The sequence below is a fragment of the Chryseobacterium sp. MP_3.2 genome, from assembly GCF_035984805.1.
Classification (GTDB): Bacteria; Bacteroidota; Bacteroidia; order Flavobacteriales; family Weeksellaceae; genus Kaistella.
On sequence record NZ_JAXCHW010000006.1, the window covers coordinates 1 to 115,343 of the forward strand.

The window sequence follows — 115,343 nt, forward strand, 5'->3', positions numbered from 1 at the left end:
ATCGAATAATCCTTTTGAGTGCGCTTTACATAACGCGTAACTTCCTGTTCTTTCATAATGATACTTTTTGTGTATCGCTATTTCAGGACTAGACAATACTTACAAATTCCCTTTCAAATTATTTTTTTGGAAGGGATTTTTTTTGGCGCAGATTTGACTTTGTCGAAAGGTATTTTAATATTTTTTTTGGCGCACATTTCCGGCTTTCACTACTCGCTTTTTTCTTTCCCTCGCCAATTCCGCCGCCAAAGAAAAAGAGCTCAAACATGCCGTTCAATCCGGGGCGCAGATTCCGCTTCAAAATTAGATTTGAGCAAAATTGAAAATTTCAGTACCTTAACGCTCGAAAAAATATAGAGGGAAAATGTCTTTTAACAAAAGTAAGTACCAATTATTTTTCTTTATATGATCAATAGGAACGGGCTTTAGCCCGTTTAAATAATTGAAAAGCAAATTGGCTTTAGCCGAAACCTCTTAATAAGCAGAATGGAAACCGATCCGAATAGGGCATCTAATATTCTACACCAATAATCAATATGTTAAATACTTTCAGTAAAAAACAAATTTATATTTTCGGAGCATTAATTCTGTTGCTCTTAAATACGCTCGCTTTCTATTCTGTAAAGCAGAGTATTGGAATCATCGAAGCACTTCAAAAAGTCCAAAATGAAGCAGCCATCCAATCATTGCAGCAGAAAAGTTTCTTTTACAATGCCTTTTCTGCGATTGTAATTACATTAGATCTCATTGCCATATTGTTTGCATTCTATCTTTTACACAAGCTTATTTTTAAAACTTTAAAAAATTTTTTATCCACTAAATAATGAAACTTAAAAATTACATCTACGGAGAATGGGTCGAAGGATCCGGAGACGGAACGCAACTCTATAATTCAGTGAACAGAGAAAAAGTGGCCCTTGTAGATACCAAAGGAATTAATTTCGAACATGCCTTAGATTTCGGTCGAACCGTGGGTTACAAAAATTTAGCTTCCATGACTTTTTACGATCGCGGCGAAATGTTGAAGAATATTGCCTTATATTTATTAGAAAGAAAGAAAAAATATTACGAAATTTCCTACAAAACCGGCGCAACTCACGCAGATTCCTGGGTCGATATCGAAGGTGGTTTCGGAACTTTTTTCACCTATTCCGGTTTGGCAAAAAGAATGTTACCAAACACGCCTTTTTGGGTAGATGGCGATACGCAGAAAATTTCCGCAAACGGAACTTTTCTCGGAACGCATATTTTAACGCCAAGTGAAGGGATTTCTGTGCAGATAAATGCGTACAATTTTCCTGTTTGGGGAATGTTAGAAAAACTCTCTACTTCGCTTTTAGCCGGAGTTCCAAGTGTGGTGAAACCTGCAACACCCACAAGTTATTTGACTCATGCCGTTTTTGAAGATATTATTGAAAGCGGAATCCTTCCGGAAGGTTCACTCCAATTGATTTGTGGAAGTGCCGGAAATATGCTGGAATTTATGAAAGATGGAGATTCTGTTCTTTTCACAGGTTCTGCTTCCACCGGAAAAAAATTAAAATCAATGCCTTCAATCGCACAAAATTCGGTGCGGTTTAATATGGAAGCGGATTCCTTAAATTGTTCCATTCTTGGATTGGATGCAAAACCTGGAACTCCAGAATTTGATCTTTTTATCAAAGAAGTTCGCAATGAAATGACCACCAAATCTGGTCAGAAATGTACTGCAATCCGAAGAATTATTGTTCCGGAGAATTTAATTGGCGATGTACAAAGTTCTTTAATAAAATCCTTAGACCAGGTAAAAATTGGAAATCCATTAAATAGAGAAACCAGAATGGGAGCTCTTGCCGGAAAAGATCAGTTCGAGGAAGTTTCTGAAAAAATTGCCTTATTAAAAACAGAAACCGAATTAATTTACGATGGAAAACAGGATTTAGTCGATGCCAATTACGAAAGCGGTTCATTTATGAGTCCAAAATTATTCTTAAATGATAAACCTTTCGAAAAAAATATTTCCCATGATGTAGAAGCTTTCGGTCCGGTTTCTACGATTATGCCTTACAAAGATGCGGAAGAAGCTGCAGCTTTGGCAAAACGCGGAAAAGGAAGTTTGGTGGGTTCCATCATTTCTCACGATGAAAAATTTGTTGCAGAAACTGCCTGGAAAATGGCAACTTCTCACGGAAGAATTTTTGTTTTAAATCGTGATAATGCGAAAGAATCTACAGGTCACGGTTCACCTTTACCAACATTAATGCACGGTGGACCCGGAAGAGCAGGAGGTGGCGAAGAAATGGGCGGATTAAATGGACTTCATTTTTTCCTACAAAAAACCGCGATTCAAGGTTCACCAGATATTTTAACGGCGATTACAAAAATTTATCAGCAAGGTGCAACTCCAAATTATTCGGAAAAACATCCTTTCAGAAAACATTTTGAAGAAGTAGAAATTGGTGATTCTCTAGAAACAGCTGGAAGAACAGTTACAGAAGCAGATATCGTCAATTTTGGAAATGTTTCCTGGGATCATTTCTATGCGCACACCGATGCAACTTCCCTAAACGGAACTATTTTCGACAAAACGGTTGCACATGGATATTTCATACTTTCCGCAGCGGCAGGATTATTTGTCTCTGGTAAAAAAGGTCCTGTTATCGCAAATTATGGACTGGAAAATGCAAATTTCTTCAAACCGGTTTATGCAGAAGATACGATTACGGTTTATTTAACGGCAAAAGAAAGAATCAACAAAGGCGTAAAAGGCAGAAATGTTCCGAGTGGCGTGGTGAAATGGTTGGTTGAAGTGGTGAATCAAAGGGAAGAAACAGTTTGTATCGCGACGATTTTAACTTTAGTGGCGAAAAAATCGCCCTTCATTAAAATTGATTACAAAGATTTTGCAAAAAAATTAACTCATTTAACGGAGAAAACTTTGCCAAAGTGGGGAAGAATGAAAGCGCAGGAAATGCTGGAACATCTGGAAGCGACCATGAAATACAGCACCGGAGAATTGGTAACCGATGAATGTAAAACGCCGCAAGAACATTTGGAATTCTATCAGGATTCGCTTTACGATTTTAGAAAAATGCCGAAAGATTATCCAGCGCCATTTTTAGAAGAGGGAAAATTGCCGGAATTGAAATATAAAAATTTAGAAGAAGCCAAAACTCACTTCATTGAATCGGTGAAAAATTATCAAATTTATTACCGGGAAAATCCAGAAGCTGAACATCTGCATTTTGTCTTCGGAACTTTAAATAAAGAAATGATGGAATTGTTTCATCAAAAACATTTGACGCATCATTTTGAACAGTTTGGTTTATTGGCGCACTGATTTAAGTAATTTCCTAGCGCACGGATTACACAGATCTGCACGGAATAATCTGTGGAAATCTGTGTAATCCGTAAGAAATATTTAAAAGTTAAGACTGAAAATGAAATATCTTATTTGATAAGGAAGTCAATTTTTGAAGTTTATAATGTGATGGGTTCAGGATTATTGGAAAGTGTTTATGAAAAAGCACTTGCAATAGAACTGGAAAATCAAGGTGTGAATGTTCAAATGCTATATCCTATTTCTGTTATCTACAAAGAGATTGAATTGGGTTTAGGATTTCGAGCAGATATTTTAGTCGAAGATAAAATTATTGTTGAGATTAAATCTGTCGTAGAGTTGTTGCCAGTTCATCATAAGCAATTACTAAATTATCTGAAATTAACAACTAGTCATTTAGGTATTCTAGTTAATTTCAATACTAATAATATAAATAGTGAAATAGTCAGAATTGTAAATGGATACTCATAATCAAATCTGTGGAAATCCGTGAAATCTGTGAGCTAACTACCGCACAGATTTCACAGATTTGCACATATAATTTTTTAAATTTATAAAAATAACAAATCAGTGAAAAAAACCATCGGCGAAAAAGTGGTAGCATTTAACAAAAAGTTACATTATTCAGGTGAACTTCCCGAAGGTTTCGATGTACTCAATCCATTCTTCGATAATCCCGAAACTTTAACAGTGATGACGGAATTTTACAAAAAATATTACAGCGATCACAATCAGAGGAAATTCATTATCGGTATTAATCCCAGTCGCCACGGAGCCGGAGTTACCGGAGTTCCATTTACGGACACAAAAAGATTGGAATCCGTTTGTGGAATTGAAATGAAATCTGCTCACACGCACGAAATTTCTTCCGTATTTTTGTACAGCGTCATTGAAGATTTTGGCGGACCAGAAGAATTTTTCAAACAATTTTACATCAATTCCCCATTTCCTTTAGCCATAGTTAAAAAAACAATTCGCGGAGGCTTAAACGCAAATTATTATGATGATAAAAAGTTATTTGAAGCCGTGAAACCCTTTATGATTCAAAGTTTGAAAGATCATATCAGTTTAGGTTTAGATACTTCGGAGGTTTTTATTTTAGGAAAAAAGAACGCCACTTTCATTGAAAAAATTAATACAGAAGAGCATTTCTTTGATAAACTGACGGTGTTGGAACATCCAAGATATATTCAGCAATACAAAAGCAAAGAGAAACAATTATACATCGATAAATATTTAATCGCCCTAAATAAAGCCTTATGAACAACGGATTCGTCAATCAAGAATTTAAAAATAATATTTCAGAAATCACTTTTGGAACACCCAAAAGCAATTCCCTTCCCGGAGAAATACTGGAAAAACTCACTCAAACAATTTTGGAGGAAGGCGCGAAAAAAGAAGTAAAAGCAATTTTATTAAAAAGCGAAGGGGAGAAATCATTTTGCGCAGGAGCAAGTTTCGATGAATTACTGGAAATTGAAGAATTGGAGAAATCCAAAATATTCTTTGGTGGTTTTGCAAAAGTTCTGAATGCGATGCGATCTTGCGGGAAAATCGTCGTGGTAAGAGTTCAGGGAAAAACCACAGGAGGTGGAGTTGGAATTGCGTGTGCCGCAGATTATTGCTTTGCCACAAAAGATTCAGCTTTGGCTTTAACTGAATTAAATTTAGGAATTGGACCTTTTGTAATCGGACCTTTCGTGGAAAGAAAAATCGGTAAATCTGCATATTCAGCGATGTCGATTGATGCAGATTTCCGCAGTGCAGAGTGGTGTGAAAGACACGACATTTATCAGTGTATTTCTTCAACTATTACCGAAATGGATGTTGAAATTCAGAAATTTTTAGAAAAATTATCCGGAAGAAGTTCCGATGCTTTGGCTTTAATAAAAAAAGTTTCTTGGGAAGGCACAGAACATTTCGAACAGTTAATGCCGGAAAGAATTTTGATGAGCGCGAGTTTAATATTAGAAGATTCTGCGAAAGAAAATATTGGAAAAATTAAGGAAAGACTTCGAGCAAAATAATCGATGAAAACGAATTCTACTAAAACAGTTCTCATTCTCGGCGCTAACTCTGATGTGGCAAAACAATGTATTTTGCAATATTTGGATAAGGGTTTTTCGATCATCGCTTCTTCCAGAAACCTTGATTCTTTGCAGAATTTCGTTAAAGAAAATAAGATTGATGCTTCGAAAATTACTTTGAAATATTTTGATGCAGCCGATTTTTCGTCGCATCAAAAATTTTATGATGAACTTCCTACAAAACCAAATATTGTTGTTTACGCCGCTGGATTTTTAGTTGAAAATCAAAAAGCATTTCAAGATTTCACAAGTGCTAAACAAATGATGGAAGTCAATTATGTGGGTGCGGTTTCTATTTTGAACATTATTGCGATGGATGAATCCAATAAGAATTTAGAAAGAATTATCGGACTTTCGTCACTTTCCGGAGTTCGAGGCAGGAAAAGTAATTTCATTTACGGGAGTACGAAATCTGCTTTCACGCAATATCTAGCCGGACTTCGACAGGAATTAGATTCAAGAAATATTATCGTTAATGTTTTGGTAAGTGGTTACATTAATACCAAAATTAATACAGGTTTGGAACTGAACAAAAATCTTTTAATGGAACCAGATTATGTCGCAAAATTTATTGTGAATGCGGGCAATTCTTTCTCGATCGTCCCCAATTTCAAATGGAAGATCATCTATTATATTTTGAAAATTTTACCGGAAAGTTTAGTCTCAAAATTACCCTAAAAAAAGCGGAATAAATTAATCTTCCGCTTCTGATTTTAAAATCCTTTTCGACCTCAATTTTTCAAGAATCTAGTTTTTTAATGTAATGGTGTTGCTTTCTTATCCCTAAAATTGATTTATATTTTTTTCTTGCCATTTATAAAAAGCTACAGCGATGTGGATTTCAAAGTAAGAAAACTCTTCTCCCAATTCCTCTTTTATCGCTTTTAATGACTGAATCGTTTGAGTTTTTGCAATAGAAATGATAGGATCTATTTTTTTGATATCCATTAATTCGCTTGCCTTAATTGTTCCCACTTCTACGAAATTGGCTAAATGATTTTGAATGGTGTTTAAAGACAAATTCCTGATTTTTGCGATCTCTTCTACGCTGTTGCCCGCTTTGTATAGTTGGAAAGTTATCGTGTAAGTTCCGGCTTCGCTTTTATTTGTTTGTTTCGGCGCACGGTATTTTTTTGGTGCTTTTTCCGCTATTTTACTGGTCAAATGATGATTTTTGCAATAATCTACGATCATTTTTAAAAATAGTTCTCCATATTTTTCTATTTTAAAAGCTCCAAAACCACTGATCTGTTCGAGTTCTTCTTTTGAATCGGGAAGATAAGTGGCCAATTCCAACAAGGTAGCATCAGAAAAAATAACATAAGGCGGCACATTTTCTTGCTCGGCTAGTTCTCTTCTCAAAATTCTTAAATCATCAAATAATTCGAGATTTGTTTCTACATTATCAGTAGGATCAAATGTTTCAATTTCGTTTACAGTAACAGCTTTCGACAGTGTTTTTACTTTTCGTAGATTTACTTTTTTATCTCTAAATAATATTTCTTTGCTGTTTTCGGTTAGCTTTAAAACAGAAAATTCTTCGTTCGATTCCCGCAGAAAATCATTGCTGATTAATTGCTTGATTAAATTATGCCAATAGCTTTTATCACCATTATTGCCTATTCCATAAGTGGGTAAATTTCTCATGTACTCGGTGATTTTCACGCCTTTTGAACCGCGAAGAAAATCGATGATCAAATTTTTTCCATACCGTTCTTTTAATCTGAAGATGGCGCTTAATAATTTTTGCGCATCCATTGTAGCATCCCAATTTTCCAAATCACTGAGGCAATAATCGCAAGAATTACAATTTCCATCGTGCGATTCGCCAAAATATTCCATCAGATATTGTCGTCTGCATTTTTGCATCTCGGCAAAGTCACTCATTTGTTGCAATTTTCTCAGCATCAATGAAGATTGTTCTTCATTTCCTTCGATCATCGCAAATTTTTTCAGCTTCATCAGATCGGCATTGGAATAAAATAAAATGGCTTCACTCGGCAATCCATCTCTTCCGGCTCTTCCTGTTTCCTGGTAATAACTTTCTATATTTTTTGGCAGATCTGCGTGCATTACAAATCGTACATTACTTTTGTCGATTCCCATTCCAAAGGCAATTGTAGCGACCATTACCCGTGTTTTGTCTTTGATGAAATCTTCCTGAACTTTCGCTCTTTCTACGGAGGAAATTCCTGCATGATAAAATGCAGCATTTACGCCATTTACTTTCAAATTATTTGCCATATCTTCCGTTCCTTTTCGGGATAAACAGTAGATAATTCCTGAATCATTTGGATGCTCATTGAGGTATTGAAGGATATGACTTGAAACAGATTGCTTCGGCTGCACAAAATATTTAATATTGGGTCTGTCAAAAGAAGAAATTAAAACGATCGGCTCTTGAAGATTCAATTGTTTGATGATATCTTGCCTCGTTATTTCATCGGCACTTGCAGTCAGTGCAATAATTGGAATTTGTGGAAATCGTTCTTTCAATCCGTTTAGAAATAAATAATCTGGACGAAAATCATGTCCCCAATGGGAAACACAATGCGCTTCATCAACTGCGAACAATGAAATATTGAGGCCTTCGAGTAACTTTAAAAATGAACCATTGTCTGCACTCAATTTTTCGGGCGCAACGTATAAAAGTTTTAGTTTGCCTTCTTTTAATTGATTTAAAGTGTCATTTTGCTCAAAAATATTCATGGAAGAATTAACGTAAGCGGCGGAAATTCCATTTACGCGCAAAGCATCAACTTGATCTTTCATCAACGCGATCAAGGGCGAAATTATGATTGCAGTTCCTTCCAAAACCAAAGCTGGAACTTGGTAGCACAAAGATTTTCCGCCTCCAGTGGGCATTAAAACAAAAGTATCTTTTTTTGCAATTACATTTTCAACTGCATTTGCTTGGTTGAGTCTGAAACTATCATAACCAAAATACTGCTGCAAAATGGCTTCCGGAGATTTCATAAAATTCAAAATTTGTGTAATCGTAAAAATATTAAATTTTTGTTGGTTTTGCGAGTAATTTTAGAGGCATAAAAAAACCTCATTATTTTAAAAAATGATGAGGTTATTTATCAGTGTTTCAAACTTTTCGGTAAATAAATAGGTGTAAAAAGTTTATGCCTTCAAATTCATTTTGGGAGCAAACTTTTTAGGAGCAAAATATTTACACCATTCCTATTATTAAAAATTTAAGACACTCCCAAAACGACGGAAGCATCTATTTTTAATTTTTTGCTGATTTCTCGCGCTAATTTTAAGGTTGGTTCAGATTTTCCGCTAATAAATTCGCTCATTCTTGAAGGACTTATACCAAGAATTTTTGATAATTTCAATTGAGAAATTCCCATTTCGTACATTCTTAATTTGATGACTTCTTGTAAATTTGGTAATTCTAGGGGGAAATTTTTACCTTCATAATCTGCCACTAAATCTGAAAGAAAATCTAATTCTATAAAATTTTTATCCTCGGTAGATGTTTCATTTCCTACTACTTTCAAGAGTTCTTCTATCCTTTCGCAAGTCACATTATATTGTATTTCTGTCATTTTCTAAATATTTGAAGCATTAATTTTATCATAATCTTTGTGTGAGCCAATAAATCTGATATATACTTTTTGCGAAGCGAAAATAATGATGCAAACTAATCTGTAATTATTGCCACGAATATTAAAAACAAATCGATTGTTCCCTACATAATCTACCGAGTTAAAAGTATCTTTCACCTCAGAAATATTCTTCCACGTACTGTTTTGAGTTTTATAATACCAATCCTTCAAAGCAACATCCGCATCGTGATATTTTTTTGCAAATTCTTTAATTCTCAAAAATGTTACTATTCTCATAACTATTTACAAATATAATTGAAAATTCCGTATTACAAAATATAATTCTTTAATCCGAAATAATTAGTGCCGGAAATAGCAAAAATAAATTTGATTTTTCGTTTATCATTTTAAATTCAATTTCAATTCCAATTCCGCCAATTGCTCCTCTGCAATTTTAGAAGGCGCATCGATCATCACATCTCGTCCGGAATTATTTTTCGGGAATGCAATATAATCCCGAATCACTTCATTGCCATCTAAAATTGCAACTAATCGGTCAAAACCTAAAGCCAAACCTGCATGAGGCGGAGCGCCATATTGAAAAGCATTCATCAGAAATCCGAATTGTGCTTCTGCATCTTCCTGCGTAAATCCTAATAAATTGAACATTTTTGCCTGTAGATCTTTATTAAAAATCCGTACAGAACCACCGCCAATTTCATTTCCGTTGAGGATTAAATCATAAGCGTTTGCTCTGGCTTTTCCTGGATCGGTTTCTAATAAATGAACATCTTCCGGTTTTGGCGAAGTAAATGGATGATGCATTGCGTGAAAGCGATTTGTTTCTTCATCCCATTCTAACAAAGGGAAATCAATCACCCAAAGTGGGGCGAATTCTTTTGGATTTCTTAACCCTAATCTGTTCCCCAATTCCATTCTCAAGGCGGAAAGTTGGGTTCTTACTTTATTTTCGTTTCCAGACATTAGGAAAATTAAATCTCCTGCTTTTGCGCCGAATTTTTCTGTAATTTTCTTTAAATCGTCTTCGTTGTAAAATTTATTTACTGAAGAAGTGACGATTCCGTCATTCTGGAATTTAATCCAGATCATTCCATTTGCGCCTATTTGAGGGCGTTTTACCCAATCGATCAATTCATCGATTTGTTTTCTGGTGTAATCTGCACAACCTTCTACATTAATTCCGACCACCAATTCTGCCTCGTCAAATATTTTGAAATCTTTTCCTTTTACCAATTCATTTACTTCCACGAATTCCATTGCGAACCTGATGTCGGGCTTATCATTTCCGTATTTTTTCATGGCTGCATCGAAAGTCATTCTGGGAAATTTTCCGAATTCTTTTCCGGCGATATCTTTTAGTAAAGTCGCCGTCATTCCTTCGAAGATTTCTAAAACATCTTCCTGTTCTACGAAAGCCATTTCGCAATCGATCTGCGTAAATTCCGGTTGTCGGTCAGCTCTTAGATCTTCATCTCGGAAACATTTTACGATCTGGAAATAGCGATCCATTCCGCCGATCATCAATAATTGTTTGAAAGTTTGTGGTGATTGTGGCAAAGCATAAAACTGTCCCGGATTCATGCGACTTGGAACTACGAAATCTCTTGCTCCTTCTGGAGTGGATTTAATGAGAACGGGAGTTTCTACTTCGATAAAATCTTTGTCGGATAAATAATTACGGACTTTCTGCGCCATTTTGTGACGGAAAATTAATTTATCTTTTACGGGATTTCTTCGGATATCTAAATATCGGTATTTCATGCGAAGTTCTTCGCCGCCATCAGTTTGATCTTCGATGGTGAAAGGTGGAACTTCTGATTCATTTAAAATTATCAATTTCTCAACCAGGATTTCAATTTCCCCAGTTGGAATTTTTGGGTTTTTGCTTACTCTTTCGATAACTTTTCCTTCAATTTGAATGACGAATTCCCGTCCGAGTTGGTGCGCGTTTTCTAATAATTCCGCAGAAGAACGGTCTGCATCGAATACCAACTGCGTAATTCCATATCGATCCCGAAGATCAATCCACATCATAAAACCTTTGTCCCGAATGGTTTGAACCCAACCGGAAAGGGTTACGTTTTGATCAAGATTTTGGATATTTAATTCCCCGTTGGTGTGCGTACGAAACATAGTTTTAAGATATTTGATGTTGGACTTTAGATATTAGATTTGGTCTAAAATTTCAGGTGCAAAGATAAGTTTTTTGAGTGATTTGATGGAAGTTGCGGCTACTCATTTGTCTGAGTTTTTTTTATTTTACTTAAAGCTTAATCTTAAAAATTTATGATTATTTAAGAAGTAGATGATTATTAATTATATAACTTTGAAGTAATCAACCTCAAAAAAATTAATAATTATGGGAAAAGGAGATCAAAAATCCAGAAAAGGAAAAATCACAGCCGGAAGTTATGGTAAGAAAAGGCCAAGAAAGGCGAAATCTGTAGAAAATATTCCAGTAAAAGTTCTCGATGAGAATAATAAAAAAGCATCGAAAGAAAAGGTGAGAGAAGAGGTAGGGTTCCCTACTGAAAAATCTGAAAATGCGGAAGGAGCAAAAAAACCTAAAGCTGCAGCGAAACCAAAAGCGGATAAAGTTGAAAAGTCAACTGAAGAAAAAGACGCAAAACAGAAAGCAGCAAAAGACAAAAAAACCGAAGAATAATCTTCGGTTTTTTTTTTGAAGTGAAGCAATTCTTCACCTTTAAAATAATTTACAAGGTATTATCTTCCGCCGCCTAAAATGCTGCCTAGAAGTCCACCTAACCCTCCTTGAGATTGTTTTTGCTGACCTCCGCCGCCTAAAACGCTTCCCAAGATATCATTTAATGGATTTCCAGATGATTGTCCTTGAGAACCGCTACCTAAAACACTGCCTAAAATATCATTCAAAGGATTTGAAGGTTCTGCCTGTGCTTGTGATTGCGCACCGCCCAAAATTCCGCCCAACAAATCTCCCAATCCACCACCCGTATTGACGCCGCTGGATTGTTTTTGTTTTCCTATATATCCCATAATAATTGGAGCAAGCATCCCTAAAATTGGGCCTATTTTATCCATAGAAATTCCCGTATTCTGAGACAAGCGATTTTCAACATTTGCTTTTTCCCCGCCGAAAACATGATCCAAGATAGAATCACCTTCTTGTTGGCGAGAAGCAATCTGCGAGGGATCGTCCAAGATGCTTCCATCATGATCTTTATTCAGTGCGTTATTTAGTGATTCTGCTTCTTGCTCATTCTCTTTCGATTTATTTCTAAGATGAGAGATTACCAACGGTGCCGCTACAGCCAACAAAGCAATAACTTGATTTTTGCTTATTCCAAATTTACTTTCGGCTTCGGATGCTACCTGATTTCCTGCATTTCCTGTGATTAGATCAATTAAACTCATAGTGTTTTATTTTAAGATTAGTGTATATTTAAATAGAACTTCTTAGCAATTACTAGTCCAAAAAAGGGAAGGAAATTCAGCTGTTTTCTGCTAGTTTTTAAAAATAGGAACATTAGAACAAGCTTCGCCAAACATCAATGATTTTACTATGGGTTTTAATTGTTCAACCAATTCAATATAAGCATTTTCTGGAATAGACTGATCGCTGCAGCCCTTTACCAAAACGCGCTGATTGATTAAATCTGTAAAATCATAGGTCTGTATTGCTTGATGCATTAATAAAACTTCTAAATCTTCTCTATTACCAAAAACTATTTTCTTTGCCTTTTCCGTCAGTTTTGCAGTGATTAAGAAATAAGCCCAAAGCGGAACTATTGCATCAGCAGAATTGTAGATGTAAAGAAATGCATCTTTGTAGTCTTCTGAATTCAGGAGAGTGATTTTCTCTCGAAAATCTTTTTCTTTCAATATTAAACCTTGAAATAAAAAATCTTTCAAATCAATGCCTATTCTTGTTCCTTTTGGTACGAGTTGACTTAAATCAAAATTTACCAAACCACTTGCTGCGATCTTGTTTTTGATTTCAAATTCTTCTTGCATTTTTTGGTCTTTTATTATTTATATTTGAACACAAATTTAAGGTATTTAATTGGGATTTCTTTTTGATTTCCCTGCCCTCAATTTCTATTAATCTACTAATTTTTGCCTTTTGAAATACTACATCATCGCAGGAGAAGCTTCCGGAGATTTGCATGCTTCCAACTTAATGAAATCGATAATAGGAAAAGATTCCGAAGCAGATTTTCGTTTTTGGGGTGGAGATTTGATGACTAATGTTGCAGGGTTTGGGCCCGTGAAGCACTACAAAAATTTGGCTTTTATGGGTTTTTTAGAAGTTGCTAAAAATTTAAGAACTATTCTGAAAAATATTAAATTTTGCAAAGAAGACTTGAAGAACAATCTGCCCGACGTTTTGATTTTAGTAGATTATCCTGGTTTTAATTTAAGAATCGCAGAGTTTGCGAAAAGTTTAGGAATAAAGGTCGTCTATTATATTTCACCACAATTGTGGGCCTGGAAAGAAGGTCGTGTCGAAAAAATTAAAAAGTTCGTCGATGAAATGTTGGTGATTCTTCCTTTTGAAAAAGAATTTTATAAGAAGCATCACGTTGAAGCACATTTTGTGGGTCATCCTTTATTAGATGCGATTTCTGATTTGCCGGAAATCAATATTGATCAATTTAAAGCAGACCACAATTTAAACGATAAACAAATCATTACGCTTCTGCCTGGATCTCGTGAACAAGAAGTTACGAAAATGCTGGAATTAATGCTTTCCGTTCGTCCCTTTTTTAGCGATTTTCAGTTTGTTATTGCCGGAGCGCCAAGTTTGCCGAAAGAATTTTATCAAAAGTACGTTGATGAAAATGTGCATTTCGTTTCCAATAAAACCTACGACTTATTACGATGTTCCAAAGCTGCTTTGGTGACTTCGGGAACCGCAACATTAGAAACCGCTTTGCTCAATATTCCAGAAGTGGTGTGTTACAAAAGCAGTACTATTTCTTATGAAATCGGAAAGCGTGTGGTGAAAAACATCAAATATATCTCCTTAGTGAACTTAATTATGGATGAAGAAATAGTGACGGAATTAATCCAAAAGGATTTGACGACCATTAATTTAGTTCAAGAGTTACAAGCCATCATCGACCGAAATGCCCGCACGAAAATGCTAACAAGTTTCGCGCGACTGCGCGAGAAACTAGGAGGAAAGGGTGCAAGTGATGCTGCTGCAGAAATTATTGTGAATGGGTGATTAAACGGAGCGCATTTCAGAAAGCTGTTGTAATTTTATTCCATAATCAGAATGATGTACAAGCAGCCTTTGTCAATTCTCTGCGTTTGTTTTATTCTGGGTATTTTTTTTCAGGATTTTTTTTCTTTGAAGTTGAATGCCATCTATTTCCTACTTGGAATTTCATTTTCAACGCTGATTATTTTCTTCGTTAAAATTTTCTTTATTTACCGTCTTCGTTTTATTTCGCTTTTTCTATTTTTCTTTTTCCTCGGCATATATGGTCATTTTTTAAATACGCAAAAGCCAGATTTACCAACCCTTCATTATAAAGAAAATTTGGTTTTTAAAATCACGAAAAAACTTAATTCAAACGAAAAAAACCGTCGCTATGAAATAGTCGCTTGGAAAGACAATAAATATTTTCTCGCTGTTTTATCCGTTCCAAAAACACATCAAAATTTCGATTTTAAAAATTACTATCAATCAGAAATTTACCTCCAAAAAATTGAAAATCCTTACAGTGATTTTCAATTTGACTATGCAAAATATTTGGCTCGGAAACATATTTATTATCAAGGTTACTTAGGCGATTCTTATTCCGCTGGAGCAAGAAAGTCAAGTGATTTTTCTGAAAAAATCATGCAAAAGCGTTTAGAAACTTTGGTCAAAATTGACAATACTCATTTAAGTAAAAGGACGCGAGAATTGATGAAAGGAATTATCCTTGCAGACCGTACTGAAATGGATAAAGAGACCGTTCAAGATTTTAGCAGATCGGGTTTGGTGCATATTTTAGCGATATCTGGTTCTCACATGGCAATTATTTTCTGGCTCATTCTCCTGGTTTTGAATCCCTTATTTCCACCAAAATTTCGATTTTACAAGATCATTATTTCTCTCATCCTCATTTGGATGTTCGCAATTTTTATTGATTATGGTAATTCGGTGGTTCGAAGTTGTATGATGATTTCGGCTTACTACATTTTCATTTTATTGCAAAGGAAACCGGATTTGGTCCACGCCATGGGAATTGCGGCTTTCACTATATTAATATTAAATACTAATCAGCTTTTTGATGTGGGTTTTCAATTGAGTTTTTTAGCCGTTTTGGGTATTTTTTGGTTTAATCAACCCGTTTTAAAATATTTGCCTTCACCGAAAAATAATTTCCAGAATTTCATGGTCAATATTGTTTCCATCAGCATTTCGGCGCAGCTTGCAACTTTGCCTTTAGTTGTTTATTATTTTCATCAATACTCGTTTATCTCCATCATTGCCAATTTGGTTATTATTCCATTTTCAGAAATTTTAATTATCTTTTCATTATTGATGGCGGTTTTAATTTCATTTTCGGTGGAGTTTATATTTTTGAATGGCATTTATGAATTTTTCGTGACTTCAATACTTGAGATGATTCACGTTTTTGCAGAAGTAGATTTTGCATTTTTCGATAAAATTCCTATGACTTTACTTGAAGTGATAGTCGCATTTATTCTCATTTTTTATCTCCATTTTGCAATCCTGAAGTTCAATACAAAGAATTCTCTGCGGGTTCTCTATTTTATTTTACTTTTTGTGTCCGTTCGCTTGGTTTTAAACTACAAAGCCAAACAAATCGATGAGGTTTTAGTTCATCAATACTTTGACTATCCGGTAATTTCTGTTAAAAAAGGAAATCATATTAAGTTTGTCATCAGCGAGAATTTGCCTTTGGAAAAAATTGAGAAATATATCATTGACCCTTATTTGACCTCGCGACGCACCAAAGAATATGAATTGACCTTGGTTCCGAAAGAGATTGAGAAGATTAAGATTCGAGGAAATGATTATTTTCTAAAATAGCATTTCTACATAATGGTGTGTTTCACTAATAATCTTTTAAAAGCTGCTTTATAATTTGAGCAGTTTCCCGTAAATTATAAATGTGTTATTTAGAAAGATTACAAACTGAAAGATTGTGACTTTTCTCATTTCCATATACCTTAACATTTATTTAACTTTGTGAAAATTCAAATTTAAACATTCATTATGGCAAGTTTAACCAGTTCTTCGATCGGTAGAAAATATGCTATGGCACTTTCAGCGCTGTTTTTGCTGTCTTTTTTGGTGCTGCATTTAGTTGTAAATCTCCTTTCGCTATTTGGTCCAGAGGTTTATAATAACGCTTCCAATTTTATGGGATACAATCCTTTAGTCCAATTTGTTATGCAGCCTATTTTGGTTGCAGGCGTTATTTTTCACTTTGTGATGGGATTTGTTTTAGAAATTAGAAACAGAAACGCAAGACCGATTAAATACGGTATGAATAACGGCGCTGCCAATTCAACTTGGATGTCTCGTAATATGATTATTTCCGGATTAGTGATTTTAGCGTTTTTGGGACTTCACATGTATGATTTTTGGTATCATGAAATTAGCTACAAATATGTAGAAGGATTACCTGTGGAGCAAGAAAGATTTTATACAGACCTTCATAATAAGTTTGCTAATCCAATTAGAGTGGGGATTTATATTATTTCCTTTATTCTTTTAGGTTTACACTTGGCGCATGGATTTCAATCTTCTTTCCAATCTATTGGAGCGCGTCACCCAAAATATACGCCTGCTTTAAAAGCTTTTGGAACTTGGTTTTCCATAATTATTCCTGTAGGTTTTATCATCATTGCACTTTTTCATTTCTTAACTCAATAAATTTTAAGTTTTAAATTCTTGTAAAATTTAAAAGGATAAGTTCTCACGCATCTTGACAATCGCCAACCTCGTGAAGAAATCTAAAATAAAAAATTTCTAAAAATGAGCAAATTAGATTCTAAAAATCCATCCGGTCCTTTGGCCGATAAATGGACAAATCATAAAAATCATATGAACCTTGTGGCGCCAAACAACCGCGATAAGATTGATATTATTGTTGTGGGTACAGGTTTAGCCGGTGGTTCTGCTGCTGCAACTTTGGCGGAGCAAGGATATAATGTGAAGGCATTTTGCTTCCAAGATTCACCCCGAAGAGCGCACTCAATCGCTGCACAAGGTGGAATTAATGCAGCGAAAAATTATCAAGGTGATGGTGATTCTACGTACCGTTTATTTTATGATACCATTAAAGGAGGAGATTATCGATCCAGAGAAGCAAATGTTTACAGACTTGCAGAAGTGTCTACAAATATTATTGACCAATGCGTTTCGCAAGGTGTTCCTTTTGGAAGGGAATACGGCGGACAATTAGATAACAGATCTTTTGGTGGAGTTCAGGTGAAAAGAACTTTTTATGCAAAAGGTCAAACGGGGCAGCAACTTTTATTAGGAGCCTATTCTTCTTTAAGCCGTCAAATTGGTAAAGGAAGAGTTCAAATGTTCAACCGTCATGAGATGCTGGATCTAGTAATCGTAGACGGAAAAGCCAGAGGAATTATCGCAAGAAATTTAGTGACTGGTGAGTTAGAAAGACATTCTGCACATGCGGTTGTTATTGCGTCTGGTGGATACGGAAATGTTTATTTTCTTTCAACGAATGCAATGGGATCTAATGTTTCAGCAGCTTGGAAAATTCATAAAAGAGGAGCGTATTTTGCAAATCCTTGTTTTGTGCAGATTCACCCAACTTGTATTCCGGTACATGGAACGCAGCAGTCTAAATTAACTTTGATGTCAGAATCCTTAAGAAATTCTGGTAGAATTTGGGTTCCAAAAAATTTAGAAGATGCAGTTGCGGTAAGAGAAGGGAGATTGAAACCTGAAACTATTCCACAAGAAAACCGTGATTATTATTTAGAAAGAAGATATCCAGCTTTCGGTAATTTAGTTCCACGTGATGTTGCTTCTAGAGCAGCAAAAGAAAGATGTGATGAAGGTTTCGGAATTGAAAATAATGATACTAAGGAAGGTGTTTTCTTAGATTTCTCTACAGAAATTATCAAAAAAGGAAAAGAAGCCGCGATAGAAAAAAACATTCACAATCCTACAGATCAGCAAATTTATGATCTTGGGAAAGCGTGGATCGAAGAAAAGTATGGGAATCTTTTCGTGATGTATGAAAAAATTACAGGCGAAAATCCTTACGTAACTCCAATGAAGATTTATCCAGCAGTTCACTATACCATGGGTGGCGTTTGGGTTGATTATAATTTACAGTCTACAATCCCTGGTTGTTTCGTTATCGGTGAAGCTAATTTCTCTGATCATGGCGCCAATAGATTAGGAGCTTCTGCTTTAATGCAAGGTTTGGCAGATGGTTATTTTGTTTTACCATATACCATTGCAGATTATCTTTCTGCGGATATTAGCACAGGAAGAATTCCAACTGATACCGCCGATTTTGATGCTGCCGAAATGAGTATTCAAGAAAAAGTGGATTTCTTTATCAATAATAAAGGAACGCACTCAGTAGATTATTTCCATAAGCAATTAGGAAACATTATGTGGAATAAAGTGGGCATGGGAAGAACGCCAGAAGGATTAGCAGAAGCAGTTGAAGAAATCGAAGCGGTTAAAAAAGATTTTTGGCAGAATGTAAAAGTAACTGGAGAAGCCAATGAACTGAATCCAGAATTGGATAAAGCATTTAGAGTTGCAGATTTTATAGAATTAGGTCAGTTAATGGCAATGGACGCTTTAAATAGAGAAGAATCTTGTGGAGGACATTTCCGTTGGGATCACGCAACTCCTGAGGGCGAAGCGGAAAGAGATGATGAAAATTACAAATTTGTTTCGGCTTGGGAATACCAGGGAATGGATATTAAACAAGAAGTGCTTCATAAAGAAGACTTGGTCTATGAGAACATTGAAGTTAAAACAAGAAGTTACAAATAATCTCCAATAAAAGTATATAAGAAATGAGTACAAGTAAAGGTTTAAACCTGACTCTAAAAATTTGGAGACAGAAAAATAATAAAACGAAAGGCCAGTTCGAAACGCACAAACTTTCGAATGTATCTACCGCTTCCTCTTTTTTGGAAATGCTGGATATGCTCAATGAAAATTTAATCAACAATAACCAAGAACCTTTCGCTTTCGATCATGATTGTAGAGAAGGGATTTGCGGAATGTGTTCTCTTTATATTAATGGTCGGCCACATGGTCCGGATACGGGAATTACGACTTGTCAATTGCACATGAGAATGTTCAAAGACGGAGAAACCATTTTAATTGAACCTTGGAGAAGCGTAGCTTTTCCAGTGATTAAAGATTTGGTGGTAGATAGAAGTTCTTTTGACCGTGTAATGGCTGCAGGTGGATTTATCTCTGTAAATACTTCGGGCAATACATTAGATGCCAACGCAATCTTGGTTCCGAAAGAAGATGCTGACAAAGCAATGGATGCAGCAGCTTGTATCGGTTGTGGAGCTTGTGTTGCCACTTGCAAAAATGGTTCTGCCATGTTATTTGTGGGTGCCAAAGTTTCTCAGTACGCCTTACTTCCGCAAGGTAGAGTAGAAGCAAAAAGAAGAGTGCTCAATATGGTGAAAGCGATGGATGAAGAAGGTTTTGGTAACTGTTCCAATACGGGCGCTTGTGAAGTAGAATGTCCTAAAGGAATTTCTTTAGAAGTAATTGCAAGAATGAATAGAGAATATTTCGTGGCAGATATTGACAGAGGTTAAAGCTTCAGTCTAAAATAAACGAGTCGCCATTTCTTTGAGAAGGCGATTTTTTTTGATCAAAATTATTGGTATTTACAGAACGTACTGTTTTTGATGTTAAAATATTGATAAAATGATTTAAACTGCTTGAAATTCTAATAAATCGTCTATTTTTGCAAAAATTTAAATACAAAATGAGCAAATATCTTTTAATGCTGTTAGTTGCCTTCGCAACAATGTCTTGTTCCAAAAAAGTAGATGTAACTGGTAATTTTGCCGGTGGATCACCTTTAGAAAGAGTAGAATTAATAGAAGCTTCTGGTATCGCCACATTGCCTCTTGTCAATATGGGAGTAGACAGTAAAGGAACTTTTTCTGGAAGTTTTGAGGCTCCGAAAAACGGAATGTACATTATGGCTTATGCCGGAAAAACAGCAATGGTTTACTTGAAACAAGGTCAAGAATTAAACATTTCTGGACAGGCTGCAAATTTCCCTGCTCAATTTACCGTTACAGGTGATGCTAAAAATAACCATGACTTTTTGACGGAAATTCAGAAATTTATTCAAACCTATGCTGCTAAAATTAATGTAGGAGAATTGGTTTCTAAAAAAGAAGATCAATTTTTAAAAGATGTGAAGAAAATCAAATTAGACATTGAAAAAAATATCGATGATTCTGGTAAAAAAACATCTGCGGATAAAGAAGTAATAGAGTTTAAAAAAGATGAATTGAATGCAAGTTTATTGGGATTATTAAACCAATATGAAATTGCACATCCACAAGCAACACAAAATCTTGCGTACAAACCTTCAGAAGCTTTTAAGAATTTAGAAAAGGAATGGAGTGAAAACAGTGAGCGAATGATTAAAAATCATCCTATATACAGAACGTACCTATTAGGAAAATACAATACAGAATTTCAGGCTTTTAAAACAAAAAATGATAAAACTGGAACTGGACTATATTCGGATTTATATGCGCAATTTTTGGACACCAAAAAAGATATGCCGCAAATCACGAAAGATTATTTGTTGGCTTTCATCTTAGCAAGTGGAGATATTTCTCCAGAAACCACGCCAGAAAATATGGCGAAAATTGATAAAATCATCGAAGAGAAAATTAAAGATTCTCAAATTAAAGAAGATCTAAAACGAATATCTTTTGTAATCGCAGGACCAAAAATCGGTGAAACTATTTCTTCAGCCCAACTTCTAAAACAAGATGGCAACAATTTTAAACTTTCAGATGCTACTTCTAAACCAACTTTACTTATGTTTTACGCCTCTTGGAATCCTTATATTTCCGAGAGAACTGTTCCTGTTTTGAAAGAGGTGGTGAACTTTTACAAATCGAAAGTTGATTTCGCTTTTGTAAATGTAGACGATACCAAAGATCAATTTATGAAAACCAGCGCCGCAATGATGAAAGGAATTCCTGGAACAAATCTTTATGCAGAAAATGGATTAAATTCTCAGCTCGCGAAAGATTTAGGAATCTATGGGTTTAAACTTCCTTCTTTTGTTTTAATTGATAAAGATGGAAAAGTGGCCAGCAAAGTTTTCTACGAGTTAGGAGATGAGCAAATGGTTACTGCTTTAGATAAAATATCTGGACTGAAAGCTCCAATGGTAGAGCCGCAAGTTCAATTGCAAAATGATTTGTTAGCACCACAGACTCAAATGCCACAACCGGCCCCTACAAAATAGGATTTTAAAATATTAATACATTCCTGATAGATATTTTCTGTCAGGAATTTTTTTTTAGATTTGAAAAATAATATTTTTTATGAAACACCCGCTTCTCATTGCAGAAAAGCTGCTTTATTTTCTGGCAGTATTTGGCGCACTGTTTACTGTTTTTAGTGTGACGGTAGATTTTTCCAGTTTAGGTTTCCCCAGATCTTCAGATAAAATCATCATTTATGTCGGTTTGCTCTGCAGTTTTGTGACTGCCTTAATTTTGATTGCAGACGTTTTTAAAAACAATATTGACTCTAAATACAAATGGACTCTAGGTTTCCTGGTTTTTGGCGGAATTTTAGGATTATTTTATCTAAGATTCAGAGATCAGTATAAAAGTAAATAATCATTTTAATGTGCTTTTATTTGATGATGTGAAAGATTTATATATCGACCATTAATTTAGATAGTGGTTAAGAAGTGATTTATCACTTCTTTTTTGTTTTAAAACCTTATTTTTGCCCTCAATAAAGTTGAACATGAGAAACAGAGCTAAAAAAATAATTTTAGAAAACATTACTTTAACTGCTGCGGGTGCAAAAGGTGTTGCAGTAGGAAGAACGCCAGAAGGTAAAACCGTTTTGGTTTCTGGAGCTGTTCCAGGTGATGTGGTAAATGCACGCGTAAAGAAATCCAAATCCAATTATTTCGAAGCTTCTGTGGAAGAATTTGTGCAGAAATCCCCCTTTCGTGTAGAACCAAAATGTGTTCACTTCGGAGTTTGTGGCGGGTGTAAATGGCAGAATTTAGCCTATGAAAAGCAGTTAGACTTTAAACAGGACGAAGTTTTTAACCACATGAAAAGAATCGGTGGTTTAGAGGATTTCGAAACTTTACCAATTTTAGGGAGTACAGATCCTTACTTTTATCGAAATAAAATGGAATTTTCCTTTTCTAATTCCCGTTGGCTTACCCAATATGAAATTAGTTCCGAAGAAAATTATGGGAATAGAGATGCACTTGGATTTCATATTCCAGGTCAGTGGAGCAAAATTTTGGACTTGCAGGAATGTTGGCTCCAAGAGGAACCTTCTAATTCCATTCGATTAGCGGTAAGAGATTACGCCATTAATAATGGTTTAGAATTTTTTGATGTAAGAGCGCAAAAAGGATTTTTGCGGACTTTAATGCTCCGTCAGAATTCTAAGGGAGAATGGATGGTATTATTTCAGCTTTTCCGAAAAGAAAAAGAAAGTCAGGAAAAACTTTTCGATTTCTTGTTAGAAAAATTCCCGCAAATAAAAACGCTTTTGTATTGCATCAATTCTAAGCAAAACGATTCACTCTATGATCAGGATATTCAAAATTATTTTGGCGAAGGATTTATCATGGAAGAAATGGATGGCTTAATTTTTAAAATTGGTCCCAAATCTTTTTTCCAAACCAATTACAAGCAAGCCTTGGAGTTGTATAGAAAAACTTTGGAATTTGCAGACTTGCAAGGTCATGAAATTGTTTATGATTTATATACTGGTACAGGAACAATTGCACAATATGTTGCCCGGAAAGCCAAACAGGTTATTGGCATAGAATCCGTACCAGAAGCCATAGAAGCTGCGAAAGAGCATGCTAAATTAAATGGTTTAGACAATTGTACTTTTTATTGTGGTGATATGAAGACGGTCTTTAATGATGAGTTTTTAGAAGCCCACCCTAAAGCCGATGTTTTAATTACAGATCCACCAAGAGATGGAATGCATCAAAAAGTGGTAGAACAAATTTTAAAGCTGGCGCCAGAGAAAATTGTATATGTGAGTTGTAACTCTGCAACGCAGGCAAGAGATTTAGCGCTGATGAAAGACCATTATAAATTAGTAAAAATTTTACCTGTAGATATGTTTCCGCAAACGCATCATGTTGAAAACATTGCCCTTTTAATTAGAATTTAATACCTTATTTTTGGTGCTTCTAAGTTTACAGATATCCAGTTTATTTATGAAATTGATTCCCGTATTTTTATTTTCATTTTTTACGCTCACCCTAATTTCTTGTGGGAGTGATGATGACATCTGTTTAAGTGGTGAAGCTACGCCGCGCATGAAACTGAAATTTAAAACGAAGAGTACGGGCAAAATGAAAACTTTGGATACGCTTTTTGTCAATGTAGATTACGGAAATGGTCAAGTCCCTGTAATTGCTCAAACTCGAGTGGATTCAGTCCTGATTCCATTGCGAGTGGATGAGAATAATTTTACTAAAATTTATGTTGGAACAAGCAGAATCGGGAGTCCATCGGAAATAAGCGTTAATTATTCAACAAAATCTCAGTATGTTTCTCCCGCCTGTGGCATTAAAAAAGTTTATGAAAACGTGACTTCAATTTTAGAAGTTCCAAATCCAGTTTTAGATCTAGAACAGAATCAAACCCAAATTACAGATGAAGCCAAGACTCATTTTTTCCTTCTTTTTTAGTTGTGTTTTTCTGTTATCATACGGCCAAAAACCCAAAGATTCAGTAAATACAAAATGGAAATATACCCCCAATTTTATGGTAGGTTTGGATGTTTTAAATGCTGCAACTGCGGCTTTCTCTGACCGAAAATTATTTCAAGGCTTTGTCTCCTCTCAGATTAATGAAAATATTCATGCGGTAGCCGAAGGTGGTTTTGAGAAAAATATCTACCAGAAAAATGGTTATGATGCTACTGCCAATGGACCTTTCCTAAAATTAGGCGCCTTTTATATGTTGGCCAATGATAAAGAGAATCCTTTCAACGGATTTTTTGCAGGTGGAAAAATCGCTGGATCTTATTATTCACAAAAATATTTTGCAGTTCCCGTTCGAGGGTTTAGTGATAGTGAAGCATCTGTGGCATTTCCCTCTTCCTCCCAAAGTTCCTATTGGATTGAAGCGATGATTGGCGGTAGGGTTCAACTTTTTGAAAGTCCTTTTTATATTGAAGTGAATATGCAACCGAAGTATTTGGCTTTTTCTACAACACAAGAAGATTTAGAGCCGATGATTGTTCCGGGCTTTGGGAAAAGTTCTGCCAAATTTAATATGGGATTTTCTTGGAATGTAGCTTATCGTTTCTAACTTTTTTTACCTCGGCAAATCCATAAACAAGCATAGTTAGATTTGCCGAAAAGTTCTTAAAGGCAACCAATGCTCTGCATAATTGCGTATAATTTTCTTAAATTTTGCGAAATATATAATAATGTATTAATCTTATTATTAAATTCTTCCTCTAAATAGCAAAAATTTACATAATTTATTTTGTGGAGACGTTCAAAAAATCTATTTTTGAGCATCCTATAATATATTATTTTATGAAAAAAATCTTTACTTCCTTACTTTGTGGAATTATGAGTACGGCTGCATTTGCACAATGGAGTCCTACCTCAATGCAGGGTGAGCAAATTAAACCGACATCTAATGTCACGAGTTATTATTCCCTTGATCTTAGTGCATTAAGATCTACGCTTTCCAAAGCGATGGAAACAGGCAAAAATGCTATTCCTGTAGAAATTAAGTTGCCAACAATGGATGGTAAAATGCAAAGATTTGCAGTGTATAGTTCACCAGTTGTCGTAAAATCACTTGCAGATAAATATCAATTGGGTTCTTACGTAGGTGTTGGTTTGGATGATCCTACCGCTTATGTTAGATTTAGTGTCGCGCCAAATGATTTTCAGTCAATGATGATTCGTAACGGTGTTTATGAGTTTATTGAGCCGCAGAATACAAACAGATCAGTTTATGGAGTTCATCCCAAAACAAATAAAACAGAAGCGGATAAAGCTTTTGTTTGCGCGACTAGCGAAGCGCCTTTGAGCAAAAAGCAAATAGACCAGATGTACATGTCTGGTAAATCTTTTGCCAATAATCCTACAGATTTTAGCAGAGCATCTGATAGAAAATTCAGAACAATGCGTTTAGCAATGTCTGTAAATGGAGAGTACACTCAATACTTTGGAGGAGTTACTCAAGCTTTAGTAGCTATTAATGCAACAATAACACGTTGTAATGGAGTTTTTGAAAAAGATTTTGGTTTAAAATTAATTCTTCAAGATTTTCCTCAGTTAATTTATACTGATCCTGCAACAGATCCTTACTCTGCATCTTTGGCAGCTTGGAATGTGGAACTTCAAAATACTTTAACAACTGTTATCGGTAGTGCTGCTTATGATATCGGACATATGTTCGGAGCTTCAGGTGGTGGTGGAAACGCGGGTTGTATAGGTTGTGTTTGCGTAGATCCTTCTGGTCCAGGCGTTAAAGCTAAAGGTTCAGGTATTACCTCTCCATCTAATGGAGTTCCGATGGGAGATACTTTTGATATCGATTATGTAGCGCACGAAATTGGTCACCAATTAGGTGGTAACCATACGTTCTCTCATTCTTTGGAAGGAAGTGGTCAAAACGTAGAGCCTGGTTCGGGATCTACTATTATGGGTTATGCAGGAATCACTGGTGCAACTGATGTTCAGCCGAACTCAGATGCCTATTTTCATATCAATTCAATTATTCAAGTTCAAAATAATTTAATTGCTAAAACTTGTGATATAGAAGTTGCAACCATTAATAATACTCCTGTTATTGCAGCGTTACCAGATGTAACCATTCCTAAATCAACTGCTTTTGTATTAACTGCACAAGCAACAGATGCTGAAGGAGATCCATTAACGTACACGTGGGAACAAGTTGATGCAGCAACTACTACAACAAATATTACATCTTTGGGAACTGCAACAAATGGTCCTACTTTTAGATCATTTACGCCTACGCCAAATCCTACACGATATTTCCCGAAATTATCTACTGTTTTGGCAGGTAATCTGAAAAATAATGCAGATTGGGAAGCGGTGTCTACTGTAGCTAGAGTTACCAACTTTAGAGTAACTGTAAGAGACAACAATGCAGATGTAACCCAGCAACAAACGCAGAATGCTTTACAAAAAGTAACCGTGAGTGCTAATGGGCCTTTTAAAATTACATCTACTAAAGTATTTAATAATGCCGCTGGACCATTAACTTGGGATGTTGTAGGAACAAACGCAGCTCCTTTCAATGTTGCGAATGTAAAGATTGATTATACTGTAAATAATGGTGTAAACTGGGTTGTTTTAGCAGCTTCTACTCCAAATGATGGATCAGAAGATTTCAGCTTTGCATCATTTGCAACCAATACCGCACTAAAAATAAGAATTTCTGCAATTGGCAACGTGTTTTACACCATCGCACCAGTTACAGTTTCTGCAATCGTGCTTTGTGACGGAACTGCTCCTGCTGGTTTAGCAGTATCTGGAATTACAACTTCTGGCGCTAACGTAAATTGGGATCCAATTGCAAGTGCAACTTATATCGTACGATATAAGAAAACGGCAGATGCAACTTGGACTACAGTTCCAGTAGCAGTTAATTCTTATACCATTGCCGGATTATTAGAAGCTACAGCATATGATGTACAAGTTGCTTCGGTTTGTAGTGGCACTACAGGTGCATTCTCTTCAACTGTTAGCTTTACCACATTAGCATTCGCTTATTGTACTTTAACTTCTACCAATTCTAATGATGAGTATATCTCTAATGTTACAATCTCGGCAGAAGGTGCATTAGGAGTAAACAGCACGTCTGGTCCTTCTAATTATACGAACTATGCAGCTGATCCTACAAGATTGGTGAGATTAGCAAAAGGAACTAATAGCAATACTATTTCTGTTACCAAAGCTTGGCAGGGGACTAAATATAATGAAGCTGTTACTGTTTGGATTGATTTTGACAGAAGTGGAACTTATGAGGCAGGTGAGCAGATTATTTCTACCGTACCAAGCCAAGTTACACCAGTGACGGAAGTATTCTCTGTTCCAGCAAATGCATACAGCGGAAGTCAAACAGTTGGAATGAGAGTAGCATTAAGATTTAACTTAAACCAAAGTAACCCATGCGGTACTTTTACCTACGGCGAAGTGGAAGATTATGCTGTAATGATTTCTCCAACTCTTGGGGTAGGTGATTCGGCAATTGCACAAGCGGTACAGGTTTATCCAAACCCTGCTATTGATTTATTAAACATTACCAAAGTTTCTGACAAAGCAACTTACACCATTGTAAACATGGCTGGCCAGGTTGTTTCTAAAGGGAAAGTAATCAGCAATAAAGTGCAGGTTTCTCAACTTGTAAAAGGTGTTTATGTAATCTCTATTGATAATGGAGGTGAAGTAAGCCAAGTGAAGTTTATTAAAAAATAATTTTTTAAATTACTATAGAATCCCCGGAATTTTTTCTGGGGATTTTTTTTGTGATTTAATTCCATATTTTTAACATTTAGCAGTTAATGTTTAACCTAACTTTAACCGTGTAGCACAGAATAGATAGTATAAATTTTTAAAATTTCAATTATTTTTGCCCTCTATATGAAGAAACTTTTTTTGATCCTCACTTTGTTTGCAATCAGCTTCAGTCAGGCTCAATTTTTCACCGGTGAAATTATCATCAGAGACAACTCTATCTATTATTTAAATCAGATTTATGTAACCAACATCACCGCACAAAAAACAGTTTACACAGATTACTACGGCAAATTTAAAGTTCCGGCAAAGGAAGGAGACATTATCCGTTTTACATCTATTATCACAGATCGTCAAGATGTAAAAGTGACCACAGAGAACCTTCAGAATGCTATAAATTTTGTTGAACTGAAGATTGCTTACTATGATATTCAAGAAGTGGTAATCAGCAGGTTTAAACCAACCGGCAATTTACGCAAGGATGTAAGTTCATTAAAAACGGGTGAAAAAATGTTAGCAGTGCAGAAAATGATTGGGCTGCCCACTCCAAAAGGGGATGGAACACCACCACAACTTCCTATTGCAGGATTTTCTGGCGGCGGACTTACCTTTAGTCTCGATTCTATTTATGACCTGATGTCTGGTGAAAAGAAAAAGAAAGAGCGTGCAGAACAGTATGAAAAAATGAATTATACCGTTACCGGAATCAAAAATTATTTTGGAGTACCATATTTTACGAATTTAAAAATCCCTGAAAACTATATTGAGAATTTTCTGCAATTTGTCTACACATCAGAGAATTTATACCCTTATATTCAAGCCAATAATTACGAAGCTACTTCTGTTTTTATAGACAAATACTTGCCAATTTATCAGCGACGATTAAGAAATTCTAATTTAATGAACGTTAATTAATCACAGTATCGATTTTGATAAATCGTATTTATCGGAAATTAATTCTAGTTCTTTATCATTTTATAGTATTTTTATCGTTCTACAATTTTAGTATTCATCTGTAAATGCTCCATTCTTTGAAAAACATTTTCTTCTTCTTATTTACACTCCTGTTTGTTTCTGTTTCTGCGCAGAAAAAGAGTAAAGATTATTCGAAAATCCTGCACAGTACAAGCATCTATGAAATTGATGCTTATTTGAAAGATGCCCATCCAGATGACCCCAAAAGAAGCGTACTAAAACCTCGATTAGTGAAGATGCTGAAAGAATACATTAAAAATGCGCATCCTGCTGATCAGCGAGTAAAAGATTTTCAAGAAAAAATAGCGCTGCTGCGCAGAAAACCTTCCAGTAAAATAAGTTTCGATGAGATGAATGAAATCATCCGCCAAAAACAAATTGCAAAATTCAGGGAAATTTTAGACAAAAAATTAGGAAGCAATACCACTTATGTGACAACCGTTTACGGAACTCCCGCCAATGTAGAACCTGGAACTCCCGCTTCTGGAATGTCTGCAGAGGAAGAAAAAGAATTTCAAATGATGATGTCCGTTTCTCCAATTGAACATAAAAACAATACGGTAAAAATTCTAAATTCTCTTTTTGATAGTGATCCAAACAGTAAGGAAAGTATCATCATGATAGAAAATAAGTCGGATTGCAATATGATCATGAGAATTGAAGGGGTAGGCAATATCAGATATAGATTGGCAATTCCTGCTCATCAAGACAATACAATTGTAGTGACAAAAGGAGATTATTTATTTACCAGTTTTGTGTGTGGAGCACAATATGCCTCGCAAAAAACTGTGCAAAAAGCAATTATGGTTTCTCTTGGTGATGCACCTCCACAATAGACCTTATTAAAAATATTTGCTTATATAATTTTATCTATTTTTGTGCGTTTTTTAAATTGAACAATGGGTAAAAATAAAATGGCAAGATTTGCCGAAAATAAAATTCTTCCAAACGTTTTTCAACCAACCAGAGCAGAAGCGCTAGAAGGTTTTAATATGAAAGGGAAGTGGAGAAGTGAAGTTTTTAAGAATGACAATCCGATAGTTTTGGAATTAGGGTGCGGAAAAGGTGAATATTCCGTGGGTCTAGCCAAAGCGTTCCCAAATAAAAATTTTATTGGAATCGATATTAAAGGTGCCAGATTTTGGTTTGGAGCTAAAGAATCTATTGAGAAAAATCTTATGAACGTCGCTTTTTTGCGAACACAGATCGAATTGGTTGATCAGTTTTTCGAGGCCGATGAGGTTGATGAAATTTGGATTACTTTCCCAGATCCGCAGATAAAGTACAGACGTACGAAGCATAGAATGACACATCCAGAATTTTTGGAGCGGTACAAGAAGATCTTAAAGAAAGATGGGATCATGCATTTGAAAACCGATTCTGAGTTTCTTCATGGCTATACTTTGGGTCTTTTGCAAGGTCAAGGACATGAAATTATGTTCGCAAACCATGATATTTATGGTGCACCTGAATTTGACCCAGAAACACCCTTATTGCGTGAAATTAAAACCTATTACGAAGGTTTGTTTGAGTCCAAAGGAAAGACAATTACCTATATTAAATTCCGTTTAAAGTAAATGGTGAGAGACATTCTTTAATTGTTTGAAAATAGGCACAAAAAAAAGGTTCAGAAAACATTCTGAACCTTTTTTATATTGAGATAAAATCTTATTCTGCTGCAGTTGCAGGAGCTTCAGAATCGAAATCTGCATCAGCATCAGCTGAAACTTTTTCTCCTTCTTCTTTAGATTTTTCTTTTTCTGCTTTTCTTTGAGACAATCCGTCTTTGATAGAAGCTGAAACAATGCTCAACAACATATCGATAGATTTAGATGCATCATCATTTCCAGGAATCACATATTCTACTTTTCTTGGATCAGAATTCGTATCTACGATTGCAAAAATTGGAATTCCCAATTTCTTAGCCTCAGTAACTGCGATGTGTTCTTTCATAATATCAACAACAAATAGTGCTGATGGTAAACGAACCATGTCAGAAATTGAACCTAAATTTTTCTCCAGGTTTGCTCTTTGACGATCAACCTGTAGTCTTTCTTTTTTAGATAAAGTTTCGAAAGTTCCGTCTTTCTTCATTTTATCAATGTGGTTCATTTTCTTAACCGCTTTACGGATGGTAACAAAGTTTGTTAACATTCCTCCAGGCCATCTTTCAGTAATATAAGGCATATTAAGTTCAGCTGCATATTTTGCTACAACTTCTTTCGCTTGCTTTTTAGTTGCTACGAAAAGAACTTTTTTACCTGCAGAAGTGATTTTTTCTAAAGCTGTACAAGCTTCGTCTAATTTCACTGCTGTTTTATGTAAGTCTACGATGTGAATACCGTTTTTCTCCATAAAAATGTATGGAGCCATATTTGGATTCCACTTTCTGGTCATGTGACCAAAGTGTACTCCTGCCTCTAAAAGGTCTTTAACATTTGCTTTTGCCATGTCTCTTTTTTGTTTTTAGTTTACATTCCGCTTTTGTGCAATCAACAATTTCTTTAGATGGGAGAAATGTTTGGGTGCTAAACTAACGGGGCATTTTGTTGTTAGATAATTGAACCAAGAGCCGAGAACCAAAAATAGAAAACTGTAAAAAGTCTTGCATCTGGTGTCTGAAATCTTGAATCTTTTGAATTAACGTTTTGAGAATTGGAATTTCTTTCTCGCTTTTTTCTGACCTGGTTTTTTTCTTTCTACCATTCTAGCGTCTCTCGTAAGCAATCCGTGTGGCTTCAAAAGCAAACGGTTTTCTTCATTGATTTCGCACATGGCTCTAGAAATACCTAGTCGGATCGCTTCAGCCTGACCTGTAATACCACCACCGAAAACATTCACTGTTACATCATACTGACCTACAGTTTCTGTTAATAAAAATGGTTGGTTTACTTTGTAAACTAAAACATCTGTTCCGAAATATTCTTTAGAATCTTTCTTGTTTATAGTGACAACACCAGAACCGGGTCTCACATAAACTCTTGCAACTGAAGTTTTTCTTCTTCCGATTTTATGAACTATCGACATATTAATTATTTGAATTCGTTAATATTAATTTCCTTTGGCTGCTGAGCTTCATGTTTGTGCTCCGTTCCTTCATATAAATAAAGGTTCGTGAACAGTTGAGATCCTAATTTGTTTTTTGGAAGCATTCCTTTTACAGATTTTTCCAAAACTTTTAAAGAATCTTTCTTTTGAAGTTCGAGCGCAGTCATTGACTTTTGACCTCCTGGATAACCAGTATGCCAAATGTAGGTTTTGTCGGCCCATTTGTTTCCAGAAAGAGTAATCTTTCCTGCATTCAAAACGATTACATTGTCTCCGCAGTCTGCGTGAGGTGTAAAATTCGTTTTGTGCTTACCTCTCAAAATCTTTGCAACCTTAGAAGCTAGTCGTCCTAATGGTTGTCCCTCCGCGTCTACCACAACCCATTCTTTATTTGCAGTAGCTTTATTAGCCGAGACGGTTTTGTAACTTAATGTATTCACACTTTTTTCGTTTACGATTAAACATAATTTTCCCCAATAAGGGTGTGCAAAGGTATGTATTATTTTTCTATCTGGAAACTGTATTGCAATATTCTTCAATATGTTTTTTAGTACGCAAACATGGAAAGGGAAGAATGTAAGCTGAGAAGCTAAAGATTGGTAATATTCCTGCTGAATTTAAGCCTCGATCGTTCTTGCAAATTTACAGGATTTGAGCGAAAGTTTTAACCTTCAGAAGATTTAAATATTTTATTCATCTTTAAAGTAGTCATTTAAATAAATTAAATTTCACCAAAATTCGCTCATTACAATTTCTAAAAATAGTATACTTCTCCTTTTTATTATACTCACACTATTTTCTTGTAGAAATAATGAACTAATCCCGACAAAAGCAGAAGAACTTGAAACTCCCATTGATCTTGTGCAGCAACCGTACGGAACACCTTATTATTTATCAGCATCTTAAAAATATATTTTTGATCCCGAAGCTGTTCCAGAAATCAATCTGGAAATATCAAAAGAGGAATGGAATAAAATTTTAAACGACTACAATCAAAATCCGCAAAATGAAGAATACGTTGTAGGAAATTTAGCTTTTAAGAAGAATCGTTCTGCGGAGAGTTTAGACAGTATGGGGTGAGATTGCGTGAAAATACAAGCAGAAGGAGACCTGAAGGGAATCTAGGTGAATTACACAATACCCGCAAACCCTGATTGGAAACATGCAAGCTTTACCGTGAATTTTAAAAAATATAGAAAGTTGCAGTTTTTCCATCAGTCAGAAAAATTAATTTTGAAGTGGTTTAAGGACGATGCAAATTACGTTCGAGAAGTTTGTTCCTATGATTTATTTGAAAGATTCGGAGTTTGGACCGCACCGCAATCCAGTTATTGTAAGCTAACTATTAAAGTGACAGGTGACGCGAAGGCAGGATATTTTGGTGTTTATCAAATGATTGAGCCTGTAGATGAAACGTATTTAGCGAACAGAAGCACTTTATTTAATAATAATTCTGGTAATTTATGGAAAGCCAATTACGGTGCTGATCTTAAAAATACGTCTACTGCACCAGATCTCATGGGGATGGAAAATATTACATTAACCTCTAATTATACCCCAGCTTATGATTATAAGGGAAAAAGTGCTAAGCTGGAAACTGCCAAATCTCAACTGGCTAATTTTATGACCAATGTCAATTCAAAATATGGAAAAAACCTTCAATCTTATCTTTCCGGGAAAATGGATGTGAGTCTCTTTCTAAAAACGTATGCGGTGAACGTTATTCTCGGAATGTGGGATGATTACTGGAGCAACAATAACAACTTCTACTTTTATTTTGGCACAGATGAGAAATTTTACTTTATTCCTTATGATTATGACAACAAGTTTGGAACGTCATTTTTGATGACAGACTCCGGCAGCCAAAACCCTTTAGAGTGGGGCAAGAATTCTGAAAACCCTTTAGTTGCAAAAGTTTTAAGCATTCTGGAATTTAAAATGAAATACATTCAGTACTAAAATGATCTCCTCGATAAAAAGTATGATTTATTCTATAATGCTTACAGCCAACAACGAATCTTAAGGTGGCAAAGCAAAATTTCTAATTCTATTTCCAATGATGCGGGGGAAGATAGGTCAATCAGTGATCGTTCCGCAAGTTGGGGAAACCAGTCGCGATACAGACTTTTGAGCAATGATCAGAATAATTACTTCACAGTAAAAGCTGCTTCTATCCCCAAAAATTAAAATTCTAAGATCTTAAGGATTTCGAGGCGCGGAAACTTGCAATTAAATAATACGCTACAAAGATTATTGAAAATTTAATCACCGCCGGAACTGCTTTTTCCAAATCGAATAGAAGGATTCCAAGAACAATTAAAAGTCCCATTCCCAAAAAGGAGATTCCTAATTTTTGCGGCAAGGTAAATTTGGTATCATCTAAGTAATGAGCCATTGCCCATGCTGCTCCGAAAGCAAATCCATAATACAAATCCAATTCCCAACCTTGGGTGCCAAGAAGAAAATAGTTCAATAAAAAACTGATTAGAGTTCCTAAAACAAGATAAAGGAGTGCTTTTTTCATGTGATAATTTTGGCAAAAATATTGAAATTTTACGAATGTATTTACTCAGCTCAGCTTTCCGACAAATAGTAATTTGGATTGTATACTTCAAATAACTTTCAATCAAGTGCTTAGCGCAAAATTAAAAACTTTATATAATTCATTATATTTGAAGTCAATCGAAATTAAAATATGGAAAACCAAAAATATACCCCAAAAAATAAAGTGAGAGTCGTAACAGCCGCTTCTTTATTTGATGGACACGACGCTGCAATTAATATTATGAGAAGAATGATTCAGGCAACTGGTGCCGAAGTTATTCATCTCGGTCACGATAAATCGGCAGAAGAAGTGGTGGATTGCGCTATTCAGGAAGATGCAAATGCAATTGCCTTGACCTCTTATCAAGGTGGTCACAATGAATATTTTAAATACATTTATGATCTTTTGCGACAAAAAGGTGCGCCTCAAATCAAGATTTTTGGCGGCGGTGGTGGCGTAATTCTCCCCGAAGAAATCAAGGAATTAATGGAGTACGGAATTGATCGAATATATTCTCCAGATGATGGCCGTGAAATGGGATTACAAGGAATGATCAATGATTTGGTTCAAAAATCTGATTTCGCCACGGGTGAAAAAATCGAGATTCGTGATTTAGATAAAATAAAATTTGAAGATTCAAAATCCATCGCAGAAGTAATTTCCGCCGTAGAAAATTTCTCCGATGAAAAACCTGACTTGGTAAAAGCCATTGCCGAAAAAGCAAAAGATTCTAAAATACCCATCATTGGAATTACGGGAACAGGTGGAGCAGGAAAATCCTCTTTAACAGACGAATTGGTTCGTCGTTTTTTACGTTCAAATCCAGATCAAAAGATTGCGATTGTTTCCATAGATCCTTCCAAAAAGAAAACGGGTGGAGCTTTGTTAGGAGACAGAATTAGAATGAATTCCATTAATGATCCGCGTGTTTACATGCGTTCCATGGCGACTCGGGAAAATAATGTTTCTGTTTCTCCTTATATTCATTCTGCTTTAAATATTTTAAAATTAGCAAAACCTGATGTCATCATTTTGGAAACTTCCGGAATTGGACAATCGGGTTCCGAAATTACCGATATCGCTGATGTTTCTATGTATGTAATGACGCCAGAATACGGAGCTTCTACGCAATTGGAGAAAATTGACATGCTGGATTATGCGGATTTAGTAGTTTTGAATAAATCTGATAAACGCGGCGCTTTAGATGCACTTCAAGCTGTTCGGAAAACATATCAGAGAAATCATACTGCATTTGATAAAACGTTGGAAGAAATGCCTGTTTTTTCTACAAAAGCGAGTCAGTTTAATGACTACGGAACAACAGAATTATACAATGCTTTAATTAATAAAGTCAATGAAACTTTAGAAAAAGATCAAGGAGAAACTGCTCCCAAATTTAAAGAATTCGTAGAGCAAAATGTATCAGATGACATCACCGTTATTCCTCCAAAACGCGTACGTTATCTTTCAGAAATTGTAGAAAGTAACCATGCTTACGATAAAGAAGTTGAAAATCAAGCATTGATTGCAAAGAGAATGTATCTTTTGGAAGGTGCCAAAGTTCTCATCACCGATGATCAACATACAACCGATAAATTGGAGAAAGTTTTCCTTAAAACGAAAAAAGAACTTTCTGAAGAAAATATCGCTTTCTTAAAAGGCTGGAAACATTTTAAAGAAGAAATGTCGCAAGACGCTTATTCTTATTTTGTTCGTGGAAAAGAAATTAAAGTCGAAACCAAATATGAATCTTTATCCCATTTAAAAATCCCAAAATTATCTTTACCGAAGTTTCAGGATTGGGGAGACTTATTGCGTTGGAAAGGTCAAGAAAATGTTCCCGGACAATTTCCTTACACTGCAGGATTATTTCCTTTTAAAAGAACCGGTGAAGATCCAACCCGTATGTTTGCGGGAGAAGGCGGACCGGAAAGAACAAACCGTAGATTCCATTATGTGTCCGCAGATATGGATGCGAAACGTTTGTCAACCGCTTTTGACTCTGTAACTTTATACGGACAAGATCCCGCTTTACCACCAGATATTTACGGTAAAATTGGAAATGCCGGAGTTTCTATCGCCACTTTAGATGATGCTAAAAAATTGTATTCTGGTTTCGATTTGGTGAATGCCATGACATCGGTTTCTATGACGATTAATGGTCCAGCGCCAATGTTGCTTGCATTTTTTATGAATGCAGCCATCGATCAGAATGTCGAAAAATATTTGTCCGAAAATAATTTGTGGGAAGCAGTTGAGGCAAAATTAAAAGCTAAGTTCGACGACCAAGGTTTGAAAAGACCAAGCTACGAAGGTGAACTTCCAAAAGGAAACAACGGTTTAGGTTTGAAATTATTAGGAATTACGGGTGACGAAGTCATTGATCCAGAAATTTATAATAAAATTAAAGCGGATACGATCGCAAATGTTCGTGGAACGGTTCAGGCAGATATTTTAAAAGAAGATCAAGCGCAAAATACCTGTATTTTTTCTACAGAATTTGCCTTGAGATTAATGGGCGATGTTCAACAATATTTCATCGATGAAAAAGTGAGAAATTTTTATTCGGTTTCAATTTCCGGTTATCACATTGCTGAAGCCGGTGCAAATCCAATTTCGCAGTTGGCTTTTACTTTGGCAAATGGGTTCACTTATGTGGAATATTATTTGAGCCGCGGAATGAATATCAATGATTTCGCTCCGAATTTATCTTTCTTCTTCTCCAACGGATTGGATCCAGAATATGCCGTAATTGGTAGAGTTGCACGAAGAATCTGGGCAAAAGCCATGAAGCTGAAATATCATGCAAATGAAAGATCTCAAATGTTGAAATACCATATTCAAACTTCTGGACGATCTTTGCATGCACAGGAAATTGACTTTAATGATATCCGAACCACTTTGCAAGCTTTGTATGCAATTTACGATAACTGTAACTCTTTGCATACCAATGCGTATGACGAAGCAATCACGACTCCGACTGAAGATTCAGTGAGAAGAGCAATGGCAATTCAGCTCATTATTAATAAAGAATTAGGATTAGCGAAAAACGAAAATCCGCTTCAAGGTTCCTTTATTATTGAAGAATTAACGGATTTAGTAGAAGAAGCGGTTTATACCGAATTCGACAGAATTACAGAACGAGGTGGCGTTCTTGGTGCCATGGAAACCATGTATCAACGTTCAAAAATTCAGGAGGAAAGTATGCATTATGAAATGCTGAAACACACGGGAGAATTCCCAATCATCGGAGTGAATACCTTCTTAGGAAAAGATGGTTCACCAACGGTTCGTCCGGGTGAAGTTATTCGCTCCACGGAAGAAGAAAAGCAAGTACAAATTCAGAATTTAGAAAACTTCCAGAAATCACATGCGGATAAAAGTGAAAAAATCTTAAATAATTTACAAATTTCTGCCATCAATCAAGAAAATCTATTTGAAAAAATGATGGAAGCGGTAAAATACTGTTCACTCGGGCAAATCACTAATGCTTTGTTTGAAGTAGGAGGAATGTATAGACGGAATATGTAAATTTTTATCAGTACTCAAATTATAATTAGCCGTGTCAATGTTGTAAAACTTGATACCGGTTTTTTGTACTTGCTGGAAATTGTTAATGTTCGTTAAATCAAGTAATGACAACCATTTTCTCAAAATCATTTTTTACCTTTATTTTCTAATCTCTTAATTATATAGAAAGTTATGGAAAATACTCAATGTACCTGCAGCTGCGAAGGCTGTAAAACAGGTGAATGTAAAAACTGTACTTGTACCAATTGCACTTGTAAGGGTTGCTCGTGTGGTAAGTAAATCTTAAGATAAATAATTGATCAATCAGAAAAGCCATCAAGCTTCCAAAGGCTTGATGGCTTTTTAATTAAAGTGAATAATCTCTAAATATAAAAAGTACACACCATGAATGTTACCTTAGCACAAGCTGAACAATTAATTTCAGCAGCACAAGAAAAAGCAAAATCAATTGATTGCAAAATGAATATCGCCGTAGTTGATGGTGGTGCCAATTTAGTCGCCTTCGCAAGAATGGATGGCGCATGGTTGGGTTCTTTGGATATTTCCATTAAAAAAGCGAAAACCGCCAGATTTTTTGACATGAATACGGGGGAAATAGGTAAATTATCGCAACCGGGCGAATCTCTGTACAACATCGAACATTCTAATGGAGGATTAATCACTTTTCCCGGTGGAATTCCTTTGAAAAATTCGGAGGGAGAAGTTATCGGTGCAATCGGAGTAAGCGGAAGTTCCGTAGAAAATGATCACGCAGTAGCAGAAGCTGGAGCCGGAGCACTTTAATATTTTTTGCAGCAGGATAGAAATACCTCTCAAGTTTTGAGAGGTATTTTTTTAAATTCTAATTTTTCATTCTTTATATTTGAAAAACACAAAATTTCTATGAATTTTAACTCAATCTTATTTCTCTTCGTCATACTCTTCTCAACTTCCTGCAAATCTGAAAAAGAAAAAATTGCGCAAGAAATTACCTCTCGGGAAGAAATTATTGATAGCACGATTCAGAATTTCAAAAAGCAATTATTAAAACCGCAGATTGATTCCGTTTTTTCAAAATATGATTTTAATGGTTCGGTCGCGGTTATTGAAGGAGATCATATTTTATACCGGAAAGATCAAGGATTTGAAAATTTCAAAACGGAAACACCTCTAGACAGCAGTTCAGTTTTTGCAATTGCCTCAATTAGTAAACAATTTACAGCGGTTTTAATTTTACTTCAAGAAGAAGCTGGGAAGCTTTCAACTGAAGATTCTGTCGCTAAATTTCTACCGGAATTTAGAACGAAAGTCCTTGAAAATATTAAAATTAAAGAATTGCTCAACCATACTTCGGGAATCAGTGATTTTGGGAATGGTCTGCTATCAAAACCTGGCGAAGATTTTCACTATTCGAATAAAGGATTTAGATTGTTGGGAGAAATTATAGATAAAGTTTCAGGCAAATCTTTTGATGAAAATGCGAAAGAACTTTTCTTAAAAGTTGGAATGAAAAATTCTGCAACAGCAAATCTGTTTCAAAACAATCATCTTTCAGGGGCATATACAGGAAATGCAAAGAATTCTCAAGCAGTAGGTAATATGCCTAAAAGACTTGCTAACAGTGAAATTTCTGTACCCGCGGGCGGAATTTTATCCACCGTTTCAGATTTACATCTCTGGAATAAAAGTTTATATGGCGGATTAATTTTAAAACCGCAATCCTTAGAGAAATTATTAGCGAAATCTTCCGATAGAAAACATCCCGTCTTTGGGAAAATGGGTTACGGTTTTGGAATCATGATGAGTAAAAACGCACCTCTTTCTTATTTCCATTCGGGTTATGTGAAGGGAGCGCCTTCTTTATTAGTGTTTTATCCTGAGTCTAAAACTTCCCTGATTATTTTATCCAATATTGCAGAAGAGTCAAGAGGAAAAAATGCCATTTTTAATCCTCACAAAGATATTAAGCAAGCAATGGATGTGATTGAAAAAGCAGTGATTGGGTTAAAAAAATAAGGGGTGAAAATTAATTTCACCACCCTTAATTTTAAATGCTTCTGAAAAAAAAAGGAATTAGACCGTTAACGTTTTTCTTAGTTCATCAAGAAATCCTGTAAATCGTTCTGGAGTTTTTCTATTTTCAAAACCAGGGATTAACGCATGTTCTTTGGTGAGTTGTTCTGTGGTTTTTCCTTCTTTAATCGCTTTCAATACAAATTCATTTGATGCCGCTAAAAAATTAGCCATTTCATTAAGATTGGATTTATTACCGGTAACAAATTCTGGTTTATCCGCATGACCGAAAATAAATAGGGTGTCAAAACCATCTTTCGTTTCGAAAACGCCGACGGTTCCACCTCTGTTGTTAAATTTATTTACATTTCCCCGAACTTTTAAAAGTGTTCCGGCAGAAACCAGTAAGGGCTCAAAAGTTACACGGTCAACTTGTACCGTTGCGCAACTGAGAAAGGCGGGTGCTAAAGCCAACCCTAAGCCTGCGGTAAAAGTGGTGGCAAGAAATTGATTACGATCCTTAACAGTTTTGTTTTTTTAAGGTCTTATTTCAAAATGATTAAGGTGCAATCATTAAAGATAGAAGATCCGATCCATTTCTGAACCGGATTTTTCATCTTTTCGTAATTCTTTTATTTTTTATCGAAATCTCCTGCGTAAACAGATGTTAAACGGTCTAAGGTGATGTATTTTTTTAAAGCAGCATTAACCTCTTCTAATTTCAATCCTGCAATTTTTGAGTTTAAGACATCATACTCTTCTAAAGGAAGGCCATACTGAAGTTTTTTGTTGACTAGATTAATTAAAGTGTCATCCATTCCAAGCATTGTTTTTTGCAAATTGCTGTAACTTTTTTTATTATCTGCTAGTTCTGTAGCGGTAAATCCTTCTTTTAATGCTTTCGAAATTTCTTCTTTTACTGCGCTTTCTACGGCGTTTCTTTTAGTTGGGTTCAGTAGGGCGTAGAAACCCCAACTTGCTGCATCATTAGAAACAGGCACTCTCATAAAAGATCCAGCGCCATAACTAATTCCTTCTTTTTCTCTTAATCTCATTGGAATTCTGGCTGCTAAAAACCCACCGCTTCCTAAAATTTCATTAGCCAAAAGTAATGCGCCATAATCAGAACTTTTTTGATCCATGCGGAAAGTTTCCATTCCGAAAGCCATCGCGTTTTCCTTATCCGGCGTCAAGAAATGTTTATCTAGTTTTTTAGTTTCAAAAAAGGTAGGTTTGATCTCCGTGTATTTTGATTTCGCATTCCATTTCCCAAAAGTGCTTTCCATTGCAGAGACTGCAGTTTTTGGCTCAATATTTCCCAGCACGGTTCCAAATCCTGTACTGGCACCTAATATAGATTGGTAGAAATTTAAGATCTGGTCGCGTGTAACTTTTTTAGTGTTGTCTATTTGTTCCTGCAAAGACCCCGTATAGAAAACACTTTCTTTCGGATATGGATAAACAATTCTTTGCAATTCATTTTGTGCTATCGCCTGCGGATCTTTCAATTGACTTTCTAAATAGGTGTAATAATTAGCAATTGCGTTAGTAATTTCATTTTGAGGGAATACAGAATTTGAGAGCATATCTTTTAAAATATCCATCACTTCCGAATAATTTTTACTGTAAGTTTCCACAGATATTGTCAAACTTTGTCCAGTCATAGAAGTTTTGATAGATGATTTTAATTGGTCTAAACGATCTTGGATTTGCTCTTTGGATTTTGATTTAGTTCCTGCATTCAACAAATCTGCGGTTAAAAGCGCTACTTCATTTTTGCCTGCCAAATCTTTTTCATTCCCCAGCAGAAATTTGAACGTGGCCAAAACTTTATCACCTTTTACCTCTTTGTTGATCAATCCGTATTTCATTCCGTTAGAGAGTGTACCTTCCGTAAGATTTTTTTTGAGATTTGCAATGCTTGCCTCGAAGGGTGCTGCTTCTTTTTCCAGTGTTTTGCCTTTGTAATTTGCCGTCAGTGTTGCAATTTGGGTGGGAGAAAATTCTGTAGGTTTCACGCGAATTTCATTGGAAGTGGGCACAAATACTCCAACCGTTCGATTGTTGCTTTTAAAATATTTATCAGCTACTCTTTTAATATCTGCCAACTTCAGGTTTTCTACATGATCTCGGTAGAGAAAAGCAAGTTTGTAATTTCCACTTCCGACGATTTCTGTCAAGGCGATGGCGTAATCAACGGTGTTATTTTTAATGTCGGAAATTTGTTTGAGTAATCTCGATTTTGCACGGCCTAAATCTGCCTCTGTATAATTGTTGGTGGCCACTTTATCTAATTCTGCTTTCACCAATTTTTCCGTAAGGAATACGTTTTTCTCTTTCGAAAGATCAAAGTTGAAATACATTACGCCAGGATCTCTGGTTTCGGGAGAATACGCCCATAGGCTTGAAACTATCTGGGTTTCCACCAAACTTTTGTAGAGATAACCAGAAGGATTTCCAGTTAAAATTTCATTGAGTGCAGCTAAAGCAGCAAAATCTTGATCTGCGTAAGCGGCGGTATGATAAGCGGCGGCGATAATTTTGCTTTCGCCTGCTCTATTCAGAATTACGGTTTTTTCTCCATCTTGGGATGGTTCCACGGTATAAGTCGATCCTAATTCTCGGGTAGGTTTAGGGATGATGGAGAAATTTTCTGCGATGTATTTTAAAGCATTATCCTCCTCAAATTTACCTGCAATAATCAACGTTGCATTATCGGGTTGATAATATTTTTCATAGAATTTTCTTAACGTTGGTGCTTTTACGCGTTCTATATCTTCTCTACTTCCAATGGTTGAATTTCCATAATTATGCCATAGGTACGAGGTAGAAATAACCTTATCCATTAAAACACGACTTGGATTATTCTCTCCGATTTCGAATTCATTTCTTACCACAGAAAATTCTTTTTCTAAATCACTTTGCAAAATAGTGGCGTTAATCATTCGGTCAGCCTCCATGTTAATGGCCCACTTCAGATTTTCATCGCTAGAGGGAAAAATTTCGTAGTAATTGGTTCTGTCGTAATAGGTTGTTCCATTTGCAGCGCCGCCTTTGTCAGTAAGCTGCTTTTTAATGTCGCCCAAATTTTTGGTGCTTTTAAAAAGCATGTGTTCTAATAAATGCGCCATGCCTTTTTCTCCATATCCTTCATCTTTTGATCCTACATGGTACACAATATTCACAACCATATTGCTTTGTGAAGCATCTGGTATGAGCAGGATTTTCATACCGTTGTTTAAGGAATATTCTTTAATTCCTTCAATATTTCCCAAAAATTTCGGTGTCTCCGATTTTTGTGCTAGAGCCACAGAACTGATAAACATCATCAATAAGAGCGGTAAGCTGATAATTAATTTTTTCATTGGTTTGTTTTTTAATAAAAGTAAATCTACAAAGTTCTAAAGGCTAAATGCTTATCTTCATTTAAATTATTTATAAAATTCTGAACGAAAGGGTGATTTTAACTTTATCATTTATTTTCTTTAGCGATATGCACCGAAAAAAAATCCGATGTAAAACACACCGGATTCTTTTTAGTGATCGATCTTCATTTATTCTTTAATTATTTTTTGAGTGAGGATTAAAGATTTATTTTCATAAACTTTGATAATATAGGTTTGAGGCAGGAGTGATTCCATCTTTACGGAAATTTCGTTGGCAGAAATAATTTCTACACGTGGCGATTTTAAATTTCTACCTGCCGCGTCATAAATTTCTACGGAAATATCTTTCAAGTTTCTACTTTCATCTTTAATGTATAATTGAGATTTTACAGGGTTTGGATAAACGATAAAATTTCTCTCTGAACCACTAACATCTATTGTAGATAGCGTTTTATGGACGGTCCAAGAAATGGTTCCTACATGGATTGAGGAGTGATTGTCTACCTTTAACAAGCTATTTTGATCTACTACTGAAAACAAAACGGTATTTGTACCAAGACTGAAATTGGCAGGATTAAGAGTAGCCGTGTCAGAGGTTTCTGCCAAAGTAGTTCCATTAAGAGTCCAGGTGTTGAGTAAAGTATTGGGAATTGGCAAAATTTCATTGACCTTAAAAGTAAGGGAACCAGATAGATTAATTGCTGCAGTATTAGTTGGGGTAAAAGAATCAATTGGATTTTGAAAAGTGTGAACACGTTCTATTAATTGCTGTGTACAAACGGAACAAAACTCTCGGTTCAGGTAGCGCATTTCGCAATTTTGATGAGGTCTAAACCAAGTGGGACTTTCCTCATAGGGGAAAATACCCACGTTATTAATTCCAATCCAGTTTCTCCACTTATTGGTCGCAGTATTTCCATTTTTAGTTTTGTTCGCAGCTTCACCACTACCAGAAAACCAATATTCATCTGCCATCTTGCCGAAGGAATGTCCCAATTCATGCACTATAATTTCATTGGCCTGCACGTTTTTGGAAAGAAAGGCATAAGTGCCTCCACAGCCGCCATATTCTGTGGAATTTCCCAAAATAAAAGCGACATCAAAATCCGGTACATTACTCGCCAAAACGCTGGTCACTGCGTTTGTACTATTAGAATATAAACATCTATGCGTGCCGCCCACATCAAAGGATGAACCCAAAAAATTATTCGGATTTGTGACAGGAATTACGGGTTCTGTAACATCAGTTGCAGTTCCTGGATGTTTTACCCCTGATTCCAGAGAAACCACTTTTATCGCGTACACATTAAAATAATTTCTATACTGCGAGAAAGGGGCTTTGTTAAAAATGTAATTCACCAAACTCGTCGCATTTGTGACAAAATCAGATTGCTGTGTCGCCGTAAATCCATCTCCTAAAACCACCATATTAATCCGCTTATCATTTGGGCCGTTTTGGATTAAAGGTATTGTTTCAAAGGTCTGAGATAAGCACCATTGACTCATCAAGAGAAAAAGTAGAATTTTTTTCATGTTATTATAGTTTTAGAGTAATTAGTTTTATTTTGGAGTTATCTGTTATTTTCTGGACAGTTACGGCAGCAACTTCCCCTTTTTGATTAAAACGTACGCTGAATTCTGCTTTGTTGAAGGTCATTTTGGTTTTAGAAAGTCCCTCTTCTGCATATACTTCCATCAAGGGGTTTAAAGGATCTTCTATAATGCGTTCTTCTAAAACTTCACCGTTTATACCAAGCATTGAGATTAATAAATTGCCAGCAACATTCGGTTTGTTATTAATGGCACCGCCTTTCATGATGCCTTGTGTAGTTTTAGTACCGGTATGCAACACTTTTTCTTCACCAGAAGTTAATTTTTCAATTTGAAAAAAGAGGAAAACTATGCTATTCTTAGTAGTCGCGATAGTAGGAGAAGACGTGGAATTGCTAGAAGAAACATCTTGTGTTTCACAGGAACTAAGGAAAAATGAAAAATAAATTAAAACGGTGTAAATGAATGATCTATACATAACAGTTTTATTTCCTATCAAAATTAATATAAAAAAGTTTATTGCGGCAGATTATCTTTTATTATTAAAGTAATCGGTTTATTTTTGTAGCGTGCAAAAAGAAAAAATAATATTGGGAATTGATCCAGGAACTGCCATTATGGGTTTCGGAATTATTTCTGTGAAGGAAAGTAAAATGGAACTCGTTTCCATGCATGAACTCATTCTAAAAAAATATCCCAATCACGAAACCAAATTAAAATATATTTTTGAAAGAACTTTATCGCTAATCGATGAATATCATCCGGATGAGGTCGCGCTAGAAGCACCTTTTTTTGGAAAAAACGTGCAGTCTATGTTGAAGTTGGGTCGTGCGCAAGGAGTGGCCATGGCTGCTTCATTGTACAGAGATATTCCCATTACCGAATATTCCCCGAAGAAAATAAAAATGGCCATCACCGGAAACGGAAATGCAAGCAAAGAACAGGTTGCCGGAATGTTGAAAAATCTTTTGAATCTGAAAGAATTTCCCACGAAATACCTCGATGCTTCCGATGGTTTAGCCGTTGCGGTTTGTCACCATTTTAACTCAGGAAATCTGGTTTCTGATAAAAATTATTCTGGATGGGATAGTTTTTTGAAACAAAATCCGGATCGGTTGAAATAAGGTAAGTTTTTCATTTTCAAATATTTAAATTGTAAAACTATTTTACAATAATTCTACAAGGATTTTACTTGGCTAAACCTAATACCATTTGTAACATTGTTGCGTTTTAAAAGACCTATTATTTGAATTTAATGCATAAATAAATGGAAAATCAAAAACTAAATCCAGTCCGTCTGAACCGTCATTCCATGAACTGGTTTCAGCAGTTTCTCATGATTTGTTCCGGCGGAAATATCCATATTTTGCGTAAAACTCCGAGCGAATGGAATAAATTTGCAGGCATTGGCGGAATCGTTTTATTTACAGCAATTTTCGCGACTCTTTCTGCGGGTTACGCGATGTTTACAGTCTTTGATGATCTTTATATTTCCGTTGGTTTTGCTATTCTGTGGGGTTTAATGATCTTTAATCTGGATCGGTACATCGTTTCTTCTATTAAGAAAACCGGAACGTGGTGGAATCAAATTTTAATGGCGGTTCCGAGATTAATTTTAGCCGCGTTTTTAGGTGTTATTATTTCGAAACCTTTAGAGTTAAAAATATTTGAAAAAGAGGTGAACAAGCAATTGAATACGATTATACAGAGAAATAAAACCCAGCTTCAAGCCGAAATGAACGGCAGAATTTTGCAGCAATCCGGACCATTTGATACGGAGAAAAAACTCATCCAGACCAAAGTTGCCGATTATCAAAAATCTTATGATTCCGCAGCAGTTGAGTTGGAAAAAGAAATTTTAGGCAAACAAAGTGGCTTAACGAGTGGAAAAGTAGGATACGGAACGAACGCGAAACGAAAAGCAGAACTGAAAGAACAGCGTCGCCAAGATTTAGAAAATTATCAAAAACAAATTGGTCCACGACTGCAATACCTGGATAAAGAAGTTTCTAAAGTCTACACCAACATTGAAAAGGAAAGAGAAAAAACGGAAACTTTTGAAGATAAATTTAATGGATTTGCCGCAAGACTTCAAGCCTTGGATGAACTCGGAAAAAACACCGCCATCATTGGTTTAGCTGCTAGTTTTATCATGGGGCTTTTCATCGCGCTGGAAATTGCACCGGTTTTGGTCAAATTGATTTCTGGAGTTGGTCCTTACGATTACCTTTTAGAAAAAACAGAGAACGACTATAAATTGTATGCAAAGGAAAAAATCGAAAAAGGAAATGCTTTGACCAATCACAGAATTGAAGATTTTAAAGATAATCTGAAAAAATAATCCAGAAATATTTCACAAAAAAAATACCCGCAAAATTTCTTAAGCGGTTATTTCAACTGATTTTGCGTTATTTTAATTCAGTTCATTCACCGTTTTCGCCACGGCTCCGGAATTTACGGTACCTTCTGCCTGATTCACCATTTCACCTTTTTTATTAAAAACGGTTATAATGTTTGAATGCGAAAAAATAATAGGAGATATTTTCTTGTATTTCACGGCCAAAACATTGGCCAGTTCACGGATTGATTCTTTGTCGCTGGTCAGAAAAAGCCAGGGCTCACCTACCATCTTTCTTTCCTCTGCGTATTTTTTTAAAACGGCAGGTGTATCATTGTCCGGATCAATGGACACTAAAACCATGGTTGTTTCTTTCAATTTTTTAGGATCAATTTTCGCCGCAATTTTTTGCATATCCGCAACTAAAATTGGACAAGCTGTTTGACAACTCGTGAATATCATTACGAAGACGAGGTTTTTTCCTTTCAAATCTTTGAGTTGAAGTTCTTTTCCGTCTTGATTTTGCCATTTGGAATCCAGTAAAAAGATGGATTCTTTTGGTTCGGTATTAAGGTTGCTTTCTTCTTCGGGAGTTCCTTTGCAGGAAAAAATCAATAATCCCACAAAAAAGAGCAGCATAAAATTTTTCATTGTATTATTTTTGAAGGTCTTTCGCACATCGGAAACCGAGATTTCCTACCGTGTAATTTGCTTTTAAACTGGAGCGAAAAGCATATCGCATAAAGGAAGCGTAATTTAAAACGTCTGTCGTACTTGTAGCAGCAGAGGCGCAAAATAATCCTTTGTCATCAAATTCGGCCGTTCTGGAATCACTGGTTGTCATGATGGAATTAAAATCATCGGTCCATTCCCAAACCAGATCAAACATATTGTAAACTCCCCAATAGTTGGGTTTCGAAATTTTCACGGGATTTTTTTCCCGATCTTTTTCGTTGTAAAGATTTATCAAATGAGCAGAGTAGGTTGGTTTATTTCTGGCGTTTTGACTGGTTTCATCGGACATTGCAACATATTCCCATTCGTCAAGAGTTGGTAATCTTTTTCCGGCACTTTTTGCATAAGCTTTTGCCGCAAACCAGGAAACAAATGTTACAGCCGCTTCTGGATCTGCATCTTTTGGAAGGGTTTCGTCATTTTCCCAATCTTTTAAATAGGTTTCATCGGCGAAAACTTCTTTTACATTGCTGCGTTTCCATTTTGGATTTTTCATTACGAAATCCAGATATTCTTTATTCGTCACAGGTTTTTCATCCAAAAGGAAATCGGAAACTGGAACTGAAGTGCTGTCTTCTCCGTAAAAAGGTTGATAATCGCCACCTTTAATGGTAAGCATTTTACCATCTGGATTGATGGCAACTTCTTTTTGAAATGAAGCAGAAGAATCTTTTTTAGAATCTAATGCGATTGATTTATCGCAGGAATTCAAAAGGAAAAAGAAACCGCCAAAGATCAGAAATATTTTGAAATAGTTGGACATGGCAGTTTCTTTTTAGTGTTTATTTGGTTGAGGTTATTGTACTTTATGATAAATTTTTTCATTTTTCTCGCCCGTAACTTTCAAGGTTCCAATGGCACCTTTATTAAATGCGCGGAAGATAGAGTGGTCAACTAGAAGGTAATTTCCTGGCTCTTCCACCTTAAATTCTACCATTGCGGCACCACCTGCAGGAATCACGGTTGTCTGAATATTTTTATTGATGGTAGTTCCACCTTCTACATAAACTCTGTCGAAGATTTCGCCAATCACGTGGAAAGAAGAAACGAGGTTTGGTCCACCATTTCCTACAAACATACGAACGGTTTCGCCTACTTTTGCTTCCAATGCATCTGCTCCCATCAATTTATTTTTCTTCCCGTTAAATACTACATAAGTTGGTCTTTCATCTAATCCTTTGTCCTGGTCAAATTCCTGAAGTCCTTTTTCATCGGTTTTTCCTTTTGTGTAGAATTCTCCCTGCATGATGTAATATTCTCGATCCACTTTTGGCAGTCCACCTTCTGGTTCTACTAAAATTAAACCATACATTCCGTTTGCAATATGCAAGGGAACCGGAGCTGCAGCACAATGGTACACAAATAATCCTGGATTTAAAGCTTTAAAATTAAAGATGGCTTCTTTTCCTGGAGCTACGTTGGTTGCTTCTGCACCACCACCTGGACCATTTACGGCATGAAGGTCAATATTGTGTGGCATTACACTGTTGCTCGCATTTTTTAAGTGAAGTTCAACTTCATCCCCGACTCTTATTCTGATAAAAGTTCCGGGAACGGTGCTGTTAAAAGTCCAGAATTTATAAGTTACACCATCTGCTAATTCCCCTTCTTCTTCCGTGGCAATTAAATTAACCACTACTTTTTTAGCTGCTCTGTCTAAAATCTGAGCTGGAACCATGGGTGGATCCAGTTTGTTTTGCGTTTCAGTTTCACCGCTGACTTTGATGTCCATGTTCGCATTTTCTGTCGTGTTGCTGCTACTTTCTGTTGGATTTTGTTTGCACGCCTGTAAGGTCAAAATAGCGAGTACTAAGCTTGTGATAATTCGTTTCATTGTGAGGATAATTTAACTGTTTTTTAATAGGACAAATTTATCCGATTTATATTATATTTGAAAATTTTAAGGTATGAGTTATATCAGATGAAATTTTAAGAATTTGATTTACCCTTTGCGAAGTTTTATCTAAAGACTTTCGATCTCTATAAAAATCTATATTTAGTGATAAGCAGGCAATTATTTTAAAAAAAAAACCTAGCGGTTGGAAAGTGCAAGAATTAGGGGCTCCGAAATATATTTTTGAGAATAATATTTCGCCGCGCAAATATTTGATTTTAAGGTGTAATTTCCTTTTTTGATGACGAACTGATTTTTAGAATTTTTGGGAACGGGAAGATTGTAAATTTGGTTGGTTCTAATTTCAACCAATCTTAATATTAAATCACAACTGGAATTATTGTCGATGACAATTGCAGTACTCTTATCTTCAGTTTCAGTATCATTGAGAAGGTAGGTCACCACTTCTGCATTCACATTCAATTTGTTCACTTTATCTTTTTCCATGAGCAAATCATATTCTCGCTTTTCATTTGCAGATGAAGATGGATTTGTGCGATAAATTGGATTGTTTGATGGGATAATTTCGCACGCAGTCAATACTAAAAGAGAGAAAAGGAGGATTAAATTTTTCATAGAAGAAATCTTAAGATTTTTAAAGATAGTATTTTCAAGGCAAAAAAATACCGAAGAATTAACCTCGGCATTTGCTTTTAAATATTTTTACAAGGAATAATTGGGAGCTTCCTGCGTGATGATCACATCATGTGGATGAGATTCCTTCAAACCACTTCCGGTGATCATGACCATTTTTCCGTCTTTTTGTAAAGTGTCAATATCTTTCGTGCCGCAATATCCCATTCCTGCGCGAATTCCGCCGGTTAATTGAAATACCACTTCTTCTAATTTTCCTTTGTGTGGAACTCTGCCTTCAATTCCTTCCGGTACGAATTTTTTCGCCTCGCTTTGGAAATATCTTTCTTTTCCACCGCGTCTCATGGCTGAAAGTGAACCCATTCCTTGATACGCTTTAAATTTCCGGCCCTGGAAAATAATTTCTTCTCCCGGCGCTTCATCAGTTCCAGCCAAAAGGGAACCCAACATTACGGCACTTGCTCCAGAAGCCAAAGCTTTCACGATATCTCCAGACAATTTAATTCCACCATCCGCGATTACGGCTACATTTTTAGTTTTAGCATATTCGAAAACATTATAAATTGCGGTCAATTGTGGAACTCCAACTCCGGCTACAACTCTGGTTGTACAAATAGAACCGGGTCCAACTCCGACTTTTAAAATATTGGCGCCGGCTTCAATTAAATCTTTTGCAGCTTCTGCTGTTACGATATTTCCACCTACAATATCCAGATCAGGGAAATTTTTTCGGATTTCTGCAACTTTATCCAGAACTCCTTTTGAGTGTCCATGTGCAGAATCTACCGCAATAATATCTACGCCGGAATTTACCAAAGCAGTAACTCTTTCGATGGTATCTTCTCCAACTCCAACTCCGGCTCCAACGATCAATCGACCGTTTTTGTCTTTATTGGCATTCGGATATTCCATCTGATTATCGATGTCTTTGATGGTAATCAATCCCACTAATTTGAAATCTTTGTCAACGATGGGAAGTTTTTCTACGCGATTTTTTAAGAGAATTTCTTTGGCTTCATCCAGATTTGTGGCTTTATCGGAAGTGATGAGTTTATCTTTCGTCATCAGTTCTTCTACCTTTAAATCTAGATTTTCCTGATATTTCACATCTCGGTTGGTGATGATTCCAATTAATGTATTGGTTTCATCAACCACAGGAAGTCCGGAGATTTTAAATCTGGACATTAATTCTTTGGCTTCCCCTAAAGTATGATCTTTGGATAAAGTTACGGGATCAGAAATCATCCCATTTTCTGAGCGTTTTACGTTGTAAACTTGCGTTGCCTGTTCTTCAATCGGCATATTTTTATGAATAAAACCAATTCCACCAACTCTTGCCAAAGCAATTGCCATTTCACCTTCTGTAACCGTGTCCATTGCGGCAGAAACGATGGGAACATTAAGCGTAATTTTATCTGAAAGTCTGGATTTAAGGGAAACCTGATTCGGTAAAACTTCTGAATAAGAAGGGATGAGAAGTACGTCATCGAAAGTGATGGCAGTTTCTACGATTTTGGAGTGAATAGACATCTTTACTTTCTGCGCGAAATTAAGTTATTTTTTGCGAAAATGAAAATTTCTAAGGATTTTGTGAACTGAATTTAATATTAGATAAAATCTAAAATAGCCCTGATCGAAATGGTATCCTTTTATGGAACTTCAGTGGAATAAAAGATATAATGAAGAGCAGGTTCTTGGCTCCAAAAAAAGATAGCCACAAAAATTTGTAGCTATTTCCTATCTAATTTATTGCGAAACCAATTTCTTCACATCCTTTTTTTCCGAATAGTTAATGATCTGTGAAATATCATCTGCGGTAAATTTTCCGGAGATATCCACATAAACCAACTCTGTTCCCGATGCAATGGTAATAAGCAACTTGCGAATGTTTTCTCCGTTTTGCTTCGCCTGAAAATTAATAGTTTCCTTCTCTTTTTTCACCGTGACCCATTCTTCGTAATTATTTTTGGTCAGGTATTTTGCATAATCTGCTACCATTTCTTTATTTCCATTTTCTACGGTCATTACTTTGATATCGGATATTTTTTGGAGAAGAGAAATAAGTTGGTCACTTTCACCTTCATCCCGCAACGCTTTTTTCACGATTGGTTTTGCCAAAAACATGGGAACATTTACACTTGTGAATTTCACGCCTTTCGTTTCGTAATTTGAATTATCAAAAAACCCCATTTTTGGTTTTTGAGAAACAATACAGGATTGCAGAGATAAAGTCAGGATTACAAGCGGGGCTAAATAATGTAATTTTTTCATGATCTTAAATTAAAAAGGTTTAACTGTTCCACCGCTGGAAGATTTTTTTGCGCCCTGCAAAATTTCTGGATCTCCTTTGTAGCGAATCGATGCTCCGGAACTTGCTGTTGCAGTTAATGTTTCGGTTGCATGCACTTTAATATTTGCGCCAGAAGAAGCTTGAACAATCGCATTTTTAGCAATCAAATTTTGGGCGTTACACGCAGCTGCGCTCGATAAATCAAGAAAAATTTGATCCGCAGTTCCTTCCAATGTAGCCATGGAACCACTGCTTCCTTCAAACTGAAGGGTCCTGGAAGTAGAAGCGATTCTTGCACTGGAACCAGAACTGATATCCACTTTTACGCTATTTGCAATATTTAAATCCGCATTTAAATTAGCGCCGGAAGAAATTTTACTGTCAAAATCATTTTCTTTGATGGTGTTCAAAGTCGTAAACAAAGAGCCGGAAGAAACCTGAACAGAAGACAATCGTGGCGCTTCAATCGTTACCAGCAACTTTTTGAAATTAAGATTGCGGTTTTCTTTATATTTTACAGCAATCACTAGAATTCCATTTTCTACTTCTGTGGTTACGTATTGCTGTAGATTTGGATCCGTATCCACAATCACAGACTGGTTATTTCCCTGCGTAAAATTCACTTTGATGCCACTGGAAACGGAAACACCGGTAAATTTTCCCACATTTCGAACTTGCGTCACTCCGCTGGAGGAGATATTTTCGGTGGTGACAGAACTTTTAGTCGCAGATTTTTCTGCTTCATTCACAAGATTATTCACATCATCCATGGAAATTTTACCTTCCAACATGAGCAACATTGTATTGCCTTCGGAATTAATGCTGAGCAAAAGATCATCAAGAATGCCATTGGTCGCATCCGAAGAGAGAAACTTAATTTTATTGTCTTTGCTGTTTACGGTGATCAGTTCTTCGTATTTCATGTTCTTCAGCGAACTTGTAATGTCCGATTGTAATTTCAGAAACTGATTTTGCTTGCTTTGATCTTCTGGTTTTGCAGAAACTGCGGGTTTTTCTACGATGAGAATCTTCAACCCGTTAATTTTACTGAGCAAAGGTTTAATTTGAAAAAGTTCATCATCGGCAATGTTTAATTTGTTCAGCATATTAAACATAGGTTTTGCAATTTTGATGGAGGTTACTCCTTCTGCTTCCTGATATTTTTCAAAAAGCTGATCCAGTTTGTCTTTCTGCGCATTTATTTGAAAGAAATACGAAAAAAGAAGAGCGATTATGATAAGTAATTTTTGCATGATATAAAATTTTAGTAATCATTGTTAAAGTTGTTGATGACGTCAGTTTGAGCCACCGTTTTTGATACATTTTCAGACAAGATCCGGAAGGAATACTTCGTCAAGTCAATTGCTTCCTGTTCATTTTCTATTTTCTGACCATTAATTATTACGTAATTAGATTCATAGTCAGAGGTTTCTGCTTCTGGCGCAACTATTTTCGGGGTTGCGTTTTTGGCATATCGTGGTCGAAGATCTTTTTTAAGGCGGCCTCTTTTCGGTAAAATTTGGTTCATTACTTCAGTTTCCGTTTTCTCAACTCTGGAACTGGAGTCAGCGGCTTTTTTTTCAGTTTCAACTTTTAGAGTATCAGAAATCACTGTGCTCGCAAGGTTGGATTCCTGTTGAAAAGTATCTTTCGTTTTCAGAATTTCGTTTTTAACCAAATTATTTTGATTCACAATTGAACTTTTATTTTCATAATTAAAGAAAACTCCGGCGGAAATCAACAAAATCACACTTGCAGCCATCCAAAAAGTTTTCGGAATTGAACCGCCTTTTGCTTTGGAAGCCAATGGAATCACTTTTTCTTCTTCCTTCGTTTTTTTCAGGAAATCTTCGAAATCCCAATCCATTTTCTCTTCTTTGAGTTCCTGGGTGATTTCCTTGTATTTATCTTCGGTTGTATCTTTTTTCATGGTAATAATTGTTATAAACTTTCAATCATTCTATTTTCAAAATCCATCAGTTTCAGGATCTGTTCTTTTACTTTTTGTCTTGCACGCATCAGATTTACTCTTACTGCATTTTGCTCCATTTCCAGCATTTCTGCAATCTCCGAAACATCAAAATCTTCTACATCTTTCAGGTGAATCACGGCTTTTTGTTTTTCCGGAAGTTCATTGATGAACGCAATAATCTGTTCTTTTAAATTGTTCGTTTCAAACTGGTATAATTCACTTCTATGCATTTGAAAATCTGCAAATCCTGATTTTACATCCTCATGTTTTAATCGGTTCAGACATTCATTTTTCACGGACTTCATGGCATAAGATTTCAAGTTCCCGAAATTGACAAGTTCTTCTTTTTTCTGCCAGAATTTCAGCATCAGATCCTGCACTACATCTTCCGCTTCATCACTGCTGATCACGAATCTTTTCGCAAAACGATACATCTCATCTTTGAGGCAAAATACCGTGTTTTTAAAAGATTCGTGGGTCATAGTCTGTTTTCTATAAGTAAGACAACTAATTTCCGAATTATATTACATCAAAATAAAAAAAACTTCAAAATAATTTTTGAAATTTCAGTGATATTGATATTTACAGGAGATGTTTTATGTTGAATTTAATAATTGACGAATTATAAATTCAATAGGAACGGGCTTTAGCACATTTGTTAAAAATAGAAAGCAATTGGCTTTAGCCAAAACTTATTTGTCAATTAATTTGACGTAAATTTTTACGATGAATGTTGCAGCCCGACTTGAGGGGAAATCCTTTTTTAGTGGTGGGAATGCGATGGCGGAAAAAGATTGGGAGCGGAAGGCGGAAAAAGCTGCCCAAAAAAACAAAAACTTTCTACAAATCCGTCACCTTTTTCTCAATTTTATAGACCGTTCCCCGAAAAGTTGCCACTAAAACTTTATGCTGATTCGTAATAGAAATATCGTAAACTCCCGTTTTTCGCGTATCGGAAATCAAAACACTTTCTGCGGTTAAAATGTCACCTAATCTCACCGCTTTTGTAAAATTCATGGAACAATGCAGTGCAACCGACGCTTCATTGGTATTATTACTCGAAAAAGCCAAGGCAGAATCAGCCAGAGAAAATGTGATTCCGCCGTGAACCGTTCGCAGTCCGTTGATCATTTCTTTTTTTATGGGCATTTCAATGAGACAATATTTCTCCCGAATTTCGATGAGTTTTATTCCCATCCATTGTGAGAATTCATCTTGATTGAGCATGTATTGAGCGAGTTCGAGTGGAGTCATAGTTTAAGTTTGCTGATGGGTTGATTCTAATATGTAAAAAGGAAATTCACTTTAAATTTCGAGTTTTCATTTCTTTATTTAAAGTCTGTACTTGAAAAAATAGAGGCAAAGTAATGAAAGGCAATATAAAAACAGGAATTAAAGTGGCCATTGACACCGAGTGAAATCCTTTTATAAAAAAGAGATAGAACAATAAAGCCAGCAATATTACACAAACGATGTACATGCCTATTAAAATGCCATTCAACAAATTTCTTCTTTTAATTAATTTGTCGTCTGGTAAATCTGAGAGTTCTTCTTTTTTCACCGTGATTTTTTAAATTTTAATAAAACGTCTTAAATATGAGTCAAATATGAATTTTCGTGTTGAGAAATATTCATTTTTCTTTATTGGTAAAAAAGGTTTTGTAAACAATAAAAATAACCACAACTGCAAGAATTGTTAACCATTTTTCTTGAAAAAATGCTGTAAAATCTTGGGTAGAATTCATTAAAAATTTAGACATGAAGAAACTCAAAACGAGTAGAATTCCAAATGAAATTACCATTGAAACTAAAGCTGGAATAATTTTTCTATTCATAAGTTCATCGCATTAGTCGATTATATATTTTTAAGAAGTGGACTTTGTTTATAGCGTTCTTCCTGATATTCGTCGTAGAGGTTTTGTAAAGTTTCTGATACTTTTTTGTAACCAATTTCATTTCCCCACGCAAGTAATCCTTTTGGGTAATTTACGCCTTTTTGCATGGCTAACTCAATCGCTTCATCGCTTGCAATTCCCAGCCGTTTCGCTTCTACGGCTTCATTGATCAGCATTGATAAGATTCGCATGAAGATTTCTTCGTAGAGTTTTGCGTTCTTTTCTGGAACAGATTTTACTGCATTTTCAGCGTAATCGTAAAATCCTTTTCCGGTTTTTCTGCCGTGTAATTTTGCCTCGCTCATTCTTTGTTGGAGCAAGCTTGGTTTGTATTTCGGGTCGTAAAAATAATCAGCGTAAACTGTTTTCGTTACAGAGAAATTGACATCAATTCCAATGAGATCCATCAATTCAAACGGTCCCATTTTGAAATTTCCTAAAGTTCGCATCGCATCATCAATCTGTTCTGGAGTGGCAATATTTTCTTCCGCAATTCTTAATGCTTCACCATAAAAAGGTCGCGCAATTCTATTCACGATAAATCCGGGAACATCTTTCGCGATCACGGGAATTTTGCCCCAACTTTTCATTAAAGAAACCATTTCTTCTGCTAAATTGTTCTCCGTTAAAAGTCCCGGAATCACTTCTACCAATGGCATTAAAGGAGCCGGATTAAAAAAATGAATTCCAATAAACCGTTTTGGATTCTTTAATTCAGAAGATAGGGAAGTGATGGAAATTGAAGACGTATTGCTGGAAATCACACATTTGTCAGAAACGATTTCTTCTAATTGTTGAAAAACTTTGGTTTTGATTTCTTTATTTTCGATGATGGCTTCAATGACCAGATCACAATCTTTGAAATCCTGAAGTTCTGTGCAAAATTTAATTCGATTATAGATGTTTTCGCTTTCTTCTAAATTAATTTTACTTTTTTCGACTAATCTGGCCAAAACTTTTTGAAGTCCTTCTAAAGATTTTTTCGTCTGAGAAGTATTTTGATCGTATAGAAAAACCTCGCACCCATTCATTGCCGCAACTTGCGCAATTCCAATTCCCATGGTTCCGGAACCTATTATACCTACGTTCATAAATTTAATTTGAATATTTGTTAATGTGCTAATTTATTAATTAGGATTTAGAGGTTGAAATAATTTTTGAAAGCATCAATTGAATGGCTTTTAAATCATGAAAAACTTCTTCATTAGGAGAAGTTAAAAGTTTAGAATGTTTGCATAGAAGTAACCAATATTCTACTTCATCAGCTTCCTTTGCCGAAATTTTCATTTTATGAATAAAATCTGCTTTACTTTCCGCATTTTGGCTTTCTCTTACATTTTCGCCAATCAAAGTGCCTGATTTAAAAATTTGATTGGCTCAGGAAAATCTCTTCTGCTCAAAAAATATTTCAGAAAATTCGATAATCTGCAACGCAAAATTAAAGGTCTTATTAACGATTATATTCTCCTTAACATTTCTCATCATTCTCAAAATTTCAAATTACCACATTTTCAAATTATTTACTTGCCTTTATATTCCGGTGTTCGTTTTTCTAAAAAAGCAGAAACTCCTTCCCTGAAATCCTCAGATTCCGCAGCTTCCTGTTGCAGAATTCCCTCGATATCTAATTGCTGTGTCAGTGTATTATCATACGATTCATTGAAGGCTTTTTTGGTCAAAGAAATTGCTTTTGTAGGTAAATTAGAGATTAACGTCATTACTTCCATTGACTTTTCTATAAAATTTTCGTCTTCGAAAACATCCGCAATCAGTCCTAAATTTTTAGATTCTGTAGCCGAAATTTTCTTTCCCGTAAACGCTAAATAATTTGCTTGCTGTCTGCCTAAAAGTTTCGGCAACCAATACGTTCCACCTGTATCCGGAATCAAACCAATATTCACAAAAGCCTGAGAAAAATAAGAAGATTCCGTCGCCAAAGTAAAATCACAGATCAAAGCCAACATCGCTCCAGCTCCTACCGCAGGACCGTTCACCAAAGAAATTATGGGTTTTCTAGCATTTGCAATTTCTTTCACCAATGGATTATAATAATCGATGACCATTCTTTGAATAACACGCTCTTCTTCTGGATCTGAAAATGACATTGCATCTTTCAGATTTTGTCCAGAACAGAAAGCTTTTCCACGACCTGAAATGGCGAGACAACGAACATTTTCATCTTGACTACCTTCATGAATGAAAGTTCGAAGTTCTGTGAGTAAGGTTTTATTTAAGCTGTTGTAAGTTCTCTCATCATTGAGATAAGCGATTTGCAGTTTTCCTTCAAGATGAGTTTCTATTTCGAGTTGGGTATACATGTGTCGATGTGTTAATTTATTGATTTGATGATGTGGTAATTTGAGTACCGTAATGATAGGATTCTAACAAAGATAAATTTTTAAATATATTTAAAATAATGCTTCGAATAATGCTACTTAAATCATCACATCAATTAATGACATTTAAAATAATCGAAGGGTTCTAAACAGTCATTACATTGATAACTCGCTTTGCACAGCGTAGAACCGAAACGGCTGATCTGTTTAGTATTTTGGGAATTGCATCTTGGACATTTTTTTGGAACGTTCAAATGATCTTCGTGGTTTCCTTTTTCTGGTGGCGTAATTCCGTAAACGCGCAGTTTTTCCCTCGCTTCATCGGTAATCCAGTCGGTGGTCCAAATGGGAGAGATTTTAGTAATGACTTTAGCCGATATTCCTTTTTCTATAAAAAGTTTAATGATGTCTTCTTCGATATTAAACATTGCGGGACAAGCCGAATAAGTTGGTGTAATGATGATTTCCGCTTCATTGTCAGAAATCATTTTAGCTTCCCGAACAATGCCAAGTTCCACGATATTGATCACAGGAATTTCTGGATCTGGAATTTGAGAAAGGAGTTCGAATAAGTTGTTTTCTATTTTAACCACTGAATTTATTTTTTTTAACCACAAAAGTCACAAAAGATTATCGTGAATTTTATATTCTTGAAGAGTTCACAAAAGCGCATATAAAATAATCTTGCAACTATCAACTATCAACTATCAATTTAGCTTACCACGCGCAATTCGGATACGTTCGCTGCATAAACTGAAGTTCACATAAAATAAATCCAAAATATTCTGTGTGATAACCTGTTCTGGATCCTTTTTGCATAAAGTCACTTTCGGGGATTTCTATGCCGAAATTTTGAAAATCTTCACGAACTGCATTTTTCCAAAGTTCCTGAAGTTCTTTTCCAGTTGGAACAACATCCAATTTCGCCAGATCTTCTTCTCCCGGAGTTTCTGCAAACATTCCACCTGTGTATTCCCACAAATTTTCCACCGCATTTTTCACGCGTGTTTTACTTTCTTCCGTTCCACCTGCAAACATTTTGATCCAGGTTGAAGTATGCGTATAATGGTATTTTACTTCTTTTAGAGATTTTTCCGCAATCGCAGAAAGTTGTTCATCGCTGCTTTTCATTAATTCGCTGTAAAGAATTTTTTGATAAACAGAAAAGAAATAAACCTTCAAAATCGTGTTCGCATAATCACCATTTGGAAGTTCTGCTAACTGACAATTCAGATATTCTTTTTCCAAACGCAGAAAAGCCAAATCGTCTTCTGTTTTCCCAAGATCCTGAAGTTGAGCGGCGTATTTGTAAAAATTATTGGACTGTCCGAGATAATCAAGCGCGATGTTTGTTAAGGCGATATCTTCTTCCAGATAAGGACCTTGTCCGCACAATTCGCCCAACCTTTGACCAAAAATCAAAGTATCATCGGCTAATTTTAAAGTATAATTAAAAAGTGGATTCATTTATTTTAAAGATTAAAGATTAAAGAGTCAAGAAGCAAGATTGTTAGTCTTGATTCTTAGTTCTTGAATCTTGATTCTAAGAATTTACATATTTTTCACATCATTCGGGATTTCGTAAAAAGTCGGATGGCGATAGAGCTTATCATCTGCCGGATCGAAAAAAGCTTCTTTATCAATACCCTCAGAAGTCACCAAATATTTACTTGGAACCACCCAAATTGAAGTTCCTTCCATTCTTCTGGTATAAACGTCACGTGCGCTTTGAAGTGCCATTTCAGCGGTTGCAGCTTGTACCGTTCCTGCGTGTTTATGGGAAAGTCCCGGTTTTGTCTGGATAAAAACTTCCCATACATCTAAGTTGCTCATTGATCTAAAATTTATGGTTTAAAGATAAAGATTTTTAATGAATTCCGTACCGTTCAAATGACTGCCAATACTTATCCTTATAGATGTCAAACGTCATTTCGTAGTCAGGATATTTCTGAACAGTTTCTGCCAGAACTTTTGAAATCTTTCGGAAGTCTTTGCTGACGAAATATATTTCTCTAATATTATCGGCTGTTTCCCGACCCAAATTTAAGTTTCCTGTGTCAGAATTTAATTGGAGCATCATTTCGTCCTCGATTGTATTCAACATTTCGTAATCTTCATCATCGGGAAAACCATTGGTTTCATCACCATGATATTTAATTCTTAAAACAGAAATCCAGGGATGAGAAGCTTTCTGGTTCCATTTCAATAAATCGACATTGACAGTAGCGAGCATGGGAAAGCCATTTTCTAAAGTTCCTTCTAGTAATGAGTAGGAATCTTCAGTGGTTTCAATTTTTGCAGCTTCGTATTTTTCGGTAAATTCTCTTTCTCGCCAGCTCAAAAAATCTTTAAGCTTCTCAATTGGAATTAATTCTTTATCAGCCTCATTTTTACCGGCAATTCTAAAGTTGTCGATCTGAGTAACGAAATTGAGTTCACCCAAATAATTATCGATGAACAGATAAGTTCCGTTGATAATTTCGTTTTCGTTTTCATCATTCAGGTCCTCATGAACGAATACTAAATCTATTTCATCAGGATAATTGTCGTCGCCATTAGAGTAGAAATAAATATTTTCTTTGCTGAAAATATAGTCATCCATTCTAATTTCCACATCTTTTATATTTAATTCAGGTTTGAGTGCTGTAAATTTCCAGTTTTCTAAATTCGGTGCAGACTGAATTAGTTCTTCTGCATAAACGATATCTTTAATGTTTCTATCAACGGTCACAATGAGTTCGGCTGTAGATTCATCACGCATTCCGGCTAGTAAGAAGAAATGTTCATTCAACTCTTTCATTTTGAATAAAGTTACATCTAGAAAATTTTCTTCCACATCATCTTCATCTTTCAATACATTGAAAAATTCTTTTTCCTTGGTTGTAAACCAGTTCCAAAATTCTTGATAAGAGGAATTATTCTGTTCAATTTTTTCTGTCATAAAGTTTGTTTTTCTCCGTCAATATAAACAGCTTCCGCTTTTAGACTTCCCTGTCGATAAAGAACATTTTGAAAATGATCTGTTTTATAGGTGACGAAATCTGCTTTCTTTCCTTTTTCTAGAGTTCCGCGGTCTGTAAAACTCAAAGCAAAAGCCGACCGGAAAGTAATTCCCGCCAAAACTTCTGCGGTTGATAATTTTTCAAAAGTCGCCAGAATACTTGCTTGCGTAATTAAATTTCCCATCGGTGCAGAACCTGGATTCCAATCGGAGGCGATGGCTAAAATTCCACCTGCGTCTAAAATTTTTCGGGCTGGCGTAAATTTCTCTCCCAAACCTAAACTCGCGCCCGGAAGTGCAGTAGCGACCGTTTCAGATTGTGCTAAAAATTCTATATCTTCATCAATAGTTGCTTCTAAATGATCGGCTGATTTTGCGCCAACTTCTACCGCGATTCTCGAACTTCCGGAAGTGAATTGATCAGCGTGAACCGTAATTTCAAAGCCTAAATCTTTCGCTTTTAGTAAAAATTCTTTGCTTTCTTGCGGTAAAAAAGCTGATTTCTCAATAAAAATATCGACGCGTTTTGCGAGGTTTTCTGCTTTTACTTTGGGTAAAATCTCCTCTAAAATATATTGTAAATAATCCTGCGCACTTCCTTCAAAATCTCGTGGTTTTAAATGTGCCGAAAGACAAGTCGGAACTAAAGTAGCTTTCGTTAAAGTTTGTGCTTTTTTAATGACGCGCAACATTTTTAATTCATTCTCAACATCTAAACCGTAACCGGATTTGATCTCAATCGTCGTAATTCCTAATGAAATCAAGAAGTTGATTCTTTCTAAAGTCGTTTTTAGTAATTCTTCTTCGCTTGCAGATCTTGTGTGTTGAACAGAACTCCAAATTCCGCCGCCACTTTCTGCGATTTCTAAATAAGTTTTTCCCGCATTTCGCATCGCAAAATCATTGGCACGATTTCCACCAAAACAAATATGCGTGTGAGAATCTACGAAAGCCGGCAAACAGATTTGTTCACCTTCTACATTTTCGATTTCAATCTCTGGAAACTCGTCTTTCAATCTCTGGAAATCACCTGCACTTTCAATTTTTTCATCTTTAATTAAAAGTCCACCATCTTCTAAAATTTCAAGTTGATCATCTGAAAGTTTCCCACGCAAAGGAAGATTTACAAGCGTAACAATTTGTTTGTAAGGACCGATTAATTTCATAGAGGTAAAATTAAGGTTAAAACTCTAATCAGCCAAGAATTGACCTTATTAGAAAAGGAAATTTAATGAGATAATTACTCATTTTTTAATTGATTTGAAATGAAAATCCGGTACTGAGAAAATAATTTGAGCTCATCTCCTTTAAAGTGCTTCCCGTGGAAAAATTAAGCTGGATTCGGTCTGAAAGAAGATAGTTCGCTCCCAATTCTAAATTATGATCGGGTAAGTTTGAACTGTTGTAATTACCATGGTATTCTGTAAACAGAAACCATTTTTCTCGTAAAGAAATTTGCATACCTAAAGAAAAATACAGAAAATTTTCCATTTCTTTCAATTGATAACCTGTGGTAGAAAAGGCGGAAAAATGATCTCCAAAGTTTTTGGTGGAAGCCAATAAAAATGAATACTCTTTAAGATTGAAAGACGTAATTCCAATAAGTGTTAAAGCTGGAACTTGAGTTTTCTCCTCGACTAAATTATATTTTGTTGAAATACCGTAGGAGCTATCCTGCTGATTTTGGAAATCCTGATGCGTTTCCACAAGAAACTCCCAGCGTTTCGATAATCCGAATCTTATAAGATGGTCAGAAGAAAAAGCTTGATTATTTGGTTCGTACGTTAAGGTATTTTCCAATACCACACTGCCCTTATCTACGATATCACTTCCGGTTCCTTCGCCGGGACGACCAGGAGTGATTTGCGATAGATATAGCAGTGGAAAGAGCAATAAAATAAAGCTTATTTTCATAATCAATAAATATATTTCATTTTCTGTAAATAAAAAATATTTCGAAGCCAACTTTTAAAGTTTACCTCGAAATATATTATCTTTGGATGATTTCAAAAAAAAAATGCCAGATTTCTTACACCCCGATCAAGAAAATTTCTCCGACGAGGAATTGATTTTAGAAGAAAAAATTCGTCCTCAGAGTTTTCAGGATTTTGCGGGACAACGCAAAACTTTAGATAATTTAGAAGTTTTTGTCGCAGCTGCGAAAAATCGTGGTGGAGCGCTCGATCACGTCCTTTTACACGGTCCTCCAGGGTTGGGAAAAACGACTTTAGCACATATTATCGCGAATGAATTGGGAGTTGGCTGCAAAATAACTTCAGGTCCAGTTCTGGATAAGCCTGGAAGTTTGGCCGGATTGCTCACGAATTTAGAAGAAAATGATGTTCTTTTTATCGATGAAATTCATCGGCTTTCTCCAATTGTAGAAGAATATTTATATTCCGCGATGGAAGATTATAAAATTGACATCATGCTGGAAAGCGGACCCAATGCGAGAAGCGTACAGATTGGTTTGAATCCTTTCACTTTGGTTGGAGCTACTACTAGAAGCGGAATGTTAACCAAACCAATGTTGGCAAGATTTGGAATTCAGTCGCGGCTGGAATATTACACGATTGAACTTTTATCCATGATTATCGAAAGAAGTGCAAGAGTTTTAGATGTTAAAATCTACGAAGATGCCGCTTTGGAAATCGCGAGAAGAAGTCGAGGAACACCTAGAATTGCAAACGCGCTTTTGAGAAGAGTTCGTGATTTTGCGGAGATTAAAGGAAATGGTGAAATCGAAATTAATATTACGAAATACGCTCTGAACTCTTTAAATGTAGATGAATTCGGGCTTGATGATATGGACAATCGAATTATGCGCGTGATGATCGAGAATTTCCGGGGGAAACCGGTGGGAATTTCTGCCTTGGCAACTTCAATTGGAGAAAATCCGGAAACATTGGAAGAGGTCTATGAACCATTTTTAATTCAGGAAGGTTTTATTATTCGAACGCCGAGAGGACGAGAAGTGACGGAAAAAGCGTATAAACATTTGAATATTTCGATTCCGAGAAGACCAGATGAGCTCTTCTAAAGATTAACCGTCAAATTGCATTAATGTTGTAAATGCAATGGGCGCAAAGAAATTTAATATATTTGTCTTTATTCGATCGCAAAGGCGTTTCACTTAGCCAAGACCTAGGAAAGTACTTTAAATTTTTAAATGATTGAAATATGAATGAGAATGAAATTTCAAAAGTTGTATTTGAATCGGGTTTGAAAATTCATCGTAAACTTGGAATTGGTCTATACGAAGCAGTTTATGAAGAATGTTTGGTTGATGAATTAAAGAGAAACGGTTTAATGGTTGAATAGCAAAAAGATATTTCGATTGAATATGAAGAATTGATTATTGATAATGCTTTTAGAGTTGACTTATTAATTGAAGATAAAGTAATGATAGAGATTAAAGCGGTTCCTGAAATTAATAGTTATCTTACTTATCAAGTTTTAAATTATTTAAGAATTACAGGATTTAAACTGGGAATGCTTTTAAACTTTCACTCTTTATTGTTTAAAGATGGCGTTAAAAGAATTGTAATTCATTTATAAAAGAGTACTCCTTCGCTGACTGAAACTCCTTTGGCGTTCTTAAAAGTTAAAGTGCAATTAAAAAGACTTTGCGGATCATTGCGTTAAAAGTATATCAAGATAAAAAATTAAAATTTTATGAAATTATATCCAATCCAGTGCGGAAAATTTAAATTAGATGGTGGTGCAATGTTTGGTGTAGTGCCGAAAACACTTTGGCAACGCACAAATCCAGCAGATGAAAATAATTTAATAGAATTAGGAACGCGGTCACTTTTGGTGGAAGATGGTAAAAAACTAATTCTCATCGATTGTGGTTTGGGAAATAAGCAGGACGATAAATTCTTCGGTCATTATTCACTTTGGGGCGATGATACTTTGGACAAAAACCTGAAAAAATATGGTTTCGTGAAAGAAGATATTACAGATGTTTTCTTGACGCATCTACATTTTGACCATTGTGGCGGAGCGATTGAGTGGAATGATGACCGAACAGGTTACAGACCGGCTTTTAAAAACGCAAATTTCTGGACGAATGAAGAACATTGGAAATGGGCAACGGAACCAAATCCGCGTGAAAAAGCAAGTTTTTTGAAAGAGAATATTCTGCCGATGCAAGAAAGTGGACAATTGAATTTTTTGCCAACTCCGCAAAACGGGAATTACGGTTTCGCGCCAGATTTAAAGATGGATGTTATTTTTGTTGATGGACACACGGAAAAGCAAATGCTTCCGGTGATTCAATATCAAGAAAAAACCATCGTTTTTGCAGCGGATTTAATTGCAACTTCTGGACATATTCCCCCGGTCTATGTGATGGGTTATGATACTCGACCACTTTTGACCATGGAAGAAAAAGCGAAATTTTTGAAGCAGTGTGTTGATAATGACTACCTTTTGTTTTTCGAACATGATTCGCACAACGAATTGGCTAGTTTGAAAATGACGGAAAAAGGAATTCGTTTGGATGAAACTTTCAGCATGAACGAAGTTTTTGGTTATTAAGAGTAGAAAAATTAAAATAAAGTTATGATAGAGGAAGAAGCGGAACCTGAACCCAGGGAAAACGCAAAAATTATTGGAGTGACCGGCGGCATTGGCTCTGGAAAGTCAACCGTATCGAAATTCATCGAAGAAGCAGGTTTTCCTGTTTACTATTCCGATGTTCGTGCAAAAACCATCGTGAACGACGATGCAGAACTTCAGGAAAAAATAAAGAAACTCTTAGGCGAAAATGCCTACGATGAAAATGGATTTTACAACCGCAGATATGTGGGAGAAATTATTTTTAAAGACGAACAGCTGCGTTTACAGCTTAATGCATTAATTCATCCGGCCGTAAAAATCCATTTTAAAAACTGGGTAGCTGAGCAAACATCGGAATTTGTATTTAAAGAAACGGCCCTTTTATTTGAATTAAAATTAAATGAAAGCTGCTTCAAATCACTATTGATTACCGCTGATGATAATGCCAGACTGAAAAGAGTGATGGATCGCGATCAGAAAACTTACCGAGAAGTTGAAGCCATCATGGATAAACAGATGGCGGAAAAAGAGAAAATTAAGTATGCAGATTTTGTCATCTACAACAATGCAGGTTTAGATGAATTAAAGCGGGAAACGGAAAAAGTTTTGGCAAATTTAAAAGTGATTTCGTAATAGGAAAATATTTTATGTGGAGTCCTAAAAAAACCTGAATCTAGCACGATTCAGGTTTTTTTATGAGATTTTATTCTCTGTTTTTAACCAGCACCCACCCACTGTATTGCGTGATTGTTTCGGCGCCATTTTCTTTCCATTTTATGACATACCAGTAAGTTCCTGTACTCACAATCCGTCCGAAAGCGCTTCCATCCCAAGTGTATCTATTATTTTGAGCACCTGTGAAAACTTTTTTTCCATACCGATCAAAAATTTCTAAAAACGCTTCTTCTTTTGTGAGCAAACCTGAATAGTCCAGTTTGTCATTAAATCCATCATTATTCGGTGTGATAGCATTAAAAATTTGAATGACATTAATTTCTGTGGTGACAGCGGTACAATTATCTGCAGAAATAACGGAGATAAGATGATCACCATTCAGAACATTTAAAAATAGATTAGATGTTTGGTACGGTCCATAATCAATAGAGTATTGTAAAGGCGGATTTCCACCAGAGGCATTTACGGTAACCGTGCTTCCTTTTATGTCTACAGAATTAATCATCGGCAATTCAACCGCACTTACAGAAATGTTTTGTCGATAAGAACATCCGTCAAAACTTAAATCTACATAATATTCTCCAACTGAAACTTGAATATTTGAGGTGGTTTCCCCGGTGCTCCAAAGATATTGGTCAAATCCAACACCTGCATCTAAAATAACGGTTCCTTCGGGACAAATGCTGATGGTATTTAAAGTCGTAGATTTTTTCGGGATCTTTATTGTCAAATTTAAAGTACCGATGACATCACAAATATTGGCTTTTTTGAATCTTAAATAATAAGTTCCAACATTAAAAATGGTCACTGAACTGGCAATTGGGTTGCTTCCATTTTGAGCTTCGGTTAAAGTAGTGAAGTAAGTTACAGAAACTGCTGTATCAGTGGTGAAGAGGGATTTGTAAACCGCTAAATCCACGATTTTAATTCCATCAAAATCGTCATCACATACCGCAGCATTTTCAGTTGGAGCGATTAAGGTCAATTTATTTCCAATTTTGAAATCGATGGTTTTAAACTCTACGGGACAATACGCCGAAGTTGCTCTCACATAAATAGTAGTAGAGGCATTGTAAGTGAAATTAGCCAAATCAGTAATCTCATTTTGGAAAGCACTATCTCGGAAATATTGAACTTTAAATCCTGCGAAATTTGGTAAAATTACTGGAGTTACATTGGTTAGATTTACGGTAATAATTCCATCAAAATTATCATCACAAATGATTGGATTGTACGCAGCAATTGTCCAATTTGGTTTTGGAGCTTCCAAAATGGTAATATCTTTCGTGAATACACAACCCGATGAATTGGTAAAGGAAACCGTATAAATTCCTGCATTTAGAGTTGCAGTCTGCGAAGTTGAAACTGTAGTGGTACCTTTTTTCCAAAGGAACGCGGTGTATGCAGAACCTGCATCGAGCTTGGTAGAAGTTCCTATGCAAACCGTGTAAGAATCTAGAAGTGCAGATGGAGTAGAGGCTTTAAAGGAAATATTTAAAGTTCCAATAATATCGCAGTAGCCAGCTTTCGTAAATCTGTAATAGAAAGTTTGATCTCCGTTGATGGTTTGTGTCGCGCTAATAGTGGGTATATTATTTTGCGCATTTGCTAAGGTTGTAAAATATTGAACGGTAGCTGCAGCATCTGCGGAGAATAAATTTCTGTACGTAGCCAATGAGATATTTTCTGACCCAGATATATCATCATCACAAACGGTCTGATTTGCCACAGACGCAATCAAAGAAAGGTTTGGTCCAAATTTAAAATTAATCATTCCAGTTATAAAAGAACAAACCGGCGAATCTACTCGTACGTAAATGATTGTATCAGTAGTGTATGAAAAGTTATTGGGTAAATTATTGTTACCACCTGCATTGGCAAAAGCTTGCGAAGAATAATACCGAACAGTAAACAAAGCAGCATTTGGTAAAATTGCGGGAGTCACATTTAATAAGTTAATCTCCATGATTCCATCAAAATTATCATCACAGTTGGTGGCGTTGTAAGCGGCAATATTTAAAATTGGTTTTGGGGAATCTACCACAGACACATTTTGACGGTAGACACACCCAGAAGCATTGGTTAAATCCACAAAATAATTTCCAACTCCTACGTTTATAGTTGTGCTAGTGGCACCATTGCTCCAAAGAACATTCGTATAGCCAGCCCCTACATTTAGAGTGGTGGTACTTCCCTCGCAAATTGTGATGGTTAGAGGCAACATCGCAGAGGGAGTTCCTTTGCTTAAAATGATATTTAAAGTTCCGATCTCATTACAAAATCCTGGAACATTCAATCGGTAATAGAAAGTTTTATTTACGGTAATTGTTTGTGCCGCAGAAATTGTCGGTGTGTTATTTTGTGCGGCAATTAGAGTGTCAAAGTATGTTGCAGTAGTTCCTGTTGCAGTACTGAACAAAGGAATATAATCCGCAAGATTAATATTTTCAGAATTATTTTCCAGCAAATCACAAACATCTTTAGAAGCAATAAGCGTAATTAAAGTTGCATTTGCGCCAATTTTTAAGATCACTTCTTTAATGACAGGTGGACAAGTATCTGGAGAATCTACTCTGATCCAAACCGAAGTATCTCCTGTAAAAACAAAATTCCCAGTGAAAGCATCTGAAGGCAAACCAGAAATTGCTTTTGCCTGAGTGGGGAAATATCTTGTTGTAAAATTAGTTGGATTTTGAATAATGGTAGGAGTAATTGTGGTTAAATCTACTTTGTAATTTCCGTCAATAATTCCATCAATTTCTTCATCGCAATGTGTTAAAGTGTAAAGCGCAGGATTTACAATTGGCGGCACTTTTATTTTCAATTCGATGGTTGCAGTGGTAGAACATCCGAAAGTATTGGACATTTGTACATAAACAAATCCTGGAGCAGAAACATAATTTGCTAATTGAGCTACGGGAATTTGATTCGTATAACCAGTGTCGCTAAAATATTTTTTAATAACCGTGATATCTGGAGTAATTGCCGCTGAAGTTAAATCATAAGTTGCAGTACTTGTTGCAGAACAACTGTTTAGAACTACATCATATTTTACAATCTGATTGAGATTAATGGTCGCTTGCACGGTTTCGCAATCTGGAATAGAAGGATCATTTCCACAAAATGAAAATTTGAAAGTGTCTGTTCCTGTAGCATTCGGAAATGCGGTATATTTTATGGTGCCATCTGCTGCGACGGTCGCTGTGCCTTTTGAAGGTGGCGTATCAATTTTGATGGTTGGGATATTTACCGTTTGCGTACTCAAGGCAAAAACCGGCGTGATATCTTGGGTGCTACAAGTGTTGTAATTATAATTGGTAAAGGTGGTACAATTGTAAAATTTAAAGTCTTTTGTCTGAATTTCTGGACAAGATCCTTGTTTCACTTTTACTGCATAAATCCCGGCTTGAGTAGGGCTGTATTCGAAAGTATTATTAATCCCGGGCGCTGGAACATAGGTGGCGCCTACTTTTAGCAACCATTCATAGGAATCAAATCCGGCGGTAACTTCTAGTTTTACGCCGGGTAAACAATCACCATCTGTCTTTAAAATTAATGGGATAGAAGAGAAACCCGCAAAATATCCGCCGTAACCTACGGCATCATTTCCCGCAGATATTCCCGCGGTCACTGCATTTGAAGAAAAAACCGCAATATTTCCTGTAATATTTGAGACATTATAAGTGACCCAATTGGTATTGCCTAAAACATCGAACGGTCCATTATTTACATTTAAAGGTAGAGGAATGCCATTTCTAACAACATTTACTACAGCACCTCTTTCTGTAATGATATTTAATTTGGTTGGTACAGTTAAACTATAAGAAACTCCATTAGAAGTATATTCATTCTCGTCAATCCTACCAATTTCATCAATTTTTTTTGGGAGATAACAGTTTAAGGGTGGTATATAATTAAAACCGCCCGTTGCTTCTTCTGTACCTGTAGAAGAATTTGCTCCTGCTAATAATTGGTATACATAAACGTTTTTGGTAGCGCGGATAAACATATTAAAATGTCCTGCTCCTTGTCCAATATATGCAGTATTTGTGGTGAGGTAGTATTGTCCTGCATTTAGGGTTACAACTGGAGCTGTTCCATCATTGATGTAAATTTCGGTGTTATTTTCAGTAGCCAAAATCAGGCCTTTTTCCATGTTAAGCGTCTGGTTTCCATTGCCTTTCATCAAAACGAATTCTTGTCCCAATTTATCAATGGGAACACCTTGGTCCATCAATATGTCCGAGGAGTTACTAAAACTACCTGCGTACTGACCATTAAAATTCCCATTGGCAATAACAACTGGTTTGTCTGAAACAATTTTCGCCCCAATGTATGCCGTAAAATTAGCTGTATTGTTACCTCTACCATCTACAATATAAGATTGACCTTTGTTTAAAGTAAAGGTAATTTGAGTTCTTGGTGTAAAATCCGAAAAAGAAACTCCTGCACCAAACTCAGAAATGGTTACACTGGTGTTATCTTCTGTCGCCATTACACTGTTCATAAAATTTAAAATCCCATTGGTCACAGTTATTGGAGCCATAACTGCGCGAAATTCCGTTCCTAATGCCGCAGTACCCTTTGAGGTTTGAATTTCACCGTGATTGGTAATAGAAAATCTTAAACTTGCAAAAAATGGTCTTGCTCCCTTTAAATAGAATCCCATAGCAATCGGACGAAATAAATCGGATTGATTCGTCGTAATAATTCTACCTCTTTGTGCAGATGGTATCGAATATTTTACTGGATTATTTTTACTAATGGTAACGGTGCCAACAATTGCATTATTGAAATAAACTTCTACCGCAAATGGAACAGCTTCATTTGTCGACATGTAAATCGACTGATAAGTATTTGTGTTGTTTACCCGATCAACCATAGGTGCAAACCAATGTTCCCGATCAAGTTGCGCGTAGGAAGTGAAAGAAAAAAGGAGAAATAAAATAAGGAGAATTTTTTTCATAAGTATCTGTGCAAATCCCTGCAAATGTATAATATTCTTAACGAAAAGTGATCTTAATTAACAATATAGAATTAAAATATCAACAATTTTAGAAGATATATAAATGACCAGTTTTTGATTCTTCGGATATCATTAAAAATAGTAGTCTTATCGAGTTGGGACGTTCTCTTCAGAAATTTTAATTGCGTTATTTTGCAGCAGAAGAATTTTATCATGAAAAAGATATTTGCAATCCTTAATCTCCTCTTATTTTTTTGGGCATTCAGCCAAACAGATACCGCGCAAGTCATTGTTCCAAATCGGGAAAATGCGGCAGATGTGTTTTCCAAACCATATGTGATCTTAATCTCAGCGGATGGTTTTCGGGCAGATTATATGGACAAATATCAATCCCAAAATCTTTTGAAAATGGCAGAAAGTGGAGTTGTGGCGAAAGCTTTAATTCCTAGTTTCCCTACCATTACTTTCCCCAATCACTGGAGTTTGATTACAGGACTATACCCGGCTCATCATGGATTGATTGATAATTATTTTTATGATTATCAAAAGAAAAAAATCTACGCGATGAGTAATAAGGAAGCAGCAGAAGATGGAAGTTGGTACGGCGGAACACCGCTTTGGAGTTTAGCCGAAAAGCAGGGATTGCTTTCTGCGTCGATGATGTGGGTGGGTTCTGCAAGTGATGCAGGCGGAATAAGACCAACGTATTATTACCACTACCACGAAAAATTTAGTCCCGAGGAGAAAGTAAATAAAGTAATTGATTGGTTACATCTTCCAGAAAAAGTGCGTCCTCATTTTATCACTTTATATTTTCCAGAAGTGGATGGAAGCGGTCATCGGTTTGGACCAGATTCAAAGGAAACGGAAACTGCAGTGCGTTTAGTTGATGATGCCATTGGTTCACTGGTTAAAAAGGTAAAAGATTTAGGTTTAGAAGATGTAAATTTGGTCTTCGTCTCTGATCACGGAATGATTAAAGTGGATACAGAAAGGCCTTTGGAAATTCCCAAAATTCTTTTTAATAAAGAACGTTTTGATTTCTATAATGCGCAGACTTTATTGCGGGTCGTGGTAAAAAATCCTGCGGAAGTGAAATCGGTTTACAAAGAGTTAAAGAAAAATAGAACTGCTGATTATGACGTTATTCTCACCAAAAGATTCCCAAGGAAACTTAATTTTGCGCAGCGAAACGATCGGTTTGGCAGAATTGGACAAATTGTTTTGGTTCCAAACGCACCCAAAATATTTTTAGAAAAAGGCAAGAAAACTTCTCACGGAAAGCATGGTTACAGCCCCTACAAGGTTTCTGAAATGAAAGCGGTTTTTGTAGCTTCTGGTCCCGCCTTTAAATCGAATAAAAAAATTGGAGAATTTAAAAATGTTAATATTTTCCCGATTGTAGCAGAAATTTTAGACCTAAAAATAACCGATGACATTGACGGTAAAACAAATACTGCCAATCAAATTTTGGTAAAATAAAAAATCCGGAAGAAATTAATCAACCGGATTTATATCGTTTTTGAAATATTTTAATCCTTCAAAGATTGCATATCGATTACAAATCGGTATCTCACATCGCTTTTCAGCATTCTTTCATATGCGGTATTTATGTCTTGCATTTTGATCATTTCAATTTCTGGTAAAATATTGTGCTCGCCGCAAAAATCAAGCATTTCTTGAGTTTCTTTAATCCCACCAATCACAGATCCGGCCACTGTTCTTCTACCCAAAATCATTGTCGGTGTAGCTAATCCATCTTCCATTTTTCCAATGTATCCTACCAAAACTAAGGTTCCATTAATATTTAAAGTAGAAACGTACGGATTAATATCGTGGTCATAAGGAACGGTATCTATAATCAGATCAAAAGTTCCTTGCACCGCTTCCATCTCATTATCATAGGTGGAAATCACCACTTTGTGTGCGCCTAAATCTAAGGCATCTTGAATTTTATCTGGACTTCTAGAGAATAAAGTGACTTCTGCACCTAAGCCTTTTGCCAATTTAATCGCCATGTGGCCTAATCCGCCCAAACCAACAACAGCTACTTTGCTGCCTTCTTTTACATTCCAATGCTTTAGTGGAGACCACGTGGTAATTCCGGCACATAATAAGGGAGCAACTGCTTTTAAATCTAAATTTTCTGGAATGCTCAAGACAAATTTTTCATCGACCACCACTTTTTCAGAATAGCCCCCGAAAGTCTGTTGATTCAAATATTTATCTTCCCCATTGTAGGTTCCGGTAAATCCATTGAGGCAATATTGTTCTAAATCTTGCTTGCAACTTGCACACTCTTGACAAGAATCTACCAAACAGCCAACTCCCGCAAGATCACCTACTTTAAATTTAGTGACATCTTCGCCTACTTTTGTTATTCTTCCTACAATTTCGTGACCGGGAACTGAGGGATATCTCGTTCCACCCCAATCATTTCTAGCGGTATGTAAATCACTGTGACAAACGCCGCAGTATAGAATGTCTATTTCTATATCAAAGGGTTTAACCTCCCGTCTGTCAATCTGCATTTCTACTAATTCTGCTTCTTTAGAGGCAGCTCCATATGCTTTAACATTAAATGAGCTCATATAATTTATATTTTTTGATACACAAAGGTAATCGCTTGCTTTCCTAATTAATGTTAAGGAAATAATAAATAAAACAATTAATCTTCGGGAACCCACACGGAAACATTTCCTGCCGGAACGGGGAATTGTCCCAAACCTTTTTCATTAATTATTACCTTTTCTGGATACCATCCTAGAAAATCATAAAAACTTCTACCTGCATATTGAATGCCCATTTCCATGGGCTTCACAGAAGAATCTTTATTGCTCAGAACTACAGCACATCCTGCATGTTCTTCATTTCCTAATCTGGTCCACCCTAAACTAGTGGCATCATCAAAGTAATCATGTTGTTCCCCGTAAGCGAACATTTGTCGCGCTTTTAGGAGCTCTTCAATTTTTTCTACTTTGTCTAAAAATATTTCTTGATCATTTCCCGCTTGGTCTTTATCTGTATAATGTGCCCCGAACAAATCTGGATAGAAAATGCAGGGATAACCTTCTTGTCTCAAAAGAATTAAGGCATAAGCCAAAGGTTTGAACCATTTTTCTACCGGGGCTTCTAAATCCTGCAAGGGTTGCGTATCATGATTATCAACTAAAGTAACGGAAAGCAGAGGATTGGTCTGCGTCAAAGTATCATCGAAAATTGTTCGTAAATCGAAATCTGCGCCAGCTAAAGATGCTTCATGAAATTGATGATGTAGTGAAGAATCAAACAAACTCATCGAGCCTTCCGTGGCGTCAATGTATTTCTGTAAAAGCGGCAAATCTCCTGGTGCCCAATATTCTCCCACCGCGAAAATATTTTTCCCTGTATTAGCGCGTAAAGTGTGTAGCCATTCCTGGTAAAATTCTGGTGACTGATGTTTTACAGCATCTAAACGAACCCCATCAAAATGGATTTGATCATGGTACCATTTTCCCCAAGCGTTTAACTCTTCGCGAACAAATGGACTTCTATGTTCAATGTCATTGTACATGAGATAATCATAATTGCCTTTTTCACCGGCAATCATTTTATCCCATCCATCGCCGTGATCATTTACGATTTGATAAATTCCTTCTTCTTGATCTTTAGCAAAATCGACCCCAGAAAAACATTGAAAATTCCATTTGAAAGCAGAATATTTTTCTCCTCTGCCGGGGAAGGTAAATTTGGTGTAGGATTCAATTTCGAAAGGGTCTGAAATATTTTGTTGACGGTTTTCTGGATCTACTTTTACGGCGTGAAATTTTTCCGTTTCATCACCGCCAGCTTTATGGTTGAGCACGATATCTGCGATGACGGAAATTCCATTTTCTTGCAAGGTTTTGCAAGCTTCTAGCAGTTGAGTTTTGCTTCCGTATTTGGTATTGACGGTTCCTTTTTGGTCAAATTCTCCTAAGTCAAATAAATCGTAAGGATCATAACCTACGGAAAATCCGCCACCTGCACTCTTATAAGAAGGTGGAAACCAAACCGCAGTAATTCCCAAATCTTTTAAATAAGGAGCGGCGTTTTTCGCGTCGTCATATAATTTTGAATCTCCCTCGGAATACCAATGGAAGTACTGAATCATGGTTGGGTTCATGGCTAATTAATTTTGATTTGCTTAGCAAAAATCATCCCATAAACTCTCTTCCTGTTTATTCTTAAAAATTATTGAAAAAAGACAGCCTTTTAAGGAAATTCTTCAAAGGGAATTTTCAATTGTACAGAAATTTGCTTTTTTTCTTGTGTGTTGAGGTTCGAAAGGGACAGTCCAAGTAATCTTACCGGTTTATCATAAGGTCGAAGTTCCCAAAGTTCTTTGGCAGTTTGCAAAAAGTTGTTCGCATTTTCGAAGAAATTTTCTTGGGTTTTACTGCGCGTGTATACCGTGAAATCCTTGTATTTGATCTTCAAGATTAAAGATTTTCCTTTGATTTCTTTTTTCACAAGTCTGGATTCTAAATCTAAACTGATAATCTCCAACTGTTTGAAAACGGTTTCTTCATCCACCAGATTTTCCCAAAAAGTTTCTTCTACACCCACACTTTTCTGTATGCGATGAGGTTTTACTTCACTGTGATGAATTCCTCGCACCACATTGAAATAATAATTCCCAGACTTTCCGAAAAGCTGAATGAGTTCTTCTAAAGATTTTTCCTTTAAGTGTAAACCTTTAAAAATATGGAGTTCATGCATTTTATTGGCCGTCACTTTCCCAATCCCGTAAAATTTCTCGATTGGCAGTTCTTCCATAAACTCCAGAATCTGCGTCGGGTGAATGGTTTTCTGTCCGTTTGGTTTCCGATAATCGGAGGCCACTTTTGCCAAAAATTTATTGATGGAAATTCCTGCAGAAGCCGTAAGACCAGTTTCTTCGAAAATTCTACTTCTAATTTGTCGGGCAATTTCCTGCGCGGAATCGATACCTTTTTTATTTTCGGTGACATCAAGGTAGGCTTCATCCAAAGAAAGCGGCTCTACCAAATCTGTAAATTCGTGGAAAATACTTCTAATTTGCAGAGAAATTTCTTTGTACCGCGAAAAACGAGGTTTTACCACAATTAAATGCGGGCATTTTTCCAGCGCCATTTTTCCAGACATCGCAGAACGAACGCCAAATTTTCTGGCTTCATAACTTGCTGCTGCAACAACTCCGTACATTCCACCGCCGACTGCTAAAGGTTTGCCCTTCAGTTCCGGAAAATCATGTTGCTCCACAGACGCGTAAAACGCATCCATATCTACATGAATAATTTTTCGGTGAAATTCCATGGCGCAAAATTAGGGAATGAGTTGGGAAAGCAATTAAATCAGCGCTTAAATTCGCATACTAAACTTATAAAAAGAGGTGTGTAAAAATTGTAAAATCTGTGGTTAAGGGAAAATTTGGTGGAAACACAGAAAAATAAATATTTGTCAATATGTAAAAAGACGCTAAAATTTTTTTTCGTTTCATTTAGAAAATAGATTAACTTTGGTTAGCCAAGATTCAATGAATAAGAATTAAATTAACAAACATTCCTTAAATATGAAATTCAAATTCTATTTCTTGGTTTTATTTCTTATTTTTAATTGGTCTTCAGCGCAAATCGACTTATTGCAGGAAATTGATACTGCGAAAGTGGAAAATATTTATCAGCCTAGTTTCAAAGCATTACAAATTGTTACTGCACAATCTACAAAACTATCATCGAAAAATCAATTTTACATTATTATAGCGCATCGTTTTGGCGATATAAGTACCGGCTTCAAAGATTTTTTTGGTTTAGATGATGCTTCTACAAAATTAGGTGTTATTTATGGTGTTACCGATGGAATTTCTTTGAGCGTATCCCGAGAAACCTTCATGAAGACCTTCGAATTTGGTGCAAAGTATAGATTATTTCAGCAAAAAAATAATTCACCTTTTGATATTGTAGGATATAATGTAATGGCAATTAATTCTGACCTGAGTAAAGATGATTATCCCAATATGACTTTTGGTAATAGGCTTTCTTATCTCACGCAGATTTTAGTATCAAGAAGGTTTAATGATCGAATTTCTTTACAACTCATGCCTAGTTATATTCATAAAAATTTATACGATGCAGGTATTGAGAAAAATAACCAATTTTTAGCAGGAATCGGTGGTCGTCATAAAATCTCGAAGAGAATCTCTTTAAATGCTGAATATTTTGTAAATATTGACAATTTTAATTACTATAAAAATCCCCTATCTGTAGGAATGGACATAGAAACAGGAGGTCATGTTTTTCAATTGGTATTTAGTAACTCGCAAATTAATTCAGATATTGGATACTTAACGAATGCGGCGGGAAATTGGGCTAAAGGAAATATTTATTTTGGTTTTAATCTTTACAGAGTGTTTTAAAATGAAAAAATTAATTATCATTCTATTGTCAACATTTTATTTATTTTCCTGTGAAAGCAGGACGTATGAAGAAATTTCTGACCAAACTCCACTTAATGCTACCATAAAATACGTAGACGATGTGAAGCCAATCATTGATGCGAATTGTATTATCTGTCACGCTCCAGGCGGTTCTGGTTCTTTTCAAATTTTAACTAATTACAATGAAGTAAAAATGTCAATTGATGAGATTATTAATAGAATTCAAAAACCAATTGGCGATCCTTTAAAAATGCCACAAGGAAGCACGCTTCCTCCACAACAAATTGAAATTATAAAGAAATGGAAAACAGACGGCTTACTACAATAGTATAAATTTCTAACATTAGAAAAATGAAAAAATTAGCAATATTTTTAGTTTTTTTTCTGGCAGTTAATTTCATTTTTGCTCAGAAATATTCCACAAAAACAGGTAAAGTACATTTTGAAGCTTCAGTTCCATTGTTTGAAGATGTAGATGCAACAAATTCTACGGCGGTTACTGTTTTAAATGCTGATACTGGCGATATCGCAGCATTACTTATGGTCAAAAACTTTAAATTTAAAGTTGCTTTGATGGAAGAACATTTTAATGAAAGCTACGCAGAGACTGCGAAATATCCTAAAAGCACCTTCACGGGTAAACTTATTAATTTTAACAAAGATGAACTTTCTGCGGTACCAAAAAAATATAATTTGAATGGTATTGTCAACTTTCATGGGGTTAATAACAAAATTTCATCCGTAGCCAATGTTTTTACCCAAAACGGAAAAATCATGATTACCGGAAATTTTCTAATAAAAACAGCAGATTTCAAAGTGAAAATACCAAAAATGGTAATGAAGAAAATCGCAGAAAACGTCAACGTTGATTATCAATTTGAATTAATAAAGCAATAATGAAGACCAAAATTTTATTACTCCTATGTTCTTTTGGTCTATTGATGATGAATGCCCAAAATAAAGAGGTTTTTGATATTGCCAGAAATGGAACGCTACAGGACATGAAAGAACTTCTAAAGCAAAATCCTGCTCTTGTTAATGTCACTGATCAAATGGGTTTCTCGCCGCTTATTTTGGCTTGTTACAGAGGAAATGTAGAAGTTGCCGAGTTCCTGATGGACAAAGTGAAAGATCTTAATTATGAAAGTAGGGAAGGAACTGCACTTGCCGCGCTCAGCATCAATTATAATAAGCAATTAGTAGAAAAATTACTGCAAAAAGGCGCAAATCCAAATACTGAGGATTCGCAAGGAAACACACCTTTGCTTTGGGCGATTAAACGCAATAATTTAGAGCTCCTTCAATTGCTATTAAAAAACAATGCAAACACTAATGTAAAAGATTCTCTTGGAATTTCTGCCTTTGAATACGCCGTAAGATCAAATAATTCAGAAATTATAAACCTTCTAAAAAAATAAATCATGAAAAAAATTTTACTACTGATTGGGATCATTGCTTTTAATGGCCTCTTTTATTCACAATTTAATACCGGAACAGTCTCTTTGCCGACGGCAGGAATGACTGTGAAATTTGCCGTAGACGCAACAACTGTAACCATGACCTTAACTGGAGACAGCGCATCCATGTTGGGAATTGGCTTTGGAGATGACGGCTTGGGAATGACGTCGGGATATGATGGATATATTTATAATACTACCGCAAACCGAGATTACACCTTTAATGGAGTAGGAGCAACACCTTCTGCTGATGCTGCACAAAACTGGTCTCAGGTGAGCAATACGGTCTCAGGAACGATAAGAACTATCGTTGCAACACGTACTCTTGCAGGAGGAAGTGAAGATTATGCTTTCACTAATTTAGCGGGACCCTTACCTATCTTTTACTCGAGACGTGCGGGAAATTTAAATCTTGGTTACCATGGTGCGCTCCGAGATTATGCTGCGCTTGTTCTTACACCAACTTTGGCGACCGATGAAAATAATTTGAAAAATCAAGTTTCAATTTTCCCCAATCCAACCAAAGATGTTGTGAGTTTTACCAATTATGACAAAATAAAAACACTCAAAATTTATGACATTAATGGAAAATTAGTATTATCGCCAAAATCAGTTTTGGATAAAATAGATATTTCAAAACTTATAAAAGGTTTTTACTTCTTTGAATTAGAATTATCAGATGGTTCAAGAAAATTCGAGAAAATCATTAAAGAATAAATTTTTTTACCATTATCAGAATTCTATATCTGATTTTTTACATTAAAATCGAAAATAAATAACGCACTTTGATTCCGGTTTATATTTAATGATAATCTTGAAAATGTATCTTTGAAAATTAAACCACATTAACAGTATAACCAAAAAAATGACCGACCAAAAATTAGCTGTCCTCATCGATGCAGACAACGTACCTTATAAAAATGTAAAAGAAATGCTGCAGGAGATTTCCCGAAATGGAACTCCGACCATCAAAAGAATCTACGCAGACTGGACCAAACCTACCGTATCTGGATGGAAAAATGTGCTCCTCGAAAACGCAATTACACCCATTCAACAATACAGTTACACGCAAGGTAAAAATTCAAGTGACAGTGCACTAATTATCGATGCGATGGATATTTTATACTCCGAAAAAGTGAATGGATTTTGCATCGTTTCCAGTGATAGTGATTTTACCAGATTGGCGACAAGACTTCGGGAAGCCGGAATGATCGTCATTGGTTTTGGAGAAAAGAAAACGCCGAAACCCTTTATTTCTGCGTGTGATAAATTTATTTATCTGGAAATTTTAAACAGCACGGAAGAAGTGGAAAGCTCCAATAATATAGAAGGAACTGAAAATACCGTTGCCAAAAAAACTGAAAAGCCAAAACGCAAAAAAGAACCTCTTAGTAAGGTAGATTTTAAGACCATTAAATTAATTACAGAGAGTATAAACGATTTAGGTGACGAAGATGGGTGGACCTTTCTCGGAAATCTCGGCAGTTTTATCATCAAAAAGAAACCTGATTTTGATCCCCGAAATTTTGGTTTCCCGAAGTTGTTGCCTTTAATTAAAAGCATCGGGAAAATTGAAATTGATGAAAGAGAAACCGGTTTAAATAATATCCGACATATTTATGTGAAGGTGAAATAGCTTCCCTTTTAAAAAATTATAAATGAAAAACGCATCTTAACTGGATGCGTTTTTCTATTTTATTTTCTGAAAATTATTATCCGTTGTAGTTCTTAACTAAACCTTTTACGATTTTAATCACATTCGGCATTGCTTTATTGGCGGCTTCTAAAACCTCCTCATGAGAAACGGTGTAGGCAATATCTGGTCCTCCAACATCCGTAATTATTGAAATTCCGAAGCAATCCATACCTTGATGTTTCGCCACAATAACTTCCGGAACCGTGCTCATTCCAACTGCATCTCCACCAATTGCTTTGATCATTCCATATTCCGCCGGCGTTTCAAAAGTTGGTCCCTGTAAAGCGACATAACAACCTTCATGTACTTTAATGCCTAAATCTAAAGCAACATTTTTCGCCACTTCGATCATTTTTTTGTTGTAAGGTTCACTCATATCCACAAATCGTGGTCCGAGTTCATCTAAGTTTTTTCCACGCAACGGATGTTCAGGCATCATGTTAATATGGTCATTAATGATCATCACATCTGCAACTTTAAAATTGGGATTCACGCCGCCACAAGCATTAGAGACAATTAAATTTTTAATTCCTAATAGATGAAAGACGCGGAAAGGAAAAACCACAGTTTGGATCGGGTGACCTTCATAATAATGAAATCTGCCGCTCATCATCAAAACTTTTTTGCCTTCAAGAGTTCCGAAAATGAGTTCTCCACCATGACCAACCACGGTTGTTTGTGGAAAATTGGGGATGTCAGCGTATTTTAAAACGTGGATGGGTTCTACTTCATTTTTCAGTTGACCTAAACCTGAACCCAATACAATTGCAAAATCAGGGATTTCATTAATTATATTTTTAATGAAATTGGCAGTCTCTTTAATTTTTTCTAACATAATCAAGCACGATTTGGTTAAACTCTTCCTTCTTATCAATATTCACATTAATTGGCCAATAATAAACCAATTCTCTAAGATAATCAAAACTTTTCAGTCTCACGTAATCCTTTTCGGTGGTCAGAATTAATTTGTATTCGCCCAGTTTTTTATATTCTGCAACAATATTCTTAATGTCTGCATCAGTAAAATTATGATGGTCTTTAAATTTCAAATGCTTTACACGTTGAGAATATTTGGATAAATGACTGATGAGGGGTTTTGGATTTGCAATTCCCGTAATTAAAAGAATATCATAATAACTTAAATTGTTATCGGGTAAAAATTTATTTAGAGAATACACATTTTCATCATACCCGATGCTGGAAAAAAATACCTTTTGGTAATGCTGAGGTCGGATTCTGGAAATGAAATATTGTTTTTTCTCTGCTGTTAAATCATCTGGACATTTGGAAACCATAATGATATTCGCACGTTTTGCTCCAGATCTACTTTCCCGTAAATCTCCGGCAGGTAGAATGAAATCTTTGAAGTACGGATCATTGTAGTCCGTCATTAGTATTTGAAATCCAGGCTTGATGGCGCGATGTTGATAGGCATCATCCAAGACCAAAACATTTAAATCCATATCGTCAATCATTTTCTTCGCACCTGGAACACGTTCTTCCGAAACGCCTATCACAAAACGATTTTTAAATCTTTCGAAAAGCTGCATGGCTTCATCACCTACCGTTTTATAATTGCTGTCATAATTGGTGATGCCATAACCTTTGGTTACTCTGCCGTAACCACGGGAAAGAACTCCAGTTTTATAATTTTTGGATAAAAGTTCCGCCAGATACATCACCATAGGCGATTTTCCGCTGCCGCCTACAGAGAGATTCCCAACATTGATAATTGGAGTTTTAAAGCGGGTTGATTTGGATATTCCCCAATCATACATTAAGTTTCTAATACTTGTAACTACATGATAACCGAGAGAAAAAGGATAGAGATACCATCTTTTCATAGGTCGCAAAAATACAATTTTTTAGGGCTTTAGAAAAGGTGAAATCTTTAAATTTTTGCTCTTATTTGGATCAAATTTTCAGTGGAGAATGACATTTTACTTCTTTAGGTAATATTTAAGAAGTTCCGACTCTCATTGATAACATTTTGTTTAAATTTGCTTTTATAGTATAAAACGTATGAATAAGAAAAATGTAGCCGTGGTGATGGGCGGTTATTCGGAGGAGTATAAAGTTTCTTTAAAAAGTGGACAGTTAATTTTCGATTCTTTGGATCGCGATTTATATAATGTTTACAAAGTGGTCATCTTAAAAGACGAATGGTATTTCTTAGATGATCGCGGGCAAAAAGGAGAAATTGGGAAAGCTGATTTCTGCGTGAGTTTGAGCAGTGGTTTTACCGTTAAATTTGATGTCTGTTTTAATATTATTCATGGTAAACCTGGGGAGAATGGAGCGTTGCAAGCGTATTGGGACACCATTGGTCAAAAATATACAGGTTGCGATTTTTACCAAAGCGCTTTAACATTCAATAAGAAAGACACCTTAGCGGTTCTTTCTAAATATGGAATTCCCTCTGCGAAAAGTATTTATCTAAGAAAAGGAGAAGATTGTGATGAAGCAAATATTATCCAAGAATTGGGATTACCTCTATTTGTGAAGCCTAATCAATCTGGATCTTCTTTAGGAATTACCAAAGTTAAAGAGCAAGGAGAGTTAAAAAATGCAATGGATTTTGCTTTTGCAGAAGACGATGAAATTTTAATTGAAAGCTTTTTAGATGGAATGGAAGTTTCTGTAGGCGTTTTAGATTATCAAGGTAAAACCATTGTTTTGGGAATCACAGAGATTGTTCCACATAAAGAATTTTTCGATTACGAAGCTAAGTATGAAGGGGCGTCCGAAGAGATTACGCCAGCGAGGATTGATGAAGCTACAAGAATTAAAGTGGAAGAAATTGCCAAAAAAGCTTATGAATCTTTGGGAATGAGTGGTTTTTCCCGCAGTGAATTTATCATCATGAAGGGCATTCCTTACATGTTAGAGATGAATACCAATCCGGGATTTTCTCCCGCTTCCATTTTACCACAACAGGCGGAGATTTATGGAATTTCCATCAAAGATTTGTGCGGAAATGAAGTAGAAAAAGCCCTGAAAAAATAATTATAAATGATGAATTTTAGATCTTAAATCAATTCGTTAAGTCTAAAATTTATCTTCTAAAATCTAAAATTCATTTATGAGTAGAGTTGCTATTTTCCCTGGGTCTTTTGATCCCATTACCCTTGGACATTTTGATATTGTAGAAAGAGCAACGCCTCTTTTTGACAAAATCATCATCGCCATTGGGCAAAATTCGCAGAAAAAATATATGTTTTCTTTGGAAGAAAGAATGGAGTTTATCAGAAAAACATTTGTTAATTTTCCCAATGTAGAGGTTGATCATTTTGAAGGACTAACAATCGATTATTGCCACAGTAAAAATGTAAATTTTATTCTTCGAGGATTAAGAAATCCGGCAGATTTTGAATTTGAAAAAGCCATTGCGCAAACCAATCGAGAATTAACCAAAGATAATAAAGTGGAAACGATTTTCTTGCTTACTTCTGCGAGTAAATCTTTTATCAGCTCCAGCATCGTTCGAGAAATTTTGACTTTCGGTGGGAATTATGAAATTTTGGTTCCCGATGCAGTTCGTGTTCGATAGGTTTAGAACATGTCATTTTTAAAAATATCCTCCTAATCATATTCAATAAAAATTTTGGAAATACATCAAAATTTTAACTTTCTCATCGAAATTTTGGGTACCATTGCTTTTGCAATGTCGGGTAGTTTTGCGGCTATGCAAAAGCGTCTAGATCCTTTTGGGGTCCTGATTATCGCTTTCGTAACTTCAGTTGGCGGCGGAACCGTGAGAGATTTACTTCTAGATGTTCCCGTATTCTGGATGCATGACATATTGATGTGTACAGTCATTTTTATGACGTGTTTATTCTCCATGATTTTCAAGTCCATTGAAAAGAAGTTTAGAGTGACGCTTTCTCTATTTGATAGTTTCGGTTTGGGTTTATTTACGATTGTCGGGATTCAAAAAGGTTTGAGTGCGGATTTACATCCGATTATTTGCCTCACTTTGGGAACAATTACAGGATGCTTTGGGGGAATTATTCGAGATATTTTATTGAATAGAATACCCCTCATTTTCCGGAAAGAAATTTATGCAACGGCTTGTATCGTGGGTGGAGGAGCTTTTATGTTAATGGCCAAGTTTACTAATTTTTCCTACGGTTTTGTGCAGATATTCACAATATTACTCATAGTCACGATTCGAACTTTAGCACAGAAATTTCAGTGGCAGATTCCAAAATTTTATGGAGTTGAACACAATTCCGAAATGTAGAAACTTGTGAATTCTTCAATGATGAAAATCATAACCGTCCCAGAACGAGCTCTTGAATAAGGCGGAAATTGACGCTCGCTTCCCTCGCGCCACCATAAAAAAAATCCTGCATTGCGCAGGATTAAATATTATTAAAAATATATTTTCTAGAAAGATTTTCCTCTCTGTCTCATATTCGGATTATGCATGTGTTTTTGCATTGACGGCATTTTCATTTGGTCTTTCATCATTTTAATTTGATCCGTCATCATTCCAGCGGTATCTAATTTTTTTGCTTCCTCCAATAATTTTTGGGCTTCTTGTCTTCTGCCTTTTTGCATGGCTCCAGCTGCAATGTTGAGTGTTGCCATCGCGCGATCATGCTTCATGTTTAAACCATAATCTAAAGCTTTTCTCATCAAAGGTTCTACTTTTTGCGGATTATCCTGAGCAAGAACCAAACCTTGCAAATAGTGGAAATATCCAAACTGAGATTTGTGAAGTTGAGATTGATAATTCGTCACTTTTGTTAACCAATGGCTTGCTTTCACCGTGTTTTGTTTTCTTAAAAACCAAAATGCGATCAAGATAAATTCATTTTTAAAAAAAAGGAAAATAGGAATAGCAGAAAGAAAAACGAGCACAATTCCCCATCCGATGTTTCTATTCATCATGAGGTAAACTCCAGCGGCTATAATTAAGGCTGCAATTACAAATTTTAGGTATTTATTCATTATTTTTTTTTAGAATGGCAAAGATAATAATTTGCGGGTGAAAGGTGAAATGAGATTTAGTTTGAGGCAATTTAAGATTTCACTTTTTTCTCAAATGTTTGAAAGCAATAATCGTATTCATTTTTCTCGTCTTTTTCATGGCAGATTTCTTCCGTTTTATTCCAAAATTTAGGATTGATTTTCGGAAAAAAAACATCCGCTTTTAGCTCGGCTTTTACTTGAGTAACTTCCAATTTATCCGCAAGCTCTAGAGTTTGTTCATAAATGGTTCCCCCGCCGATAATGAATATTTCTTCATCTATTTTTTTAGCGAATTTGAGGGCTTCTTTAATGCTTCCCACTATTAGAATGCCTTCTTCAAACCAATTGTCTTTTCGGCTCACTACAATATTGGTGCGGTTTGGTAAAGGTTTTCCGATGCTTTCAAAAGTTTTCCGACCCATGATGATAGGATGATCAGTTGTGATTCTTTTAAAACGTTTTAAATCTTCCGAAAGATTCCAGAGTAATTTGTTGTCTGCTCCAATTTCATTTTTCAAACCCATTGCCACCACTAATGTTATCATTTATCTTAATTTTTCACAAATTTAGAACATAATTTGTATATTTGGATACCTATTAAAAACATTAAAAATGATAAACTATGAGAAATAAAGGATGTATGAGCGCCGGAACGATCGGTATCGCTCTTCTCGTTATTGCAGCTGTATTATTCTTTTGGGGGAAAAGCGGTTACAATACTTTCGTGGCAAAAGAACAAACAGTAAATACTAAATGGTCGAACGTAGAAACGGTTTATCAAAAAAGAGCGAATCTAATTCCTAACTTAGAAAGAACCGTGAAATCTTATTCACAATTTGAACAGGAAACCTTAACAAATGTTATTGAGGCACGTTCGAAAGCGACATCAATTACCATAGATCCTACCAATATGACGGAAGCGGATTTGGCAAAATTCCAAGCAGCTCAAGGAGAATTAAGTGGTGCTTTAAGCCGTTTAATGGCAGTTGTAGAAAGTTATCCAAATTTGAAAGCTGATCAGCAGTACCTTAATTTTCAAAGAGAATACACCGCAATTGAAAACAGTATCCGAAGTGAAACGGTTTACTTCAATGAAGCTGCACAGGATTACAATACATCAATAAAAACTTTCCCGAACAATATTTTAGCAAATTTCACCAACTTTAAAGAAAAACCGTATTTCAAAGCGGCAGTTGGAGCAGAAAGAGCACCGGAAGTTTTCACTAATTAATGAACAGTTTTCTTACAGATCATCAAATGGCTTCTCTGGTGGAAGCCATTCAAACAGCAGAAAATCATTCCAGCGGAGAGATTAGAATTCATATTGATGCAACTACAGAAGGGAATAATGCAGAAATTGCCTTCGAAGTTTTTAAAAGATTGTGCAAAGATCAAACGGCTGAAAAGAATGCGGTGCTATTTCATGTGAATTTTGAGCAAAAATATCTTACGATAATTGGCGACGAAGGAATTCACGAAAAAGTGCATCAACATTTCTGGGAAAAAATGCATGATGAAATTACTGCAGCATTTTCGCACGGCAATTTTCATGATGGTTTGAAAAATGCAGTTTTAGAAACTGGTTTGGAATTGAAAAAATATTTCCCCATCGCGGGAGAAAATCCCAATGAACTTTCGAATGAGATTACTTTCTCTTAAATACTTTCTCACCTTTTTACTCATTGGCTTTAGCACTATTGTTTTTGCCCAATTGGTTCCGCAGAGACCTGCCAAAATTTTTCCGGTGACGGATGATGTGGGCTTGTTGACGACCGCAGAAAGAGAACAGCTCAATCAAAAACTCATTAAATTTTACGATTCTACTTCGACCGAAATTGCGGTAATTATAGTGGCCACTACAAAAGGAGAGGATATTAATTACCTCGCCACAATGTATGGGGAAAAGTGGGGAATTGGAGAGAAGGAGCAAGACAATGGGATCGTTTTTTTGATTGCTACCGAAGATAGAAAATTTGCAATTCAGCAAGGTAGAGGCGTTGAAAGATACTTAACCGCATCTGTCGCCGGTCAAATTTTAGATTACTTGGTGACGCCAAATTTTAAGCAAGGAAAATGGTATGAGGGGATAAATGCCGGAACAACTGCCTTAATGGAAGTGGTGCAGGGAAAATTTAAACCCATGATTAGTGATGAGGCAGAAGAAGGCTTAAGTACTTTCCAGATTTTGATTATTGCATTTTTTATTCTGATGATTTTGCGATTTTTCTTTAAAAATCGTGGCGGCGGTGGTGGTAAGTATGGTGATGATGAAGATGTAATTTTAAGTCGGCGAGGAAGAAGAAGCTATCCTGGTGGATTTTTCCCTTTCCCCGGAAGTTTCGGTGGTGGCGGCTTTGGCGGTGGCGGTTTCGGCGGCGGTTCAGGGGGTGGCTTCGGTGGCTTTGGCGGCGGCGGAAGTTTCGGTGGCGGTGGAGCTTCTGGCGGATGGTAATTTACAGAATATCCAGAAAAGGTTTAAAGCGCGGAGTTCTAAATTGGTGAACGGAGAGATCGATGGTTTTTAAATTTTCAGGGGATTAAATGTAAACTATCTAAAATTTCATCGCAAAATGAATTTCATCAGATTACCGAAATAATGGTCAAGTTTAATACGAGCAGGTTCCAACTTGCCTTATTAGAAATAAATCACAATTCAAAAATACTAATCTAGACTATCAATAGGATCGAGCTTTAGCCCGCTTATTTTTAGGGAGACGGGCTGGCTTTAGCCAAAACTTAAGATTTCGAACAATTACTTGAAATTGGAGTTGATTATCACATCATTCGCATTTGTCACTTCTTCCTTTTGCATCTTTCTTGCAAAAATTTCCAAAAAAAAATCAGCTATAATGATAGCTGATTTTCGAAGTATAAGAATTGATCTAATTGATGGAAATACTTCCACCACTGCTCTTCTCATTGCTCAATATATTTAAATTTCCTTTGCGCGTTACATTAATATCGCCCGAGGAACTTGCTGCAGCATTCAACTCGTTAGAAACGGAAACACGGATATCTCCACTGCTCGATGCTTTTAAATCAGCATATGCTACAATTAATTTTTGCGCATTTAAATCTCCAGAAGAAGAAGCGGTTAAATTTGCATTTTTCGCTTTTCCAGAAATAGTAATGTCTCCAGAGGAAGTGGCTTCGGATGTTAAATCAACTGCCCAAACTTGACCCGTAAAACTTCCCGAGCTGGAAACGTCGATGGTCATGTCGTTGGCTTCTAAATTTCCTGTAATGTCTGCAGAGCTGGAAACTTGAATGATTGTCTTTTCCTGCGTGAATTTATCTTTAATATTTATCGTAGCCGAAGAGCTTGCTCGAACGGCCGAAAAATCTTTCGCGAAAATCTTTACGCCTACATTTCTGGCAGAAATATTTGAACCTGATTTAAAATGAATATATAATTTTCCGTTCACATTTTCCACGATGATGTCCTCCAAAATATCAGAAGGCGCCGTAACCACCACTTTTTCCTCCTCTGCTTTTTCCACTTCTGCATTAATAGATTGTACGACTTTAATTTCGTCAAAAGTCATATTATAGACCTTATTTTTTATCGTTCCGGTACCAATTTTTGGCGTCATGTTTAGAGAAAAACCTTCGTCTAACTTTACGTTGCAAGAGGATAGTGCAAGAAATAGAGACAAGGCAGAAATAGTTACTGTTTTCATAGTTTAAATTTTAGAAGAATAGTTTAGGGAGTTAAAGATAAATTATAAATGAATATCTTTATACTTTAATAACAATTTACGAATGAAAAATATTACATCTGTTTTTTTAATTTCCACATTGGCAATCACTTCTGCTTGTACCACTATGAAAACTACTGATAAAGATCCCACAGAAATTCCTGCACCCGATGCAAGTTTATCTTCTAATCCATTTATGACGAAAAGTTCTCTGCAATACCAAGCACCGGAATTTGATAAGATAAAGGATGACCATTTTAAACCCGCTTTTGAGTATGGAATGAGAGTTCAATTGGCGGAAATTGAAAATATTGCGAACAATTCTGCCGCGCCAACTTTTGAAAATACAATTCTCGCCTTAGAAAATAGTGGCGAAATTTTGCGTAGAGCCCAAATTGTTTTTTATAATCTTACAGGATCTAATACCAATCCTGCATTGCAGGCTTTAGAAGAAGAATATGCACCCATCTTTTCTGGTCTTACGGACAAAATATATTTGAATGAGAAATTATTCTCCAGAATCAAAGCCATTAATAATGAAGGTTTAGGAGCTGAAGAAAAAAGAGTTTTAGATTTGTACACCACTAATTTCAAAATTGCCGGTGCTGATCTTTCTGCTGATGATAAAGTGAAAGTTAAAAAGATCAACGAAGAATTGGCAACGCTTTCTACCCAATTTTCCAATAAATTATTGGATGCGCGTAAAAATGGAGCATTAGTTATTTCCGATGTTAAAGAATTAGACGGTCTTTCTCAAGATGAGATTGATGCCGCTGCTGCGGATGCTAAAAGTGCTGGGCAACCGGGAAAATATCTTTTAGCCTTACAAAATACCACGCAACAACCTCTTCTTCAAAATTTAAAAAACAGAGCAACCAGAGAAAAGTTATTTAAAGCCTCTTGGTACCGTGCAGAAAAAGGAAATGCAGATGACACCAGAACTATTTTGGAAAGAGAAGCAAAACTAAGAATGCAAAAAGCCCAGGTTTTAGGCAAAAAATCTTTCGCTGAATGGAAATTGCAGGATCAGATGGCAAAAACACCAGAAAATGCCATGAATCTTTTGGCACAATTGGCCAAACCAGCCGTGGAAACTGCGAAAAGAGAAAGCAATGAAATTCAAAGCTTAATCGACAAACAAAAAGGAGGATTTACGGTTGAACCTTGGGATTGGAATTTTTACGCTGAACAAGTTCGAAAAGAGAAATTTGATTTAGATGAAAATGAAATCAAACCTTATTTTGAAGTAACCACCGTTTTAGAAAAAGGAGTTTTCTTTGCAGCAGAAAAATTTTACGGCATCACATTTAAAGAAAGAAAAGATGTTCCAGTGTATCATCCAGATGTTGTAGCATATGAAGTTTTTGATAGAGATGGCCAATCATTAGCGATTTATTACTTAGATTTCTATACCCGAGACAATAAGAATGGTGGAGCTTGGATGAGCAATTTTGTGGAGCAATCTCATTTGTTAAAACAAAAACCAGTTATTGTAAACGTATTTAATTACCAAAAGCCGGCGGAAGGCAAACCTTCTTTAATTTCTTATGATGATGTTTCTACCATGTTCCATGAATTTGGTCATACCTTGCACGGACTGTTTGCGAATCAGAAATACCTTTCCATTTCGGGGACCAACGTTCCGCGGGATTTTGTAGAATTTCCTTCTCAGATCAATGAGTTTTTCGCACTGGAACCAGCTGTTCTAAAAAATTATGCGATTCACTATCAGACAAAAAAACCGATGCCGCAGACTTTGGTGGACAAAATTAAAAAAGCGGCCACCTTTAATCAGGGTTATTCTACAACAGAATTGGTTTCTGCTGCAATTTTGGATATGAATTGGCATTCTGTAACGGATGAATCTCAATTTAAACCGGCTTTAGATTTCGAGAAAAGTGTCTTAAATAAATATGGATTTACCTTAAATGCAGTTCCACCAAGATATCATACTCCTTATTTCGCACATATTTGGGGCGGTGGATATTCTGCAGGATATTATGCATACATGTGGAGTGATATGTTAAATGCCGATGCTTGGGACTGGATTTCTACGCATGGCGGAATGACCCGCGAGAACGGTGATCTCTTCCGTAAACATATTTTGTCGGTAGGTAATTCTGTAGATTTAAATACTGCATTTAAAGAATTCACAGGGAGAAATCCGACGATTCAACCTTTGTTGAAAAATAAAGGATTCATTAAATAAGAAAATTAAAATAATCAATTTTAACCGCAGAGATCTCTGCGGTTTTTTTATGAAAACTTTCGGGATTTTCTTGGCATTAATTTTTTACGCGTTTTTGTCATTCCGTAGGAATCTCTGCAAAATTCAAATTAATTACATTATTTACAACATAATGAAAGAATAAACTTAAAAGAGAATATTCTTTCTTGCGTTAATTCTGATGTGCAGAACATTCGTGAAAGGATATGATGACTGCAAACTTACTTTGACTAGCGATAACTCTTGGACTTTCGCTCAATTTTTTTTCGAAAGGCAAACAACCTCAAATTCTAGCCCGGATGGAAGTGGAAATCCTGCCATTGCGATTGTACAATTATGTTAAACGGATTAGTTCTCATCATTCGCAATGACAGATTGAAGCGTACAGCCGGAAACAATTTTCGGAGAAGAAATATGCTTCATTGCTTCAAAAAAATACTTAATTTTGTAATCAAATAAATAAGAATGCCGAAAATTTCTCAGCGTGCCCAGAATATGCCCGCTTCGCCGGTTAGAAAACTGGTTCCTTACGCCTTACTTGCGAAACAAAAAGGAATAAAAGTTTATCATTTAAATATCGGGCAACCTGATATAGAAACACCCCAATCTGCTCTGGATGCGGTGAAAAATAATGATTTAAAAATCTTTGAGTATGCGCTTTCCGAGGGAAATTTAGAGTACAGATCGGCTTTGAATTCTTACTATCATTCTTTAGGTTTTACAGATTTAACTCCGGATAATTTTATTGTGACCAATGGAGGTTCCGAAGCTTTAAATTTTGCGCTTTCCACTTTATGTGATGCAGCTGATGAAGTGATTATTCCAGAACCTTATTATGCGAATTACAATGGTTTTGCAAGCACTTTTAATGTCACTGTAGTTGCGGTGACTTCTACTATTGATTCTGGTTTTGCTTTGCCGCCGATTGAGGATTTTGAGAAAAAAATTACGTCAAAAACGAAAGCGATATTAATCTGTAATCCTGGTAATCCAACGGGTTATTTGTATACGAGAGAAGAGTTGCAAAAATTAGCAGATATTGCTTTGAAACATGATATCGTCATCATTTCTGATGAAGTTTATAGAGAATACGTTTACGATGGGAAACAGCAGGTTTCTATGTTTGAGTTTCCAGAAATTGCTGAAAATTGCATTATCATTGACTCAGAATCAAAACGCTATTCTATGTGTGGCGTTCGAATTGGATCATTAATTACAAGGTCCAAAAAGATTCATGATGCAGCCATGCTTTTTGCACAGGCAAGATTGAGTCCGGTTCTTTTGGGCCAAATTGCAGCAGCAGCAGCCCATCAAAATGATGCAGATTATATTTTAAAAGTTCGAGCAGAATACACGCACCGCAGAAATGTTTTGGTGGATTTGCTGAACGGAATTCCGGGTGTAGTTTGCCCGAAACCCAAAGGTGCCTTTTATTGCGCCGTAGAACTTCCTGTAGATGATACTGATAAATTTGCGCAGTGGCTTTTAGAAAGTTACTCACATAACAACGAAACCATTATGGTGGCTCCGATGAGCGGATTTTACAGCAATCCTGAATTGGGTAAAAAACAAGTGCGGATTGCCTATGTTTTAAATGAAGTTGATTTAAGGAGAAGTGTAGAATTGCTGAATGATGCGCTGCAGAAATATAAGATTGAATTTAATCTCTAATTAAATAAATTCATGGTTAAAAAAATAAAAAATTACATGCTTTTACCTTTGCTAGCAATTTTAGTTTGTAGTTGTACAAACACGATGCAGAATAATTCATCGAAAAGTAGCGACATCAGTTCCGTCTCTTATTCAAAAACATTAGGAAGAGCGGGTTTTCTAAAGATTGTAGCGACAAAAGACTCTTTGATTTCCACAAAATATGGAAGTGCGTTTAACGATAATCCGGAAGTTAAACGGAAAATTGATGCTGCAGACTGGAACAAAATTGTTTCTTCCATTAATATCGAGATGATTAAAAAAATCAAAAGTGGCGAAGGACAAGGTCATTACGATGGTCCGGATGAAATCTTCGAAATTACGACTTCAGATCATAAGTATACTTTGATGAATGTGGCAGATTCTGCGCAGTACAAGCAACTTGGAAATCTGAAAAACGTTATTAAAAAAATTACGTCTTCCCAAAAATAATGCAGGAAAACATATCCTTAAAACCTTACAATACTTTTGGAGTTGAGGTTTCTGCAAGATATTTCGCAGATGTGCAAACTTTGGAGGAATTACTTCAAGCACTCAATTACTCAAAAACTCAGAAACTTCCACTTCTTATTCTTGGGGGCGGAAGTAATTTGTTGTTTACGAAAGATTTTGATGGATTGGTTATTCAGTTGAATTTGAAAGGTATTACGGAAGAAATTATATCTGAAAATGAAGTTTTAGTAACCTCAAAAGCGGGCGAAAACTGGCATGAATTTGTACAGTTCTGTTTGGATAGAAATTACGGTGGTTTAGAAAATTTATCTCTCATTCCAGGGAATGTTGGAACGTCGCCAATGCAAAATATTGGTGCGTACGGAACTGAAATTAAAGACACTTTCGTGAGTTGTAAAGTTTTGAATTTAGAAACTTTAGTAATTGAAGAATTTGACCACGAAAAATGCAATTTCGGTTACCGAGAATCTATATTTAAAAGAGCAGGAAAAGGAAAATATGTAATTTTGGACGTGACTTTTAAACTGACTCGAAAAAAACATTCCATCAAAACTGAATATGGCGCAATCCAAGCAGAACTGAAAAATTTAGGAATAGAAAACTTCGACAAGCTCAGTGTAACCATTCAAGATATTTCTAAAGCCGTTATCAACATCAGACAAAGTAAATTACCCGATCCCAAAGTTCTCGGAAATGCGGGAAGTTTCTTCAAAAATCCAACAATTCCATTATCTCAATTTGAAAATTTGAAACAAAAATTTTCAATTATTCCAGGTTATCCAAACGGAAATTTTGTAAAAGTTCCTGCAGGTTGGCTCATCGAACAGTGCGGATGGAAAGGAAAACAAATTGGAAATGTGGCTTCTCATGAACTTCAAAGTTTAGTAATCATCAACAAAACGGGAAAAGCGTCAGGAAAAGAGATTTATGATTTTTCTACGATGATCATTGGGTCGGTAAAAGAAAAATTTGGAATTGAGTTGGAACGGGAAGTTAATATTTTATAATTTCTTTAAAAATAATTGCCAAAGAAATATCTGTTTAAAAAAATTGGAGAGGAAGTTCACTAATTATATATACTAAGACATTACAATTTTCTTTCTAAACATAATAGGAATTTTTTGAGGAGCTGACTTATAATGTCTTTTTTGAAGCGTGAATATCGGAAGTTGATTAAATACTATTAGAGCGAATTTTTAGAGGAATTGATGTTTACAGAGGTTCTTATGAAGAGAAGTGTTTTCAGGAATTAAGTAATTGGGCGAGATGATTTTCCTCGTATTATCACAGAATTAAAGGAGTTGAAAATTTTTAGAATATTGTAAATATTTAATTCATAAATGTTTGTCTATATAAAATATTCTTCGTTATTTTGCACTCTGAAATATTTACTAGAAATAAAGAACATCGAGATATGTCAAGAATTTGCCAAATAACAGGAAAGCGTGCCATGGTAGGAAACAATGTTTCTCACGCTAATAACAAAACAAAACGTCGTTTTGAAATTAACTTATTGGAGAAGAAATTTTACCTTCCAGAGCAAGAGAAATCGGTAACTTTAAAAGTTACTGCTCATGGATTGAGAATCATCAATAGAATTGGGATTGAAGAAGCAATCTTACGTGCAACTAGAAACGGGTTTATTAAATAAGAAATCATGGCAAAAAAAGGAAATAGAGTACAGGTGATTTTGGAGTGCACAGAGCACAAAGAAACTGGTGTAGCAGGAATGTCAAGATACATTACCACGAAAAATAAAAAGAACACAACAGAGAGATTAGAATTGAAAAAATTTAATCCGGTTCTCAAGAAATATACCCTTCACAAAGAAATCAAGTAATTTTTAAAAGAATAAAAGATGGCAAAGAAAGTAGTAGCAACCCTTCAGGGTGGTGCAGGTTCTAAAAAAATGACCAAAGTAGTGAAAATGGTAAAATCCGCAAAAAGTGGTGCTTACGTTTTCGAAGAAAGAGTAATGAATGCTGACGAAGTAGAAGGTTTTTTGAAAAAATAATTCTTTTGCCTGGCAAATACCATATATAACTATCCAATTTTTTGGATAGTTTTTTTGTTATCTTTGTTTTCGCCGAAAATAGGGTGATTTCATAAATTTAATTCGTAAATCTAAAGAATGAGTTGGTTCAAGAAAGTATTTAAAAAAGAAGAGAAAGAAACTTTGGATAAGGGATTGGAAAAATCCAACCAAGGTTTTTTTGAAAAAATTTCCAAAGCCGTTGTCGGTAAAAGTAAAGTTGATGACGAAGTTCTTGATGATCTGGAAGAAATTCTTATCGCCTCTGATGTTGGTGCATCTACCACCATTAAAATCATTGAACGGATAGAAAATCGGGTTGCTCGCGATAAATTTGTGAATACTGATGAGCTAGACACTATTTTAAGGGAAGAAATTTCTGGATTATTGTTAGAAAATCCTCATGCATCTACAGGAAATATCGATGAGAGTAAAAAACCATACGTGATCATGGTTGTAGGAGTAAACGGTGTTGGCAAAACAACAACCATTGGAAAGCTTGCGCATCAGTTTAAATCTGAGGGACGAAATGTAGTTTTAGGTGCGGCAGATACTTTTCGTGCGGCAGCGGTAGATCAATTGGTAATTTGGAGTGAAAGAGTTGGTGTTCCCATTGTCAAGCAGAATATGGGATCAGATCCTGCTTCTGTAGCGTTCGATACTGTTCAAAGCGCAGTTGCCAATAATGCAGATGTTGTAATTATAGATACCGCCGGACGATTACATAATAAGGTGAATCTGATGAATGAATTGACCAAGATTAAACGAGTGATGCAAAAAGTAATTCCAGATGCTCCACATGAAATTTTATTAGTTTTAGATGGTTCTACAGGTCAGAACGCTTTTGAACAAGCGAAACAATTTACAGCCGCCACAGAAGTTAATGCTTTGGCAGTGACCAAATTAGATGGAACTGCGAAAGGCGGAGTGGTGATAGGGATTTCTGATCAATTTCAAATTCCTGTAAAATATATTGGCGTAGGAGAAAAAATGACAGACCTTCAATTGTTTAATGGAACAGAATTTGTAGATTCATTTTTCAGAAAGAGGAAATAGAAATAATTCTTTAATCTAAAAATAAACTTAAACTTTTTATTAACATTAAAATCTTAAAACTATGGGTATTTTAACATGGATCATATTTGGTCTTATCGCAGGTGCAATCGCTAAATTCATTATGCCAGGAAACCAAAACATGGGTTGGTTATTAACAATTGTTCTGGGAATTATTGGAGCGTATGTTGGCGCTTTTGTTGGTCAACTTCTTGGATTTGGAGATGTAGACGGATTTAACATAGGTAGTATGTTTATCGCTATTGCTGGGGCATTGCTTGTCCTTTGGATCTACGGCATGGCCACAAAGAGAGGATAAGATCTTATCTAAAAAATAAAAATCCCGAACTAAATTTTAGTTCGGGATTTTTTATTCGATTTCTAAAGCATCAATCAAATTTAATTTGAAACGGCATTTCCATCATAACGCCGCTTTTTAATTTTGGATTGGTAATTTGCTGGAACATTTGGAAGTTTTCTTCCCCCATTTTATTTTTAATTATTCGAGTTGAAATTTGATCTTCGTCCATTGATTTAAAAATTTGTTCAAACTTATTTACTTTCTTCGGGTACGAAGTAACTTGAAAATCTTTTACTTTTGCTTTGGATGCTGCAAATTTCACAGCGTCATTCAATGTTCCCAGTTCATCAACAAGACCAATTTCTTTTGCGCGTGTACCACTCCAAACTCTTCCACCACCAATTTCATCAATTTGTTCAAAAGATTTTTTTCTATTTTCTGTTACGAAATAGACAAATCTCTTGTAAGTCTGCTCTACGCTTCTATTCATCATGGCCAATCCTCCTGCGGAAATTCCATTGATTGGAGAAAACATATTTGAGTTTGCATTGGTTGTTACCGCATGGGAACTTAAACCATTTTTATTTGCTACATCTTTAAAATAGGGAATCATTCCGAATACGCCAATGGAACCCGTTAAAGTATTGGGTTCAGAATAAATTTTATCTGCGGCCATGGCAATATAATAACCGCCGGAAGCTGCATAATCTCCAAATGATACTACAACAGGTTTTTTCTTTTTCAACTGAGCCATTTCAAAAAGAATTTCATCTGATGCATTCGCACTTCCTCCCGGCGAATTGATTCGAAAAACTACGGCTTTTACTTTATCGTCTGCTGCAATCTTTTTAATATCCTTTACGAAATTATCTGCATAAATATTATCATATCCTTCACCATTGTAAATTGCTCCAGAAGCATAGAGAACTGCTATTTGAGTATCGACATTTGAATCTTTATCGGAATAGGAATTGATGTATTTATTAAAAGAGATTTTCTGAAGTTTATCTTTTTCTTTTAGATTCAATTTGTTTTTAAGTAATTGGTCATACTCTGTCTTTTGAATCAATTTATCAGCGAGTTTGTTTTGAAGACTCAGCTCAGGAATTATACCATATAAACTATCTACAACAGTACGGAACTGTGAAGAATCCATTTTTCGGGATGTTGCTATTTTCGCTGAATTCACGGACCATATGTCATTTAATAAAGTAGAAAGCTGTTCTCTGTTTTCTGGTGACATATCATCTCGCAAAAATGGTTCTACCGCCGCTTTGTATTTACCATGGCGAATAACTTGAATACCGATTCCAAATTTCTCTGTGAAACTTTTCATGTACAAAACTTCTGTGGATAATCCCTTTAAGTCAATGCCACCCGCAGGATTTAAAAAATATTGGTCTGCTACAGAACCTAGATAATAAGCAGGTTGTGACACTACATTACCGTATGCGTAAACAAATTTCCCACTTTTCTTAAAGTCTTCTAAAGCTGCACGTACATTATCTAATTGTGTCATTCCCGCACGGATACCGTCAGTTTCTATGCTAATCCCTTTAATTTTGTCGTCTGTTTTCGCATTTTTGATGGCTTCTAAGATGTCATAAAGAAGAAGGCTTTTCGTTTGGTCTCCAAAGGCGAAGAGGTCTGGATTATCTTCAGATGGACTATCAATAATTCCTGTTTTAAAATCTAAAGTAAGAATGGAATTTGACTTAACCGAGGGTTTTTGATCACTGAAAGCACTTGCTGCTACCAATAAAATCAGAGATAGGAAAAAAAGACCCACTATAATCATTATAGCGACTATATTTGCTAAAACGTTTTTGAAAAAACTTTTCATAAAATTTTATTATTTTCACAATATGTCGCACCATAACGTCACTTTGTTACTCGGAAGTAATTTGGGAGATACAATTAAAAATATTGAAACTGCATTATCCTTATTAGAGAGGGATGTGGGGCAAATTTTAAAGAGCTCTCCTATTTTAATGAGCCAGCCTGTAGAATTTGTCAGTATGAATATTTTTTGTAATATTGCAATAGTAATAAAAACGCATTTTTCGCCCTTAAAACTTTTGAATTCCGTAAAAAATATTGAAAAGGAAATGGGTAGATTAGAGGATTCATCAGCTACACAACAGTACACGGACCGATTGATAGACATTGATATTGTGCAGTATGAGGGTCTTGTCTTCGAGTCAGAAACTTTATTGATTCCGCATTACAAGCATGTGTTTGAAAGAAGTTTTTCTCAGGAATTATTAAAAAATTTAAAAACACAATAAAACATTAAATATGAAACTAGGTTTATTTTTAGCATTTATGCTTCCTATGGTTTTCTATGCGCAGGACTCTACTGCCGTGAACAATGATTACCCCAATACTTTCTCTAGTGGTTCTGCCAATGTTGCAAAGTTTGACAATTCAGCCAGGAGGTTTAATGATTGGGCAATTTCCGTAGGTGGAGGTGCCGCATTTTTGGCGAAGGGAGATTTAACTTCTTTTTACGACAAAAAAATTAATTGGGGCTGGAACGCTTACGTAAGTTTGGATAAACAAATTACCCATACTTTCGGTGCTAGTCTTCAGTATGCAATGGGCGAGAGTAACCAGAGAGGTCAATTACCTGGAGCAGAAGGAGTGAAAGCTGGAGTTGCAGATGCTTATACCAAATATCAGCAAGTCTCAATTCTGGGAGATATTAACTTTTCTAATTTGTTGAGAAGGGTAGATAATAAATCTCCATACAGATGGGCTTTACATGGTTACGCTGGAGGAGGACTTCAAGCGTATGAAACCCTTTTAATTGATAAGGATATTTCAAATTACAATCCAAGAACTTTTCCACTTGCTGTAAATCAAAAATTTGATTTTTCATCATTTTTTGTCCAAACTGGTGTTGGATTAAAATATAAGGCTTCCAAAGTAATTGATATAGAGCTGAGAACAATGTACATCATTAGTGGTGATGAAGAATTTGACGGAGGTGGTGATTTAAGAGATACAGGTTCCCCAAGAATTAATTATAATTTAATTAATGATTCTTATAGTGATGATATGTTAACTGTTAATTTGGGTTTATCATTTAAACTAGGAAAGCATATTTCACATTTAGCGTGGCATGATCCATTGCAAGAAGCGTACAGCAGAGTAAATGCCTTAGAAAATTCTACAAATGAATTTATCGTTTGCGAAAAAGGCGACAGTGACAATGATGGCGTTTGCGATGATTGGGACAGACAATTAGGTACACCATCTGGAGCTAGAGTAGACGGTGCTGGTGTAGCATTAGACATGGACTTAGACGGAACGATCGATTTATATGATAAATGCGTTACCGTTCCAGGACCGATTGAAAATAATGGTTGCCCGCTTAATAGTGCAGTTAATTAAAAGTCAATACTCAAAATGGTATGAAATTTGATATCGGTGCAAGAATGTTTTATGTTAAGATTATCATAAATTAACATTAGATCTTATAAAATACTTACAACCTAAAAAAAATAAATTATGAAACTAAATTTAATAATCGCAGCATTAGCACTTCCTGTTGCAATGTGTGCACAAGATTCTGTCGCGGTTTCTGCAGAAGGGTATCCAAATACTTATTCTTCAGGATCTGCAAACGTTTCTCCCTTCACTCAAGATTCGAAACGATTTAATGACTGGGCAATTTCTGCGGGAGCGGGTGTTCCTCTTCTTCAGTCTGGAGATTTAACGTCCATTAAAAATGGTAACGGAAAAAATATTTTCGGTTATTCTGCTTACTTAAGTGTTGACAAAGCAATTACTCATGCATTTGGAATCAATCTTCAATATGACAGAGGAGAAACTAGACAAGGTTGGTTTAATACGAAAACTGACAATGCTACTGGTACTGATTTTCAAGATGTAGGTGCACGAACTCAATATGATGCTTTATCTTTGATTGGAGACGTTAACTTCTCTAATTTATTAAGAAGAGTAGATAATAAATCTCCATATAGATGGGCTTTACATGGTTATGCAGGAGTAGGAACTATGGCATACAGAGCATATTTAGAAGATGCGAAAGGACAAAGATTACAAACAGAGATTAAACCTTTCAGCTTAAGCTCTATGTTTGGTCAAGCTGGTGCTGGTCTAAAATATAAAGTAAACAGAAGAATCGATGTAGAAGGTAGAGTAATGTATGTGGTTACTGGAGATGATCAGTTTGATGGTGGTGGAGCTCAGTACAGCCCTATCAACATGAGAGAAGATCAGATTTCTGATAACTTTTTGAACGCAACTTTAGGACTTTCTCTTAAATTAGGAAAGCATCAGTCTCATTTAATGTGGCATGACCCATTGCAGGAAATTTATTACAAATTAGATGTTTTGGCAGATAAAAACCAAGATGTTGAAGTGTGTAAAAAAGGAGATGCAGATAATGATGGCGTTTGCGATGATTGGGACAGACAACTTGATACTCCTGCAGGAGCGAGAGTTGATGGAGCAGGTGTTGCATTGGATACAGATTTAGATGGAGTGATTGACTTGTATGACAAGTGTGTTACTGTTCCTGGTCCAGTAGAAAATAATGGTTGTCCTACTTCAACTACAGTTACAGATAATACAAGAACTTTGGAAGGAATTGAATTCGATTTAAATTCAGATCGTATTTTACCTTCTAACACTCCAATCTTAAATAACGCCGTTAATTATATCAACTCCTCTACAGGAACATATAATGTAATCGGTGCTACAGATACAAGAGCATCTGATGCTTACAATCAAAATTTGTCTGAAAGAAGAGCAAATAATGTTAAAAATTATTTAATGCAAAATGGTGTTACTACAGGTAAGCTAGATGCATTGGGTAGAGGTGAAAAAGACCTTAAATATCCAGAATGTGAACCAGCTACTAAATGTCCAGAATGGAAAAATAGAGCAAACAGAAGAGTTTACTTCGAAGCTAAATAATATAGCATTTCATTCATATTAAAGCCACGCATTGCGTGGCTTTTTTTGTTTCTTGATTATTGTTTACCTATTTTTACAAGATGATTTCGCCACAGGATTTCCAAAATTTAAAGATGCAAACCCTTTCTCATTTTTGGGGGTATGATGCATTTAAAGATAGTCAGGAAGAAATTATAGATGCTGTGATTTCGGGAAAAGATACGTTGGCTTTACTACCAACAGGTGGTGGAAAATCAATGTGCTACCAATTGCCGGCACTTATTTTAGAAGGTACATGTTTGGTGATTTCACCGCTTTTGGCTTTGATGAAAGATCAGGTTTTTCAATTGAAGAATAATGGGATAGAAGCGGAATATCTCTCCTCGGAATTAGATGAATATGAAGCGGAAATAATTTTTAACCGATGTAAATCTGGCCTTACAAAATTGCTTTATTTAAGTCCAGAGCGCCTTACCAATAGGTTATTTCTTCAACATTTAGAAGAGATTCAAGTTTCTTTTATTGCGGTAGATGAAGCACACTGTATTTCAGAATGGGGTCAGGATTTTCGGCCAAGCTATCAAAACATCAAACAGTTCAGAGAAAATCTGAAAAAAATACCCGTTTTAGCTTTAACAGCAACCGCAACCCCAAAAGTTCTACAAGAAATTCAACTCAAACTCAATTTACGGGGAACTTCAATTTTTCAGAAAAGTTTTCGACGAACCAATATCAAAATCATCTCGGATCAAGTTTCAGATAAATATGAAAGAATTTTAAATTTGATGAAATTTAATAATTCATCTGGAATTATTTATGTCAGAAGCCGTAAAGAAACGGAGGAACTTACCCATTTTCTTCGAAAAAATGACATTAAAAATGTGGATTATTTTCATGCTGGTTTGCCAGTAAAAGAGAAAAATGAGAAACAAAATTATTGGATTAAAAGTCATAATCATGTTTTAGTTTCGACCAATGCCTTTGGAATGGGAATAGATAAGGACCAAGTTCGGTTTGTTGCACATTTTTCTCCGCCACAGTCTTTGGAGAATTATTATCAAGAGATTGGTAGAGCAGGGAGAGATGGCTTGGAGTCTTTTGCATTTCTGTTATGGAATGATCAGGAGCTCCGTAACTTTGATGAAATTTTGTACAGACAGATTCCAAATAAAGCAGAATTTCAAAATATGGTCACTTATCTTTATTCTTGCTTTCAAATTGCAGAAAATGATTTGCCCGAAAATATTTTTCAGCTCCACGTTTCACGAATTCAGAATTATACAAAATATACTTTTGCCAAAATTAACAATGTCCTAAATTTCTTGCATCATCAGGAAATTATATTCATGAACACGTATCAATCCCTGTCTACCATAGAAATGAAAATTAAGCCAGACGAACTTGATTTGTTGGCTAAAAAAGATGCTTATTTTATGGAGTTACTTTTTAGAAATGTCTCGGGATTGAATACCCATAAGCAAAAACTAAGTGAATTAAACTTTAGCAAAAAAATTGGTTCAGAAATTCACGTTGTTAAGGAGCGGATCCGTGAAATGCAACAAAAAAAGTATTTGGAGTATATTGATGGAAACATGTCCAGCATAAAATTTCTCAAACATCGGGATGATCGTGCGATTGGTGGTCAATATTGGAATCTTTTTGAGCAAATTCAAAAAAATAAGATCCAAAAGTGGGAAGAGATGAAGTTCTTTGTGCAAAATACAGACTTCTGTAAAATGAAAATGATACTTTCTTATTTCGGTGAAAAAAATGTTAAGAATTGTGGCAAATGTTCCGTTTGTGATCAGCAAAAAGAGCAAGTTTTCGGAAGAAATATCGGTACGGAAATAATTCAAATTTTGCAACAAAAACCCTCCAGTGTGGAAGAGATTTCTATGCGTTTAAATTATTTTGAGAAAGAAAATATCTTAGAAAACCTTATTCATCTCTTGGATTCAGGAAAGGTAAAAATGCTCAATTTTAGAACTTATACTTTGGCTTGAAAATAGAATACATGCCAAAATTTTATTAACACCTCTACTTTCAATTTTACATGAAATCATTAAAAATAGTATTCTTCGGAACTCCAGAATTTGCCAAAACTTCATTAGAAGCAATTCATCAATCCATTCATCAAGTAGTGGGTGTAGTTACGGTCGCAGATAAAGCGAGTGGACGTGGGCAAAAAATGAATCAGTCTGCAGTGAAAAGTTTTGCCGTAGAAAATGATTTGGCACTTTTTCAACCAGAAAAATTACGCGACGAAGAATTTTTAGCTCATATGAAAGCTTTGGAAGCAGATGTATTTGTAGTTGTTGCTTTTCGAATGATGCCGAAAATTTTATTTGAAATGCCTAAAATCGGGACTTTTAATCTTCACGCATCTTTATTGCCAGATTATCGTGGAGCCGCACCTATTAATTATGCCCTCATTAATGGAGAGAAAAAAACCGGAGCGACCTCTTTTTTCATCAATGAAAAGATTGATGAGGGAAATATTCTTTTGCAAGAGGAATTGGACATCCTACCGACAGAAAATGCGGGGGATCTTCATGATCGTTTAATGGAGATGGGTGCAAAATTAGTTGTAAAAACTTTAGATGGTTTGGCAGAAAATAGCATTCAAGAAAAACCGCAACCTGAAGTAGAAACTCCGAAAAACGCTTTTAAAATATTTAAAGAAAACACCAGGATTAATTGGGGACAACCGGCTGAAACCATATTTAATTTTATTCGGGGAATGTCTCCTTATCCGGCTGCATTCACTATTCTGAAAATTGGTGAAGAACATAAATCCTTAAAAATATTTAAAGGGAAATTTGAGAAATTAGAATCGTCAAATCACACAGGAACTGTAGAAATTAATAAACATACTTTTAAAATCTTTGTAGGAGATGGTTTTTATGAACCTTTAGAACTTCAATTAGAAGGTAAAAAAAGGATGAATGTAAAAGACTTTTTAAATGGATTTCGCGATTATGAAAATATTACTATAGCAGTTGATTAATTTCTATTCTTCAACAGAACCCAACCTTTATAGTTTACAATAAGCCCAGAATCAGGTTCTGTCCATTGTAAAATATACCAATACGTTCCCGTTGCGAGTGCCCGTCCATTACTTTTGCCATCCCAAATGAAAGGTTCTTTCTGTGTTTGAAAAATGGCAGCACCAAAACGATCGTAGATTTCAATCTTTACATCTTTTTTAATTTTTAATTCAGAGTAATCTAAGGTATCGTTATAGCCATCGTCATTTGGTGTGATTACATTAATCAAGTTAATAATTAAAAAATCTTTATTTACAGTTTCACAGTTTTGAGAATCTGTAACATTAATTGTGTGTATCCCGCGTGCAATATTTTGAAAGACATTGGAACTTTGAAACGGTCCATTATCTATGGAATAAAGATATGGAGGCGTTCCTCCAGTCACGGATACTGTTGCTGTACTCCCAGTAACTTCAATATTACTAATCACGGGAAGTTCTGACGCAAAAATTGTCACATTCTGTCGGTATATGCATCCATTAAAACCTAAATCTACATAATATTCGCCTACCGGAGCAGAAATTGAAGAAGTGTTTTCTCCTGTACTCCAAAGATAAGAATCAAAGCCAAGACCCGCTTCTATAATGGTTTCAGCGGTGGGACAAATGGTTTGATCAATGAGCTCAGTTGATTTTTTCGGACTTTTAAAAACAATGGTCAGTTCTCCTATTGTCGGACATTCTGTAGCGCTTTCAAATCTGACATAAAAAGTTTCGGTTTGAGAAAGCGTTTGTGAAGAAGATATTGGATTTAATTTCACCTGTGCATCAGTCCCTGTTTTGTAATAGGTGGAAGTTACTGCGGCGTCTGTTGTAAAAAAACTTTTATAATCTCCTAATTGAACAGTGACATTTCCCGTTAGTGCATTATCACAAACTGAAGTTGAAACTACACTAGTTAAAATCGTAATAGAATTTCCAATTTTCAATTCAAACTGTCCAAATTGGGTGGTGCAACCTGCAATATTTTCAATTCGAAAATAAATTAAAGTATTTGTAGCGTAACTGAAATCATTAGGTAGAAAGTTGCTTGCTCCAATTTGTTGATCAGATGAATCCAGATAATATTTTACAATAAAATCCGAAGTAAAGTTTGAAATAATCTGCGGATTGATGTCTGAAAATTTAACCGTTGCATTTCCATTAAAATTATCATCGCAAAAGGTGGGATTGAAATTACTCAGATTAATTTGAGCAGTTGGTGCTAATTGTAAATTAATATTAGCCGTTTCTTCACAATCAAAGGGCGACAAAATTTTCGCATAAACCGTTTTGGGTAATGTGGTGAAAGTGGTGAAATTTAGAATAGGCTGCGTAAGCGCACCATCAGAATAATATTGAATGGTGTTATTCGGATCCGTGGAATTTTGAGCTAATGTTAGGTTATAAGTTCCGGTTCCATCTGCATTAGCACAGACTTTTAAAATTGCGTTTTTTGTTTCCAAAACTTTAAGGTCAATGGTAACTTTAAAAAACTCAGAATCTTCTGGGGAACCATTTCCTTCAATATAGTAAACGAAGAAATCGCTGATATTTGTTGTTAAAGATGCATTCGGAATATAAGTTATGATTCCTGTTGTACCATTTATAGTTGCAGTTCCAGATGTTCCCTGCACTCGGATTTTTGTTTTAGATGGTACTATAGTTTGCGTAGAAGCAGTAAAATTGGGTTGAATTAAAATTGATTTACAGCTTCCAATAATGTAATTGCTGGTAGAAATTGGTGCACAAATTAAAAATTGATACGGGGTGGTTAATTTCGTATCGCAGTTCGTTTTGGTAATAATGCAGGTGTAATCTCCGCTACCATATTGCTGTGGATTAAGAAAATAAGTAGTTTCAGTTGACAGAAGCACACCATTCAGGTACCATTTGTATTGATCATAAGAATCATCAACCTGCAAAAGAACCCCAGAAAAACAGTCGCCCGTTTTAGAAATTACTGGGACCGAGCTGAAACCCGCAAAATATCCACCGTAGCCAACTGCACCATCACCTGAAGCGATTCCTGCAGTGACAGATTTGGTAGAGTTTACAGTGATATTACCGGATACATTTAGAACATTATAAGTAACCCAACCTGGATTTCCTGTTACTTGAAAAGGTCCTTGAGTTCCAGAAAGTGGAGTTCCATTAACACTCACAGAAGCGCCAACTTCAGTGATGATATTGAGCTTCGCATTATAGGAGGTGATTCCAATTTTATTGATATCAGAAATCTCATCAATGTTATTGGGTAAAAAACAACTCAATGCCGGGATAAAATTAAAGCCTCCAGTTGCGTAAGGATTTCCATTTTCTACACCCGCCAAAAGTTGATATAAATAAATATTTTTGGAAGACTTAATGCTCATATTATAATGACTATCTCCTTGATCTTGATAATAGGGAGAATCAGCAATAAAATATTCACCTTCGTTTAAAGTGATAGGAACAGAGACACCATTAATGATAAGCGTGGTATTATCTTCTGTAGCTACAATTAAGCCCGACTCCATATTGTTAAAGGGCGGACCATTCCCTTTAACCAATACAAATTCATTTCCCAATCTTTCAATTGGAACGGACTGGTCCATTAAAATATCGTTATTACTAGAATTTTCGTTGGTGTAAATAGCGTTGTAATTTCCATTTGTAACTGCAATAGGTTGGTCAGCTTCAATTTTAGCACCAATTAATCCTTCAAGATTTGCCGTAGCACCTGTACTGATTACATTTACGATGTAAGATTCTCCTCTATTTAAAGTAGCAGTTTTCGTAGGAGTTGTTGTCCCATCAAAAAATACTATTGCTGGATCATAACCAGAAATATTTACAGTGGTATTATCTTCTGTAGCAATTATCCCAATGGTCGAAGTCACGTATCGTTGCGCAGATGCGGTTCTCGCCATGGCCGCGAAAAATGTTTTCCCTACACCAGCTAATCCTTTGGAGGTTATGATCTCTGCATGATTAGGAACCACAAATCTGAAATTAGCAAAAAATCTTTTCGATCCTTTAACGTAAAGTCCCATGGATACAGGCTTAAACATATCTGCTAAATCTGCAGAAATCATTTTTTCAAAAGGAATATCTACTGCTAACGGATTTCCTTTGGAAATTTGCACTGTTTTAAACAAGATGTTTCCTTGAAAAATATCCACGTTGAAAGGGGTCGTTTCACTGGTTGAAAGATAAAGATAACTCTCCACATTCAGCGGTCCATTTCGTGGCACACTTGCCGCAAAAGGTGCAAACCAGTGGTCTGTATCCAGCTGTGCATGGTAAGATCCGAAGATCATCAACATCAGAATTAAGTAGATTTTTTTCAAAGAAGGGGAATTATATTAAGCTTGTAAAAATACCTTTAAAAAGCCGAAAAAAAAATCTCTTTCTAAAAAATAGAAAGAGATTTTATTATGTTTAATTCTGATGATTAAGCAAGACTAACTCTTACGAAACCAACTACTTTAAGATCTGCATTTACAGACTTTACATAATCCGCAACTGAAGTACTACCATCTTTAATAAAAGCTTGGTGAACCAATGTATTGTCTTTGTAGAATTTCTGCATTTTACCTTTCAAGATATTGTCAATAATATTTGCAGGTTTCCCTTCTTTCATTAACAATTCACGCTCGATTTCTAATTCCTTGTCAATTGTTTCTTGGGAAACCATAGTTTCATCCAAAGCAATTGGCTTCATTGCAGCAACCTGCATAGAAACAGACTTAGCAACTTCTGCAGCTCCATCTACATCAGCAGAAAGCGAAGTAATTGCCGCAATTTTATTTCCTGCGTGAATGTACGCTCCTAAGAAAGGACCTTCAATACTTTCGAAAGAACCGATTTCAATTTTTTCTCCGATTAAACCTGTTTGAGCGATTAATTTATCAGCAACGGTAGAACCATCAAAATCTGCAGCTAAAAATTCTTCTTTCGTTTTTCCTACAGCAACTTCTGCTAATGCATGTGCTAGTTTTACAAAATCATCATTTTTTGCTACGAAATCTGTCTCACAGTTTAAAGCAATAATTGCACCCACAGTATTGTCTGCATTAACTTTAGCAATTACAGCACCTTCATGAGAATCTCTGTCTGCTCTGTTCGCTGCAACTTTTTGTCCTTTTTTTCTAAGGTTATCAATTGCTTTGTCAAAATCTCCTTCAGCTTCTACTAATGCTTTTTTGCAGTCCATCATTCCTGCTCCAGTAATATTTCTTAATTTAGCTACATCTGCAGCAACCGGTGTGTACATATTTTTTCTTTTTTAATATTAAATTTGATTAATTTAGCTTTTTTAGGGCGGTGCAAAGATAATAAAATTCACACAAACTAAAAAGAAGATTTAATCGTTATCTCTAAAATTGCAACTTCTAAAAAACGCTTCTTTTTATGTACAAATATTTATTTTTTCTTTCCGTATTTTTTTCTTCATTGAGTTTCGCACAATCCAGTTATACCGCAGCTCAAGTGGAGAAAAGTACAGATATTAAGGTGATTGCTAGTTTTATAAAGAGCAATCCAACGCATCCCAAAACGCCAGAATTTAGAAGAAAATTGGTAGCGGTAATGAATAATGACAAACCCGCGACCCAAAAAGCTGCTGTTGCGAAACCTACGGTAAAACCCATCAGTACCACTAAATTGAAAACGGCTATTAAAAGAGATGTGGCGAAAGACGGATCCAATGATAAAAATAAAAGAACGGCAGATCTGCTGAATCACTTATTCAATACAGATCCCTCCAGCAAAACCGCTTATGTTCAAATTGTTAACAAATCCAAATGCAATTTGATAGTTAAAATTAGTGGAAAGCGATATTACAACTTAGATGTTCCGGCAAACAATCAGAATTTTATCTTAATCGATAAGGGAACTTACACCATTACAACATCTGTATGTGACGCCAAATATAGCAGCAGTAAAAACATTAATAAGGATATTGTGATTACATTGAATTCTCCAAAGTAGGGTAGCAAGTGAATGATTACTTTTTAAAAATATGGAAATCTTTCGTGAGTTCTAAATATTCATCGGAATATTCTCGTGGAGATTTCTCTATGGTGAATTCTTGTTCTTCAAATTCTTTTTCTCCTAAACCAAATTCTAAAATCAATCGCTTTGGTGTGGAATCTTTGATGCCATATATCATTACTTTTCGATGAAGGTGCAATTGATTTTCCGTGGCGATTTTGTAAAGAACTTCTCCGGCCTCAAAAGGAATAATTAAAGATAAAATTCCGTTTTTTGATAATAAAATTGCAGACTTTGATATTAAATTTTCAAAATTCAAATCTGTTTGCTGCCTTGCAATCCGATCTTTAAGAGAAGGATTTTCTTCGAAATAAGGCGGATTAGAAATGATGAGATCAAATTTCATCTCTGTTTCAAACTCTTTAAAGTCAGAAAGAAGAGCTAGTAGTTGATCAGAATAGGGTGATTGAGAAAAATTTTGAGAGGCAACAGAAACTGCTTCTTTAGTAATATCAAGTGCTACAATATTTGCTTCTGCGTTTCTCTGTGCCACCATTAGACCAATCAGTCCTGTTCCAGTTCCTACTTCTAAAACATTTTGTGCAGATTCTACTGAAGACAAAGCTCCTAACAAAACTCCATCCGTGCCCACCCGAAAAACATTTTTCGATTGCGCAATTGAGAAATTTTTAAATTGAAAAGGCTTCATTTATGCAAATTGGACAATAAAATTGCAAGATTTTTAGAGATTGGTCGGTAGTAAGATGGTGAATGTAGATCCTTTGCCAACCTCAGATTGCACAGAGATTTCACCTTTATAATCTTCAACCATTTTTCTCACCATGGTTAATCCTAATCCAGTGCCACTTGTTTTAGAGGTAAAGTTGGGTTCGAAGATTCGTCCATATAATTCTTTAGGAATTCCTACTCCGTTATCAGTGATTGAAATTTCTACTCTTTTTTGGCATTGTTCTACATCAATATTGATAGCGCTTTCCCGATCTTCAGAAAGCGCTTGTCTAGCATTACCCACTAAATTGGTGATAATTCTAGAAAGATAAATCTTGTCCATATCTATCATAATCGAATCTTTGTTCGCATGAAAATAAATTTTTTCATCGCTAAAAACATGGATGATATCTTTAATTTCTTGATTGAGGTCAAAGATTTCATTTGTCTTTTCTGGTAGTTGTGCAAATTGAGAAAATGCATTGGCCACATTTGCCACCAAATCAATCTGATCAACTAATGTTCTACTCAGATTTTTCACTTTTTCACCAATTTTTGGATCATTACAGTCAAATTTTCTTTCAAAATTTTGAATCGTCAGTTTCATTGGGGTTAACGGGTTTTTCACTTCATGTGCAACTTGTTTTGCCATTTCTCGCCATGCTTCTTCTTTTTCTTTGAAGCTAAGGCGTTCTTTTTGATCTTTTATTTGAAGAATCATTTGATTATAGGCTTTCACAAGTTGGTTAAGCTCGTCATTGTGATAATACTTGATGGGTTGCGGTTCTTGATCCAGAAGATTTACATTATTAATTAAATCAGAAAATTTGGTAACAGTTTTCGTCAGATTGTTAGAAATAATCCAGCTGAGCCAAATGGCAAATGCAATGATAAATAGGTTCACTATGATAATGTAATTAACATACTTATTAAAAACATTAATGTAAGAGCTGTCATTATGGTAGTAAGGAAAATAAACAATAGCGATGGGTTCCAGCATATTGTTCTTTAAAATAGTAAAAGAGGAAGTTACATTAGCATCTGTATTTTGATCGAAGGTTTGATAGTCTACACGCTTATCACTCTTCAAAATTTTATTAACAATGTCTAGAGGAACTTTTTTTTGGGGGATTAAATTTAAATCTTTATTAGAGATAATAAACTCACCTTTTAAATCGTAAATAATGATGTCTTGATTATTAACATCTGCAATTTCATAGATTTCGTTGGCTAAAACATTTTGTAAATCTTCAGTGGAAACATGTTTATCACTTACAGCATAATCCAATGTAGAAAGTAGAGATTCTGATTTTTTTTGTAAGTCAGTCCGACTTTGCTCGGTGGCATTGTTTCTTAGAATAAAAAAAGATAGTACCGCAGATCCTACAATACTGAGCAAACAAATAATAAGGAAACCCCCAAAAACCTTGTTCCTTAAACGATATCCTTTATAGTGAGAGAGTGGCATTATTTTTCATCAATTTCGTTATGTACTTGCCGATAATATCAAATTCTAAATTGACCATATCACCGATTTTAAGATTTTTCATGTTGGTGAACTCCCATGTATAAGGAATTAATGCGACAGAAAAGGTATTATTTTCACTCTTCGCAACAGTTAAACTAATCCCATTTACAGTAATAGATCCCTGTGCTACAGTAGTAAAATCTTCTGTTTCTGAATATTGAATAGTTACGAAATAGCTTCCGTCTTTGTCTTCAATATTTTTTACCGTTCCGGTGCGGTCTACATGACCCTGAACAAGGTGTCCATCCAATCTGCCATCAAACTTCAAACAACGTTCCAAATTGATTTCGGAACCTGAATTCCATTGTCCCAAATTTGTTTTTATTAATGATTCAGCTATTGCGGTCACTCCATATTGATCACCATCAATTTCTACCACAGTAAGGCAGCATCCGTTATGAGCTAAGCTTTGATCAATTTTTAATTCCTGAGTAAAGGGACAGGTTAAAGTAAAATGAATGTTTTCGCCTTTTTTTTCAATATTTTGAACGATTCCGGTAGCTTCGATAATTCCAGTGAACATATTTTTTTAATTTAAGAGGGAAAATGGGAAGAAGTAAATTATATTTAAAAAGTTATTTCTAATTTCCTAAATTTGTGAAATTCTATTAATCATCAAAGGTAATAAAAATGAGTTCGAAAAATCCCAAAGTACGAGTAGGAATTTCCATAGGTGATTTCAATGGCATTGGTCCAGAAATTATTATGAAAGCGCTTAATGACAAATCGATTACTGATTTCTTTACTCCCATAATCTTTGGATCTGGCAAACTTTTTACCTATCAGAAAAATATTTTCAAGCTTCAACACAACTTTCATTACATCACAGAAATCAGCCAAGCTCACGGAGATAAAATCAACATGGTTAATCTCTGGAAAGACAATGTAAATGTAGAGTTGGGAACTCCGACAGAGGAATCAACAAAAATGGCCATCGAATCTTTAGAAGCTGCAACTAATGCACTGATGAATGATGAGATTGATGTCTTGGTTACCGCACCAATTAATAAGGACGAAATGATGAAACAAGGTTTTGCGCATGCAGGACACACTGGATATCTAGAAGAAAAATTTGGCAAAAAAGGCTTAATGTTTTTAGTGACTGAAGGTTTGAAAGTAGCGGTTTCTACACATCATATCCCTTTATCAAAGGTCGCGGAGAATATTTCTAAAGAAAAGATAAAAAAGCAAATCAAATTATTGAACCAATGCTTAATCGAAGATTTTCAAGTAGAGCGTCCAAAAATTGCAGTTTTAGGCCTAAATCCTCATTCTGGAGACGGCGGAGTAATTGGGACGGAAGAAATTGAGATTATTCAGCCCGCCATTAAAGAGCTTTTTGAAAATGGGATTTTAGCTTTCGGACCTTTTCCGGCAGATAGTTTTTTTCAACCCAATAAATTTAAAAATTATGATGCAGTATTAGCAATGTACCATGATCAAGGTTTAGCACCTTTTAAAACTTTGGCTTATGAAGAAGGGGTGAATTATACAGCGGGTTTGCCATTCATTAGAACTTCCCCCGACCATGGAGTCGCCTATGATATTGCAGGACAAAATATTGCGGATTCGCAAAGTTTTTCTGAAGCAATATTTATGGGAATCAAAATTTTTAAAAATAGAAGAGATTATAATGACTTGATGACGAACAGAATGCAACCTCGAAGAAACTCCTCAAACAACAATGCGGAAGAGGATTTACCCATAGATCGTCACAATTAAATAGCAGGTTAAAATAATAACTTAAGAATAGTTCTAAAATTTATTTGTATTATTAAAAAAATTGCATATTTTTGCACACTCATTTTATGGACAGACTAAGAAACTACGACATCGTGTTTTCGGGCCTGAAAAACGGGAAACACGAATTCCGATTTGAGATAGATAAAACGTTCTTTCAACTTTTCGATACAGAACAGGAATTTACAGAACCTAATTTGGTAGCAGAAATTCTCTTAGAGAAACACACTACTTTTTTGGAATTATGGATTAAAATTTTTGGTACGGTAAATTTAACATGTGATATTTCTAATGATCATTTCGACCATTCTTTAGAGAATGAAATTTCAGTTTTAGTGAAATTTGGAGAAGAATATGATGATAG

Annotated in this window: 109 protein-coding genes and 1 pseudogene (1 of these 110 running past the window's edge); 61 read left to right on the forward strand and 49 right to left on the reverse strand. The window is 35.6% G+C overall.

Annotated features, from left to right (window positions below; genetic code table 11):
* Positions 1-536 precede the first annotated feature (536 nt).
* The 6 genes from RCH13_RS08810 to RCH13_RS08835 all read left to right on the forward strand — a co-directional run bounded on the left by RCH13_RS08810 (position 537) and on the right by RCH13_RS08835 (position 6,084).
* On the forward strand, positions 537-824 hold the full coding sequence (locus tag RCH13_RS08810; protein WP_326986874.1) for a hypothetical protein: 288 nt from the start codon (positions 537-539) through the stop codon (positions 822-824).
* Complete coding sequence (gene paaZ / locus RCH13_RS08815; protein ID WP_326987048.1) at positions 821-3,319, forward strand: phenylacetic acid degradation bifunctional protein PaaZ; 2,499 nt, start codon at positions 821-823, stop codon at positions 3,317-3,319. The genes RCH13_RS08810 and paaZ overlap by 4 nt, the downstream gene beginning before the upstream one ends.
* A 51-nt stretch (positions 3,320-3,370) precedes the next feature.
* Positions 3,371-3,790, forward strand: coding sequence for a GxxExxY protein (locus RCH13_RS08820; RefSeq protein ID WP_326986875.1), 420 nt, complete (start codon positions 3,371-3,373; stop codon positions 3,788-3,790).
* A gap of 99 nt (positions 3,791-3,889) precedes the next feature.
* Positions 3,890-4,582 (forward strand): SMUG2 DNA glycosylase family protein, encoded by a 693-nt coding sequence (locus RCH13_RS08825; protein WP_326986876.1) that lies wholly within the window; start codon positions 3,890-3,892, stop codon positions 4,580-4,582.
* Positions 4,579-5,346, forward strand: a complete 768-nt coding sequence (locus tag RCH13_RS08830; RefSeq protein ID WP_326986877.1) for an enoyl-CoA hydratase/isomerase family protein — start codon at positions 4,579-4,581, stop codon at positions 5,344-5,346. Before RCH13_RS08825 ends, RCH13_RS08830 begins: the two co-directional genes overlap by 4 nt.
* 3 nt (positions 5,347-5,349) lie before the next feature.
* Complete coding sequence (locus RCH13_RS08835; RefSeq protein ID WP_326986878.1) at positions 5,350-6,084, forward strand: SDR family NAD(P)-dependent oxidoreductase; 735 nt, start codon at positions 5,350-5,352, stop codon at positions 6,082-6,084.
* Positions 6,085-6,189: 105 nt separating this feature from the next.
* Here the strand turns inward: RCH13_RS08835 and recQ are convergent, their stop codons facing one another.
* From recQ to aspS, 4 genes are all read right to left on the reverse strand, one after another.
* Positions 6,190-8,382: a DNA helicase RecQ gene (gene recQ / locus RCH13_RS08840; RefSeq protein ID WP_326986879.1), complete on the reverse strand. Its 2,193-nt coding sequence runs from the start codon at positions 8,380-8,382 to the stop codon at positions 6,190-6,192.
* Positions 8,383-8,609: 227 nt separating this feature from the next.
* The gene (locus tag RCH13_RS08845; RefSeq protein ID WP_326986880.1) at positions 8,610-8,966 is read right to left on the reverse strand and encodes a helix-turn-helix domain-containing protein; all 357 of its coding nucleotides are present in this window, start codon (positions 8,964-8,966) and stop codon (positions 8,610-8,612) included.
* 3 nt (positions 8,967-8,969) lie between these two features.
* A complete protein-coding gene (locus tag RCH13_RS08850; protein WP_326986881.1) occupies positions 8,970-9,263 on the reverse strand; it encodes a type II toxin-antitoxin system HigB family toxin in 294 nt (97 codons plus the stop codon).
* Between the two features lie 105 nt (positions 9,264-9,368).
* Entirely contained in the window at positions 9,369-11,120 is a 1,752-nt protein-coding gene (aspS, locus tag RCH13_RS08855) for an aspartate--tRNA ligase (RefSeq protein WP_326986882.1), read from the reverse strand.
* A gap of 226 nt (positions 11,121-11,346) precedes the next feature.
* Here aspS and RCH13_RS13940 point away from each other — a divergent pair, with 226 nt between their 5' ends.
* Positions 11,347-11,652 (forward strand): 30S ribosomal protein THX, encoded by a 306-nt coding sequence (locus tag RCH13_RS13940; protein ID WP_442784625.1) that lies wholly within the window; start codon positions 11,347-11,349, stop codon positions 11,650-11,652.
* Positions 11,653-11,711: 59 nt separating this feature from the next.
* Here RCH13_RS13940 and RCH13_RS08865 read toward each other — a convergent pair whose 3' ends face one another.
* Positions 11,712-12,380: a DUF937 domain-containing protein gene (locus RCH13_RS08865; RefSeq protein ID WP_326986883.1), complete on the reverse strand. Its 669-nt coding sequence runs from the start codon at positions 12,378-12,380 to the stop codon at positions 11,712-11,714.
* Between the two features lie 90 nt (positions 12,381-12,470).
* Positions 12,471-12,980: a DUF2480 family protein gene (locus RCH13_RS08870; RefSeq protein WP_326986884.1), complete on the reverse strand. Its 510-nt coding sequence runs from the start codon at positions 12,978-12,980 to the stop codon at positions 12,471-12,473.
* A 109-nt stretch (positions 12,981-13,089) separates the two neighbouring features.
* Here RCH13_RS08870 and lpxB point away from each other — a divergent pair, with 109 nt between their 5' ends.
* The 14 genes from lpxB to trmB all read left to right on the forward strand — a co-directional run bounded on the left by lpxB (position 13,090) and on the right by trmB (position 30,279).
* Positions 13,090-14,196, forward strand: a complete 1,107-nt coding sequence (gene lpxB, locus RCH13_RS08875; RefSeq protein ID WP_326986885.1) for a lipid-A-disaccharide synthase — start codon at positions 13,090-13,092, stop codon at positions 14,194-14,196.
* A gap of 54 nt (positions 14,197-14,250) precedes the next feature.
* A complete protein-coding gene (locus tag RCH13_RS08880; protein WP_326987049.1) occupies positions 14,251-16,020 on the forward strand; it encodes a ComEC/Rec2 family competence protein in 1,770 nt (589 codons plus the stop codon).
* 186 nt (positions 16,021-16,206) lie between these two features.
* Positions 16,207-16,869 (forward strand): succinate dehydrogenase cytochrome b subunit, encoded by a 663-nt coding sequence (locus RCH13_RS08885; RefSeq protein WP_326986886.1) that lies wholly within the window; start codon positions 16,207-16,209, stop codon positions 16,867-16,869.
* A 102-nt stretch (positions 16,870-16,971) separates the two neighbouring features.
* On the forward strand, positions 16,972-18,984 hold the full coding sequence (locus RCH13_RS08890; protein WP_326986887.1) for a fumarate reductase/succinate dehydrogenase flavoprotein subunit: 2,013 nt from the start codon (positions 16,972-16,974) through the stop codon (positions 18,982-18,984).
* Between the two features lie 23 nt (positions 18,985-19,007).
* A complete protein-coding gene (locus RCH13_RS08895; RefSeq protein ID WP_326986888.1) occupies positions 19,008-19,775 on the forward strand; it encodes a succinate dehydrogenase/fumarate reductase iron-sulfur subunit in 768 nt (255 codons plus the stop codon).
* A gap of 173 nt (positions 19,776-19,948) precedes the next feature.
* Positions 19,949-21,463 carry a TlpA family protein disulfide reductase gene (locus RCH13_RS08900; protein WP_326986889.1) on the forward strand — a complete coding sequence of 505 codons (1,515 nt, stop codon included), beginning with the start codon at positions 19,949-19,951 and terminating at the stop codon, positions 21,461-21,463.
* 79 nt (positions 21,464-21,542) lie between these two features.
* Positions 21,543-21,842: a hypothetical protein gene (locus RCH13_RS08905; RefSeq protein WP_326986890.1), complete on the forward strand. Its 300-nt coding sequence runs from the start codon at positions 21,543-21,545 to the stop codon at positions 21,840-21,842.
* 133 nt (positions 21,843-21,975) lie between these two features.
* Positions 21,976-23,385, forward strand: a complete 1,410-nt coding sequence (gene rlmD / locus RCH13_RS08910) for a 23S rRNA (uracil(1939)-C(5))-methyltransferase RlmD (protein WP_326986891.1) — start codon at positions 21,976-21,978, stop codon at positions 23,383-23,385.
* Positions 23,386-23,431: 46 nt separating this feature from the next.
* Complete coding sequence (locus tag RCH13_RS08915; protein ID WP_326986892.1) at positions 23,432-23,908, forward strand: DUF6452 family protein; 477 nt, start codon at positions 23,432-23,434, stop codon at positions 23,906-23,908.
* Positions 23,874-24,533, forward strand: coding sequence for a DUF6048 family protein (locus RCH13_RS08920; RefSeq protein WP_326986893.1), 660 nt, complete (start codon positions 23,874-23,876; stop codon positions 24,531-24,533). Before RCH13_RS08915 ends, RCH13_RS08920 begins: the two co-directional genes overlap by 35 nt.
* A gap of 233 nt (positions 24,534-24,766) precedes the next feature.
* Positions 24,767-27,688 carry a reprolysin-like metallopeptidase gene (locus tag RCH13_RS08925; protein ID WP_326986894.1) on the forward strand — a complete coding sequence of 974 codons (2,922 nt, stop codon included), beginning with the start codon at positions 24,767-24,769 and terminating at the stop codon, positions 27,686-27,688.
* Positions 27,689-27,853: 165 nt separating this feature from the next.
* Entirely contained in the window at positions 27,854-28,642 is a 789-nt protein-coding gene (locus RCH13_RS08930) for a hypothetical protein (RefSeq protein ID WP_326986895.1), read from the forward strand.
* A gap of 116 nt (positions 28,643-28,758) precedes the next feature.
* A complete protein-coding gene (locus RCH13_RS08935) occupies positions 28,759-29,538 on the forward strand; it encodes a DUF6759 domain-containing protein (RefSeq protein ID WP_326986896.1) in 780 nt (259 codons plus the stop codon).
* Between the two features lie 63 nt (positions 29,539-29,601).
* Positions 29,602-30,279, forward strand: a complete 678-nt coding sequence (trmB, locus tag RCH13_RS08940) for a tRNA (guanosine(46)-N7)-methyltransferase TrmB (protein ID WP_326986897.1) — start codon at positions 29,602-29,604, stop codon at positions 30,277-30,279.
* Between the two features lie 91 nt (positions 30,280-30,370).
* On the opposite strand, the gene rpsB is transcribed toward trmB, so the two are convergent.
* The 3 genes from rpsB to rplM all read right to left on the reverse strand — a co-directional run bounded on the left by rpsB (position 30,371) and on the right by rplM (position 32,190).
* On the reverse strand, positions 30,371-31,153 hold the full coding sequence (gene rpsB, locus RCH13_RS08945; protein ID WP_326986898.1) for a 30S ribosomal protein S2: 783 nt from the start codon (positions 31,151-31,153) through the stop codon (positions 30,371-30,373).
* A 189-nt stretch (positions 31,154-31,342) separates the two neighbouring features.
* A complete protein-coding gene (gene rpsI / locus RCH13_RS08950) occupies positions 31,343-31,729 on the reverse strand; it encodes a 30S ribosomal protein S9 (RefSeq protein ID WP_326986899.1) in 387 nt (128 codons plus the stop codon).
* A gap of 5 nt (positions 31,730-31,734) precedes the next feature.
* Positions 31,735-32,190 (reverse strand): 50S ribosomal protein L13, encoded by a 456-nt coding sequence (gene rplM / locus RCH13_RS08955; RefSeq protein ID WP_326987050.1) that lies wholly within the window; start codon positions 32,188-32,190, stop codon positions 31,735-31,737.
* Between the two features lie 685 nt (positions 32,191-32,875).
* Here rplM and RCH13_RS08960 point away from each other — a divergent pair.
* The gene (locus RCH13_RS08960) at positions 32,876-33,709 is read left to right on the forward strand and encodes a CotH kinase family protein (RefSeq protein WP_326986900.1); all 834 of its coding nucleotides are present in this window, start codon (positions 32,876-32,878) and stop codon (positions 33,707-33,709) included.
* Positions 33,710-33,941: 232 nt separating this feature from the next.
* On the opposite strand, the gene RCH13_RS08965 is transcribed toward RCH13_RS08960, so the two are convergent.
* On the reverse strand, positions 33,942-34,274 hold the full coding sequence (locus RCH13_RS08965) for a hypothetical protein (protein ID WP_326986901.1): 333 nt from the start codon (positions 34,272-34,274) through the stop codon (positions 33,942-33,944).
* A 171-nt stretch (positions 34,275-34,445) separates the two neighbouring features.
* On the opposite strand from RCH13_RS08965, the gene RCH13_RS08970 reads away from it, so the two are divergent.
* The 3 genes from RCH13_RS08970 (at position 34,446) to RCH13_RS08980 (ending at position 39,821) form a co-directional block, all read left to right on the forward strand.
* Positions 34,446-37,826 carry a methylmalonyl-CoA mutase family protein gene (locus RCH13_RS08970; RefSeq protein ID WP_326986902.1) on the forward strand — a complete coding sequence of 1,127 codons (3,381 nt, stop codon included), beginning with the start codon at positions 34,446-34,448 and terminating at the stop codon, positions 37,824-37,826.
* A 384-nt stretch (positions 37,827-38,210) separates the two neighbouring features.
* On the forward strand, positions 38,211-38,609 hold the full coding sequence (locus RCH13_RS08975; RefSeq protein ID WP_326986903.1) for a GlcG/HbpS family heme-binding protein: 399 nt from the start codon (positions 38,211-38,213) through the stop codon (positions 38,607-38,609).
* Positions 38,610-38,708: 99 nt separating this feature from the next.
* Positions 38,709-39,821 carry a serine hydrolase domain-containing protein gene (locus RCH13_RS08980; RefSeq protein WP_326986904.1) on the forward strand — a complete coding sequence of 371 codons (1,113 nt, stop codon included), beginning with the start codon at positions 38,709-38,711 and terminating at the stop codon, positions 39,819-39,821.
* 57 nt (positions 39,822-39,878) lie between these two features.
* On the opposite strand, the gene RCH13_RS08985 is transcribed toward RCH13_RS08980, so the two are convergent.
* The 4 genes from RCH13_RS08985 to RCH13_RS09000 all read right to left on the reverse strand — a co-directional run bounded on the left by RCH13_RS08985 (position 39,879) and on the right by RCH13_RS09000 (position 45,233).
* Positions 39,879-40,292 carry a hypothetical protein gene (locus RCH13_RS08985; RefSeq protein ID WP_326986905.1) on the reverse strand — a complete coding sequence of 138 codons (414 nt, stop codon included), beginning with the start codon at positions 40,290-40,292 and terminating at the stop codon, positions 39,879-39,881.
* 158 nt (positions 40,293-40,450) lie between these two features.
* Positions 40,451-43,183, reverse strand: a complete 2,733-nt coding sequence (locus tag RCH13_RS08990; RefSeq protein WP_326986906.1) for a M16 family metallopeptidase — start codon at positions 43,181-43,183, stop codon at positions 40,451-40,453.
* A gap of 189 nt (positions 43,184-43,372) precedes the next feature.
* On the reverse strand, positions 43,373-44,737 hold the full coding sequence (locus tag RCH13_RS08995; RefSeq protein ID WP_326986907.1) for a M64 family metallopeptidase: 1,365 nt from the start codon (positions 44,735-44,737) through the stop codon (positions 43,373-43,375).
* A gap of 4 nt (positions 44,738-44,741) precedes the next feature.
* Positions 44,742-45,233 (reverse strand): hypothetical protein, encoded by a 492-nt coding sequence (locus RCH13_RS09000; RefSeq protein ID WP_326986908.1) that lies wholly within the window; start codon positions 45,231-45,233, stop codon positions 44,742-44,744.
* 91 nt (positions 45,234-45,324) lie between these two features.
* On the opposite strand from RCH13_RS09000, the gene ruvC reads away from it, so the two are divergent.
* Together ruvC and RCH13_RS09010 are read left to right on the forward strand one after the other, a co-directional pair.
* Positions 45,325-45,879 (forward strand): crossover junction endodeoxyribonuclease RuvC, encoded by a 555-nt coding sequence (gene ruvC, locus RCH13_RS09005; protein WP_326986909.1) that lies wholly within the window; start codon positions 45,325-45,327, stop codon positions 45,877-45,879.
* A 143-nt stretch (positions 45,880-46,022) separates the two neighbouring features.
* The gene (locus RCH13_RS09010) at positions 46,023-47,096 is read left to right on the forward strand and encodes a DUF4407 domain-containing protein (protein ID WP_442784626.1); all 1,074 of its coding nucleotides are present in this window, start codon (positions 46,023-46,025) and stop codon (positions 47,094-47,096) included.
* Between the two features lie 72 nt (positions 47,097-47,168).
* Here RCH13_RS09010 and RCH13_RS09015 read toward each other — a convergent pair whose 3' ends face one another.
* From RCH13_RS09015 to RCH13_RS09110, 20 genes are all read right to left on the reverse strand, one after another.
* Positions 47,169-47,744 (reverse strand): SCO family protein, encoded by a 576-nt coding sequence (locus RCH13_RS09015; protein ID WP_326986910.1) that lies wholly within the window; start codon positions 47,742-47,744, stop codon positions 47,169-47,171.
* A gap of 4 nt (positions 47,745-47,748) precedes the next feature.
* Positions 47,749-48,591 carry a formylglycine-generating enzyme family protein gene (locus RCH13_RS09020; protein ID WP_326986911.1) on the reverse strand — a complete coding sequence of 281 codons (843 nt, stop codon included), beginning with the start codon at positions 48,589-48,591 and terminating at the stop codon, positions 47,749-47,751.
* Positions 48,592-48,624: 33 nt separating this feature from the next.
* On the reverse strand, positions 48,625-49,662 hold the full coding sequence (gene nirK / locus RCH13_RS09025) for a copper-containing nitrite reductase (RefSeq protein WP_326986912.1): 1,038 nt from the start codon (positions 49,660-49,662) through the stop codon (positions 48,625-48,627).
* A gap of 198 nt (positions 49,663-49,860) precedes the next feature.
* Positions 49,861-50,298: a DUF6759 domain-containing protein gene (locus RCH13_RS09030; RefSeq protein ID WP_326986913.1), complete on the reverse strand. Its 438-nt coding sequence runs from the start codon at positions 50,296-50,298 to the stop codon at positions 49,861-49,863.
* 87 nt (positions 50,299-50,385) lie between these two features.
* A complete protein-coding gene (gene guaB / locus RCH13_RS09035; protein WP_326986914.1) occupies positions 50,386-51,846 on the reverse strand; it encodes an IMP dehydrogenase in 1,461 nt (486 codons plus the stop codon).
* 216 nt (positions 51,847-52,062) lie between these two features.
* Complete coding sequence (locus tag RCH13_RS09040) at positions 52,063-52,587, reverse strand: DUF4252 domain-containing protein (protein WP_326986915.1); 525 nt, start codon at positions 52,585-52,587, stop codon at positions 52,063-52,065.
* Positions 52,588-52,596: 9 nt separating this feature from the next.
* Positions 52,597-53,859 carry a DUF4252 domain-containing protein gene (locus RCH13_RS09045; RefSeq protein ID WP_326986916.1) on the reverse strand — a complete coding sequence of 421 codons (1,263 nt, stop codon included), beginning with the start codon at positions 53,857-53,859 and terminating at the stop codon, positions 52,597-52,599.
* An 11-nt stretch (positions 53,860-53,870) separates the two neighbouring features.
* The gene (locus RCH13_RS09050) at positions 53,871-54,536 is read right to left on the reverse strand and encodes a hypothetical protein (RefSeq protein ID WP_326986917.1); all 666 of its coding nucleotides are present in this window, start codon (positions 54,534-54,536) and stop codon (positions 53,871-53,873) included.
* A gap of 11 nt (positions 54,537-54,547) precedes the next feature.
* Positions 54,548-55,060: an RNA polymerase sigma factor gene (locus RCH13_RS09055; protein ID WP_326986918.1), complete on the reverse strand. Its 513-nt coding sequence runs from the start codon at positions 55,058-55,060 to the stop codon at positions 54,548-54,550.
* A 358-nt stretch (positions 55,061-55,418) separates the two neighbouring features.
* Positions 55,419-55,832, reverse strand: a complete 414-nt coding sequence (locus tag RCH13_RS09060) for a PaaI family thioesterase (RefSeq protein WP_326986919.1) — start codon at positions 55,830-55,832, stop codon at positions 55,419-55,421.
* A 377-nt stretch (positions 55,833-56,209) separates the two neighbouring features.
* Positions 56,210-56,413, reverse strand: a complete 204-nt coding sequence (locus RCH13_RS09065) for a hypothetical protein (protein ID WP_326986920.1) — start codon at positions 56,411-56,413, stop codon at positions 56,210-56,212.
* 20 nt (positions 56,414-56,433) lie between these two features.
* Positions 56,434-57,564 carry a 3-hydroxyacyl-CoA dehydrogenase NAD-binding domain-containing protein gene (locus RCH13_RS09070; protein WP_326986921.1) on the reverse strand — a complete coding sequence of 377 codons (1,131 nt, stop codon included), beginning with the start codon at positions 57,562-57,564 and terminating at the stop codon, positions 56,434-56,436.
* A 40-nt stretch (positions 57,565-57,604) separates the two neighbouring features.
* The gene (locus RCH13_RS09075) at positions 57,605-57,841 is read right to left on the reverse strand and encodes a four helix bundle protein (protein ID WP_326987052.1); all 237 of its coding nucleotides are present in this window, start codon (positions 57,839-57,841) and stop codon (positions 57,605-57,607) included.
* A 152-nt stretch (positions 57,842-57,993) separates the two neighbouring features.
* Positions 57,994-58,791, reverse strand: a complete 798-nt coding sequence (locus RCH13_RS09080) for an enoyl-CoA hydratase/isomerase family protein (protein ID WP_326986922.1) — start codon at positions 58,789-58,791, stop codon at positions 57,994-57,996.
* A gap of 134 nt (positions 58,792-58,925) precedes the next feature.
* A complete protein-coding gene (paaD, locus tag RCH13_RS09085) occupies positions 58,926-59,393 on the reverse strand; it encodes a 1,2-phenylacetyl-CoA epoxidase subunit PaaD (protein ID WP_326987053.1) in 468 nt (155 codons plus the stop codon).
* Positions 59,394-59,526: 133 nt separating this feature from the next.
* A complete protein-coding gene (gene paaC, locus RCH13_RS09090) occupies positions 59,527-60,276 on the reverse strand; it encodes a 1,2-phenylacetyl-CoA epoxidase subunit PaaC (RefSeq protein ID WP_326986923.1) in 750 nt (249 codons plus the stop codon).
* Positions 60,277-60,360: 84 nt separating this feature from the next.
* Complete coding sequence (gene paaB, locus RCH13_RS09095; RefSeq protein ID WP_326986924.1) at positions 60,361-60,642, reverse strand: 1,2-phenylacetyl-CoA epoxidase subunit PaaB; 282 nt, start codon at positions 60,640-60,642, stop codon at positions 60,361-60,363.
* 34 nt (positions 60,643-60,676) lie between these two features.
* On the reverse strand, positions 60,677-61,750 hold the full coding sequence (locus RCH13_RS09100) for a DUF695 domain-containing protein (protein ID WP_326986925.1): 1,074 nt from the start codon (positions 61,748-61,750) through the stop codon (positions 60,677-60,679).
* Positions 61,747-62,976, reverse strand: a complete 1,230-nt coding sequence (gene hutI, locus RCH13_RS09105; RefSeq protein ID WP_326986926.1) for an imidazolonepropionase — start codon at positions 62,974-62,976, stop codon at positions 61,747-61,749. Before hutI ends, RCH13_RS09100 begins: the two co-directional genes overlap by 4 nt.
* 85 nt (positions 62,977-63,061) lie before the next feature.
* Positions 63,062-63,724 carry a hypothetical protein gene (locus RCH13_RS09110; protein WP_326986927.1) on the reverse strand — a complete coding sequence of 221 codons (663 nt, stop codon included), beginning with the start codon at positions 63,722-63,724 and terminating at the stop codon, positions 63,062-63,064.
* A gap of 103 nt (positions 63,725-63,827) precedes the next feature.
* Here RCH13_RS09110 and ruvB point away from each other — a divergent pair, with 103 nt between their 5' ends.
* From ruvB to coaE, 4 genes and pseudogenes are all read left to right on the forward strand, one after another.
* Complete coding sequence (ruvB, locus tag RCH13_RS09115; protein ID WP_326986928.1) at positions 63,828-64,850, forward strand: Holliday junction branch migration DNA helicase RuvB; 1,023 nt, start codon at positions 63,828-63,830, stop codon at positions 64,848-64,850.
* Between the two features lie 140 nt (positions 64,851-64,990).
* Positions 64,991-65,368 (forward strand): annotated as a pseudogene (locus RCH13_RS09120) (GxxExxY protein).
* Positions 65,369-65,485: 117 nt separating this feature from the next.
* Positions 65,486-66,352 (forward strand): MBL fold metallo-hydrolase, encoded by an 867-nt coding sequence (locus RCH13_RS09125; protein ID WP_326986929.1) that lies wholly within the window; start codon positions 65,486-65,488, stop codon positions 66,350-66,352.
* 24 nt (positions 66,353-66,376) lie between these two features.
* On the forward strand, positions 66,377-67,006 hold the full coding sequence (gene coaE, locus RCH13_RS09130; protein WP_326986930.1) for a dephospho-CoA kinase: 630 nt from the start codon (positions 66,377-66,379) through the stop codon (positions 67,004-67,006).
* A gap of 70 nt (positions 67,007-67,076) precedes the next feature.
* Here the strand turns inward: coaE and RCH13_RS09135 are convergent, their stop codons facing one another.
* Entirely contained in the window at positions 67,077-72,014 is a 4,938-nt protein-coding gene (locus RCH13_RS09135; protein ID WP_326986931.1) for a gliding motility-associated C-terminal domain-containing protein, read from the reverse strand.
* Positions 72,015-72,227: 213 nt separating this feature from the next.
* On the opposite strand from RCH13_RS09135, the gene RCH13_RS09140 reads away from it, so the two are divergent.
* Complete coding sequence (locus RCH13_RS09140) at positions 72,228-73,496, forward strand: alkaline phosphatase family protein (RefSeq protein ID WP_326986932.1); 1,269 nt, start codon at positions 72,228-72,230, stop codon at positions 73,494-73,496.
* Between the two features lie 50 nt (positions 73,497-73,546).
* Here the strand turns inward: RCH13_RS09140 and RCH13_RS09145 are convergent, their stop codons facing one another.
* The 3 genes from RCH13_RS09145 to dinB all read right to left on the reverse strand — a co-directional run bounded on the left by RCH13_RS09145 (position 73,547) and on the right by dinB (position 77,330).
* The gene (locus RCH13_RS09145; protein ID WP_326986933.1) at positions 73,547-74,605 is read right to left on the reverse strand and encodes an NAD(P)-dependent alcohol dehydrogenase; all 1,059 of its coding nucleotides are present in this window, start codon (positions 74,603-74,605) and stop codon (positions 73,547-73,549) included.
* Between the two features lie 77 nt (positions 74,606-74,682).
* Positions 74,683-76,158: an alpha-amylase gene (locus tag RCH13_RS09150; protein ID WP_326986934.1), complete on the reverse strand. Its 1,476-nt coding sequence runs from the start codon at positions 76,156-76,158 to the stop codon at positions 74,683-74,685.
* 89 nt (positions 76,159-76,247) lie between these two features.
* Positions 76,248-77,330, reverse strand: a complete 1,083-nt coding sequence (dinB, locus tag RCH13_RS09155; RefSeq protein WP_326986935.1) for a DNA polymerase IV — start codon at positions 77,328-77,330, stop codon at positions 76,248-76,250.
* A gap of 256 nt (positions 77,331-77,586) precedes the next feature.
* Here dinB and RCH13_RS09160 point away from each other — a divergent pair, with 256 nt between their 5' ends.
* The 6 genes from RCH13_RS09160 to RCH13_RS09185 all read left to right on the forward strand — a co-directional run bounded on the left by RCH13_RS09160 (position 77,587) and on the right by RCH13_RS09185 (position 81,543).
* A complete protein-coding gene (locus RCH13_RS09160) occupies positions 77,587-78,429 on the forward strand; it encodes a DUF5777 family beta-barrel protein (protein ID WP_326986936.1) in 843 nt (280 codons plus the stop codon).
* Position 78,430: 1 nt separating this feature from the next.
* Positions 78,431-78,778, forward strand: coding sequence for a c-type cytochrome (locus RCH13_RS09165; protein WP_326986937.1), 348 nt, complete (start codon positions 78,431-78,433; stop codon positions 78,776-78,778).
* 23 nt (positions 78,779-78,801) lie between these two features.
* Positions 78,802-79,347: a YceI family protein gene (locus RCH13_RS09170; RefSeq protein ID WP_326986938.1), complete on the forward strand. Its 546-nt coding sequence runs from the start codon at positions 78,802-78,804 to the stop codon at positions 79,345-79,347.
* Complete coding sequence (locus RCH13_RS09175) at positions 79,347-79,868, forward strand: ankyrin repeat domain-containing protein (protein WP_326986939.1); 522 nt, start codon at positions 79,347-79,349, stop codon at positions 79,866-79,868. The genes RCH13_RS09170 and RCH13_RS09175 overlap by 1 nt, the downstream gene beginning before the upstream one ends.
* 3 nt (positions 79,869-79,871) lie before the next feature.
* Positions 79,872-80,624, forward strand: coding sequence for a T9SS type A sorting domain-containing protein (locus RCH13_RS09180; RefSeq protein WP_326986940.1), 753 nt, complete (start codon positions 79,872-79,874; stop codon positions 80,622-80,624).
* A gap of 148 nt (positions 80,625-80,772) precedes the next feature.
* Positions 80,773-81,543: an NYN domain-containing protein gene (locus RCH13_RS09185; RefSeq protein ID WP_326986941.1), complete on the forward strand. Its 771-nt coding sequence runs from the start codon at positions 80,773-80,775 to the stop codon at positions 81,541-81,543.
* A 76-nt stretch (positions 81,544-81,619) separates the two neighbouring features.
* Here the strand turns inward: RCH13_RS09185 and RCH13_RS09190 are convergent, their stop codons facing one another.
* Positions 81,620-82,438 (reverse strand): purine-nucleoside phosphorylase, encoded by an 819-nt coding sequence (locus tag RCH13_RS09190; RefSeq protein ID WP_326986942.1) that lies wholly within the window; start codon positions 82,436-82,438, stop codon positions 81,620-81,622.
* Positions 82,422-83,447 (reverse strand): tetraacyldisaccharide 4'-kinase, encoded by a 1,026-nt coding sequence (gene lpxK / locus RCH13_RS09195; protein WP_326986943.1) that lies wholly within the window; start codon positions 83,445-83,447, stop codon positions 82,422-82,424. The genes RCH13_RS09190 and lpxK overlap by 17 nt, the downstream gene beginning before the upstream one ends.
* Before the next feature lie 178 nt (positions 83,448-83,625).
* Between lpxK and RCH13_RS09200 the strand changes: the two genes are divergently transcribed.
* From RCH13_RS09200 to RCH13_RS09210, 3 genes are all read left to right on the forward strand, one after another.
* On the forward strand, positions 83,626-84,609 hold the full coding sequence (locus RCH13_RS09200) for a D-alanine--D-alanine ligase (RefSeq protein ID WP_326986944.1): 984 nt from the start codon (positions 83,626-83,628) through the stop codon (positions 84,607-84,609).
* 76 nt (positions 84,610-84,685) lie between these two features.
* Complete coding sequence (coaD, locus tag RCH13_RS09205) at positions 84,686-85,153, forward strand: pantetheine-phosphate adenylyltransferase (protein ID WP_326986945.1); 468 nt, start codon at positions 84,686-84,688, stop codon at positions 85,151-85,153.
* 60 nt (positions 85,154-85,213) lie between these two features.
* Entirely contained in the window at positions 85,214-85,846 is a 633-nt protein-coding gene (locus RCH13_RS09210) for a trimeric intracellular cation channel family protein (RefSeq protein ID WP_326987054.1), read from the forward strand.
* A 146-nt stretch (positions 85,847-85,992) separates the two neighbouring features.
* On the opposite strand, the gene RCH13_RS09215 is transcribed toward RCH13_RS09210, so the two are convergent.
* Together RCH13_RS09215 and RCH13_RS09220 are read right to left on the reverse strand one after the other, a co-directional pair.
* Complete coding sequence (locus tag RCH13_RS09215; protein ID WP_326986946.1) at positions 85,993-86,559, reverse strand: DUF2892 domain-containing protein; 567 nt, start codon at positions 86,557-86,559, stop codon at positions 85,993-85,995.
* A gap of 71 nt (positions 86,560-86,630) precedes the next feature.
* A complete protein-coding gene (locus RCH13_RS09220) occupies positions 86,631-87,125 on the reverse strand; it encodes a dihydrofolate reductase (protein ID WP_326986947.1) in 495 nt (164 codons plus the stop codon).
* A gap of 77 nt (positions 87,126-87,202) precedes the next feature.
* Here RCH13_RS09220 and RCH13_RS09225 point away from each other — a divergent pair, with 77 nt between their 5' ends.
* The 3 genes from RCH13_RS09225 to RCH13_RS09235 are packed head-to-tail and all read left to right on the forward strand — an operon-like array spanning position 87,203 to position 89,032.
* The gene (locus RCH13_RS09225) at positions 87,203-87,811 is read left to right on the forward strand and encodes a LemA family protein (RefSeq protein ID WP_326986948.1); all 609 of its coding nucleotides are present in this window, start codon (positions 87,203-87,205) and stop codon (positions 87,809-87,811) included.
* Positions 87,811-88,239 (forward strand): TPM domain-containing protein, encoded by a 429-nt coding sequence (locus tag RCH13_RS09230; RefSeq protein WP_326986949.1) that lies wholly within the window; start codon positions 87,811-87,813, stop codon positions 88,237-88,239. The genes RCH13_RS09225 and RCH13_RS09230 overlap by 1 nt, the downstream gene beginning before the upstream one ends.
* The gene (locus tag RCH13_RS09235; RefSeq protein WP_326986950.1) at positions 88,220-89,032 is read left to right on the forward strand and encodes a TPM domain-containing protein; all 813 of its coding nucleotides are present in this window, start codon (positions 88,220-88,222) and stop codon (positions 89,030-89,032) included. Before RCH13_RS09230 ends, RCH13_RS09235 begins: the two co-directional genes overlap by 20 nt.
* A gap of 430 nt (positions 89,033-89,462) precedes the next feature.
* Here the strand turns inward: RCH13_RS09235 and RCH13_RS09240 are convergent, their stop codons facing one another.
* Positions 89,463-90,260, reverse strand: a complete 798-nt coding sequence (locus RCH13_RS09240; RefSeq protein WP_326986951.1) for a head GIN domain-containing protein — start codon at positions 90,258-90,260, stop codon at positions 89,463-89,465.
* Between the two features lie 82 nt (positions 90,261-90,342).
* Here RCH13_RS09240 and RCH13_RS09245 point away from each other — a divergent pair, with 82 nt between their 5' ends.
* The 9 genes from RCH13_RS09245 to RCH13_RS09285 all read left to right on the forward strand — a co-directional run bounded on the left by RCH13_RS09245 (position 90,343) and on the right by RCH13_RS09285 (position 98,072).
* On the forward strand, positions 90,343-92,487 hold the full coding sequence (locus RCH13_RS09245; protein WP_326986952.1) for a M3 family metallopeptidase: 2,145 nt from the start codon (positions 90,343-90,345) through the stop codon (positions 92,485-92,487).
* Positions 92,488-92,970: 483 nt separating this feature from the next.
* Positions 92,971-94,176, forward strand: coding sequence for a pyridoxal phosphate-dependent aminotransferase (locus tag RCH13_RS09250; RefSeq protein WP_326986954.1), 1,206 nt, complete (start codon positions 92,971-92,973; stop codon positions 94,174-94,176).
* A gap of 12 nt (positions 94,177-94,188) precedes the next feature.
* Positions 94,189-94,647 (forward strand): hypothetical protein, encoded by a 459-nt coding sequence (locus tag RCH13_RS09255; RefSeq protein ID WP_326986955.1) that lies wholly within the window; start codon positions 94,189-94,191, stop codon positions 94,645-94,647.
* On the forward strand, positions 94,647-95,675 hold the full coding sequence (murB, locus tag RCH13_RS09260) for a UDP-N-acetylmuramate dehydrogenase (protein ID WP_326986956.1): 1,029 nt from the start codon (positions 94,647-94,649) through the stop codon (positions 95,673-95,675). The genes RCH13_RS09255 and murB overlap by 1 nt, the downstream gene beginning before the upstream one ends.
* 407 nt (positions 95,676-96,082) lie before the next feature.
* Positions 96,083-96,319, forward strand: coding sequence for a 50S ribosomal protein L28 (gene rpmB, locus RCH13_RS09265; RefSeq protein WP_039348836.1), 237 nt, complete (start codon positions 96,083-96,085; stop codon positions 96,317-96,319).
* A gap of 6 nt (positions 96,320-96,325) precedes the next feature.
* Positions 96,326-96,508: a 50S ribosomal protein L33 gene (gene rpmG, locus RCH13_RS09270; protein ID WP_015806891.1), complete on the forward strand. Its 183-nt coding sequence runs from the start codon at positions 96,326-96,328 to the stop codon at positions 96,506-96,508.
* 18 nt (positions 96,509-96,526) lie between these two features.
* Positions 96,527-96,682 (forward strand): DUF4295 family protein, encoded by a 156-nt coding sequence (locus RCH13_RS09275; protein ID WP_235142855.1) that lies wholly within the window; start codon positions 96,527-96,529, stop codon positions 96,680-96,682.
* A gap of 117 nt (positions 96,683-96,799) precedes the next feature.
* Positions 96,800-97,756 (forward strand): signal recognition particle-docking protein FtsY, encoded by a 957-nt coding sequence (gene ftsY / locus RCH13_RS09280; RefSeq protein ID WP_326986957.1) that lies wholly within the window; start codon positions 96,800-96,802, stop codon positions 97,754-97,756.
* Positions 97,757-97,817: 61 nt separating this feature from the next.
* Positions 97,818-98,072, forward strand: a complete 255-nt coding sequence (locus RCH13_RS09285) for a GlsB/YeaQ/YmgE family stress response membrane protein (RefSeq protein ID WP_326986958.1) — start codon at positions 97,818-97,820, stop codon at positions 98,070-98,072.
* A gap of 70 nt (positions 98,073-98,142) precedes the next feature.
* Here RCH13_RS09285 and sppA read toward each other — a convergent pair whose 3' ends face one another.
* Complete coding sequence (gene sppA, locus RCH13_RS09290) at positions 98,143-99,897, reverse strand: signal peptide peptidase SppA (RefSeq protein WP_326986959.1); 1,755 nt, start codon at positions 99,895-99,897, stop codon at positions 98,143-98,145.
* A 22-nt stretch (positions 99,898-99,919) separates the two neighbouring features.
* On the opposite strand from sppA, the gene folK reads away from it, so the two are divergent.
* The 5 genes from folK (at position 99,920) to fmt (ending at position 105,987) form a co-directional block, all read left to right on the forward strand.
* The gene (gene folK, locus RCH13_RS09295; protein ID WP_326986960.1) at positions 99,920-100,342 is read left to right on the forward strand and encodes a 2-amino-4-hydroxy-6-hydroxymethyldihydropteridine diphosphokinase; all 423 of its coding nucleotides are present in this window, start codon (positions 99,920-99,922) and stop codon (positions 100,340-100,342) included.
* A gap of 10 nt (positions 100,343-100,352) precedes the next feature.
* On the forward strand, positions 100,353-101,450 hold the full coding sequence (locus tag RCH13_RS09300; RefSeq protein ID WP_326986961.1) for an OmpA family protein: 1,098 nt from the start codon (positions 100,353-100,355) through the stop codon (positions 101,448-101,450).
* A 117-nt stretch (positions 101,451-101,567) separates the two neighbouring features.
* Complete coding sequence (locus tag RCH13_RS09305) at positions 101,568-103,001, forward strand: OmpA family protein (RefSeq protein WP_326986962.1); 1,434 nt, start codon at positions 101,568-101,570, stop codon at positions 102,999-103,001.
* 80 nt (positions 103,002-103,081) lie between these two features.
* On the forward strand, positions 103,082-104,983 hold the full coding sequence (locus RCH13_RS09310; RefSeq protein WP_442784627.1) for a RecQ family ATP-dependent DNA helicase: 1,902 nt from the start codon (positions 103,082-103,084) through the stop codon (positions 104,981-104,983).
* Positions 104,984-105,033: 50 nt separating this feature from the next.
* Positions 105,034-105,987 carry a methionyl-tRNA formyltransferase gene (gene fmt, locus RCH13_RS09315; RefSeq protein ID WP_326986964.1) on the forward strand — a complete coding sequence of 318 codons (954 nt, stop codon included), beginning with the start codon at positions 105,034-105,036 and terminating at the stop codon, positions 105,985-105,987.
* Here fmt and RCH13_RS09320 read toward each other — a convergent pair.
* The gene (locus RCH13_RS09320) at positions 105,984-109,337 is read right to left on the reverse strand and encodes a T9SS type B sorting domain-containing protein (RefSeq protein WP_326986965.1); all 3,354 of its coding nucleotides are present in this window, start codon (positions 109,335-109,337) and stop codon (positions 105,984-105,986) included. The two genes, fmt and RCH13_RS09320, sit on opposite strands and share 4 nt — an antisense overlap.
* Positions 109,338-109,441: 104 nt before the next feature.
* Entirely contained in the window at positions 109,442-110,263 is an 822-nt protein-coding gene (tsf, locus tag RCH13_RS09325; RefSeq protein WP_326986966.1) for a translation elongation factor Ts, read from the reverse strand.
* A gap of 137 nt (positions 110,264-110,400) precedes the next feature.
* Here tsf and RCH13_RS09330 point away from each other — a divergent pair, with 137 nt between their 5' ends.
* Positions 110,401-110,979 (forward strand): DUF6759 domain-containing protein, encoded by a 579-nt coding sequence (locus RCH13_RS09330; protein ID WP_326986967.1) that lies wholly within the window; start codon positions 110,401-110,403, stop codon positions 110,977-110,979.
* 16 nt (positions 110,980-110,995) lie between these two features.
* Here the strand turns inward: RCH13_RS09330 and RCH13_RS09335 are convergent, their stop codons facing one another.
* From RCH13_RS09335 to RCH13_RS09345, 3 genes are read right to left on the reverse strand one after another with little or no spacing between them, the layout of a single operon-like run.
* Positions 110,996-111,691, reverse strand: a complete 696-nt coding sequence (locus tag RCH13_RS09335) for a tRNA1(Val) (adenine(37)-N6)-methyltransferase (protein WP_326986968.1) — start codon at positions 111,689-111,691, stop codon at positions 110,996-110,998.
* A 33-nt stretch (positions 111,692-111,724) separates the two neighbouring features.
* A complete protein-coding gene (locus RCH13_RS09340) occupies positions 111,725-113,179 on the reverse strand; it encodes a sensor histidine kinase (RefSeq protein WP_326986969.1) in 1,455 nt (484 codons plus the stop codon).
* Positions 113,160-113,762, reverse strand: coding sequence for a riboflavin synthase (locus RCH13_RS09345; RefSeq protein WP_326986970.1), 603 nt, complete (start codon positions 113,760-113,762; stop codon positions 113,160-113,162). Before RCH13_RS09345 ends, RCH13_RS09340 begins: the two co-directional genes overlap by 20 nt.
* Positions 113,763-113,869: 107 nt before the next feature.
* Here RCH13_RS09345 and pdxA point away from each other — a divergent pair, with 107 nt between their 5' ends.
* The gene (gene pdxA / locus RCH13_RS09350; RefSeq protein WP_326986971.1) at positions 113,870-114,961 is read left to right on the forward strand and encodes a 4-hydroxythreonine-4-phosphate dehydrogenase PdxA; all 1,092 of its coding nucleotides are present in this window, start codon (positions 113,870-113,872) and stop codon (positions 114,959-114,961) included.
* Between the two features lie 86 nt (positions 114,962-115,047).
* Positions 115,048-115,343: the 5' portion of a YceD family protein gene (locus RCH13_RS09355; RefSeq protein WP_326986972.1), read on the forward strand. It continues 226 nt past the right edge of the window; the window shows 296 of its 522 coding nt (coding positions 1-296); its start codon is at positions 115,048-115,050; its stop codon lies beyond the right edge, outside the window.

Excerpts from the sequence above, each read along its gene's own strand:
- RCH13_RS08810 (WP_326986874.1), top strand. The coding sequence starts at position 537 with ATGTTAAATACTTTCAGTAAAAAACAAATTTATATTTTCGGAGCATTA.
- RCH13_RS08830 (WP_326986877.1), top strand. The coding sequence starts at position 4,579 with ATGAACAACGGATTCGTCAATCAAGAATTTAAAAATAATATTTCAGAA.
- RCH13_RS08835 (WP_326986878.1), top strand. The coding sequence starts at position 5,350 with ATGAAAACGAATTCTACTAAAACAGTTCTCATTCTCGGCGCTAACTCT.
- recQ (WP_326986879.1), bottom strand. The coding sequence starts at position 8,382 with ATGAAATCTCCGGAAGCCATTTTGCAGCAGTATTTTGGTTATGATAGT.
- RCH13_RS08845 (WP_326986880.1), bottom strand. The coding sequence starts at position 8,966 with ATGACAGAAATACAATATAATGTGACTTGCGAAAGGATAGAAGAACTC.
- RCH13_RS08850 (WP_326986881.1), bottom strand. The coding sequence starts at position 9,263 with ATGAGAATAGTAACATTTTTGAGAATTAAAGAATTTGCAAAAAAATAT.
- aspS (WP_326986882.1), bottom strand. The coding sequence starts at position 11,120 with ATGTTTCGTACGCACACCAACGGGGAATTAAATATCCAAAATCTTGAT.
- RCH13_RS13940 (WP_442784625.1), top strand. The coding sequence starts at position 11,347 with ATGGGAAAAGGAGATCAAAAATCCAGAAAAGGAAAAATCACAGCCGGA.
- RCH13_RS08865 (WP_326986883.1), bottom strand. The coding sequence starts at position 12,380 with ATGAGTTTAATTGATCTAATCACAGGAAATGCAGGAAATCAGGTAGCA.
- RCH13_RS08870 (WP_326986884.1), bottom strand. The coding sequence starts at position 12,980 with ATGCAAGAAGAATTTGAAATCAAAAACAAGATCGCAGCAAGTGGTTTG.
- RCH13_RS08880 (WP_326987049.1), top strand. The coding sequence starts at position 14,251 with ATGTACAAGCAGCCTTTGTCAATTCTCTGCGTTTGTTTTATTCTGGGT.
- RCH13_RS08885 (WP_326986886.1), top strand. The coding sequence starts at position 16,207 with ATGGCAAGTTTAACCAGTTCTTCGATCGGTAGAAAATATGCTATGGCA.
- RCH13_RS08890 (WP_326986887.1), top strand. The coding sequence starts at position 16,972 with ATGAGCAAATTAGATTCTAAAAATCCATCCGGTCCTTTGGCCGATAAA.
- RCH13_RS08895 (WP_326986888.1), top strand. The coding sequence starts at position 19,008 with ATGAGTACAAGTAAAGGTTTAAACCTGACTCTAAAAATTTGGAGACAG.
- RCH13_RS08900 (WP_326986889.1), top strand. The coding sequence starts at position 19,949 with ATGAGCAAATATCTTTTAATGCTGTTAGTTGCCTTCGCAACAATGTCT.
- RCH13_RS08905 (WP_326986890.1), top strand. The coding sequence starts at position 21,543 with ATGAAACACCCGCTTCTCATTGCAGAAAAGCTGCTTTATTTTCTGGCA.
- rlmD (WP_326986891.1), top strand. The coding sequence starts at position 21,976 with ATGAGAAACAGAGCTAAAAAAATAATTTTAGAAAACATTACTTTAACT.
- RCH13_RS08915 (WP_326986892.1), top strand. The coding sequence starts at position 23,432 with ATGAAATTGATTCCCGTATTTTTATTTTCATTTTTTACGCTCACCCTA.
- RCH13_RS08920 (WP_326986893.1), top strand. The coding sequence starts at position 23,874 with ATGAAGCCAAGACTCATTTTTTCCTTCTTTTTTAGTTGTGTTTTTCTG.
- RCH13_RS08925 (WP_326986894.1), top strand. The coding sequence starts at position 24,767 with ATGAAAAAAATCTTTACTTCCTTACTTTGTGGAATTATGAGTACGGCT.
- RCH13_RS08930 (WP_326986895.1), top strand. The coding sequence starts at position 27,854 with ATGAAGAAACTTTTTTTGATCCTCACTTTGTTTGCAATCAGCTTCAGT.
- trmB (WP_326986897.1), top strand. The coding sequence starts at position 29,602 with ATGGGTAAAAATAAAATGGCAAGATTTGCCGAAAATAAAATTCTTCCA.
- rpsB (WP_326986898.1), bottom strand. The coding sequence starts at position 31,153 with ATGGCAAAAGCAAATGTTAAAGACCTTTTAGAGGCAGGAGTACACTTT.
- rpsI (WP_326986899.1), bottom strand. The coding sequence starts at position 31,729 with ATGTCGATAGTTCATAAAATCGGAAGAAGAAAAACTTCAGTTGCAAGA.
- RCH13_RS08965 (WP_326986901.1), bottom strand. The coding sequence starts at position 34,274 with ATGAAAAAAGCACTCCTTTATCTTGTTTTAGGAACTCTAATCAGTTTT.
- RCH13_RS08970 (WP_326986902.1), top strand. The coding sequence starts at position 34,446 with ATGGAAAACCAAAAATATACCCCAAAAAATAAAGTGAGAGTCGTAACA.
- RCH13_RS08975 (WP_326986903.1), top strand. The coding sequence starts at position 38,211 with ATGAATGTTACCTTAGCACAAGCTGAACAATTAATTTCAGCAGCACAA.
- RCH13_RS08980 (WP_326986904.1), top strand. The coding sequence starts at position 38,709 with ATGAATTTTAACTCAATCTTATTTCTCTTCGTCATACTCTTCTCAACT.
- RCH13_RS08990 (WP_326986906.1), bottom strand. The coding sequence starts at position 43,183 with ATGAAAAAATTAATTATCAGCTTACCGCTCTTATTGATGATGTTTATC.
- RCH13_RS08995 (WP_326986907.1), bottom strand. The coding sequence starts at position 44,737 with ATGAAAAAAATTCTACTTTTTCTCTTGATGAGTCAATGGTGCTTATCT.
- RCH13_RS09000 (WP_326986908.1), bottom strand. The coding sequence starts at position 45,233 with ATGTATAGATCATTCATTTACACCGTTTTAATTTATTTTTCATTTTTC.
- RCH13_RS09010 (WP_442784626.1), top strand. The coding sequence starts at position 46,023 with ATGGAAAATCAAAAACTAAATCCAGTCCGTCTGAACCGTCATTCCATG.
- RCH13_RS09015 (WP_326986910.1), bottom strand. The coding sequence starts at position 47,744 with ATGAAAAATTTTATGCTGCTCTTTTTTGTGGGATTATTGATTTTTTCC.
- RCH13_RS09020 (WP_326986911.1), bottom strand. The coding sequence starts at position 48,591 with ATGTCCAACTATTTCAAAATATTTCTGATCTTTGGCGGTTTCTTTTTC.
- nirK (WP_326986912.1), bottom strand. The coding sequence starts at position 49,662 with ATGAAACGAATTATCACAAGCTTAGTACTCGCTATTTTGACCTTACAG.
- RCH13_RS09030 (WP_326986913.1), bottom strand. The coding sequence starts at position 50,298 with ATGAAAAATTTAATCCTCCTTTTCTCTCTTTTAGTATTGACTGCGTGC.
- guaB (WP_326986914.1), bottom strand. The coding sequence starts at position 51,846 with ATGTCTATTCACTCCAAAATCGTAGAAACTGCCATCACTTTCGATGAC.
- RCH13_RS09040 (WP_326986915.1), bottom strand. The coding sequence starts at position 52,587 with ATGAAAAAATTACATTATTTAGCCCCGCTTGTAATCCTGACTTTATCT.
- RCH13_RS09045 (WP_326986916.1), bottom strand. The coding sequence starts at position 53,859 with ATGCAAAAATTACTTATCATAATCGCTCTTCTTTTTTCGTATTTCTTT.
- RCH13_RS09050 (WP_326986917.1), bottom strand. The coding sequence starts at position 54,536 with ATGAAAAAAGATACAACCGAAGATAAATACAAGGAAATCACCCAGGAA.
- RCH13_RS09055 (WP_326986918.1), bottom strand. The coding sequence starts at position 55,060 with ATGACCCACGAATCTTTTAAAAACACGGTATTTTGCCTCAAAGATGAG.
- RCH13_RS09060 (WP_326986919.1), bottom strand. The coding sequence starts at position 55,832 with ATGACTCCACTCGAACTCGCTCAATACATGCTCAATCAAGATGAATTC.
- RCH13_RS09065 (WP_326986920.1), bottom strand. The coding sequence starts at position 56,413 with ATGAATAGAAAAATTATTCCAGCTTTAGTTTCAATGGTAATTTCATTT.
- RCH13_RS09070 (WP_326986921.1), bottom strand. The coding sequence starts at position 57,564 with ATGAACGTAGGTATAATAGGTTCCGGAACCATGGGAATTGGAATTGCG.
- RCH13_RS09080 (WP_326986922.1), bottom strand. The coding sequence starts at position 58,791 with ATGTATACCCAACTCGAAATAGAAACTCATCTTGAAGGAAAACTGCAA.
- paaC (WP_326986923.1), bottom strand. The coding sequence starts at position 60,276 with ATGAATCCACTTTTTAATTATACTTTAAAATTAGCCGATGATACTTTG.
- paaB (WP_326986924.1), bottom strand. The coding sequence starts at position 60,642 with ATGAGCAACTTAGATGTATGGGAAGTTTTTATCCAGACAAAACCGGGA.
- RCH13_RS09100 (WP_326986925.1), bottom strand. The coding sequence starts at position 61,750 with ATGACAGAAAAAATTGAACAGAATAATTCCTCTTATCAAGAATTTTGG.
- hutI (WP_326986926.1), bottom strand. The coding sequence starts at position 62,976 with ATGAAATTAATCGGTCCTTACAAACAAATTGTTACGCTTGTAAATCTT.
- RCH13_RS09110 (WP_326986927.1), bottom strand. The coding sequence starts at position 63,724 with ATGAAAATAAGCTTTATTTTATTGCTCTTTCCACTGCTATATCTATCG.
- ruvB (WP_326986928.1), top strand. The coding sequence starts at position 63,828 with ATGCCAGATTTCTTACACCCCGATCAAGAAAATTTCTCCGACGAGGAA.
- RCH13_RS09125 (WP_326986929.1), top strand. The coding sequence starts at position 65,486 with ATGAAATTATATCCAATCCAGTGCGGAAAATTTAAATTAGATGGTGGT.
- coaE (WP_326986930.1), top strand. The coding sequence starts at position 66,377 with ATGATAGAGGAAGAAGCGGAACCTGAACCCAGGGAAAACGCAAAAATT.
- RCH13_RS09135 (WP_326986931.1), bottom strand. The coding sequence starts at position 72,014 with ATGAAAAAAATTCTCCTTATTTTATTTCTCCTTTTTTCTTTCACTTCC.
- RCH13_RS09140 (WP_326986932.1), top strand. The coding sequence starts at position 72,228 with ATGAAAAAGATATTTGCAATCCTTAATCTCCTCTTATTTTTTTGGGCA.
- RCH13_RS09145 (WP_326986933.1), bottom strand. The coding sequence starts at position 74,605 with ATGAGCTCATTTAATGTTAAAGCATATGGAGCTGCCTCTAAAGAAGCA.
- RCH13_RS09150 (WP_326986934.1), bottom strand. The coding sequence starts at position 76,158 with ATGAACCCAACCATGATTCAGTACTTCCATTGGTATTCCGAGGGAGAT.
- dinB (WP_326986935.1), bottom strand. The coding sequence starts at position 77,330 with ATGGAATTTCACCGAAAAATTATTCATGTAGATATGGATGCGTTTTAC.
- RCH13_RS09160 (WP_326986936.1), top strand. The coding sequence starts at position 77,587 with ATGAAATTCAAATTCTATTTCTTGGTTTTATTTCTTATTTTTAATTGG.
- RCH13_RS09165 (WP_326986937.1), top strand. The coding sequence starts at position 78,431 with ATGAAAAAATTAATTATCATTCTATTGTCAACATTTTATTTATTTTCC.
- RCH13_RS09170 (WP_326986938.1), top strand. The coding sequence starts at position 78,802 with ATGAAAAAATTAGCAATATTTTTAGTTTTTTTTCTGGCAGTTAATTTC.
- RCH13_RS09175 (WP_326986939.1), top strand. The coding sequence starts at position 79,347 with ATGAAGACCAAAATTTTATTACTCCTATGTTCTTTTGGTCTATTGATG.
- RCH13_RS09180 (WP_326986940.1), top strand. The coding sequence starts at position 79,872 with ATGAAAAAAATTTTACTACTGATTGGGATCATTGCTTTTAATGGCCTC.
- RCH13_RS09185 (WP_326986941.1), top strand. The coding sequence starts at position 80,773 with ATGACCGACCAAAAATTAGCTGTCCTCATCGATGCAGACAACGTACCT.
- RCH13_RS09190 (WP_326986942.1), bottom strand. The coding sequence starts at position 82,438 with ATGTTAGAAAAAATTAAAGAGACTGCCAATTTCATTAAAAATATAATT.
- lpxK (WP_326986943.1), bottom strand. The coding sequence starts at position 83,447 with ATGAAAAGATGGTATCTCTATCCTTTTTCTCTCGGTTATCATGTAGTT.
- RCH13_RS09200 (WP_326986944.1), top strand. The coding sequence starts at position 83,626 with ATGAATAAGAAAAATGTAGCCGTGGTGATGGGCGGTTATTCGGAGGAG.
- coaD (WP_326986945.1), top strand. The coding sequence starts at position 84,686 with ATGAGTAGAGTTGCTATTTTCCCTGGGTCTTTTGATCCCATTACCCTT.
- RCH13_RS09215 (WP_326986946.1), bottom strand. The coding sequence starts at position 86,559 with ATGAATAAATACCTAAAATTTGTAATTGCAGCCTTAATTATAGCCGCT.
- RCH13_RS09220 (WP_326986947.1), bottom strand. The coding sequence starts at position 87,125 with ATGATAACATTAGTGGTGGCAATGGGTTTGAAAAATGAAATTGGAGCA.
- RCH13_RS09225 (WP_326986948.1), top strand. The coding sequence starts at position 87,203 with ATGAGAAATAAAGGATGTATGAGCGCCGGAACGATCGGTATCGCTCTT.
- RCH13_RS09230 (WP_326986949.1), top strand. The coding sequence starts at position 87,811 with ATGAACAGTTTTCTTACAGATCATCAAATGGCTTCTCTGGTGGAAGCC.
- RCH13_RS09235 (WP_326986950.1), top strand. The coding sequence starts at position 88,220 with ATGAGATTACTTTCTCTTAAATACTTTCTCACCTTTTTACTCATTGGC.
- RCH13_RS09240 (WP_326986951.1), bottom strand. The coding sequence starts at position 90,260 with ATGAAAACAGTAACTATTTCTGCCTTGTCTCTATTTCTTGCACTATCC.
- RCH13_RS09245 (WP_326986952.1), top strand. The coding sequence starts at position 90,343 with ATGAAAAATATTACATCTGTTTTTTTAATTTCCACATTGGCAATCACT.
- RCH13_RS09250 (WP_326986954.1), top strand. The coding sequence starts at position 92,971 with ATGCCGAAAATTTCTCAGCGTGCCCAGAATATGCCCGCTTCGCCGGTT.
- RCH13_RS09255 (WP_326986955.1), top strand. The coding sequence starts at position 94,189 with ATGGTTAAAAAAATAAAAAATTACATGCTTTTACCTTTGCTAGCAATT.
- murB (WP_326986956.1), top strand. The coding sequence starts at position 94,647 with ATGCAGGAAAACATATCCTTAAAACCTTACAATACTTTTGGAGTTGAG.
- rpmB (WP_039348836.1), top strand. The coding sequence starts at position 96,083 with ATGTCAAGAATTTGCCAAATAACAGGAAAGCGTGCCATGGTAGGAAAC.
- rpmG (WP_015806891.1), top strand. The coding sequence starts at position 96,326 with ATGGCAAAAAAAGGAAATAGAGTACAGGTGATTTTGGAGTGCACAGAG.
- RCH13_RS09275 (WP_235142855.1), top strand. The coding sequence starts at position 96,527 with ATGGCAAAGAAAGTAGTAGCAACCCTTCAGGGTGGTGCAGGTTCTAAA.
- ftsY (WP_326986957.1), top strand. The coding sequence starts at position 96,800 with ATGAGTTGGTTCAAGAAAGTATTTAAAAAAGAAGAGAAAGAAACTTTG.
- RCH13_RS09285 (WP_326986958.1), top strand. The coding sequence starts at position 97,818 with ATGGGTATTTTAACATGGATCATATTTGGTCTTATCGCAGGTGCAATC.
- sppA (WP_326986959.1), bottom strand. The coding sequence starts at position 99,897 with ATGAAAAGTTTTTTCAAAAACGTTTTAGCAAATATAGTCGCTATAATG.
- folK (WP_326986960.1), top strand. The coding sequence starts at position 99,920 with ATGTCGCACCATAACGTCACTTTGTTACTCGGAAGTAATTTGGGAGAT.
- RCH13_RS09300 (WP_326986961.1), top strand. The coding sequence starts at position 100,353 with ATGAAACTAGGTTTATTTTTAGCATTTATGCTTCCTATGGTTTTCTAT.
- RCH13_RS09305 (WP_326986962.1), top strand. The coding sequence starts at position 101,568 with ATGAAACTAAATTTAATAATCGCAGCATTAGCACTTCCTGTTGCAATG.
- RCH13_RS09310 (WP_442784627.1), top strand. The coding sequence starts at position 103,082 with ATGATTTCGCCACAGGATTTCCAAAATTTAAAGATGCAAACCCTTTCT.
- fmt (WP_326986964.1), top strand. The coding sequence starts at position 105,034 with ATGAAATCATTAAAAATAGTATTCTTCGGAACTCCAGAATTTGCCAAA.
- tsf (WP_326986966.1), bottom strand. The coding sequence starts at position 110,263 with ATGTACACACCGGTTGCTGCAGATGTAGCTAAATTAAGAAATATTACT.
- RCH13_RS09330 (WP_326986967.1), top strand. The coding sequence starts at position 110,401 with ATGTACAAATATTTATTTTTTCTTTCCGTATTTTTTTCTTCATTGAGT.
- RCH13_RS09335 (WP_326986968.1), bottom strand. The coding sequence starts at position 111,691 with ATGAAGCCTTTTCAATTTAAAAATTTCTCAATTGCGCAATCGAAAAAT.
- RCH13_RS09340 (WP_326986969.1), bottom strand. The coding sequence starts at position 113,179 with ATGCCACTCTCTCACTATAAAGGATATCGTTTAAGGAACAAGGTTTTT.
- RCH13_RS09345 (WP_326986970.1), bottom strand. The coding sequence starts at position 113,762 with ATGTTCACTGGAATTATCGAAGCTACCGGAATCGTTCAAAATATTGAA.
- pdxA (WP_326986971.1), top strand. The coding sequence starts at position 113,870 with ATGAGTTCGAAAAATCCCAAAGTACGAGTAGGAATTTCCATAGGTGAT.